This window comes from Streptomyces sp. NPDC039609 (genome assembly GCF_055596705.1).
The window spans coordinates 55,440-146,157 of record NZ_JBVIUJ010000017.1 but is presented as its reverse complement, the minus strand read 5'-3'; the positions used below and the strand labels follow the sequence as shown (position 1 = coordinate 146,157).

The 90,718-nt window shown below is 70.6% G+C and carries 87 protein-coding genes, 1 tRNA gene and 1 pseudogene (1 of these 89 running past the window's edge); 45 read left to right on the top strand and 44 right to left on the bottom strand.

The features are described 5' to 3' along the window. The first annotated feature begins 15 nt into the window (after positions 1-15). Positions 16-97, top strand: a tRNA-OTHER gene (locus ACZ561_RS36235). Between the two features lie 267 nt (positions 98-364). Here the strand turns inward: ACZ561_RS36235 and ACZ561_RS36230 are convergent. Continuing rightward, positions 365-2,689 carry a hypothetical protein gene (locus ACZ561_RS36230; RefSeq protein WP_471003718.1) on the bottom strand — a complete coding sequence of 775 codons (2,325 nt, stop codon included), beginning with the start codon at positions 2,687-2,689 and terminating at the stop codon, positions 365-367. Positions 2,690-2,896: 207 nt separating this feature from the next. On the opposite strand from ACZ561_RS36230, the gene ACZ561_RS36225 reads away from it, so the two are divergent. Together ACZ561_RS36225 and ACZ561_RS36220 are read left to right on the top strand one after the other, a co-directional pair. Continuing rightward, positions 2,897-3,490: a hypothetical protein gene (locus tag ACZ561_RS36225; protein WP_471003716.1), complete on the top strand. Its 594-nt coding sequence runs from the start codon at positions 2,897-2,899 to the stop codon at positions 3,488-3,490. A 215-nt stretch (positions 3,491-3,705) separates the two neighbouring features. Further along, entirely contained in the window at positions 3,706-4,143 is a 438-nt protein-coding gene (locus ACZ561_RS36220; RefSeq protein ID WP_471003713.1) for a hypothetical protein, read from the top strand. 93 nt (positions 4,144-4,236) lie between these two features. Here ACZ561_RS36220 and ACZ561_RS36215 read toward each other — a convergent pair whose 3' ends face one another. The 5 genes from ACZ561_RS36215 to ACZ561_RS36195 all read right to left on the bottom strand — a co-directional run bounded on the left by ACZ561_RS36215 (position 4,237) and on the right by ACZ561_RS36195 (position 7,497). Continuing rightward, positions 4,237-4,761, bottom strand: coding sequence for an Imm21 family immunity protein (locus tag ACZ561_RS36215; protein WP_471003735.1), 525 nt, complete (start codon positions 4,759-4,761; stop codon positions 4,237-4,239). Positions 4,762-4,916: 155 nt separating this feature from the next. Beyond that, on the bottom strand, positions 4,917-5,087 hold the full coding sequence (locus tag ACZ561_RS36210) for a hypothetical protein (RefSeq protein WP_471003710.1): 171 nt from the start codon (positions 5,085-5,087) through the stop codon (positions 4,917-4,919). A 133-nt stretch (positions 5,088-5,220) separates the two neighbouring features. After that, positions 5,221-5,955: a hypothetical protein gene (locus ACZ561_RS36205; RefSeq protein ID WP_471003707.1), complete on the bottom strand. Its 735-nt coding sequence runs from the start codon at positions 5,953-5,955 to the stop codon at positions 5,221-5,223. Positions 5,956-6,119: 164 nt separating this feature from the next. Continuing rightward, positions 6,120-6,923 (bottom strand): MerR family transcriptional regulator, encoded by an 804-nt coding sequence (locus ACZ561_RS36200; protein WP_471003705.1) that lies wholly within the window; start codon positions 6,921-6,923, stop codon positions 6,120-6,122. Beyond that, entirely contained in the window at positions 6,916-7,497 is a 582-nt protein-coding gene (locus ACZ561_RS36195; protein WP_471003702.1) for a VOC family protein, read from the bottom strand. The genes ACZ561_RS36200 and ACZ561_RS36195 overlap by 8 nt, the downstream gene beginning before the upstream one ends. 162 nt (positions 7,498-7,659) lie before the next feature. Here ACZ561_RS36195 and ACZ561_RS36190 point away from each other — a divergent pair, with 162 nt between their 5' ends. After that, positions 7,660-9,216 (top strand): right-handed parallel beta-helix repeat-containing protein, encoded by a 1,557-nt coding sequence (locus ACZ561_RS36190; RefSeq protein ID WP_471003699.1) that lies wholly within the window; start codon positions 7,660-7,662, stop codon positions 9,214-9,216. Positions 9,217-9,316: 100 nt separating this feature from the next. After that, positions 9,317-9,796 carry a diadenosine tetraphosphate hydrolase gene (locus ACZ561_RS36185; RefSeq protein ID WP_471003733.1) on the top strand — a complete coding sequence of 160 codons (480 nt, stop codon included), beginning with the start codon at positions 9,317-9,319 and terminating at the stop codon, positions 9,794-9,796. 36 nt (positions 9,797-9,832) lie between these two features. Here ACZ561_RS36185 and ACZ561_RS36180 read toward each other — a convergent pair whose 3' ends face one another. The 3 genes from ACZ561_RS36180 to ACZ561_RS36170 all read right to left on the bottom strand — a co-directional run bounded on the left by ACZ561_RS36180 (position 9,833) and on the right by ACZ561_RS36170 (position 15,044). Then, entirely contained in the window at positions 9,833-10,615 is a 783-nt protein-coding gene (locus ACZ561_RS36180) for an adhesin (RefSeq protein ID WP_471003696.1), read from the bottom strand. Between the two features lie 88 nt (positions 10,616-10,703). Then, positions 10,704-12,392, bottom strand: coding sequence for an MFS transporter (locus tag ACZ561_RS36175; protein WP_471003693.1), 1,689 nt, complete (start codon positions 12,390-12,392; stop codon positions 10,704-10,706). 240 nt (positions 12,393-12,632) lie between these two features. Further along, on the bottom strand, positions 12,633-15,044 hold the full coding sequence (locus ACZ561_RS36170) for a D-alanyl-D-alanine carboxypeptidase family protein (protein WP_471003690.1): 2,412 nt from the start codon (positions 15,042-15,044) through the stop codon (positions 12,633-12,635). 162 nt (positions 15,045-15,206) lie between these two features. Between ACZ561_RS36170 and ACZ561_RS36165 the strand changes: the two genes are divergently transcribed. The 3 genes from ACZ561_RS36165 to ACZ561_RS36155 all read left to right on the top strand — a co-directional run bounded on the left by ACZ561_RS36165 (position 15,207) and on the right by ACZ561_RS36155 (position 17,439). Next, positions 15,207-15,911, top strand: a complete 705-nt coding sequence (locus ACZ561_RS36165; RefSeq protein ID WP_376443311.1) for a GOLPH3/VPS74 family protein — start codon at positions 15,207-15,209, stop codon at positions 15,909-15,911. Between the two features lie 199 nt (positions 15,912-16,110). Further along, a complete protein-coding gene (locus ACZ561_RS36160; RefSeq protein WP_471003686.1) occupies positions 16,111-16,971 on the top strand; it encodes a helix-turn-helix domain-containing protein in 861 nt (286 codons plus the stop codon). 267 nt (positions 16,972-17,238) lie between these two features. Continuing rightward, positions 17,239-17,439 carry a DUF397 domain-containing protein gene (locus ACZ561_RS36155; protein ID WP_137988782.1) on the top strand — a complete coding sequence of 67 codons (201 nt, stop codon included), beginning with the start codon at positions 17,239-17,241 and terminating at the stop codon, positions 17,437-17,439. 87 nt (positions 17,440-17,526) lie between these two features. Here ACZ561_RS36155 and ACZ561_RS36150 read toward each other — a convergent pair whose 3' ends face one another. Then, entirely contained in the window at positions 17,527-18,348 is an 822-nt protein-coding gene (locus ACZ561_RS36150) for a hypothetical protein (protein ID WP_471003683.1), read from the bottom strand. 82 nt (positions 18,349-18,430) lie between these two features. On the opposite strand from ACZ561_RS36150, the gene ACZ561_RS36145 reads away from it, so the two are divergent. Together ACZ561_RS36145 and ACZ561_RS36140 are read left to right on the top strand one after the other, a co-directional pair. Continuing rightward, positions 18,431-19,213: an SDR family oxidoreductase gene (locus ACZ561_RS36145; RefSeq protein ID WP_471003681.1), complete on the top strand. Its 783-nt coding sequence runs from the start codon at positions 18,431-18,433 to the stop codon at positions 19,211-19,213. 209 nt (positions 19,214-19,422) lie between these two features. Next, a complete protein-coding gene (locus tag ACZ561_RS36140) occupies positions 19,423-20,961 on the top strand; it encodes a sodium:solute symporter family protein (RefSeq protein WP_471003678.1) in 1,539 nt (512 codons plus the stop codon). Here ACZ561_RS36140 and ACZ561_RS36135 read toward each other — a convergent pair. Then, positions 20,946-22,064 (bottom strand): ADP-ribosylglycohydrolase family protein, encoded by a 1,119-nt coding sequence (locus tag ACZ561_RS36135; RefSeq protein WP_471003675.1) that lies wholly within the window; start codon positions 22,062-22,064, stop codon positions 20,946-20,948. The two genes, ACZ561_RS36140 and ACZ561_RS36135, sit on opposite strands and share 16 nt — an antisense overlap. A 283-nt stretch (positions 22,065-22,347) precedes the next feature. On the opposite strand from ACZ561_RS36135, the gene ACZ561_RS36130 reads away from it, so the two are divergent. Continuing rightward, positions 22,348-22,902, top strand: a complete 555-nt coding sequence (locus tag ACZ561_RS36130) for a hypothetical protein (RefSeq protein WP_471003672.1) — start codon at positions 22,348-22,350, stop codon at positions 22,900-22,902. A 91-nt stretch (positions 22,903-22,993) separates the two neighbouring features. On the opposite strand, the gene ACZ561_RS36125 is transcribed toward ACZ561_RS36130, so the two are convergent. Then, entirely contained in the window at positions 22,994-25,585 is a 2,592-nt protein-coding gene (locus ACZ561_RS36125) for a bifunctional FO biosynthesis protein CofGH (protein ID WP_471003669.1), read from the bottom strand. A 109-nt stretch (positions 25,586-25,694) separates the two neighbouring features. On the opposite strand from ACZ561_RS36125, the gene ACZ561_RS36120 reads away from it, so the two are divergent. From ACZ561_RS36120 to ACZ561_RS36100, 5 genes are all read left to right on the top strand, one after another. Further along, positions 25,695-26,135 carry a hypothetical protein gene (locus ACZ561_RS36120; RefSeq protein ID WP_471003666.1) on the top strand — a complete coding sequence of 147 codons (441 nt, stop codon included), beginning with the start codon at positions 25,695-25,697 and terminating at the stop codon, positions 26,133-26,135. 5 nt (positions 26,136-26,140) lie between these two features. After that, positions 26,141-27,952 carry an alpha/beta hydrolase gene (locus ACZ561_RS36115; protein ID WP_471003663.1) on the top strand — a complete coding sequence of 604 codons (1,812 nt, stop codon included), beginning with the start codon at positions 26,141-26,143 and terminating at the stop codon, positions 27,950-27,952. Positions 27,953-28,013: 61 nt separating this feature from the next. Continuing rightward, positions 28,014-28,469 carry a hypothetical protein gene (locus tag ACZ561_RS36110; RefSeq protein ID WP_471003660.1) on the top strand — a complete coding sequence of 152 codons (456 nt, stop codon included), beginning with the start codon at positions 28,014-28,016 and terminating at the stop codon, positions 28,467-28,469. 332 nt (positions 28,470-28,801) lie between these two features. Continuing rightward, a complete protein-coding gene (locus ACZ561_RS36105; protein WP_471003657.1) occupies positions 28,802-29,200 on the top strand; it encodes a hypothetical protein in 399 nt (132 codons plus the stop codon). An 84-nt stretch (positions 29,201-29,284) separates the two neighbouring features. Beyond that, the gene (locus ACZ561_RS36100; RefSeq protein ID WP_471003654.1) at positions 29,285-29,911 is read left to right on the top strand and encodes a hypothetical protein; all 627 of its coding nucleotides are present in this window, start codon (positions 29,285-29,287) and stop codon (positions 29,909-29,911) included. A gap of 7 nt (positions 29,912-29,918) precedes the next feature. Here the strand turns inward: ACZ561_RS36100 and ACZ561_RS36095 are convergent, their stop codons facing one another. Then, positions 29,919-30,752, bottom strand: coding sequence for an LLM class F420-dependent oxidoreductase (locus ACZ561_RS36095; RefSeq protein WP_471003651.1), 834 nt, complete (start codon positions 30,750-30,752; stop codon positions 29,919-29,921). 143 nt (positions 30,753-30,895) lie between these two features. On the opposite strand from ACZ561_RS36095, the gene ACZ561_RS36090 reads away from it, so the two are divergent. After that, entirely contained in the window at positions 30,896-31,162 is a 267-nt protein-coding gene (locus tag ACZ561_RS36090; RefSeq protein ID WP_471003649.1) for a zinc ribbon domain-containing protein, read from the top strand. A gap of 65 nt (positions 31,163-31,227) precedes the next feature. Beyond that, positions 31,228-32,736, top strand: coding sequence for a CehA/McbA family metallohydrolase (locus ACZ561_RS36085; protein ID WP_471003646.1), 1,509 nt, complete (start codon positions 31,228-31,230; stop codon positions 32,734-32,736). Here ACZ561_RS36085 and ACZ561_RS36080 read toward each other — a convergent pair. After that, positions 32,717-33,250: a GNAT family N-acetyltransferase gene (locus ACZ561_RS36080; protein ID WP_471003643.1), complete on the bottom strand. Its 534-nt coding sequence runs from the start codon at positions 33,248-33,250 to the stop codon at positions 32,717-32,719. The two genes, ACZ561_RS36085 and ACZ561_RS36080, sit on opposite strands and share 20 nt — an antisense overlap. Positions 33,251-33,336: 86 nt before the next feature. On the opposite strand from ACZ561_RS36080, the gene ACZ561_RS36075 reads away from it, so the two are divergent. The 3 genes from ACZ561_RS36075 (at position 33,337) to ACZ561_RS36065 (ending at position 35,099) form a co-directional block, all read left to right on the top strand. Continuing rightward, positions 33,337-33,756: a nuclear transport factor 2 family protein gene (locus tag ACZ561_RS36075; RefSeq protein WP_471003640.1), complete on the top strand. Its 420-nt coding sequence runs from the start codon at positions 33,337-33,339 to the stop codon at positions 33,754-33,756. 13 nt (positions 33,757-33,769) lie between these two features. Further along, positions 33,770-34,525: a GNAT family N-acetyltransferase gene (locus ACZ561_RS36070; RefSeq protein ID WP_471003637.1), complete on the top strand. Its 756-nt coding sequence runs from the start codon at positions 33,770-33,772 to the stop codon at positions 34,523-34,525. A gap of 106 nt (positions 34,526-34,631) precedes the next feature. Then, positions 34,632-35,099 (top strand): carboxymuconolactone decarboxylase family protein, encoded by a 468-nt coding sequence (locus tag ACZ561_RS36065; protein WP_471003634.1) that lies wholly within the window; start codon positions 34,632-34,634, stop codon positions 35,097-35,099. Positions 35,100-35,180: 81 nt separating this feature from the next. Here ACZ561_RS36065 and ACZ561_RS36060 read toward each other — a convergent pair whose 3' ends face one another. Next, positions 35,181-37,106: a sensor histidine kinase gene (locus ACZ561_RS36060; RefSeq protein WP_471003631.1), complete on the bottom strand. Its 1,926-nt coding sequence runs from the start codon at positions 37,104-37,106 to the stop codon at positions 35,181-35,183. A 149-nt stretch (positions 37,107-37,255) separates the two neighbouring features. On the opposite strand from ACZ561_RS36060, the gene ACZ561_RS36055 reads away from it, so the two are divergent. After that, positions 37,256-37,465 (top strand): hypothetical protein, encoded by a 210-nt coding sequence (locus tag ACZ561_RS36055; RefSeq protein WP_471003628.1) that lies wholly within the window; start codon positions 37,256-37,258, stop codon positions 37,463-37,465. Between the two features lie 86 nt (positions 37,466-37,551). Here the strand turns inward: ACZ561_RS36055 and ACZ561_RS36050 are convergent, their stop codons facing one another. The 6 genes from ACZ561_RS36050 to ACZ561_RS36025 all read right to left on the bottom strand — a co-directional run bounded on the left by ACZ561_RS36050 (position 37,552) and on the right by ACZ561_RS36025 (position 45,715). Continuing rightward, the gene (locus ACZ561_RS36050) at positions 37,552-39,123 is read right to left on the bottom strand and encodes an APC family permease (RefSeq protein WP_471003625.1); all 1,572 of its coding nucleotides are present in this window, start codon (positions 39,121-39,123) and stop codon (positions 37,552-37,554) included. A gap of 249 nt (positions 39,124-39,372) precedes the next feature. Further along, entirely contained in the window at positions 39,373-40,824 is a 1,452-nt protein-coding gene (locus ACZ561_RS36045; protein WP_471003622.1) for an aldehyde dehydrogenase family protein, read from the bottom strand. Then, on the bottom strand, positions 40,821-42,560 hold the full coding sequence (locus ACZ561_RS36040; protein WP_471003619.1) for an N-acyl-D-amino-acid deacylase family protein: 1,740 nt from the start codon (positions 42,558-42,560) through the stop codon (positions 40,821-40,823). The genes ACZ561_RS36045 and ACZ561_RS36040 overlap by 4 nt, the downstream gene beginning before the upstream one ends. A 228-nt stretch (positions 42,561-42,788) precedes the next feature. Next, positions 42,789-43,913 (bottom strand): LLM class flavin-dependent oxidoreductase, encoded by a 1,125-nt coding sequence (locus ACZ561_RS36035; RefSeq protein ID WP_376446289.1) that lies wholly within the window; start codon positions 43,911-43,913, stop codon positions 42,789-42,791. A 106-nt stretch (positions 43,914-44,019) separates the two neighbouring features. Beyond that, complete coding sequence (locus ACZ561_RS36030) at positions 44,020-44,781, bottom strand: SDR family NAD(P)-dependent oxidoreductase (protein WP_471003616.1); 762 nt, start codon at positions 44,779-44,781, stop codon at positions 44,020-44,022. 13 nt (positions 44,782-44,794) lie between these two features. Then, positions 44,795-45,715 carry a TIGR03619 family F420-dependent LLM class oxidoreductase gene (locus ACZ561_RS36025; protein WP_471003613.1) on the bottom strand — a complete coding sequence of 307 codons (921 nt, stop codon included), beginning with the start codon at positions 45,713-45,715 and terminating at the stop codon, positions 44,795-44,797. A 201-nt stretch (positions 45,716-45,916) separates the two neighbouring features. On the opposite strand from ACZ561_RS36025, the gene ACZ561_RS36020 reads away from it, so the two are divergent. Beyond that, positions 45,917-46,777 carry a hypothetical protein gene (locus tag ACZ561_RS36020; protein WP_471003610.1) on the top strand — a complete coding sequence of 287 codons (861 nt, stop codon included), beginning with the start codon at positions 45,917-45,919 and terminating at the stop codon, positions 46,775-46,777. A gap of 55 nt (positions 46,778-46,832) precedes the next feature. Here ACZ561_RS36020 and ACZ561_RS36015 read toward each other — a convergent pair whose 3' ends face one another. Together ACZ561_RS36015 and ACZ561_RS36010 are read right to left on the bottom strand one after the other, a co-directional pair. Next, positions 46,833-48,050 carry an amidohydrolase family protein gene (locus ACZ561_RS36015; protein ID WP_471003608.1) on the bottom strand — a complete coding sequence of 406 codons (1,218 nt, stop codon included), beginning with the start codon at positions 48,048-48,050 and terminating at the stop codon, positions 46,833-46,835. A 208-nt stretch (positions 48,051-48,258) separates the two neighbouring features. Further along, positions 48,259-49,467, bottom strand: a complete 1,209-nt coding sequence (locus tag ACZ561_RS36010; RefSeq protein ID WP_471003605.1) for an RNA-guided endonuclease InsQ/TnpB family protein — start codon at positions 49,465-49,467, stop codon at positions 48,259-48,261. A gap of 155 nt (positions 49,468-49,622) precedes the next feature. On the opposite strand from ACZ561_RS36010, the gene afsR reads away from it, so the two are divergent. Both afsR and ACZ561_RS36000 read left to right on the top strand, forming a co-directional pair. Continuing rightward, positions 49,623-52,583: an SARP-family global regulator AfsR gene (afsR, locus tag ACZ561_RS36005; protein WP_471003603.1), complete on the top strand. Its 2,961-nt coding sequence runs from the start codon at positions 49,623-49,625 to the stop codon at positions 52,581-52,583. 202 nt (positions 52,584-52,785) lie between these two features. Further along, positions 52,786-52,986 (top strand): hypothetical protein, encoded by a 201-nt coding sequence (locus ACZ561_RS36000; RefSeq protein WP_471003601.1) that lies wholly within the window; start codon positions 52,786-52,788, stop codon positions 52,984-52,986. A 522-nt stretch (positions 52,987-53,508) separates the two neighbouring features. Here the strand turns inward: ACZ561_RS36000 and ACZ561_RS35995 are convergent. After that, the gene (locus tag ACZ561_RS35995) at positions 53,509-54,162 is read right to left on the bottom strand and encodes an LppU/SCO3897 family protein (RefSeq protein WP_471003598.1); all 654 of its coding nucleotides are present in this window, start codon (positions 54,160-54,162) and stop codon (positions 53,509-53,511) included. Positions 54,163-54,251: 89 nt separating this feature from the next. Beyond that, a complete protein-coding gene (locus tag ACZ561_RS35990) occupies positions 54,252-55,802 on the bottom strand; it encodes a FadD3 family acyl-CoA ligase (protein WP_471003595.1) in 1,551 nt (516 codons plus the stop codon). A 92-nt stretch (positions 55,803-55,894) separates the two neighbouring features. Here ACZ561_RS35990 and ACZ561_RS35985 point away from each other — a divergent pair, with 92 nt between their 5' ends. From ACZ561_RS35985 to ACZ561_RS35975, 3 genes are read left to right on the top strand one after another with little or no spacing between them, the layout of a single operon-like run. After that, the gene (locus ACZ561_RS35985) at positions 55,895-57,037 is read left to right on the top strand and encodes a lipid-transfer protein (protein WP_471003593.1); all 1,143 of its coding nucleotides are present in this window, start codon (positions 55,895-55,897) and stop codon (positions 57,035-57,037) included. A 6-nt stretch (positions 57,038-57,043) separates the two neighbouring features. Then, positions 57,044-57,469, top strand: coding sequence for a Zn-ribbon domain-containing OB-fold protein (locus tag ACZ561_RS35980; protein ID WP_376445540.1), 426 nt, complete (start codon positions 57,044-57,046; stop codon positions 57,467-57,469). After that, positions 57,466-58,236, top strand: coding sequence for an enoyl-CoA hydratase/isomerase family protein (locus tag ACZ561_RS35975; protein WP_471003590.1), 771 nt, complete (start codon positions 57,466-57,468; stop codon positions 58,234-58,236). Before ACZ561_RS35980 ends, ACZ561_RS35975 begins: the two co-directional genes overlap by 4 nt. Positions 58,237-58,264: 28 nt before the next feature. On the opposite strand, the gene ACZ561_RS35970 is transcribed toward ACZ561_RS35975, so the two are convergent. Further along, entirely contained in the window at positions 58,265-58,834 is a 570-nt protein-coding gene (locus ACZ561_RS35970; protein WP_471003587.1) for a hypothetical protein, read from the bottom strand. 106 nt (positions 58,835-58,940) lie between these two features. On the opposite strand from ACZ561_RS35970, the gene ACZ561_RS35965 reads away from it, so the two are divergent. Beyond that, positions 58,941-59,540 (top strand): hypothetical protein, encoded by a 600-nt coding sequence (locus ACZ561_RS35965; protein WP_471003584.1) that lies wholly within the window; start codon positions 58,941-58,943, stop codon positions 59,538-59,540. Between the two features lie 140 nt (positions 59,541-59,680). Here the strand turns inward: ACZ561_RS35965 and afsK are convergent, their stop codons facing one another. Further along, entirely contained in the window at positions 59,681-62,068 is a 2,388-nt protein-coding gene (gene afsK / locus ACZ561_RS35960; RefSeq protein WP_471003581.1) for a protein serine/threonine kinase AfsK, read from the bottom strand. Between the two features lie 103 nt (positions 62,069-62,171). Continuing rightward, positions 62,172-63,086, bottom strand: a complete 915-nt coding sequence (locus ACZ561_RS35955) for a VOC family protein (protein ID WP_471003579.1) — start codon at positions 63,084-63,086, stop codon at positions 62,172-62,174. A gap of 249 nt (positions 63,087-63,335) precedes the next feature. On the opposite strand from ACZ561_RS35955, the gene ACZ561_RS35950 reads away from it, so the two are divergent. After that, complete coding sequence (locus ACZ561_RS35950; RefSeq protein ID WP_329119397.1) at positions 63,336-63,983, top strand: TetR family transcriptional regulator; 648 nt, start codon at positions 63,336-63,338, stop codon at positions 63,981-63,983. Positions 63,984-64,228: 245 nt separating this feature from the next. Here ACZ561_RS35950 and ACZ561_RS35945 read toward each other — a convergent pair whose 3' ends face one another. From ACZ561_RS35945 to ACZ561_RS35935, 3 genes are all read right to left on the bottom strand, one after another. Next, positions 64,229-64,699 carry a nitroreductase family deazaflavin-dependent oxidoreductase gene (locus ACZ561_RS35945; RefSeq protein ID WP_471003576.1) on the bottom strand — a complete coding sequence of 157 codons (471 nt, stop codon included), beginning with the start codon at positions 64,697-64,699 and terminating at the stop codon, positions 64,229-64,231. Further along, positions 64,699-65,868 carry an acyl-CoA dehydrogenase family protein gene (locus ACZ561_RS35940; RefSeq protein ID WP_471003573.1) on the bottom strand — a complete coding sequence of 390 codons (1,170 nt, stop codon included), beginning with the start codon at positions 65,866-65,868 and terminating at the stop codon, positions 64,699-64,701. The genes ACZ561_RS35945 and ACZ561_RS35940 overlap by 1 nt, the downstream gene beginning before the upstream one ends. 68 nt (positions 65,869-65,936) lie before the next feature. After that, positions 65,937-66,308 (bottom strand): iron chaperone, encoded by a 372-nt coding sequence (locus tag ACZ561_RS35935; protein WP_376436407.1) that lies wholly within the window; start codon positions 66,306-66,308, stop codon positions 65,937-65,939. A gap of 53 nt (positions 66,309-66,361) precedes the next feature. Here ACZ561_RS35935 and ACZ561_RS35930 point away from each other — a divergent pair, with 53 nt between their 5' ends. The 6 genes from ACZ561_RS35930 (at position 66,362) to ACZ561_RS35905 (ending at position 72,050) form a co-directional block, all read left to right on the top strand. Then, entirely contained in the window at positions 66,362-67,531 is a 1,170-nt protein-coding gene (locus ACZ561_RS35930) for a thiolase C-terminal domain-containing protein (protein WP_471003569.1), read from the top strand. Between the two features lie 151 nt (positions 67,532-67,682). Continuing rightward, positions 67,683-68,939, top strand: coding sequence for an FAD-dependent monooxygenase (locus ACZ561_RS35925; protein ID WP_471003566.1), 1,257 nt, complete (start codon positions 67,683-67,685; stop codon positions 68,937-68,939). Next, the gene (locus ACZ561_RS35920) at positions 68,936-69,592 is read left to right on the top strand and encodes a pyridoxine/pyridoxamine 5'-phosphate oxidase (RefSeq protein ID WP_471003563.1); all 657 of its coding nucleotides are present in this window, start codon (positions 68,936-68,938) and stop codon (positions 69,590-69,592) included. The genes ACZ561_RS35925 and ACZ561_RS35920 overlap by 4 nt, the downstream gene beginning before the upstream one ends. 42 nt (positions 69,593-69,634) lie before the next feature. Next, positions 69,635-69,883, top strand: coding sequence for an SCO4226 family nickel-binding protein (locus ACZ561_RS35915; protein WP_471003560.1), 249 nt, complete (start codon positions 69,635-69,637; stop codon positions 69,881-69,883). A gap of 111 nt (positions 69,884-69,994) precedes the next feature. After that, positions 69,995-71,170, top strand: a complete 1,176-nt coding sequence (locus ACZ561_RS35910) for a barstar family protein (protein ID WP_471003557.1) — start codon at positions 69,995-69,997, stop codon at positions 71,168-71,170. A gap of 37 nt (positions 71,171-71,207) precedes the next feature. Then, a complete protein-coding gene (locus ACZ561_RS35905; protein WP_471003554.1) occupies positions 71,208-72,050 on the top strand; it encodes a MaoC family dehydratase in 843 nt (280 codons plus the stop codon). Here ACZ561_RS35905 and ACZ561_RS35900 read toward each other — a convergent pair. The 6 genes from ACZ561_RS35900 to ACZ561_RS35875 form a co-directional block, all read right to left on the bottom strand. Further along, positions 72,019-72,678, bottom strand: coding sequence for a TetR/AcrR family transcriptional regulator (locus ACZ561_RS35900; RefSeq protein ID WP_471003551.1), 660 nt, complete (start codon positions 72,676-72,678; stop codon positions 72,019-72,021). The genes ACZ561_RS35905 and ACZ561_RS35900 overlap by 32 nt on opposite strands. Before the next feature lie 112 nt (positions 72,679-72,790). Next, complete coding sequence (locus ACZ561_RS35895; protein ID WP_471003548.1) at positions 72,791-74,110, bottom strand: dicarboxylate/amino acid:cation symporter; 1,320 nt, start codon at positions 74,108-74,110, stop codon at positions 72,791-72,793. 411 nt (positions 74,111-74,521) lie between these two features. Beyond that, positions 74,522-74,767 (bottom strand): DUF4229 domain-containing protein, encoded by a 246-nt coding sequence (locus tag ACZ561_RS35890; RefSeq protein ID WP_471003730.1) that lies wholly within the window; start codon positions 74,765-74,767, stop codon positions 74,522-74,524. Positions 74,768-74,922: 155 nt separating this feature from the next. After that, positions 74,923-75,447, bottom strand: coding sequence for a GNAT family N-acetyltransferase (locus ACZ561_RS35885; RefSeq protein ID WP_471003545.1), 525 nt, complete (start codon positions 75,445-75,447; stop codon positions 74,923-74,925). Positions 75,448-75,462: 15 nt separating this feature from the next. Next, positions 75,463-76,626: an aminofutalosine synthase MqnE gene (mqnE, locus tag ACZ561_RS35880; protein ID WP_329119378.1), complete on the bottom strand. Its 1,164-nt coding sequence runs from the start codon at positions 76,624-76,626 to the stop codon at positions 75,463-75,465. Between the two features lie 48 nt (positions 76,627-76,674). Further along, a complete protein-coding gene (locus ACZ561_RS35875; protein WP_031013392.1) occupies positions 76,675-77,130 on the bottom strand; it encodes an Lrp/AsnC family transcriptional regulator in 456 nt (151 codons plus the stop codon). Positions 77,131-77,243: 113 nt separating this feature from the next. On the opposite strand from ACZ561_RS35875, the gene ACZ561_RS35870 reads away from it, so the two are divergent. Next, entirely contained in the window at positions 77,244-77,381 is a 138-nt protein-coding gene (locus tag ACZ561_RS35870) for a hypothetical protein (protein ID WP_376436379.1), read from the top strand. On the opposite strand, the gene ACZ561_RS35865 is transcribed toward ACZ561_RS35870, so the two are convergent. Next, complete coding sequence (locus tag ACZ561_RS35865; protein WP_471003540.1) at positions 77,378-78,055, bottom strand: UbiX family flavin prenyltransferase; 678 nt, start codon at positions 78,053-78,055, stop codon at positions 77,378-77,380. The genes ACZ561_RS35870 and ACZ561_RS35865 overlap by 4 nt on opposite strands. A 95-nt stretch (positions 78,056-78,150) precedes the next feature. Between ACZ561_RS35865 and ACZ561_RS35860 the strand changes: the two genes are divergently transcribed. Beyond that, positions 78,151-78,756 carry a rhomboid family intramembrane serine protease gene (locus ACZ561_RS35860; RefSeq protein ID WP_471003537.1) on the top strand — a complete coding sequence of 202 codons (606 nt, stop codon included), beginning with the start codon at positions 78,151-78,153 and terminating at the stop codon, positions 78,754-78,756. Between the two features lie 205 nt (positions 78,757-78,961). On the opposite strand, the gene mqnP is transcribed toward ACZ561_RS35860, so the two are convergent. Together mqnP and ACZ561_RS35850 are read right to left on the bottom strand one after the other, a co-directional pair. Continuing rightward, positions 78,962-79,864 (bottom strand): menaquinone biosynthesis prenyltransferase MqnP, encoded by a 903-nt coding sequence (gene mqnP / locus ACZ561_RS35855; RefSeq protein WP_471003534.1) that lies wholly within the window; start codon positions 79,862-79,864, stop codon positions 78,962-78,964. Next, positions 79,861-81,312 (bottom strand): menaquinone biosynthesis decarboxylase, encoded by a 1,452-nt coding sequence (locus tag ACZ561_RS35850; protein ID WP_329119368.1) that lies wholly within the window; start codon positions 81,310-81,312, stop codon positions 79,861-79,863. The genes mqnP and ACZ561_RS35850 overlap by 4 nt, the downstream gene beginning before the upstream one ends. Positions 81,313-81,401: 89 nt before the next feature. On the opposite strand from ACZ561_RS35850, the gene ACZ561_RS35845 reads away from it, so the two are divergent. Continuing rightward, positions 81,402-81,797, top strand: a complete 396-nt coding sequence (locus ACZ561_RS35845; protein ID WP_471003531.1) for a PLD nuclease N-terminal domain-containing protein — start codon at positions 81,402-81,404, stop codon at positions 81,795-81,797. Beyond that, positions 81,797-82,681 carry a LysR family transcriptional regulator gene (locus ACZ561_RS35840; protein WP_384529403.1) on the top strand — a complete coding sequence of 295 codons (885 nt, stop codon included), beginning with the start codon at positions 81,797-81,799 and terminating at the stop codon, positions 82,679-82,681. The genes ACZ561_RS35845 and ACZ561_RS35840 overlap by 1 nt, the downstream gene beginning before the upstream one ends. Here the strand turns inward: ACZ561_RS35840 and ACZ561_RS35835 are convergent. The 4 genes from ACZ561_RS35835 to ACZ561_RS35820 form a co-directional block, all read right to left on the bottom strand. Next, positions 82,584-83,513 carry a DMT family transporter gene (locus ACZ561_RS35835; protein ID WP_471003528.1) on the bottom strand — a complete coding sequence of 310 codons (930 nt, stop codon included), beginning with the start codon at positions 83,511-83,513 and terminating at the stop codon, positions 82,584-82,586. The genes ACZ561_RS35840 and ACZ561_RS35835 overlap by 98 nt on opposite strands. 147 nt (positions 83,514-83,660) lie before the next feature. Next, complete coding sequence (locus ACZ561_RS35830) at positions 83,661-84,257, bottom strand: hypothetical protein (protein WP_471003525.1); 597 nt, start codon at positions 84,255-84,257, stop codon at positions 83,661-83,663. A gap of 7 nt (positions 84,258-84,264) precedes the next feature. Further along, complete coding sequence (locus ACZ561_RS35825; protein ID WP_471003523.1) at positions 84,265-84,678, bottom strand: hypothetical protein; 414 nt, start codon at positions 84,676-84,678, stop codon at positions 84,265-84,267. A 273-nt stretch (positions 84,679-84,951) separates the two neighbouring features. After that, positions 84,952-85,287 (bottom strand): hypothetical protein, encoded by a 336-nt coding sequence (locus ACZ561_RS35820; RefSeq protein ID WP_471003520.1) that lies wholly within the window; start codon positions 85,285-85,287, stop codon positions 84,952-84,954. Positions 85,288-85,781: 494 nt separating this feature from the next. Between ACZ561_RS35820 and ACZ561_RS35815 the strand changes: the two are divergent. The 5 genes and pseudogenes from ACZ561_RS35815 to ACZ561_RS35795 form a co-directional block, all read left to right on the top strand. Then, positions 85,782-85,991: pseudogene (locus ACZ561_RS35815) on the top strand (GntR family transcriptional regulator); the annotation flags it as partial. An 84-nt stretch (positions 85,992-86,075) separates the two neighbouring features. Beyond that, positions 86,076-86,528: a nucleoside deaminase gene (locus tag ACZ561_RS35810; protein WP_471003727.1), complete on the top strand. Its 453-nt coding sequence runs from the start codon at positions 86,076-86,078 to the stop codon at positions 86,526-86,528. 115 nt (positions 86,529-86,643) lie between these two features. Next, positions 86,644-87,843, top strand: a complete 1,200-nt coding sequence (locus tag ACZ561_RS35805; RefSeq protein WP_471003517.1) for an RNA-guided endonuclease InsQ/TnpB family protein — start codon at positions 86,644-86,646, stop codon at positions 87,841-87,843. Between the two features lie 218 nt (positions 87,844-88,061). Beyond that, positions 88,062-90,122 (top strand): hypothetical protein, encoded by a 2,061-nt coding sequence (locus tag ACZ561_RS35800; protein ID WP_471003515.1) that lies wholly within the window; start codon positions 88,062-88,064, stop codon positions 90,120-90,122. A 4-nt stretch (positions 90,123-90,126) separates the two neighbouring features. After that, positions 90,127-90,718, top strand: the start of a protein-coding gene (locus ACZ561_RS35795) for a hypothetical protein (RefSeq protein ID WP_471003513.1). The gene runs 947 nt beyond the window's last position; only the first 592 of its 1,539 coding nucleotides appear in the window; its start codon is at positions 90,127-90,129; its stop codon lies beyond the right edge, outside the window.

Genomic DNA, 90,718 nt, shown 5'->3' with positions numbered 1-90,718 from the left:
CGGCAGCAGGGCAGCGCCCTTGAGCGGGCCCCGGAAGACCCGCCCGATCGAACTCCTAAAGCGGGTGTCGCAGGTTCGAATCCTGCCGGGGGCACCAGGCAAAACGGCCCGGAGCGATCATGCTCTGGGCCGTTTGACCGCACCGTCCGACGGCAACCGGGTCATGGACCGGACGTCGGCGCCTCGGCATCCGGTCCATGTGGCTGATCGCTTCCCGCTTCGTGTCGTCCGCCACGTGCGCGTAGGCCTCCGGCGTGATGCCGATCTGGCTCACGAACGCAGACGATCTTGCAGAAGGGCCCCAACCCTGCCGAGGCGTGCGGGTTGGGGCCCTGCTGTAAGAGGCGTGTACTGCCTGTTCAGGCTACCCGTCGAGGGCCTTGCGTCGGCGCATCCACCACATCAGGCCACCGCCGAGGGCGACGATCGCCGCGGCGATGCCGGTGATCAGGCCGATGGGGGTGTCGGAGCCTGTGTCGGCGAGGTCGCCGTCCGGGTCCGGCTTGTTCGCCGGCGGGGCCGTCGTACCGTCACCGGGGCCCGGGGTGGTGGGGGCCGGGGTCGACGGCTGATCGGTCGGCTTGTCCGTCGGGGTCGGGGTGGGGTTGGGGGTGGTGCCTCCGTCGTCGTCCTTCTGCCCGGCGCTGTTGCCGCCGAGGAGGAGCAGCCGCTCCCGCTCGGTGTCGTCGGTGAGTGCCTTCACCGAGGTCTTGGTCTGGCGCGGCAGGTGGCGGTTCTGGAGACGGAACTCGGCCTGGGTGACGTTCCGCTTGGGCTGCTTGGACAGGTCCACGCCGCCGATGCTGATGACCCAGACCTCTTCACCCTTGGTGAGCTCGTACTTGAACTCGCCCTCCTTGAAGACCTTGACGTACTTGTTGAAGACGTCGGTCTTCTTCCAGTCCTGGTGCGGGGCGCGGATCGGCCACTGCTCCACGTTGTTGCTGTTGATGATGGAGCGGTAGTCCGTCGGCCGCTGGGCGTCCTGCTGACGGACGAACTCGGCCGCCACGCGGGACTTGTAGACACGGCGCAGATCGGCGTACTGCGGGTACTCGTTGATCCACTTCTCGACCTCGGGCACGATCGTGCTGCGGAACACCCGCTCGTTGTGCTCGATCTCGGCCTTGGTCAGCGAGTCCTGGCAGGGCTTGCCGCCGCCGGGGCCGGGGGTGTTGACGTCGGCGTACTCGGACTGGAGCTTGAGCGGCGCGTCGAGGATGTAGATCCCGCCGTCCTGCTCACGGACCTTCGCCGGCTTCGGCTCGATCCAGTTCCGCATCGACGTCAGGCACGGCCAGCCGTTGACCTTGGACAGGCGGTCCCAGGTGTTCTTGCCGAGGTCCGTCTTGGGGTCCATGGCCTTGTAGAAGTCGTGCTTGAGCCGGAGGTCGGCCTCCAGCAGCACCCGGCCCGCGTCCGTGGACGCGAACTTGTCATCCATGATCGTGCCGGGGGTGTCCGGGTTGAGGTTCACCCAGAACTTGTCCGGCGTCAGAGCCAGCCACGTGAAGAACGCGTCCGAGGCCATCTGCGCCTTCGCCCTGCCGCCCCAGCCGACCGTGTCGTTGTCGGGGTCTTCCTTCGCGCCGAAGGAATAGTCCAGTCCCTTGCCTTTCACGGGCGTGCCGACGTACTGGAGTTCCAGGGTGGAGAAGTCGATGCCGCCCGGAGTGGGCATCTGGGAGATGCCAGGGATCCGGCCGATGCGCTGAAGGCGGTCGGCGAGCTGCTTCGGGTTCTCCGGCGACTTCTGGATCATGTCGTTGCCGCCGCCCCGGGAACCGGTGTTGGTTCCGGGCTTGGCGTTCATGTACGGATCGACACGACGCGTCGGGGTGTTCGACGTACCGCTCGGGGCCTTCTCGACCGCGTCCGCCTTGTACGAGATCCTCTTGACCCGGTCCGGGGCGATCTTCCGCAGATCGGTGTCGTGGTTCTTCGCGCCACCCTTCATCTCCCGCCCGTACGCGTAGGAGATCTTCTTGTCCTTGTGGTTCGGGTCCTTCAGCAGCGCCTTGTCCTTGGGGCGTTGCGTGGGGTCGGGCTTGTCGTTCGACTTGCCCTCGACGATCTCCCCGGTGCGCTGGTTGTAGGCGTCCGCACGCCGTACGTAGCGTTCCTTGGTGTCCGGGTCGATGACCTCGAACTCCTTCTCGCAGATCCAGTCCGGACCCACCAGGCCGAAGTCGTAGACGAGCTTGGCCATGTACGCCTTGCCACGGGGGTCGTTGCCGCCCTTGGGGATGTAGAAGTCATCCCGGTACGTCTCGAACGGCACCCCCTTCCACTGGGTCGTCTTCTGCGCCTTCTTGTAGTAGGCCCAGACCCGCCGCTTGTCACCCTTCTTGTAGTCGTCCGGGTTGTCGCTGATCTCGTTGAGCTCATCAGCGGTCGGCGCGGGCAGGCCGTCCCATTGCTTCTGCCCGTTGACGTAGTCGTACGAGTCGCGGTCCGCGTCCGGCCGGATGTACCCGTCGGCCGGGAGGCCGCCTTCCACGACGTCGGAGAAGTCGTAGAAATCCTTGTACTCCTCGTCGCACCGCTTGCCCTGCTTCAGCGGCGGCTTCACCTTCGCCTCGGCCTGGTCCCAGCCGGGGAGCCCGGTCAGCGAGACGGCGCCGGCGCAGGCCAGCGCGATCGCTGCCCGCGCCCACCAGCGGCGTCGGGAACGTATGTGTTGGGTCACGAAAACCCCCTGGGGGCCCCCAGGTCAGTCAGATTTCCTCGCGTGGCGCCACGGGCCCCCGTGGTCAGTCGGCGCCTGTGCGGGAGCATCCCACCCTAGGACCTCAACTCTCCCCGGCCGCCCTGGAATTACTTACGGCACACCGACAACTCACGTGCTATGCGGGATCTTTACGCCGCGCACACATGGTTCGCCTAGTCTCGGGGCATGGAGTGGACCGACCCGCGCGACATGGACGAAGACGAGTACGCCGAGTACCTGCGCGAAGAGAAGACCCGAGACCACGTCAGCGCCCACAATCCGGTACTGGAGAAGTGGCTGGAACAGCAGCGCACCGGATTCCCCGCCTGGGCGAAGGAACGCGCCGACCGCGGGCCGTGGGACTTCACCGTGGCTTCTCTCCCCCGGCTCGAAGCGCTCATCCGGGACGCGTTCGACAGCCCCGCTCAGGCCCGCAAGGTGATGGACACGCCCCTGGTCGCGGTTGCGGCCTGGTACCTCGGTGAGGTCCACAACCGCGCCTTCGGCACCCAGTGGCAGTTCCACCCCTCCTTCGCCGGCGACAACCCCCTCGACCACCGGCCGCACATCACCCTGCCCTGGGAACGCCGGGAGGAGTTCCACTACACCGACCCCGAGCACATCGAGGACGACGCGCGCCCGATCTACTCACCCACCGAGATCCTGTGCAACCTCCCCGCCCGGCCTGCGGATCAGGGCCTGCTGCACCGCATCAGCAGCCGGTGGGAGGTACCCACCTCCTGCGACGATTCGTCCTGCCGCTACCACCCCAACAGCTAGCCACTGCGCGAGCCACTGGCTGGGGCCGCCGCAGCCCGACGGGGCCCGGACCATAGGATCGTTCCGAGGTGCAGAACCGTGGAGGAGCCTCAGGTCCTGGATCGTTTCGAGGTGCAGGACCTGCGGAGGAGTCTCAGGTCTGTCTTGATCACGGAAATGCCGGGCCGACACGGGAGCCGTCCATGTGGGAGACCGTCTCGGTCCTGGTGCTTCTCGTGATCGTCACCCAGCCCCTCCTTCGCCGGATACAGAAGCGATGGCGCAGCGTGCGCATGTCCCGGACGGTCGCCGCGCTGAACCGCGGGGAAACCGTCCACATCCGGTGCGCCGCGCGCTTCCGCAACTCCGGCGGAGGTCGACGCCGTGCTCACCTGACGGTGAAGCCCGCCGGTGTCTTCGTTTCCACCGCAGACGGCACCGTCTCGAAACTGCGGCTCGGAACTCCGGACACCCAAGTCACCGCCGTTGCCGAGCTGTCCATGCTGGTGTGCGACGTGGCCGGGCGGCAGCTCGAGGTTCTGCTTGCGGCCGGGGAAGACCACCTCTGGGAGGCCGTGGCGGCCCGTCTCCCGGACCGCGGCAACAGCAACCCCGCCGCTGCCAGTCGTTCCGAGACCCGCACGGGCACGGCAGGCACGCACCCCAAGACTTGAGCCGACGGTCACTCACGGCGAACGCCAGGATCGAGTGCTTCTCCGACGGTCCGGACCGTCTGACACGGCACCCTCCGCACAGGCCCTTGCTGTTCAGCCCCCGGCGGGCAGGAGTTGGACCAGGCCGACCCAGTTCTCCTCGTCCGCCTTGGTGTGGACCGCGCGAACCCTCCAGCGGCCGGCGGCCAGGGGAACCGGCGCCTGTGCGGGCAGCCCCCCATCCGGATACTCCACTTTCAGGTCAGCCCCTGCCTCGGCAGAATCCATGAGCACCGCGGGACCATCCGTGACCCACTCCCCGCATTCCTCCCACTGCGTGGCGGGATCCGCGAGGACCGCTTCGGCCGCAGCCCTGAGCCCGGCTTCGGAGCCGGCGGCACGCCAGCGCAGGAAGACGCGATGCTCGGGCAGGTAGCACGTCGTGGACGGCTCGTCCCCCAACACCACGGCCTGCGCCCCGCTCTCGCTCACGGCGATCACGCCGGCAAGATCGTTCACCGCGCAGGCCCTGTCGTAGTCGTCCACATCGGTCGCGTCCCCCGCGACCATCCCACTCCCCGTGCATCCGTGCCATGCATCCAGCGCCGAGACGGGGACGACGATCAGAGGCCCGCCCATCGACTCCACCCACACGGGCGGACGGTGGGACGTAGGGGCTGCGATGGACGAGGATTGGCTCATGGCGCCAGAGTGCCCGCAGGCACCGACAATGCCCCCTCGGCAGACGCCTGTCGGCCGCGTTCAAGGTCCGGGCGGGGTGGCGCAATCCAGCCCTAGCAGGACGGCCTTCGGCGCGCAGAGCCTGCTCTCGACATCCCGCCGCGGCGGGTCGGCCGGGTCAGAGCCAGGACCAGGCCGTTGGTCACCACGAAGTAGCCCGGATGCACCCAGCCCTCCTCCTTGGACAGGAGCCCCGGCCCCTCCTCACGGCACAAATGGCGCATGAAGCGTTCGTACGCCGGACCGCCGGCTACGTGCAGCAAGGGGGCGATGAGCACGGCACCGATCCAGATGCCGCACCGCAGGGCCAGTTGAGAACGTCCGTCTATGCGTACAGGACGTCGTATGGCCCGGCACTCACCCGGCTGATACGGATGAGAACCGGTGAGCCGTCGTTTCCCTGCCGTTCAGGGCGTCACTGATCTCCCGAAGGCGCCCTTGCGGCAGAGCGAAGGCGTTGTTCGGGTTTCGGTAGGAGTGCCCTCCGTCGTTGATCACGACGCCGTCCGCCTGCCTCCAGTGAGCAGGTGTCCATTGGCCCTGGTTCTCAAGGAGCATCCTCGCCACCTCGGCGGGCTCCTCGATCACGGTGAGGGCGGCGAGCGCGGCGGTGAGGGCCGTGACCGCGTCGTCGGGAAGCAGCGCGTCGCCGAGTGTGGGGAAGAGCAGCAGGAGACGGGCGTGGGCGTCGTCAACGTCCCCTGTCGCCGACTGCCGGGCAGCGGACAGTAGTTCCGGCCAGGCCATGCCGGGCCCCATGAAGTGACCGTCGTCCACAGCAACGGTCTCCACTGCCGGCCACGCCGGGTGATGCATCAGGTAGTCCACCCCGTGCTCTCCCGCGATGTTGCGGTAGACCACGTGGATCGTGTGCCCGGATAGCAGAGGCACGCTGAACACCGGCCACTCGCGCTCGGCGCACAGCACGCGACACAAGTCCATGGCCGCGTCCCAGTCGGCACCGAACGCGGCTCGTGCCGCGTCCTCACCTCGCAAGCAGGAACCGAGGTGAACGGGCCAGAACAGCGGGTCGTCCAGGTAGACAGAGCCCTGCACCAGAGGGCCGTCTTTGTATCCGGGGATCTGCAGCACGTGAGGATGATGGCATGGCGGACAGCCCCCTCCCTGACCACCTCCAACGGACTTGGCAAGCGGGCGCGCGGCCGGCGCCGGCGGGTCACTCCTGGCCATCGGCGGAGCCTGGCCGTCGGTGAGGTCCCGGGTTCGCCCCGGGCCGCCCCCGGACACCCCCCGCTCTACTGCCAGGTCGCGTTGTCCGGGTCGATGCCGTGGGCGCGCGCGGCGGCGTCGACGATCTGGCGGAACCACGTGGCCAGGCCCGTGCGGATGCCGTCGTAGTGGGCGGCGAATCCCGGATCGGCCTCGTACCTGCGGCCGAGGCAGACCTGCATCTGTCTGGTGAGGGGAAAGTACGAAGCGAAGACTTCGCGGTGCCGCTCGACGAGTCGGTTCGCTGCCGGGCTTCCCGGTGTCACACCGGCGTCCATCGCCTCCCCGAGCGCGCGGTCGAGGTCGGCCTGGGCGTCGGCGACGGCCTGCCATTCCTCCGGACCGCGAGAGGCCGAGCGTTCGGCGTACTGCTGCCATTGCGCCGTGTCTCCGTAACGCCGACGGGCTTGGGCGGGCCAGTCCGGGTCCCACCGGGGGCCGAAGATCGCGGCCTGCTGCTCGACGGTCAGCAGCAGGCCGCGCTCGTGGGCGTCGATCATCCGGTCCAGTCCGTCGCCGAGCTGCTGGAGGCGGTCGATCCGTTCGGCAACCTGGGTGCGCTGCGCCCGCAACGCTCCTGCCGCGTCTGCGGTCGAGTCGTCCAGGATGTCCCGGATCCTGTCCAGGCCGAGATCGAGTGCGCGGTAGACGACGATGCGGCTCAGGCGTTCCAGATCAACGGCGGTGTAGAGCCGGTATCCGGCAGCCGTGCGCAGCGACGGTCGCGCCAGACCGATCTCGTCCCAGTGGTGCAAGGCGCGGACTGTCACGCCCAGCCGGCTGGAGACCTGACCGACGGTCAGGCCATCGGCGTCGGTGGCATCAGGCATGCTCCTCATTGTCGCCGGTGCCGCCGGTGCCGCCGTTGCCGCCGGTGCCGCCGGTGCCGACGCGGCCGCCGCCCGGCGGTGTGATCCCGATGGCTTCGAGGTTCCGTGCCTCCTGACTGTCCGGAACGAAGGGCTTCGCCGCGGTGAGGACGATCCGTGCGTTCTCGGGTGTGATCACCTCCACGTCGCGGGTGTTCCAGGGGGTGTCCCGTGGACCGTCGACCGCATTCGGGCGCAGTGCGCGGCAGGCCTCGACAAGGGAATCGACCTGGCTGAGCACGCACGCGAAGCTGACGCTGATCGCCGGTGCCTCCTCCGGAACTCTGTCCGCCTGGACGAGGAGTACGTCCTGGAACGCCCACCGGCGCAGATGCACCAGCGTGCCGGGGATGCTGAAGAGCTCGAAGAATCCGAGCCCACGGGTCCAGAAGTCCACCGACGCCACCACGTCGGTCGTGGGGATCGTCACGAAGGCCGGCATTCCGTAGATGCCACGGAACGGCTCCGGCGGTACGGCATCCGGGCCGGGGGCGGGCACAGGACTCGTCTCGAACGCGTTGTAGTAGTCGCTCATGCACACCACCCTTCAGCCTCACGCAACGTGAGGGTCAAGCCCGCTCCGTGAGGGGGCGACAGAAACACAAGGTTCCGGTTGTTCTGTGCATGGCCCGGACCGCGCGAGCCCTGGAAGCCTCCCCCCACCGAACCGTCACGTACCGACAGAGGGGAACGCTCCATGCGGATGACCAGTTGGGGCACGAGAGCTCTTCTCGCCGTGGTGCTCTCGGCCACGGCGGGCGCCCTGCCCGCCGTGGCGAGCACGCAGGCCGGCGTCGGCGGGCGCCACGCCGGCACGACGTACTTCATCGACTGCGGCTCAGGCTCCGACAGCGCCTCCGGAACGTCACCGGGCTCCGCCTGGGACTCGCTGGAGAAGGCGAGTTCCGTCCCGTACGGAGCCGGTGACCGGATCCTGTTCCGGCGCGGCAGCACCTGCGACGGTGTGTTCGCCCCGACCGGGTCCGGAGCCGAAGGCGCACCGGTCAGGGTCGACGCGTACGGGAAGGGCGCGAAGCCGCGTATCCGGGGCGGCGGCGCCCGTGCCGCCGTCCTGCTGGAGAACGTCGAGCAGTGGGAGCTGCGCAACCTCGACGTCTCCAACAAGGGCGCGGCACCGGGGCCGACGGAGCGCCGCGCGGGCATCCTGTTCCGTCTCACGGACTTCGGCACGGGCGAGCACTACGTCGTCGACGACGTGGACGTGCACGACGTCAACGGCTCCGACCACAAGGACCCGGATCCGTCGGGCGGCATCCTCTTCGTCGTGCGTGGCACGGCGACCCCGACCCGCTTCGACGGGATCACGGTGACCGACTCGACCGTCCGGCACGTGGACCGGACCGGCATCTCCACCGCGTCCAGCTGGGGCAAGCGTCCTGAACACCCCCACAGTGGCGCACCGGGCTGGGCGCCCAACACCGACCTCACGATCCGCAACAACAAGGTGATCGACGTCGGCGGCGACGGCATCGTGCTCCAGCACGGCCACCACGCACTCGTCGAGCACAACTACGTCGACGGGTTCAACATGCGCTCCGCCGGCTACAACGTCGGCATCTGGGCATGGAACTTCGACGACGCCGTCTACCAGTACAACGAGGTCACCGGCGGCCACGGGACGCTCGACTCACAGGCGTTCGACTTCGACGGCGGGAACAACCGCAACGTCTACCAGTACAACTACAGCCACGACAACCAGGGCGGCTTCCTGCTCGTCTGCAACGCCACCGGTATGGCGTCGGCCGACAACGTCTTCCGCTACAACGTGAGCATCGACGACCGCAACACATGGAGCCCGCCGTACGGCGTCATCTCCGTGGTCTGTCCGGCCGCCACGACCAACACACAGGTCTACAACAACACCGTCGTGACCGACGAGACGGGCACGGCCATGGTGAGCGACAACGGCAAGGGAGGGGTCACCTTCCGCAACAACATCTTCGTCAGCACCGCCGAGGGCGGCTCCCCCATCGTCGACACGCTCAACGCCTACGACCACAACCTCTACGTGGGCGTGGGCGCCGTACCGGCGAGCGACGCCAACGCCGTCACGGCCGACCCGGAGTTCCTCGACGGCACCCCGGAGAGCCCGCGCGACCTGCGGCTGCATCCCGGCTCCCCGGCCCTCGGTGCGGGCACGCCGATCGAGAACGCCGGCGGGCACGACTACTTCGGCAACCGCCTGCACGGCACGACCGACATCGGCGCCCACCAGCGCCCCGGTTCGCGGTAACCCTTCTCCGAACGCAGGAGTGCCGCCGGCCCGTGGCCGGCAGCGCTCCTGTCGCACGGGGCGGGATGCGGACGTACGTCGTGTCTAGGCTCCTCGCATGGTGAATCACGACTGGCGGACGGATCGGATCGGCAGTGCGCTGCGAGGGGAGAACCCGGCTGTGATGCGGCGCCTGGACGCCGGGTTCGCGGTGATCGGGGATGTGCAGTTTCTGCCGGGGTACTCGGTGCTGTTGGTGGACGATCCCTCGGTGGAGCGGCTGTCCGATCTCCCGAAGCTCAAGCGGCTGGCCTTCCTGTCCGACATGGATCGGCTCGGAGAGGCGGTCGAGCGGGCTTGTCGGCGGAGCGACAGCGACTTTCGGCGGGTCAATCTGGAGATCCTGGGGAACACCGACGGCTTTCTGCACGCGCACGTCTGGCCGCGGTTCGGGTGGGAGCCGGACGACCTGGTGCGGATGCCCGTGTGGCTCTATCCCCGCGACCGGTGGAGTGACGCGCGGTACGCGCTCGGGCCGCGGCACGACGCGCTGCGTGCGGCGATCGGGGACGAGTTGGACTGGCTGCGCTCGGCGCGCTGACCCCGGACCGGACCGCGCACCGCGCCCCGGCACGCCCTATGCCTGGCACGTCAGACGCATCTGGCCCGCCGCGTGGTGGGCCTGGTCCCGGGTGGGGGGCCCGCCCCAGTCCTGGCCCCGGTCGACGAGGCGGACCGTGAAGGTGGGGGTGCGCAGGGGGTGGTGGCCCGTGGGGACGAGGGAGCCCGGGTTGTCGACCTGGTCGACGGTGAACGTGGCGTACGGGGTGCCGTGCGCCAGGAGTTGGTACACCGACGGGTCGCCGGCCGCGTCCTGCGGGCGGGGTGGGATCGGGACGTGGACCGCGAGGTCGCACGTGCGGTAGGCGGGGCCCACCTCCCACGTCCACGTGGCCGAGTTGTCGTGGTCCCTCGTCGCGCTGCCCGACATCGGGAGCGCCGAGAAGCGGCCGTCGCATCCCCCGCCCCGGAAGCCGCCCGTCCGGACCGTGTACCAGCCCTCGAAGCCGTCCGCGTACCGGCCCGACTCGGTATATCCGCCGCCCGCACAACCCGGGCCCGCCCACACCTCGTAGTGGGGCGGGGAAGGGTGGGAGGAGGAAGAGGGGGGAGGCGCCGTCGTGGTCGGGGGCTCGCTGCTCGGAGACGACGTGCTCGGGGCCGGTGCGCCCGGGAACTCCGTCGGGCCGTTTCTCGTCGGAACCGTCCGTATCGGCGGATCGCCCTCCGCAGCCGCCGGAGGCGGGTCGTCCGCCCCGGCCAGCGACACGACCACCGCCAGGCAGCCCGCCGCCGCGACGGCCGCCAGCGCCACCGCGCGGCCGGGCCGGCGCCGCCTGATGCGTATACCCGCGCCCACGCACTGCCGGCAGCCCATTCCCGGCAGCGGGCCCCTGCCCACACCGCCGCACTTTTCGCATGCCATAGCGGCACACCCTAAGGCCGACTCAGCGGAGTTCCTCCGGGCATGCAGTGCCCCGTGGGAAGAACTTGTACGGCGCCGCCAGCCGGTACACGCCCGCCTTCGGCGCCACCAGCTCCGTCCACTCGTCGCCCTCGACGTCCGCCTCCGTCTTGAGCAGGCAGCCGTACTCGTTCAGGAAGACCTTCGGCAGCTCCGTCGGCGACGCCTCGCGCGCCGCCTTCGACGCCTCCGTCTCCTCCGGCGGCTCGATCTTGCCGCCGTTCTCGTCGAGGAGCGCCAGCCACGGCGAGTACGGCACCCGGATCAGTACCCGGCCCGGGCTGTCGACCTCGATGACGACCTCGTTCGCGCCCGCCCGCCGTACCTTGGCAGGCGGGTCCGCCAGCGGCGCGGGGTCGTCGACCTCGTACAGCCGCCAGTTCGCGTCGGACCAGACCTGCTTCAGATACGGCAGGCCGTCCGCGACGAGCTCCGCCTCCCGCTCCGCGCCCGAGTCCGGCGCCCCGGTCGGCAGGACCACGTAGTGCACGGCCCAGCGGTCGAGCCAGTCCTGGTAGTTCGTGGCGTTCAGGGTGTCGTCGTAGAAGAGCGGATTGCGCTCCATGTCCGCCTGCCGGTTCCAGCCCCGCGCGAGATTGATGTACGGGGTGAGGGCAGACGACTCGCGGTGGCTGGAGGCCGGTACGACCTCCACCCGCGCCTTCTCCGCCCCGCGGACCTGCAGCTGGTTGATCAGCGGTGCCACCTCACGCGCCCAGGACGCGTCCGGGGCGGTACGGATGACGTCGTCGACGCCCTTGAAACCGATCCAGAAGTTCAGGCCGACGAAGGCGAGCACCACCGCGTACCAGCGGCGCGAGCGCGGCACCGTGTACGGGAGGGCGGCCAGCAGCACCACTCCCGCGAAGAGCATCACCAGGCGGGAGACGTTCGAGCCGATCTGGGAGTCGATCAGCCAGGTGAGGAGCGTGCCCGCCGAGTAGACCGCCGCGCCCGTACGCACGGTGCGCCATTCACTCGGTACGAGAACGAGGACGAGGACTCCGAAGAGGAACGGCAGCGAGGTCGAGGCCAGCGACATCGGCTGCGTGCCGGAGAAGGGGAACAGCCAGGACGACAGCGCGACGACCAGCACCGGCGCGAGGCCGAGGGCGTACGCGCCCGGGCGCCGCTTGTTCAGGAAGAGCGCGGCCGCCGCGACCCCGAGGAAGAGGCCGGCGACCGGGCTGCACGCGGTCGCGAGACCGGCGAGCGGGGCGGCGACCGCCGCCTTCGCCCAGCGTCGGTGGCGCCAGCGGTACGGCCAGCAGAACACGGCGGCGACCGCGCCGAGCGCGAACATCATGCCGAGCCCGAACGTCACCCGCCCCGACAAGGCGTTGCACAGGAACGCGAAGACACCGGCCAGCGAGCACGCCAGCGGATTGCGGACCGCCCGCACCCGCACCAGGATCAGCGCCGTGAGACCGGCCGAGACCGTGCCGGCGATCATCATCGTCGTACGGACGCCGAGCACCGACATCACGTACGGAGAGATCACGCTGTACGAGACGGGGTGCATCCCGCCGTACCAGGCGAGGTTGTACGCGGAGTCCGGGTGGCGGCCCACGAACTCGGCCCACGCGTCCTGCGCCGCGAGGTCGCCGCCGCTGTTCGCGAACAGGAAGAACCAGAGGATGTGGGCGAGTGCGGCCACCCCCGTCGCGATCATGACGGGGTAGCGCCGCTTGCGCCGCAGCGGCCGGGGACGGGGTGCCGTCTCGGCCGGCGGCCGGGGCGCCGGGAGGTTTATTCGCGGGGATGAGGGGGCTGGCAGCCGCGCACCCTCGTCTGCGCGTGTCGGCTCGGCGGTGGTCACTCGCGGCCCTCTCCCGTGCTGCCTCTCGCGCATGTCTCGATGTCCGGAACGCTAACAGCTGGGCACCCCGGAGAACCGGGGTGCCCAGTCGAGTCAGCCCAGACGGGTCAGCTTCTTGTCGAAGCCCGGTTCCACCAGGTCGGACTGGAGGGCGACCGGGGCGCTGACCTTGCCGGTGCCGGTGCCGATCGACACCTGGCCGACGACGTCGCCCGCCTTGCCCGTGTGCGGCACGCCCTTGCCGTCGTCGGTGAGCTCCAGGTCCACCTTCAGGCCCGGCCAACCGATCGCCTTGAGCTCCTTGGTCGCGATCACCGGAGTCGTCCCGCCGAGACCGTCGTCGATGTGGCCGACGACCTGGCCCTTGCGGACCACGGCGGCGGAGGTGACGTCCTTCTGCGCCGCCTGGATCAGCTTGAGGCTGTAGTCGATCGACAGCTGGAGCTTCTCGTGCAGCAGCTTGGCGTCCTTCGCCCCCATGACGATGCCGAGGATCCGGCGCTGCTTGCCGTCGATGACGGTGTTCGCGGCCCAGAGCAGGTTGCCGCCGGCAGGCGTCGAGGAGCCGGTCTTGATACCGCTGACACCCGGCTCCAGCACGATGTTGTTGTTGTTCTCGATCTGACCGGGGATGCCGTCGACGGTGAGGTTCGGCATGTTCACGATCTCGCGGAACACGTCGTACTGCATGACCGCCTTCGCCAGCTTCAGCTGGTCCTGCGGGGTGGAGACGGTGGTGGACTCAAGGCCCGACGGGTCGGTGTAGACCGAGTCCGTCATGCCGAGGTCCTTCGCGGCGGCGTTCATCTTCTCGACGAACGCGGCCTCCGAACCGGCGTCCCAGCGGGCGAGCCGCCGGGCCACGTTGTTCGCGGACGGAATCATGAGCAGCTGGAGCAGCTCCTTCTCCGTGTACGTCTGGCCCTCCTTGACCGCTGCCGTCGACTCGAACTCGGCGCCGGCCTCGTCCGCGGCCTTCTTGTCGATCTCGATCTCGGGGCCGGTCTCCTTCCCCTTGATGGGGTGGTCACGGAGGATCACGTACGCCGTCATCGTCTTCGCCACGCTCGCGAGCGGGGCGGGCTTCTGGGCCCCGTACGTACCGAGCGAACCGACGCCCTCGACCTCGGCCGCGCCCTGCCCCTCGGTGGGCCACGGCATGTTCAGCTCGCCGCCCTCGAAGGTGAAGGTGGGCGAGGCGGTGAGCTTCAGGGTGGGGGGCGGGAGCGGTCGGACGAACTGTACGACTGCAAAGATGATCAGAAGAAGAATGACCAGCGGGGTCCAGATCCGGACGCGCCGCATGGTGGTGCGCATGGGGGTCTGCGGCGGGGGCGGGGTGTTCGTGAGCTCCGCGAGCAGGTCGAGCGGGGGCAGCGGCGGCATGGGCTGCTGCTTGGTCCGCTCGGCCTCGGTGAGCGACGGCGGGGGCGGGGGCACGGGGGTCCTCGCCCCGGGCACCTCGGCTTGCGGGGCCCTGGCCTCGGGAGCCTTGGCCTCAGGGGCCTTGGCCTCAGGGGCCTTGGAAGTGGCGGCATCGGCGCGGAGCGGTACGAACGTGCTCGGGCGCTCGGCTGCGGGCTTCGGGGGCGCGGGGGGCTCCGGGAGCGGCGGGAGCTTCAGCGCGGTCGTCGGCTGGTCCACGACGGGCGGCCGTACGGCCCTGAACATGGTGGTGGGCTGGTCGACGGGAGACTCATCGGCCTCGGGCTGGTCGGCGGCCTCGGGCTCGTCGGCGGCCCCGGGTGCGTCTTCGGGCTCGATGTCCGCCTGGGGCTCGTCCTCGGCAAGCTTGCGCGCGGCGAACCAGGAGTCCCGAGCCTTCTCGGCCTCACGGTCGGCGTCGGTGTCCGCGTCGGCGTCGGTGTCGGTGTCGGCGACGGTGTCCGCGTCGGCCTCCGCGACCTCCGCGGCCGGCTCGTCGCCGTCCGCGGGCGCGTCGTCGGCATCGGTGCCGTCGGCCTCGACCTCGTCCGCTACGTCCGTCTCGACCTCGGCCTCGGCCTCGGCCTCGACCTCGGCGGCGGTGTCGCCCTCCGCCTCGTCCTCGCCGTCGGCGTCAGCCGCCTCGTCGGCTGCCTCGACCGACTCCCCGCCGGCCGCACCCTCCCCGTCGCCGGAGGCGACCCACGCCGCCACCGCCGCCCGCAGACGGTCGCCCTCGGGGGCCTCATGAGGCGCCTCGCCCTGAGACCTCGCGTCCTCGGACACGCCCTCCTCGGACACGGCCTCCTCGGACACAGCATCGGAGGACGGCGCGTCGTCCACCGAGGTGCGCGGCGTCGGGGTCTTGAAGACGGCCGTCGGCTGGTCGACCTGGACCGGCGACGCCGTCGCGGCACCCGCCGTCGAACCCGTGGACCCCGTCGACGAGGACGAAGACTCACGGAACACGGACAGCCGCGGATCCCTGCCGCCGCCACCCGCAGAAGCCTCCTGCGAAGACTCCTGCTGCTCCGCCTTGTCGGGGGACTCGCCCGCCACCGTGCCTCCTCCATGCGTCATGCGTACGTCCGAACCGTGTACCAGTGTCCTGTGTGAACCCGTTGGCCCCCGTGCTAGACGAGAACGACATACCTACTGGTTCCCGTACGAAGCACCCAGGCGCTCTCGACAGATGAATGTGAGAGGGGTCACCCTGTGACTCATCCACGCGGGGAGGCATGGATGGGCAGGAGCCGCAGAACAATTCCGGAGGAGCTTCTGCTGCTCGCTCTGGACCCGGCCACGGGTACCACAGCGCAGCCGCAGTCGCTCGACCTCGGCCTCGCCGGAGCACAGCTAGTGGAGCTGGCTCTGGCAGGACGGATAGCCCCTGACGGGGATCGTATCGCCGTGGTGATGCCACGGCCGACCGGAGATCCGACTCTGGACTCCGCACTGGAGCTGCTGCGCAGGCGTGGCAGTCCGGTTCGGGCGGTCCACTGGATCGGCGGGCCCCGACTGGGGCTGCGCCAGATCTATCTCGCTCACCTGGAGCGCTGCGGCATGGTCCATGCCGTGGAGGGCCAGATGTGCGGGGTTTTGCCGACGACTCGCTACCAGGCGACGGAGACGGCGATCAGCCGGGACATCAGGGCCCGGCTGGACAGTGCGATCCGCACCGGCGTACCGCCGGACCCGCGGACCGCGGCGCTTGCGGCACTGGCCCACGCGGTCGGTCTCGGCAAGCACCTGTACCCGGGGAACGAAGGACGGTCGTCGCGGTCTCGGCTGCGCGATCTGATCCGACACGACCCCATGGGCGGACTCGTGGCGCACGCCGTGATGGACGTCCAGAACGGTGTGGCCGCACAGCCGCGCCGCAGTGCCCCGGGCGGCGTTCCACAGCAGCCGCGCCGCGGGAGCATGGCGCGCGCCGCCGTGCACTGAGTTCCACGAGCTCGACCGGATCCTCGAGTTCCACCGGATCCACCTGATCGACCGGATCCGTTCCGGGAGCCGCACACGTGCGTTTCCGCGTTGCCCCTGCGTTGTCGTCATTTCCCAGCGCACACCACACCTTTGGTGGCAGTCTGCCAAGCAGTAGATACTCACAGCTACGCAGCCGACAGCCGGAGGTGCAGTTTCCGTGGCGTCCAACGTCAACCCCACCGTCAGGCGACGCCGATTGGGCCAGGAGCTGCGCCGGCTCCGGGAAGCGAAGAACATGACGGCCGAGCAGGTCGCCGAGCGTCTCCTCGTCTCCCAGTCGAAGATCAGCCGCCTCGAGAACGGCCGTCGTTCCATCAGTCAGCGCGATGTCCGCGACCTCTGCGGGGTGTACGAGGTCGAGGACGAGCGGGTCGTCGAGTCGCTGATGCAGATGGCCAAGGACTCGCGCCAGCAGGGCTGGTGGCACGCCTTCGGTGACATCCCGTACAGCGTCTACATCGGCCTGGAGACGGACGCCGAAAGCCTGCGGGTGTACGAGCCCCAGATCATCCCCGGCCTGCTGCAGACCCATGGCTACGCGGAGGCCGTGATCAGCGGCGCGCTGCCGGAGTCGAACCCGACCGACATCGACAAACGGGTCACCGTCCGCACCCGGCGCCAGGACCGGATCAAGGACGGGGAGCGACCGCTGCGCCTGTGGGCGGTCATCGACGAGGGCGCGCTGCGCCGGTTGGTCGGCAACAAGCAGCTGATGATCCAGCAGTTGGAGCATCTCGTGGAGCAGTCGCAGCTGCCGCATGTGACGGTGCAGGTGCTGCCGTTCGAGATGGGCGCGCATCCGGGCATCAGCGGACATTACGCGATCCTGGAATTCCCGGATACGTCCGACTCCAGCGTCGTCTACATCGAGGGTGTGACGAGCGACCTCTATCTGGAGAAGGCCCAGGATGTCGCGAAGTACAGCGTGATGTACGAGCACCTGCGGGCACAGGCCCTGAATGTGGAGCAGACCCGGGAGTTCATTTCGGACATTGCGAAGAGCTACGCCGCGGGGTGAGAACGGCTGGGTGAGAGCCGCCGGTTGAGAGTGGAAAGCGGCGGCCCTTCCGAATTCTCCGATTCGGCCGTGAAAGCAGCCATTCGGCCGGGGCCGCCGCCGAAGAGGCCCGTACGGTACACCCCGGACTCGTGCCAACGGAAGCACAGTTGGAATATGCCATCCGGTCGGGTGAACGCCGCCCCCACGCGGCGGGGCCGACGAGTAGCGTCGATCACGCCAGCATGAGTTGGCGCGACACCTACTGGCAGAACCGGAGTGAAGAACATGGCGATTATTCAGGGCGCTACGGACACCTGGACGAAGTCCTCGTATTCCGGCGGGAACGGGGCCTGCGTCGAAGTCAAGTCTCCCGTCGTGGCCGCGATCGCGGTCCGGGACTCCAAGGCCCCCGAGGGTCCGTCCATCGCTTTCGGCTCGGCCTCGTGGAACGCCTTCGTCGGTGAAGTGAGCAACGGGGCGCTCTGAGCCCGCGTGTCCCGAGCACCACATGTCGTACGGAAAGAGCCCTCTCGACCGGTCCGCCGTCCTGGCCGAGGGGGCTCGGCCATGTCCTCAGCGCAACTGGTCCACGTACCGGTCCGTGCCCGGCACCGTCGGAATGAACGGCGCGACCAGTTCGACCCGCCCCCACTCGCCGCCGACCGTGTCCAGGTCGGCGAAGTGCTCCGCCCAGCAGGCGCGCGGGTCTCGCTCCAGGAACCACAGCAGGGTCAGCCGGGTGTCGACCCCCTCGACCTGCTTCACGTACGTCATACGGTCCCCGGGCAGCGGCGTCGGCCGGAAGACGGTGACCATCGCGGCCGGTGATCCGGCGAGACGCCTCGGGAGCTCGCTCGACCGCAGTCGTTCGAGCAGCTCGGCCCGCTGCTCCGGCCCCTCGGCGTCGACGACCTGGAGGACCAGGCCGGCGTAGGGGTGGTCGAGGGCGTGGAAGTCCCGCGGTCCGGCCGCCCCGTCGCGGTACACGGTGGCCTCGTGGTCCTGGAAGCTCGTGAAGACATGCGTACGGTCGCGATAGACGCGGGCGTCGCGGTTGAGCCGCTTGTTGATGGCGACGGTCCACTTCATGTGCTCGTCGTAGCGGCCCTCGGTGACCCAGTACGTGGAGAGGTAGCAGCCGGCCGTGACGGGCTGGGCGACCGCGGACTTCTCCGGGGTGCGCAGTTCCTGGAGGTCGCGGGTGGCGACCCAGCGGCGGCCGGCGAACATCCAGGGCATCGCCATCGCGCCCGCGTAGTAGTGGTCGTCCTCGTACCAGCGGTTGTAGGCGTACTCGTGGCCCGGGTGCGGTTCGACCATCGTGATCAGTGCGTGGCCGGGGTCGACCCCGTACGGCCCGACCGCCGCCAGCTCCGCGTACGTCTCGTCACTCATGCCCGTACCCCTTCCCTTGTCCTTCGAAGGCTCCTACTCTGACGGGTCGTCAGATCGATGGCCAGAGTCGGGAGGCACCCGGATGCTGCTTCAGGGAAAGACCGTGGTCGTGTCGGGTGTCGGCGCCGGACTCGGCCACCGGATCGCCGAAACCGTGGTGCGGGACGGCGGGAACGCGGTCCTCGGCGCGCGCACCGAGGCGAACCTCGCCAAGTCGGCGGCGGAGATCGACCCCGGCGGGCGGCGGACCGCCCACCGGGCCACCGACATCACCGACGAGGCGCAGTGCGAGGCTCTGGCCGCGCTGGCTCTGGAGCGGTTCGGCGCGATCGACGCGGTGGTCCATGTCGCCGCCTGGGACAGCTACTTCGGTGGGATCGAGGACGCGGACTTCGCCACCTGGCAGGGGGTCCTGGACGTCAATCTGCTCGGCACGCTGCGGATGACCCGGGCCTGTCTGCCGGCACTGAAGGAGCGGGGAGGTTCGGTGGTCCTGATCGGCACGCAGTCGGCCGTGGCCGCGCCCTCGCAGGTGCGGCAGGCGGCGTACGCGGCCTCGAAGGGGGCGTTGACCTCGGCGATGTACTCGATGGCGCGGGAGCTGGGGCCGCACCGGATTCGGGTCAACACCGTGCTGCCGGGGTGGATGTGGGGCCCGCCGGTCCAGGCGTACGTGCAGTTCACCGCGCATACGGAGGGGGTGGCCGAGGACGAGGTGCTGGCGCGGCTCGCGGAGCGGATGGCGCTGCCCGAGCTGGCGACGGACGGGGACGTGGCGGAGGCGGCGGCGTTCCTGGTCTCGGACCGGGCGCGGGCGATCACCGGGCAGTCGCTGCTCGTCAACGCGGGAGAGTTGATGCGGTAGTACCCACGGGCGGAGACCGGGCCGCACGGTACGCGACGGCGTACCGTGCGGCCCTTTTTACCCCCATCTGAGTTCAGAGATATGAACGCAGGTCATCAAGAGGAACGATTTTACTTGCTCTTGACCCTCCACCGCGTTGTCCTGGCCCTCCAACTCACCACACCATGAACGGCGTTCACAAGGCGGACCGGACCCCTGGAGGGGGCTCAATGAACAGTCTCGACTGGGCCGTGCTCATCGGCTACTTCGGCGTGATGGTCGCGATCGGCGTCTGGTCCCACAAGCGCGTGGACAACGTCTCCGACTTCTTCACCGCCGGCGGGAAGATGCCCTGGTGGCTCTCCGGCATCTCCCACCACATGTCCGGCTACAGCGCGGTGATGTTCACCGGATACGCCGGCATCGCGTACACGTACGGTGTCACGTCCTATGTCACCTGGTCCTTCCCCATCGCGATCGGCATCGCCATCGGCGCCCACCTCTTCGCGCCCCGCCTCAACCGGCTGCGCTCGCGGCTCCATGTCGCCTCGCCGCTGGAGTACCTGAAGAACCGGTACAACCTCCCCACCCAGCAGGCTCTCGCCTGGTCCGGGGTGCTGCTGAAGATCGTCGACGTGGGTGCGAAGTGGGCGGCGATCGCCACCCTGCTCTCCGTCTTCACCGGGATCTCCCTCAACCAGGGCATCCTCATCACCGGCGTGATCACCGGCATCTACTGCACCGTCGGCGGTCTGTGGGCCGACGCGCTCACCGAACTCGGACAGTTCATCATCCAGTTCTTCGCCGGGATCGCGATGCTCGTCGCCGTCATGGCGAAGCTGGGCGGCTTCAGCGCCCTGTGGACCGTGTGGGACCGGCCCGAGCTCCAGGGCCACACCGCGCCGACCGCCGGCCCGTACACGATGACGTTCCTGCTCGCGTATCTCTTCATCAAGACCTTCGAGTACAGCGGCGGCATGTGGAACCAGGCCCAGCGCTACATGGCCACCCCCAGCGCCCGCGAGGCCACCCGCTCGGGCCGGCTCTCCGCGGTGCTGTGGTTCGTCTGGCCGCTGGTCCTCTTCTTCCCCATGTGGGTCGCGCCGCTGCTCGTCGACCCGAAGAAGCCCGACGCCTCCGACAGCTACGCCCTGATGACCGAACAGCTGCTGCCGCACGGGCTGCTCGGCCTGGTCATCGTCGGCTTCTTCTCGCACACCATGGCCATGTGCTCCTCCGACGCCAACGCCATCGCGGCCGTCTTCACCCGCGACATCGCCCCCGCCATGAGCAAGGCGGCCCGCAGCTGGACGCAGCACGCCGGACTGATCGCGGCGCGCTGGTCGACGATCGCCTTCCTCGGCCTCTCGATGGCGGTCGCCACCCAGGTCAACTCCCCTGCCTTCAAGGACATCATCACCGTCGTCATCAAGTGGGTGGCCGGACTGATGGGACCGATCGCGATCCCGTTCATGCTGGGCCTGCTGAAGACCTTCCGGAAGTCCGGCCCGACGGCCGCACTCGTCTCCTGGGCGGCGGGCCTCTTCGCCTTCTGGCTGACCAACTACGGACTGGACGGCATCGAGCTGCAGATCCAGATCGTCTCGCCGCTCACCACCTCCCTCGTCCTCTACATCCTGATCGGCTTCGTCAAGCCGGAGGACACCCCGGAGCGGGACGCGGTCCTGGACCGGATCAACTCCGACGACGGTGGCGCCGCCGTACCCCCGCAGGCCGCGGGCGACCGCGCCGGTCAGCCCCTCGGGTAGCGGGCCAGCCAGCCCGGGTGCGACTCCGAGGGGCTGTGCAGGGCGGCGCCCTGCGTCATCTCCATCGCGAAGTCGTCCGCGATCTCGAGGATCGTGGAACGGCCCTCCAGTTCGGCCAGCCAGGCCGGCGGGAGGGCCGTCTCGCCGTGCAGAGCGCCAAGCAGGGCGCCGGTGACGGCTCCGGTCACGGCGGAGGGGCCGTCGTGGTTGACCGCGAGCCGCAGACCGTGGCGGATGTCCTCGCCGACGAGGGCGCAGTAGACGGCGGCGGCGAGCTGGCACTCCGCCCGGTCCTCGTCCGCGCCGAGATCGGTGACCCGGCCCGCGTTCGGCATCCCCTGGCGTACGGCTCCCAGGGCCTGCTGGAGCGCGGCGGTGACGGGCTCGTGGCCGGGGCGCGGGGTGAGCTGGGCCAGCGCCCGCTGCACCGAGCCGTCCACGCTCTCGCCGCGCGCGAGCCCGTGCACGACGACGGCGAGCGCGCCGGCCGCCAGATACGCGGCGGGGTCGCCGTGCGTCTGCGCCGCGCACTCCACGGCCAGCTGGCACACCAGCTGCGGCTCCCAGCCGACGAGCAGCCCGAAGGGCGCCGAGCGGACCAGGGCCCCGGAGTCGGTCGCGTCAGGGTTCTTGGGCTTGTCGAGGGTGCCGAGGACGTCGTCGCCCAGACCGGTGAGGCAGGCGCGCGAGGGGTCGCGGCGGGCGTAGAGCCACTCCTCCCGGGCCAGCCACCCCAGGTCCGTACGCCGCTCGTCGGGGCCCCAGTCGCGCTGGGTGGCCGCCCAGCGCAGATGGGCGCGGTGGACGTCGGTGGGCGGGTGCCAGGCGCCGGTGTCGCGGCGGACCTGGGCGCGTATCAGCCCGTCGACGGTGAAGAGGGTCATCTGGCTGGCGGCGGTGACCGCGCCGCGTCTGCCGTACACGGGGACCGGCTCGGTGAGCCCCTCGGCGCCGTGGGAGGCCCGGATCCCGTCCAGGGAGAGCGTCGCGACACCCGCGCCGAAGGCGTCGCCCACGGCCCCGCCGAGGAGACAGCCACGGACCCGGGCCCGGAAGTCCTGCTGTTCGGCGCGGCCCCACACGGCCGCAGCGCTCGTGGTCACGACATACCTCCCCCGGAAACCCTCGGCGCACAGATCTCGCAGCACTGTAATCGACCGGGTTCGCGCGTTCGCAGTGCGGAACGTTATGTGGTCGGACGCCCTTCGGGCCGGGTTTGATCACAGTTCACCCGAGCTCACGGCACCGATCCGTCCGCGCCGGCGTTCCCGTGCAGCCCTCTCCCCCACGCGGCGGAGGCGGACCCTCCCCTCGGCTGACGTCCGGCGACACGGGAGGCGGCGATGCTCGACGGGACGTGCCGTACTCCTCGATCGGAGCCCCATCGTGCTGAAGTACTCCCTGCGGGCCGCCGCCCTGCTCGCGCTGGTCGCCGCCGTCGCCGCGCCCATCGCCGTCGCGGCGCCCGCCCCCGCCGAACCGGCGCCGGCGAACGCACCCCTCCGTTCGTCCCTCGAGGGCGACGCGCGGATGGCCTATGCCGAAGCCGACGAGGCGGTCCGGGTCAGTGTGGACGCCCATGCCGCGTTCGGCCCCGCCAGCCTCCCCATCCGCTCCTGGGGCACTTTCCGCATCTCTCACGAAATCGACGGGATCATCCACTGGGGCGAGTTCAAGGTCGACTGCCTCAGCACCGGCGGCCCCACCGCCACCGTGACGGGCCGCCTGGTCCGCACCAGCCCCGGCCACATCTGGGGGAAGGTGCTGGAGCCGAACACCCGTATGGGCGTGAGCTTCTACGTCCCGGAGAAGGGTGGCGAGGCGCGCATCGGGCTCTCCGGGGCCACGTTGAAGGGCGAGCCGCTCCTCACGAAGTGCATGGCGCCGGCCGCCGACGCCCGCGTGATCGAGGGCGGCTACACACTGCGCGACCGCCGCTAGCGCCTGTCCGGTGGATCGGGGTCGGCCAGGCCGCCCCTGTCCGGTGGATCAGGGTCGGTCGGGCCGCGGCGTCCGGTGCGTGGGGGTCTCCCTAGTCCCCCAGCACCGGCAGCAGCTCCGGCAGGTGGCCGTCCGAGGCCTGTGCCGTGCGGATCCGCTCCTCCGCCACCTCGCCGTACAGCGTCGTACGCGGGCGGGACGGCCTGCCCGCCGCCTCCGCGATGCCGACGAGGTCGCGGATCGAGCGGTACGAGCCGTAACCGGAGCCCGCCATACGGGAGATGGTCTCCTCCATCAGCGTGCCGCCGAGGTCGTTGGCGCCCGAGCGGAGCATCTCGGCGGCGCCGTCCGCGCCCAGCTTCACCCAGCTGGTCTGGATGTTGGGGATGTGCGGGTGGAGCAGCAGCCGGGCCATGGCCGTGACCGCGCGGTTGTCGCGGACGGTCGGGCCGGGGCGGGCGATGCCCGCGAGGTAGACCGGGGCGTTGGTGTGGATGAAGGGCAGCGTCACGAACTCCGTGAAGCCACCGGTCTCCTGCTGGATACGGGACAGCGTGCGGAAGTGGCCGAGCCAGTGCCGGGGCTGGTCCACATGCCCGTACATCATCGTCGAGGACGAGCGGATGCCCAGCTCGTGGGCCGTCTTCACCACCTCGATCCAGGTGGCCGTCGGCAGCTTGCCCTTGGTGAGGACCCAGCGGACCTCGTCGTCGAGGATCTCGGCGGCCGTGCCGGGGATCGAGTCGAGCCCGGCCTCCTTCGCCGCCGTCAGCCACTCACGGATCGAGAGCCCGGTCCGGGTCGCACCGTTGACGACCTCCATCGGCGAGAAGGCGTGGACGTGCATGCCGGGCACGCGTTCCTTCACCGCCCGCGCGATGTCGAAGTACGCGGTGCCGGGCAGGTCCGGGTGGATGCCGCCCTGCATGCACACCTCGACCGCGCCGACGTCCCACGCCTGTTGGGCGCGGTCGGCGACCTGCTCGAGCGACAGGGTGTACGCGTCCGCGTCGGTGCGCCGCTGCGCGAAGGCGCAGAAGCGGCAGCCGGTGTAACAGACATTGGTGAAGTTGATGTTCCGCGTGACGATGTAGGTGACGTCGTCGCCGGCCACCGCGCGCCGGACGTCGTCCGCGATGCGGGTGAGCGCGTCGAGCGCCGGGCCCTCCGCGTGCAGCAGCGCGAGGGCCTGGTCGTCGGTGAGCCGGGTGGGGTCGTCGGCGGCGACCGCGAGGGCTTCCCGTACGTCGGTGTCGATGCGCTGCGGGACCATCCCGGGGGCCGCGGCCTCGCGCAGCGCCTCCCAGTCCCCGTACACCTCGTCGAAGTCGTCACGGCGGTCGTGGGTGCGGCCCGTGGTGTCGATGGTGCGGTGCAGGTCGGTGCGGCCGGCGGCCGTGAACGCCTCGTCCGGCTCCTGCCACGGCAGTCCGCGCACCGGGGCGTCCGGGTTCGCGAGACCCGTCTCGGGGTCGGCGAGCGCGCGGACGTGCGGAAGCAGCCGCGGGTCGAGCCAGGGCTCTCCCCGGCCGACGAACTCCGGGTAGACACACAGCCGTTCGCGCAGCTCGAAGCCGGCGGAGCGGGACTTCTCGGCGAGGGCGTCGATCTGAGGCCAGGGCCGCTCGGGGTTCACATGGTCGATGGTGAGCGGGGAGACCCCGCCCCAGTCGTCGATCCCGGCGCCGATCAGTCGTCCGTACTCCTCGTCGACGAGGTTCGGCGGTGCCTGGAGGCAGGCGGAGGGGCCCATGATGTGCCGCGCCACGGCGATCGTGGCGACCAGGTCGTCCAGTTCGGCGTCCGGCATCCCGCGCATCGCCGTGTCCGGCTTGGCGCGGAAGTTCTGGATGATCAGCTCCTGGATGGAGTGGTAGGCGCGGGAGACGCGGCGGAGCGCGAAGAGGGACTCGGCCCGCTCCTCGTACGTCTCGCCGATCCCGATGAGCAGCCCACTGGTGAACGGCACGGACGACCGGCCCGCGTCCTCCAGGACCCGCAGCCGCACGGCCGGCTCCTTGTCGGGGGAGCCGTGATGCGGGCCGCCGGGCTCGGACCACAGCCGGGTCGCGGTCGTCTCCAGCATCATGCCCATGGACGGGGCGACGGGCTTGAGCCGCTGGAAGTCCGTCCAGGAGAGCACGCCGGGGTTGAGGTGCGGGAGCAGTCCCGTCTCCTCCAGGATGCGGATCGCCATGGCCCGTACGTACGCGAGGGTGTCGTCGTAGCCGTGCGCGTCGAGCCACTCGCGCGCCTCGGGCCAGCGGTCCTCGGGCTTGTCGCCGAGCGTGATCAGGGCTTCCTTGCAGCCCGCCTCGGCACCGCGGCGGGCGATGTCGAGGACCTCGTCGGGGGACATGAACATCCCGTGCCCGGCCCGGCGCAGCTTGCCCGGCACGGTGACGAAGGTGCAGTAGTGGCATTTGTCCCGGCACAGCCGGGTGAGCGGGATGAACACGCTCTTCGAATACGTGATGACACCGGCCCGCCCGGCGGCCTCGAGGCCCGCGTCCCGCACCCGTCCGGCGGACGCGGCGAGATCCTCGAGGTCGGCGCCCCGGGCCTGCAGCAGCACGGCGGCCTCGGTCACATCGAGCGCAACCCCGTCCCTGGCCCTGCGGAGGGCGCGGCGCATGGCGTTCTCGGTGGGCCGTTCCGCCTGCCCGGGCTGCTGATCCGTCATGGCACGAGCATACGAGCGGCCCATGCGGTTGAGTACGGGTACTCAACCGCCGCCCACCTGCGAGCCCTACGATGAGCTCTCGCAATTCGGAAATGGGATCTTCGGGGGCTTGCTGGTGGCGCTGAACGCCAAATGGGACGAACTGTTCGGTTCGGGTGATTCCGATGGCCGGATGACGCTGGCGTCCGTGGCACCCGACCGCAGCGGAGGCAGCGGAGGCCCCGACGCGGACCTGAAGGCAGACGTGGGCCCCTGGACCAAGTCCGGCAGTGTCGCCGCGGAGCTTCGCGTCTCGACGTCGACCTCGCTGACCGATCTGACGACGGCGAACGACGGGGTGGCCGGCGCCACCGCGGGCTTCGCCTCCAGCGGCACGCTCACCTCGATCGCGGAGACCTGGAAGACGCGTCTCACCGCCGTACGCGACGAGTGCGGCCGGCTCGAACCGGCCCTCAAGAGCGCCGGCCGCGACTTCGGCGAGCGCGAGGTCGACACCGAACGCAGGATCAAGGCCGCCTCCCCGCCCCCCGCGCAGAAGAAGGAGGGCTGATCCGCATGCCCACGTGGCAGCAACTGCGGGACGTCAAGCTCTCCGAGTACACCGACGCGGCCGACGGCTGGGGCCGGATCTCCAGCCGGTCCAACGCCGACAAGGACCGCGTCGACAACGAGATGGTCGGCAAGATCCGGGACACCCAGAAGGGCGACACGGCGAAGGCCGCCGTCGGCGACCTGGACCAGCTGTCCCGCAACTACCAGTACCTGCACACCGAGTGCGGCCTGATACGTACCGCCCTGAACGGGCTGGCGTCCGAGCTCGCGACCCCGCAGAGGAAGCTCAAGCAGGCCCTGGAGGACGCCGAGAACCTCAAGTTCACGGTGAATCCGGATGGTTCGGTCACCTATCCCGAGGGCGGCGAGAACCTGATCGACAAGAAGCCGCTGCCCGGTGGCAGCGCGCAGGGCTCGCAGTTCGGCTTCCTCTCCCCGACCGGCCCACCGCTCCAGCAGTATCCGAACTCACCGCTGCTCAGTCCCCCCGGCCAGTTCCCCGGCTTCGGCGGTGGCAACCCCAACCAGGCCAAGGCACAGGCCGTCGCGAACTCGATCGCCGCGGCCGTCCGGGAGGCCAACGAGATAGACGGCCGTTACTCGGACGCCCTGGCCCAGTTGAAGGCCGAGCCCGGCCTGAAGGTCGACAACAAGACCCTCGCGGACGCCGCCGCCGACACCAAGCGGCTCCAGGACGCGGCCGGCAAGTACGCCGACGACAGCGACATCCCCAAGGGCAAGAGCACCGAGGAGAACGCCAAGTGGTGGAACGGACTCACCCAGGAACAGCGTGACGAGTACGCGACGCTGTACCCGGCCTCCGTCGGCGCCCTCGACGGCATCCCCTCCACCGTCCGCGACGACGCGAACCGGATGGTGTTCGCGGAGTCCCGAGCCAAGTACGAGATGGAACTGGCGGCGCTCCCGGCCGAGCCGAGGAAGATGGTGCCGTACGGCCCCCGCGGCGCCATGGTGGTCAACAAGGACTGGCAGGAGTGGCACGACCGCAAGGAGCAGCTTCAGGGCCGGCTCGACGGTATGAAGGCCATCGAATCCCGCCTCAACCGTCCCGCGAGCAGTGACCTTCCCGAGGCGTACCTGCTGAGGTTCGACGGCGAGAAGGACGACGGCCGGGTCGTCCTCGCCAACGGCAACCCGGACACGGCCGACCATACGGCGGTGTATGTGCCCGGTACGAAGACGAAGCTGTCCGACATCGAGGGCGACGTGGGGCGCGCGGACGCGATGTGGACGGCGACCCATCAGCTCGTACCGAACCAGAAGGTCTCCACCATCACCTGGTTCGACTACAACGCTCCGGACACCATCATCACCGAGGCGACGCGCAACAAGTACGCGGACGAAGGGGCGCCGACCCTTCGTCAGTTCATGAACGGACTGGAGACCGCCCAGGGCGGCCCCGACCGTTCGCACACCACCGTCATGGGACACAGCTACGGTTCCACGGTCATCGGTGTGGCCACGCAACAGGGCCAGGGCGCCGGACCCATCGCGGACGACATCATCGCGGTCGGCAGCCCCGGTATGCAGGTGAAGAACGCCTGGGACCTGGGCGTGGATGCCGACCGCGTGTGGGCGATGGGCGGCGGAGGCGACGATGTCGGGGTTCGCTGGGGCGGCAGGTTCGTTGGTCACGGCGAGGGCTGGACCATCCCCACGGACAAGGGCTTCGGCGGCAACATCATGGCGAGCGACGCGAAGGACCACGGCGACTTCTGGGCGCCGGGCCGCAACAGCCTCAACAACCAGGCGGCGGTCATCGCCGGCCAACACGACAAGGTGACCCTTGATTAAGCGACTCGCACCGGCCGTGCCCGTCCTGCTGGCGTGCGCCCTCCTGACAGGATGTTCAACCGTGGAGAAGAAGACGGCAGAGATCCGTGACGCCGCCCAGGTGAAGCAGGGGGTGCAGCAGACCTCCAGCCACGTCCTCGACATGACCGGCCTGAAGGGGAAGGTCACCAAGCCGGGGCCGCTGCCGCTCCCCTGCGACGGCTACGAGCCAGAGGGCCGGGTCGTCCAGATGCGGCACTACTGGAGTGTCTACGACCTTCCCTTCGAGGAGCTGGAAAAGGGCTACGCCGGACTGCGCACGGCCTTCGCCGAGAACGACTGGAAGATCGTCTCGGACGGCCCGGACACCAGTAAGGCGCAGACGCCCACGATGGTCGCGGACTCGCCAGATGGTGACCACTCGGCCGAGGTCCGGCTGATGGACAACCGGAAGGCCAAGGACCCGACGTCGGTGCTGGCCGTCACCGTGGTCTCCCGCTGCTTCCAGGAGGCCCCGACCTCCTCCGCCACCCCCTGACTTCCGAGTACGCGCACCCGGCCCCTCTGAGGTGCCGTCCCCATCCGGACGGCACCTCACCGGCCATAACGTCAGGGCCATGACGAACCGCATGCCGTGCGTCTACGACCCCGCCGGCGCCGAGAGTGAAGCGGCCGTCGAGGAACTGGACCCGCCCGCGCTGCGGTGACGCCTGAAGAACCAGGCAGCCGTCATCAGCGGACATCACGACGAGGTGATCCTTGACTAGGCCACGATTCTCCTGGGCCCTGCCCGCCCTGCTGGCATGCACACTTCTGACAGGATGCTGGGACATGAAGAAAGCCCCGGCAGGGGTGCGCGACGGCGCACAGATGCAAACGGACACTGAGAAGGCTTCCAGTCGCGTCCTTGAGCCGATCGGCCTGAAGGGCCAGGTCACCAAGGGCCGGGCGACCCCCATGCCCTGCTCGGGGTACGACTCCAAGGGCACGGTGCAGCAGAACCACCACCCCTGGAGCGTCCACGGTGTCCCGTTCGCGGACCTGGAGAAGGCGTACGCGGGGTTGCGCACGGCGCTCCCCGAGAACGGCTGGAAGGTCGTCTCCGACGGCCCGGACAAGAGCAAGGCGAAGACCCCCACCCTGGTCGCGGACTCCCCGGACGGCGAGTTCTCCGCGGAGGTCAGGCTGCTGAACAGGGAGGGGCAGGCGGGTTCGACCTCGCTGATCAACGTGACCGTCGTGTCCCGTTGCTACGAGGTTGCCCCCTGAGGCCCCGTGTCTGAGTACCCGGCCCCGCCGGCCTGAGCCCCCGTACGGATACGGGCCGCACGGCCCGGCCGTAGCGTCCGTGTCGTGAACGATCAACTGCGCAAGGGCCTGCGCATCGGCCTGTACCTCGTCCTCGGCGTCGTCGCCCTGCCCGTGCTGCTGATCCTCGGGCTGATCATCTGGTTCACCGTCGACAGCGCGACCGGGGAGGACTTCCCGACCGTGCGGCCGGCCGACAGGGCGCGACAGGTGACGGACCGGTCGCAGGAGATGTACGACGCGGCGGGGATCGACCGGCCGCTGCCGGCCGTGCGAAGCGGGGAGTACACGGCTGCCGACAACCGCATCACGGGCGACCCCTGTTACCCGAGCGGCATCGAGGGCATCTCGGACACCCCCGAGCCGGGGTCGTACCGGCTCCACCACAAGTGGCGGCTCGACGCGGTCGACAAGGCGGCGGGCACGGCCGCGCTCGGCAAGCTGCACGCGCACCTCGAGGCGACCGGGTGGACGATCATCGATTACGGTCCCTCCGGCGACGACTGGGAGCTGCGGGCCCGCAAGGGCGACATCGACGACCGGGTCTCCTTCACCTGGCGGTCGCACTGGCGGACGCTGGACGGATTCATCGGCAGTCCGTGCGCCTACGACCCGGCCGGCGCCGAGGGCGAGGCAGCGGTCGAGGACCTGGAGCCACCCGCCCTCCACTAGCGCGGGCTCAGAGGTACCGGGCGTACTCGTCCAGCACCCCCAGCACCTCCGTCTCGTCCCCCGGCGGCAGCTGGAGCACCACCTCCTCGCAGCCCAGCTCCTCGTAGTGCGCCAGCTTCCCCGGGTTCGGCAGGACCGCGTACGGGACGACCTGGAGGGTCTTCGGGTCGCGGCCGGCCCTCTCCCAGGCCTCGCGGAGCACCGGCATGGACTGCGTCAGGCCGCGCCCGCCGATCGGCATCCAGCCGTCCGCGTACTCGGCGATCTGCGCGAAGAGCCTGGGGCCCGCCGCGCCGCCGAGGAGGGTGCGCGGGGCACCGCCCGCCGGCTTGGGGTACGCGTGGGACGCCCGTACCGACACCCCGAACTCGCCCTCGTACGCCGTCGGTTCATCCGCCCACAGCGCCCGCATGAGCGCCATCCGCTCCCGGCCGAGCTCGCGCCGCGTCGCCCACTCCACGCCGTGGTCGGCGGCCTCCTCCTTGTTCCAGCCGAAGCCGACGCCGAGGGTGAAGCGCCCGCCGGAGAGATGGTCGAGGGTGGCGATCTGCTTGGCCAGGGCGATCGGGTCGTGCTCGGTGATCAGCGTGATGCCGGTGCCGAGTTCGAGCCGTTCGGTGACGGCGGAGGCCTGGCCGAGGGCGACGAAGGGGTCGAGGGTGCGGCCGTACTCCCGGGGCAGTTCGGTGCCCGCCGCGGGGTAGGGGGTGGCCCGCTCGATCGGGATGTGGGTGTGTTCGGGCAGGTAGAGCCCGGCGAAGCCCCGCTGTTCGAGCTCGCGCGCGAGGCGGACGGGGGTGATGGTCTCGTCGGTCAGGAAGATCGTGGTCGAGATCCGCATAGCGGCACGGTAGGGGCTGCGGCCGCGATTTCCGAGAGGTGCGACCCGGACTGCCCTGAAGGCGCATCACCCGGGACCGTTGGACGACGAGACCAACTCATACGAACAAACGCCCGATCAGGTCGCGAAATCCAGTCCTGGAAGTGGACGCGGCCTACACCTCCCAGCGCTGTCCGCGCTGTGGCCACACCGAGCGGTCCAACCGGGCCACCCGGGATCGATTCTGTTGTCGTCGGTGCGGGCTCGCTGGCCCCGCCGACGTCGTCGCCGGGGTCAACGTGCGTGATCGTGCACGCTCGGCGTGGGTATTCGTCACCATGCCCGTCCCGCAGCCGACACAGCCGGTGGCGGGAGATGCGACCCGTAACCGTCCCGCCGTAGGGGACAGTCGGGAGCGCGACGAGGCGTGAACACCGCACCCGGTGTTCACGGCCACGAAAGGTGACGGCTTCATACGAGGACGAGGGTGCCGGACATGAGCGAACCGACCAGACGAACGCTCCTGACGACGAGCGTCGCCTCCGCCTTTACCTTGGGAAGCGTGAGCTTCGCGCACGCGGCCGACAGCCCCGGCGGTACCCCCGGCGGCGACCGTACGCAGACGGTCAGCGGCACGCTGCCGCCGGGCTCGCCCGACTTCGTGTACCTCCCGGTCGAGATCCCACGGGGGGTGCGCGAGATCCATGTCTCGTACACCTACGAGCGGCCGGCCGTTCCCGCCGGGACGCAGGGCAACGCCCTGGACATCGGCATCTTCGACCAGCGCGGCACCGAGCTCGGCGGCAAGGGCTTCCGGGGCTGGTCGGGCGGGGCGCGCAAGGAGTTCTTCCTGCGCACCGAGGAGGCGACCCCGGGCTATGTCGCCGGTCCGCTGAAGGCCGGTACGTGGTTCGTCGTACTCGCCCCTTACACCGTGGCGCCGCAGGGGCTCACGTACTCGGTGACGATCACTCTGCGCTTCGGCGCCTCGCTGCCGACCCCCAGGCCCGTGTACCCGCCGGAGCGGGCCGAGGGCCGGGGCAGGGCCTGGTACCGCGGCGACGGCCATCTGCACACCGTGTACTCGGACGGGCGCCGCACGCCGGCCGAGGTCGCCGCGCTCGCGCGCGCCGCCGGGCTCGACTTCCTGACCACCACCGAGCACAACACCCATGCGGCGCACGGGGCGTGGGCCGAGCTCGCGGGGGACGACCTGCTGATCCTCCTGGGCGAGGAGATCACCACCCGCAACGGCCACGTGCTGGCCCTGGGCACGGACCCGGGCACGTTCGTGGACTGGCGCTACCGGGCGCGGGAGAACCGCTTCGGGCACTTCGCGCGGGAGATCCGCCGGGCGGGCGGGCTCGTCGTCCCGGCGCATCCGCACGCCACCTGCATCGGCTGCAACTGGAAGTTCGGCTTCGGCGAGGCGGACGCGGTCGAGGTGTGGAACGGCCCCTACACCCCGGACGACGAGGTGTCGCTCGCGGGCTGGGACGCGGCGCTCGCCAAGGGCCGCTGGACCCCGGCGATGGGCAACAGCGACGCCCACCGCGACCCGGACCGTGTCGGCACCCCGCAGACCGTGGTCCTGGCCGACGACCTGAGCCGGAGGGCGATCCTGGCGGGCCTGCGCGCGGGCCGCTCGTACGTCGCCGAGTCCTCGTCCGTCTCCGTGGACTTCGCGGTGACGGACGGCCGGGGCCGCTCGGCGGGGATCGGCGAACGGCTGCGGGTGCCGGCGGACGAGCCCGTGACCGTCCGGCTGACGGTGGGCGGGGCGCCGGAGGGCGGCACGGTCCGCTTCGTCACCGACCAGGGAGTGCTGCACACGGCACAGGCGGCCGCGGGTCCGGTGGAGTGGGTGACGACGGCCGCGTACGCCTCGTACGTGCGGGCCGAGGTCCGCCACCCGGCGACGCTGCCGCCGCTGCCGGGCGCGCTCGTGGCGTTCACCAACCCGGTGTTCCTGGAGACCGGCGGAGTCAGCCCTGGTACTCGGTGAGGTCGATGGCGTACACGCGCAGCGGGACGCCGAAGGCCGGGTGCTCGATCTCGCGCTCCGGGGTCATGCCGAGCTTGTGGATGACCTTCTCCGAGGCCGAGTTGGAGATGTGGGTGATGGCGACGACCCGGTCGAGGCCGCGGTCCTGGAGTGCGAACTCCAGGGCCGCGTGAGCGGCCTCGGAGGCGTACCCCTGCCCCCAGAAGGGCCGTCCGAGCCGCCAGCCGATCTCCACCTCATGAGCCAGCTCGGGCAGGAATTCGGGGACGGAGAGCCCGGCGAAGCCGATCAGCTCACCGGAGCCGAGGAGTTCGACGGCGAAGAGCCCGAAGCCCTCGTCGTCCCACTCCTCCTCCCAGCGCTCGATGTCCTCGGCGGTCTCCTCCAGGTCACGGACCGATCCGTCGCCGATCCAGCGCATCACCTCGGGGTCGGCGCTGATCTCGGCCATGGGGACGAGGTCGTCGTCGGTCCAGCGGCGAAGGAGGAGGCGGGGGGTACGGATCTCGGTCATACCTCCATGGTCTCGCACCCCACCCGCCGCGGCCGTCCCGGCCCGGCCCTTGACCTCAAGCTTGGTTGATGTACGAGTCTCGTCGCATGGACACGGACGCCGCTGACATCACCCGTCTCTTCGACCGCTACCTCCGCTCCCTCGACGACCGAGGCGCCTTCGACACGGCCTGGGCCGCCTCCTTCTTCACCGAGGACGCGACCACCTCGACCCCCGCCGGGGACGTACGGGGGCGCGAGGCCGTCGCCGCCAACGTGCGGATGGCCATGGGGCTCTTCGACCGGACCGTGCACTTCGGTTCGAACTACCTCGTCGATGTCGACGGCGACCGCGCCACTCTCCTCGGGAACCAGCTCTCCACCCATGTGCTCGCCGACGGCGGCGGGTTGTTCCTGTCCGGCGGGCGGACGGAGAACGAGCTCGTGCGCACCCCCGACGGCTGGCGCCTGACCCGGGCCGATCTGCGCATCGCCTGGACGCAGGGAAATCCACCTGTGCTGCCGTAGTCCGGCTGCTTGGATGACCGGCATGCTGAACCGACTCGAGACGTACTACGACGCCGTCCCCCGATCCGCCGCCCGCGCCGAGGAGTTCGGGCCGCTCACCCTCTTCGTACGGGAGGGGGCGGGGTGGCCGTACTACGCGCGGCCCGCGCTCGGGTACGGCGGGGAGGTGGGCGTCGCCGAGGTGGAGCGGGTGCGGGCGCGGCAACGGGAGTTGGGGGTGCCCGAGGCGTTCGAGTGGGTGGCGGAGACGACGCCGGGGCTGCGGGCGGCCGTCGAGAAGAGCGGGCTGGTCGTGCACGAGCATCCGCTGATGGTTCTCGAAGGCGGGGGCGCGACGCCCGCACCGCCCGAGGGCGTCACCGTACGGATGGTCGGCCCGGACGATCCCGCCCTGCCGAGCGCGGCCGCCGCCCCGTACGCCGCCTTCGGCGTCGCGCCCTCGCCGGACGCCGCCGCCCAGCTCGCCGACCGGATCACGGCGGGCCTGACCCACCTGGCCGCCGCACTGGACGCGGACGGCACCGCGGTCTCGGCCGGCCGGCACCAGCCCGTCGGCCCGGTCTCCGAGATCGTCGGCGTCGGCACCCTCCCGACCGCCCGCCGCCGCGGTCTCGGCCTCGCGGTCACCGCGGCCCTGATCGCGGACGCCCGCGCCCGCGGCGTGGAGACGGTCTTCCTGACGGCCACGGACGCGACCGTGGCCCGCCTCTACGCCCGCCTCGGCTTCCGTGCGATCGCCACCGCCCTGATCGCGGAACCGGCCTCCTGAGAAAAACTTCCGCGGACGTGTCACATCCGCGCCACGCGCTCCGTCAGTGCAGTGAAGCCGACAGGAACGGCCCCACAGGAACACGGACCGCTGAGGAGCGATCACCATGTCGTACGAGATCACCCCCCGCATGACGAACCCCGCCTACGTTCTCGCCGACGCCGCGCCGGCCATCCAGAACCTCGTCAAGGCCACCCGCCAGGGAGGTGTCCCGGAGTCGACGCTGGAGCTCGTGCACCTGCGGGCCAGCCAGATCAACGGCTGCGGATTCTGCGTCGACTACGGCGTCAAGAGCGCCAGGAAGGCGGGGATGAGCGACGAGAAGCTGTTCGCCGTCGCCGCCTGGCGCGAGGCGCCGTACTTCTCCGACGAGGAGCGGGCCGCGCTCGCGCTGGCCGAGCACGCGACGCGGCTCGCCGACACCTCGGACGCCGTGCCGGACGCGGTGTGGGACGCGGCCGCCGACCACTACGACGAGAAGCAGCTCGCCGCGATCGTGCTGATGGTCGCCGTCACCAACATGTTCAATCGCATCAACGTCACGGTGAAGCAGCCGGCCGGCGTCGGCCTCTGACCGGCGACTGCCGCACCCTCACCACGTCGACCGGGTCCCCGGACTCGACCGAGAACCCCTCGCGTTCGTAGCCCGCCGGCGCTACGTGGTCGCGGCGGCGGCCGGGACCGCGCCCTCCGTCGCGAGCACCGTCGCCGGAAGGCCCACGTACGCCGTGATGCCGGAGCCGTCCGTCGGGCGCAGCTCGACCTGTGCGCCCAGCCGGGCGGCCAACCGGCCGACGACGTAGTGGCCCAGCTGTCGGGTGGGCGCGACCAGGAAGCTCTCGTCACCCGCCAGACGGGCGTTGGCCCGTGCCAGGGCCTCCGTGCCCATGCCGACGCCCCGGTCCACGACGGCCAGGCAGTACTCGTCGAGGTCCCGCCAGCCGTACACCTCGACCGGCAGTTGCACCGCCGAGTAGACCAGCGCGTTCTCGATCAGCTCGGCCAGCAGGTGCGACAGGTCGGCGACGGCGTCGCCACGGATGCGGCAGGGTTCGACGTCGGCCGTCGTCACCCGCCGGTACTGCTCGACCTCCCCTACCGCCGACTGCACCACCTCCCGGACGGTGACCGTGCCCGGCCAGGCCCGCTGCGGCTCCTGCTCGCCGGCGAGGACCAGCAGCGATTCGGCGTTGCGGCGCATCCGGGTGGCGAGGTGGTCGAGCTCGAAGAGCTCTCCGAGCGCCTCCGGGTCGATCTCCTGGCTCTCCAGGGCGGTGATGAGTCCGAGCTGGCGGCGCAGCAGGCTCTGGTTGCGGCGGCCGAGGTTGGCCAGCGACTCGGAGGTGTTGCGGCGCAGGGCGGCCTGCTGCGCGGCGAGGCCGACGGCTGTGCGCTCCACGTTCCGCAGGGCGGCCGCGAGCTGGGTGATCTCCTGGGCGCTGCCGGGCACGGGTGCGTCGGGGCGGTACGGAAGCGGGGTGGCCGCCGTCTCCGAGCCCGCGTCCGCCTCCTGGATGCGCTGCACCGCCTCCTGCAGCCGTACGCCCGCCACCTCGTCCGCCTCCTCGGCGAGCGCGCCGAGCGGTCGGGTGATGGAACGCGCCGAGAGAACGGCGAGGGCGGCGGCGACCGCCACGATCAGGAAACCGAGGGCGAGGAATCCGGCGAGCTGTCGGGTGGCCGCCGCGCTGAGCGCCCCGGCCCGCGCCCGGGCGTCGGCGCCGACGGCACGCTGCACGCCGTACAGGTCGTCCACGAGGACGGTCATCGACCGCCACCACAGGTCGGGGTCGACGGCGAGGCGGGAGCCGTCGCCCGCCGCCGCTGCCCGTTTCTCCAGGTCTGTGGCGCGGCGGGCGTCGGCGGTGGCGAGGGCCTTGTCGAGGGCGGCGCGCTGGTCGGAGGTGGCGGACTTGCCGAACTGGTCGAGGGCGGCGACCCGGGAGGCTCGCACCTCGGCGAAGGCGAGGTATTCGTCGGTCCGGAAACGTCCGGCGGCGAAGACCCCGTTGAGGGATCCGCGCTCCAGGGCCACGGACTCGGTGGCGTCGCCGAGCGCCCGCAGCGCATCCATGGCGTCGCCGAGCGCCCGGTCGCCGCCGGCGGCGTCCGCGGTGTGGCTGCGGGTGAGGGTGGCGATGGCGTCTGTGTAGAACGCGAAGGTCTCGCTGCGCGAGCCGCCGTCGTCGTCGTCGTCGACCGAGGAGCGTATGGCGCCGAGCCGGCCGAGCGGGTCCGTGCCGGTCAGGTCGTCGAGTGTGGTGCGGGCCGCGTCGGAGCGGGCACGCTGGACATCGAGGTCGTCGCGGTACTGGCGAGCGCCGCCGAGGAGCCCGTTGCTGAGCCCGCGCTCGCGCTGGAGCTCGTGGACGAGGGCCTGGACGGCGAGGACGCGGTCGACCCGGTCGTGGGTCTCCTGTGCGGCGGCCCAGTCTCCGGCGCGGTCGGCGACGGCGAGGCCGGTGAGGACGAGGAGCAGGCAGGTGGGTACGGCCAGGACGACGGTGACCCGCCCGCGGATGGTGCGCCAGCCGGGGGTCAGCCGTGCGAGGTGCCGTAAGGCGTTTGCTGTGGGAGTCACGCCGTACGACGGTATGCGCGGGCCTTCGGGGCGCGATTTCGCCGCCGTAAGGGGGCGGTTGCGCTCCGCTCACGATCGAGGCTTCGAACGGGATGCGGGCCGGGTCATCCGCTCGTAACCCGCTGTGCGGCCAGCGCGTTGGGGCGGGCATGAAGAAGATCCTCACCGCAGCCCTGACCGGACTCGCCCTGGCCGGGAGCATCGGCGCCGCCGGTTCGGCCGTCGCCGACACCGCCGACCTCGGCAACGCCCGCCTTCCCTCCGTCGTCCCGCTGAGCGGCCTCCTGAACCCCCAGGAGAAGCCGGCTGGAGTACCGGCCGCCGACGCGGCCGTCGAGGGGCTCCTGCCCGGACGCTGAGGCGGCCGGGCAAGCGCCGAGGTGGCGGGGCCGTCTTCCGGTCCCGCCACCTCGGCGTTCATGACTCAGGGGTTGTGCCCGTGGTTTCAGTCGGCCACGACCAGCGACGGCGTCTCCTTGGTGAGCACCTCGCCGCGGAAGAACGCGGGGCTCCTGCGCTGCATCACCAGCATGATCACCACGCCGACCAGCAGCAGTCCGACACCGATCACGAAGACCGAGCCGACGCCGAGGACCGAGGAGCCGCTGCCGTAGGCCGGGTCCCACATGTCGTACAGCGTCTTGCCGAAGACCGCGGTCAGCAGGATGCCGCCGAGGATCGGGCACAGGCCCTTGTAGACGAAGTCCCGGCCGGAGCGGAACAGCTCCTTGCGGAAGTACCAGGCGCAGGCGAACGCGGTCAGCGAGTAGTAGAAGCAGATCATCAGGCCGAGGGCGTAGATCGTGTCGACCAGGACGTTCTCGCTGACCAGGGTCATCACCGTGTAGAAGACTCCGGTGGCGACGCCCGCGATGATCGTGGCCTTGCCCGGAACCTTGAAGCGCGGGTGGACCTTGGCGAAGGACGCGGGGAGCGCCTCGTACGCCGACATCGCCAGCACGGTGCGGGCCACCGGGATGAACGTCGTCTGCAGGCTGGCCGCCGCCGAGGCGAGGACGGCGACGAAGAGCAGGATGCCGAGGGCGGGGCCCATGACCGGGCCGGCGAGGGCGGCGAAGACGTTGTCGGAGGTCTCCGGGTTGGCGAGGCCGAGGCCGCTGTCGCCGGAGCCGACGGCCATCTGCGCGGCGACGCCGGTGGCGAGGTAGGAGCCGACCAGGACGACCATCGCGATGAGCGCGGCGCGGCCGGGGGTCTTGGTGCTGCCCGTGGTCTCCTCGTTGGTCGCCATGCAGGCGTCCCAGCCCCAGTACATGAAGATCGAGAGGGACAGGCCGGCCGTGAAGGCGGCGAAGGACTGGACGGCGAACGGGTTCATCCACTCCCAGGAGAAGGAGAGCCCGGTGTCGAAGGCGCCGCTGCCGGCCTTCTGGAAGGCCATCGCGACGAAGAGCGCGAGGACGACGAGCTGGAGGCCGACGAGGGCGTACTGCACGCCCTTGGTGGCGGTCATGCCGCGGTAGCTGATCGCGGTGGCGACGGCGATGAGTACGAGGCAGGTGAGGATGTGGACGGCCTTGTTGTCGTCCAGGGCGGCGATGGACTCGCTGCCGGTGATCTCTCCGGCGAGCAGCCAGAAGTAGGAGGTCGCGACGCCGGCCAGGTTGGAGAGCACGATGATCGTCGCGATGACGAGGCCCCAGCCGCACATCCAGCCGATCTTGGGGCCGAAGGCCTTCACGGTCCAGGTGAAGGAGGTGCCGCAGTCGGGCATGACCCGGTTCAGCTCGCGGTACGCGAAGGCGACGAGCAGCATCGGGAGGAAGCCGGCGAGGAAGATCGCGGGCATCTGGAGTCCGACCTCACCGGCCGTGGAGCCGAGCGTGGAGGTCAGACAGTAGACGGGGGCGACGGTCGAGATGCCGATGACGGCACTGCCCATCAGCCCGACGGAGTTCCCGCCGAGTCCCTTGGTCCGTACCCCTTGGGTGTCGCCCGAGGGGGTGACGCCCCTTACCGTGTCTCCGGCCTGGGGCCGTGCATCCACCTGAGTCATGAACAGGACGTTAAATGCTGCGGTTTCCACATCCGGAGGAGCTGACTCCAGGACGCGGGGCGATCTTCGCCTTGCATTAAGAGGGCGACGAGACCCTCTCGGCATTGATTGAAAGATCGACCGCACATCCACACCGACCGATTGGTAGGCGTCTCAGAAACTGTCCGATATGCGGGAACCGCAGCACTGTCCCGAATGTCCGGTTCCAAATTTTCCCGAAGTATTTTCGGAGCCGTGTGGGCAGAGGGGTCAGCCGGGCCAGACGACCGCCTGCGTCTCGCTGTACGCGTGCAGCGCGTAGGACCCCACGTCCCGTCCCACACCGCTCTTCTTGAACCCGCCGAACGGCGCCTCCATGTTCCGCCCGATGGTGTTCACCCCGACGCCGCCCGCCCGCAGCCGGGCCGCGATACGGAATGCGCGGGCCACGTCCCCCGACCACACGTAGTCGATCAGCCCGTAGTCGCTGTCGTTCGCCAGCGCGACGCCCTCCTCCTCGTCGTCGAAGGGGACGACCACGACGACCGGCCCGAAGATCTCCTCCCGGACCACGCGCATGTCGTTCGTGCACTCCGCGAGCAGGGTCGGGGCCACATAGAAGCCCTTGGCGAGGTCCGGCCGCTCTCCGCCCACGACGACCCGGGCCCCTTCCTTCCGCCCCAGGGCGATGTACGACTCCACCCGGTCGCGGTGGGCCGCCGAGATCACCGGCCCGACCACCGTGCCCGGCACCGTCGGATCCCCCACCTTCATGAAGGCCAGATAGCCGGTGAGCTTCTCGATCAGCTGCTCGTAGATCCCGCGCTGGGCGAGGACCCGGGTCGGGGCCGTACAGATCTGTCCGCTGTAGAAGGAGAAGGTGGTGCCGATCCCCGTCACGGCGGAGTCAAGGTCGGCGTCGTCGAAGACCAGCGCCGCGCCCTTGCCGCCCAGCTCCATCAGCTGCCGCTTCAGCTCCCGCCCGCAGACCTCGCCGATCCGCTGCCCGACGGCCGTGGAGCCGGTGAAGGAGACCATGTCGACGTCCGGGGAGTCGACGGCCGCCTCGCCGACGGCGGTGCTCGTGCCGGTGACGACGTTGACGACACCCGCCGGGACCCCCGCCTCCTCCAGCGCCCGGGTCATCGCGTAGACGGAGAGCGGGTCCTGCGGGGCGGGCTTCACCACCACCGTGTTGCCCATGGCGAGCGCCGGGGCGATCTTGCCGGCCGGGTTGGCCCAGGGGTTGTTGTACGAGGTGATGCAGGTGACCACGCCCACCGGGCGTCGTACCGCCACCGCGCCGAAGACCCCGGCCCTGCCCATCGGCCCGGCCTCGTTGATCTGCGGGGGCAGCGCCTGCTCCACCGGTTCCAGGGCGCCGCGCGCGTACCTGCGGAAGCGGGAGGAGCCGACGGCGACCTGCATTCCGCGTGCGGTGCCGGTCGTCGCCCCCGTCTCGGCCTGGGCGAGGACCGTGTTCGTCTCGGCGTCGCGGGCCATCAGGTCCGCGGCCCGGTCGAGGATCGCGGCCCGCTCCTCCGGTTTCGTACGGGACCAGGAGTCGAAGGCCGCACGGGCGGCGGCTGCCGCCTCGTACACCTGGGCGCGGGAGGCCTCGGGCGCGAGCCCGACGATCTCCTCGGTGGCCGGGTCGACCACCTCGTAGTGCCCGCCGTCGGGCTCGACCCACTCGCCGCCGATGAACAGTCGCTGAGTCACCTGGTGGACACCGTCCTCGTGTCGCGGCCGGAGCGCAGCACCTTGCCCGGTATCGCGCCGGTCACCTCGTCGTCGCGGATGGTCTCCACGCCGTTGACGCGGACCGAGACGACGCCGATCGCCCGCGAGTCGAGCCGCGGGCTGTCCCCGGGCAGGTCGTGCACCAGGGTCGCCGGGCCCGCGTCGATCCGTTCGGGGTCGAGGAGGACCAGATCGGCGTGGAAGCCCTCCGCGATCCTTCCCCGCTCGCGCAGTCCGAACAGCCGGGCCGGATCGTCGGTGAGCATCTTCACCGCCTGTTCGAGAGGGACCAGCTTCCGGCCGCGCAGACAGTCGCCGAGGAAGCGAGTGGTGTACGGGGCGCCGCACATCCGGTCGAGGTGCGCGCCGGCGTCGGAGCCGCCCAGCATCACGTCCTCGTGGTCCCAGGTCTCCCGGCGGAGCGCCCAGGAGGCGGGGTCGTTGTCGGTGGGCATGGGCCACAGCACCGTCCGCAGCTCGTCGTTGGCGCAGATCTCGACGAGGCACTGGAAGGCGTCCTGGCCGCGTTCGGCGGCGATGTCGCGGACGACCCGTCCGGTGAGCCCGCGGTTCTCGTCGGAGTACGTGTCCCCGATGACGTACCGGCCGAAGTTCGCCAGTCGGCGGAAGACTCCGGCCTCCTTGGAGTCGGCGCGGCGCAGCATCTCGGCCCGTACGTCCGGGTCGCGCAGCTTCGCGATCCGCTCGGGGACGGGAAGGGCCAGGATCTCGCCCCAGCCCGGGATGAGGTTGAGGGCGCAGAAGGTGCCGAGCGACATGTTCATCGGGGTGAGGATCGGCATGGTGAGGGCGACGATCCGGCCGCCGGACTTGCGGGCGCGTTCGGAGGCGGCGAGCTGGCGCGGGACGCGCTCGGGGACGCCGGCGTCGATGGTGAGGACGTTCCAGTTCAGGGGCCTTCCGGCGGCCGCCGTCATGTCGACGAAGAGGTCGATCTCGTCGTCGGAGAACTGGTCGAGACAGCCGGCGAGGATCGCCTCGAGCTGGGTGCCCTCGTGTTCGCCGACGGCCTTGGAGAGGGCGATCAGCTCGGCGGGCGTGGCGTGCCGGGAGGCGACGGGGGCGCCGTCGCCGTCGGAGTGGGTGGAGGACTGGGTGGTGGACAGGCCCCAGGCGCCGGCGTCCATGGCCTCCTTGAGCAGCCCGACCATCGTGTCCAGTTGCCCGGGCGTGGGCTGTCCGCCGACGGCCTCGGTGCCCATCACGTACCGGCGCAGGGCGCAGTGTCCGACCATGAAGCCGGCGTTGACGGCGATGCGCCCTTCGAGGGCGTCGAGGTACTCGCCGAAGGAGGACCAGCTCCAGTCGACGCCCTCCTCCAGGGCCTTGAGGGCCATGCCCTCCACCTTGGACATCATCCGGCGGGTGTAGTCGGCGTCCTCCGGCCGCTCCGGGTGGAGGGGCGCGAGCGTGAAGCCGCAGTTGCCGCCGGCGACGGTGGTGACGCCGTGGTTCATGGAGGGGGTGGCGAACGGGTCCCAGAAGAGCTGGGCGTCGTAGTGGGTGTGGGGGTCGACGAAGCCGGGGGTGAGGACGAGGCCGGTGGCGTCCTCGGTGGTGCGGGCGTCTTCCTGGACGCCGCCGGGTTCCGCGATGACGGCGATGCGGCCGTCGCGTATGCCGACGTCGGCGACGTAGCCGGGGGCGCCGGTCCCGTCGACGACGGTGGCGCCCTTGATCAGGTGGTCGAGCATGGGGTCCCTTCCTTCGTACGGGAGCTCAGTGCGGGGCCCGGGGCACAGGGCCGAGGAGCGCTGCGCGGCCTCGTGGGTTGTGCCCACCCGTTCCGCCCAGCGGAACAGTCGCCCACAACGGAGTGCGGGCCCCGGTCGGAGACGGGGCAGCCGGCCGCGGCTACGACGTCCCCGACCGGGGCCGGTACGGGGTGGTGGTCCGGGAAGACACCGCCCCGGTACGGGGCCCTACTCCCCGGCCTGCTGCCGGAAGCGGGTCGTGCGGTGGACCGGGTCCGTGTCGATCTTCGGGATCACGTGCTCACCGATCAGCTTGATCGTGTTCATCGTGTCCTCGTACGAGATCCCGATCGGCAGACCGAACGACAGCTGGTCCGCGCCCGCCTGGTCCCAGCGCTTGCACTGGCGCAGGACCTCCTCCGGGTCGCCGCAGATCATCAGCTCCTCGGCGATGAGGAGTTCGATGATCTCGGCGCTGTACTCCGGCAGCAGCTCCGGCCACTCCGGGATGCCCTCGGGCCGCGGGAAGGTGTCGTGGTAGCGGAAGAGCAGCGACTGCAGGTAGTTGAGTCCGCCGCTCACCGCGATCTCGACGGCCTTGTCGTGCGTCTCGGCGCAGATCGCGGTCGAGGTGACCATCACGTTGTCGTTGACGAAGTCGCCGACGGCCTTGGCCTCCTTGATCGCCGTCTTGTACGACTCGACGACCCACTCCATGTCGGAGACCTTCTGCACGCTGAATCCGAGGACGCCCAGCCCCTTCTTGCCCGCCATGGCGTACGAGGAGGGCGAGCCGGCCGCGTACCACATGGCCGGGTGGGACTTCCCGTACGGCTTGGGCAGGACCTTGCGCGGCGGCAGGGACCAGTGCTTGCCCTGGAAGCCGACGTACTCGTCCTGGAGCCACATCTTGGGGAACTCGGCGATCGTCTCTTCCCAGATCTCCTTGGTGTGGTTCATGTCGGTGATGCCCGGCATGAACCCGAGGATCTCGTGGGATCCCGCCCCGCGCCCCGAGCCGAACTCGAAGCGGCCCTGGGAGAGATGGTCGAGCATGGCGACCTTCTCGGCGACCTTGACCGGGTGGTTCACCGGGGCGAGGGGGTTGAAGATGCCGGAGCCGAGGTGGATCCGGTCGGTGGCGTGGGCGAGGTAGCCCAGGTAGACGTCGTTCGCCGAGAGGTGCGAGTACTCCTCCAGGAAGTGATGCTCGGACGCCCAGGCGTACTTGAACCCGGACCTGTCCGCCTGGATGACGTACTCGGTCTCCTCCATCAGCGCCTTGTGCTCGGCCTCGGGATCGGTCTCGGCCCGCTTGCCGACGTATCCCTGTACGAAGATCCCGAATTCCAAGGGGGTTCACCGTCCTCATTGTTTCTGACGTACCGTCAGATTCTCTGTGCCCGACTTTCGCACCGCGTGGCGGGTGCGTCAATACCTGATGGACCGTCAGAACTGGTCAGAAGAGGCTCACGCCGGCCAACCAGCCACCGTCGATGACGAAGGGCTGGCCGGTGATGTACGCGGAGTCCTCCGAGGTCAGGAAGAGCGCGAGCGCCGCGACCTCCTCCGGCCGCCCGATCCGTCCCAGCGGCACCAGCTTCTGGTAGAGCTCGGCCGTCGCCGCCGGATCCACACCCTCCGGGTTGCTCATGGGGGTGTCGATCGCGCCGGGGCAGACCGCGTTGACCCGGATCCTCTTGGCCGCCAGTTCCAGCGCCGCCACGCGGGTGAGCCCGAGCACGGCGTGCTTGGTGGCGGCGTACGCGCCGACGCCCGCCATGCCCGTCACGCCCGTGTACGAGGCGGTGTTGACGATCGTCCCGCCGCCGGCCGCCTCGATCTCGGGCGCGACGGTACGGATCCCCAGGAAGCAGCCCACCTGGTTGACCTGCACGATCGCCTGGAACTCGTCCAGCGGAGTCGCCACCAGTTCGTTGAAGCGGAGGATGCCGGCGTTGTTCACGAGTCCGTCGATGCGGCCGAAGCGCTCCTTGGCGACGGCGACCGCGCCCACCCAGTCCCCCTCCCTCGTCACATCGAGGTGGACGTACGCGGCCCGCTCCTCCCCCAGCTCCTTGGCGAGCGCCTCGCCCTGGTCGTCGAGCACGTCGGCGAGCACGACCCGCGCACCCTCGGCGGCGAAGAGCCGCGCCTCCTGCTCGCCCTGCCCGCGCGCCGCACCCGTCACAATGACGACGCGCCCGTCCAGCTTGCCCATGTCCGTTCACTCCTCAGCTCAGGTGGGGGGCGACCTCGGCGGCGAACGCCGCCATCTGATCGGTGAGTTCGGTACGGCTCCGGGAGCGGAACCGGACCTGGATCTGATGCACGCCCATCGCGCCGTACGCGCGCAGCGACTCGGCGAGGGCCTCCGGCTTCCCGGTCAGCGTCCGCCGGCCGACCTCCCAGCCGGCCTCGCCGACGTACAGGGGCTCGACGATCGCCCCGACGGTGATCGGGTCCTCGATCCCGGCCTCGACCCGCAGGCGCCCGAGCCGGGCGATCTGGGCGGGGAGCTTCTCCCGCGGATCGCCCTGCGGCAGCCAGCCGTCGCCCCGGAGCGCGGCCCTGCGCACGGCCGCGGGCGAGGACCCGCCGACCCAGACCGGCACCCGCTCCTGGGCCGGCCGGGGCATCTGGCCGAGGTCCTTGAAGGAGAACCGCTCGCCCGCGTGCTCCGGGTACTCCTCCGGCCCGAGCGCCGCCTTGAGCGCGTCGATGGTCTCGTCGAGAACCCCGCCGCGGCCCTCGAAATCGGCCCCCACGGCCTCGAACTCCTCCTGGACGTGCCCCGCCCCGACCCCGAGGACCAGCCGGCCGCCGGAGAGGTGGTCGAGGGTCGCGTACGCCTTGGCGCTCACCAGCGGGTGGCGCAGGCCGACGACGGCGACATGGGACAGCAACCGGACGCGCTCGGTGGCGGCGGCGAGGAAGGAGAGGGTGGCGACCGGGTCGTACCAGACGGTGCTCATCGGCCCGGCGAGACGGCGCGGGATGGCGACGTGGTCGCAGCTCGCGATGTAGTCGAAGCCGGACCGGTCGGCGGTGCGGGCGATCTCGACGAGATCGGCGGGGCCGGCGGCGGCCTCCCAGGGCTCGGCGTAGATCGTGCTCTGCGACTGGACCGGGAGCTGCATCCCGTAGACCACCATGGCGACCTCCAGATCTGACGATTCGTCACATCGACTGGCGGCTCTCATGCTTGCGTCTGACGATCCATCAGACAAGGGGTGTGCGGTGACCAGGTACCGGATCCGTCCCCGCCGTGTCTCAGGGGCGTAACCGGCTGAGTGCCCCCTGTAGCCAGCCCCGTACTCCCCCGCGAAGGCACCACACACCACACGGGGGGAACCATGAACACCCAGCGCTTCGGAACGATCACCGCCGTCACCGCGGCCGCCGCCCTGCTGCTCACCGCGTGCGGAGGCACGGACGACAAGGGCGCCGCGGACACGGTCGCCGGCCAGGGGACCGCCACCGGAGCGGAGCGGTCGGCCGCCTCGGAGTTCGACTTCCTCAGCGGCACGGCGAAGCAGAACAAGGCGCAGCCGAAGACCGGCGACTGGGCGAACGCTCCCGGCAAGCCGCAGAAGTGGGTCCAGCTGAGCGCCGCCCGGGCGGGCGCGCTCGACCCGGTCGTCGTCAACGGTGCGGGCTTCACGCTCTACCGCTTCGACAACGACACCGCGAACCCGTCGAAGTCCACCTGCGACGACGCCTGCGCCACCACCTGGCCGCCGGTCGTCGTCGCCCCGGGTGGACGGATCTTCATCGACGGCGTGAAGAAGTCCGACGTGGGCGTGGTCAAGCGCGACGACGGCAACCTCCAGGTCACCATCGGCGGCTGGCCGGTCTACCGCTTCAGCAAGGACCTGCGCCCCGGCGACACCAACGGACAGGGCGTCGGCGGCACCTGGTTCGGGGTGACCCCGAACGGCAGGAAGGCCGGCGGCACCACCGCGCCCTCCGGGGGGAACAGCAGCATCACTCTCTCCGACGAGAAGAACTTCGGCGACCCGTCCGAGGGCCTGGCCGGCTCCGGCTGCCAGAACGTGGGCCGGAACAACCAGGCGTCCTCGCTCCAGGCGAGCGGCACGGTGAAGATCTGGACGGAGAAGGACTGCAAGGGCACGTCGAAGTCGGTGAGCGGCAACATCGCCGACCTCGCGTCGATCGGCTTCGACGACACGATCTCGTCGGTCCGCCTCGGCTGATCCGCACGCGGCGAGCGGCCGCACCCCACGACCGGATGCGGCCGCTCGCCGTGCGTCACGGCACCCAGAGCCCGTCCGCCGTGAGACCGAGCAGCTCGATCGCGTTGCCGCGCACGATCCGCTCCACCACGTCCGGCGCCAGGTGGCCCATCTGCGCCTCGCCGACCTCCCGGGACTTGGGCCAGGTGGAGTCGGAGTGCGGGTAGTCGGTCTCGTACAGGACGTTGCCGACGCCGATCGCGTCGAGGTTCTTCAGCCCGAAGGCGTCGTCGAAGAAGCAGCCGTAGACATGCTCCGCGAAGAGCTCCGACGGCGGCCGCAGCACCTTCTCGGCGACTCCGCCCCAGCCGCGGTTCTCCTCCCAGACCACGTCGGCGCGTTCCAGGATGTACGGGATCCAGCCGATCTGGCCCTCCGCGTACATGATCTTCACGTTGGGGAAGCGTTCGAACTTCCCGCTCATCAGCCAGTCCACCATCGAGAAGCAGCAGTTGGCGAAGGTGATGGTGGAGCCGACGGCGGGCGGGGCGTCGGCGGAGGTGGAGGGCATCCGGCTGGAGGAGCCGATGTGCATGGCGACGACGGTGCCGGTCTCGTCGCAGGCCCGCAGGAACGGGTCCCAGTAGTCGGTGTGGACCGACGGGAGTCCGAGGTGGGGCGGGATCTCGGAGAAGGCGACGGCGCGCACCCCGCGGGCGGCGTTGCGCCGCACCTCCTCCGCGGCGAGCTCGGCGTCCCACAGGGGTATGAGGGTGAGCGGGATCAGCCGGCCCCCGGCCTCCGGACCGCACCACTCCTCCACCATCCAGTCGTTGTACGCGCGGATGCCGAGGAGGCCGAGCTCACGGTCGCCCGCCTCGGTGAAGGTCTGCCCGCAGAAGCGCGGGAAGGTGGGGAAGCAGAGCGCGGACTGGACGTGGTTGACGTCCATGTCGGCCAGCCGGTCGGGCACGCTGTAGGAGCCGGGGCGCATCTGCTCGTAGGTGATGACCTCGAGCCTGATCTCGTCCCTGTCGTAGCCGACGGCGGTGTCGAGGCGGGTGAGCGGCCGGTGCAGATCCTCGTACACCCACCAGTCGCCGATGGGCCCGTCGTCGCCCTTGGCGCCCATGACGGGCGCGAACTTGCCGCCGAGGAAGGTCATTTCCTTCAGGGGCGCCCGGACGATCCGGGGTCCGATGTCGCGGTACCTGGACGGGAGCCGGTCCCGCCAGACGTGAGGCGGCTCCACGGTGTGGTCGTCCACCGAGATGATCTTCGGGAAGGTCTCCATGCGTTTCACGGTAGCGCTGATCTGACGGTCCGTCAGCTCATTGGTCGGCCGAATCATGTGGCAGGACTTGTGCAGACAGTGACCCGATGCTGACGCATCCCCTCCAGGCAAGGCAGACTGTCAGGGGCGAAACCAGCGGTAGCAGGTACGGGCAGGGGGAGCTGTGACAACACCCACGACTGAAGTCGCGGGCTTCCTGCGTCGGTGGCTATGCCGCCGCGCAGAGGGCCAGCCCAGCCCTGTTGAGGACGTTCAGCGCGCCCACGTGGTCGGCGTTCGCAAGGTACCCACACCCTGCGCATTCGAACTTCGCTTGGGAGGTGCGGTTCTCCCTGGCGACGTGCCCGCATTCGGGACAGGTGCGGGAGGTGTTGCGGGCATCCACTTCGATCACTCGGCGACCGGCGCTTTCAGCCTTGTTCGCCATGATGTTCAGGAAGGCGCCCCAACCCGCGTCGAGGATGCCGCGGTTCAGTCCGGCCTTTGCTGCGGCACCGTTCGAGAGGAAGACGTCCGCTTTGTCGGGGTCGGGTCTGGGTGCGGGTGCCTTGGTCATGCCCGCCGTGTTCAGTCGCTCGCGCCCGATCACGTCATGCTCGCGAACCAGCGCGAGGGCGGTCTCGTGATGGTGGTCGAGGCGCTGACGCCTGACCCGGGCATGCAGCTTGGCGACCTTCCGTGCCGCCGCTCGGTGCTTCTTCGTCCGACGCTTCGTTCGCTTGGGGAACGTCGCCAGGTACCGCTGCGCCTCGGAAAGAGCCTCGCCGGATGCTGCGAGGAAGCGCGGGTTCGGGACGTGCTCACCGTTGCTGGTGGTGAGGAAGTGGGTCACTCCCATGTCGATGCCGACGATCGACCCCGTGCGCGGAAGCGGCTCCGCGGGAACCTCATCACACGCGAGGATCACGTACCAGTGCCTGCCCTCACGCTTGATGCTGACCGTCTTCACGCGGCCACGCACCGGCCGGTGCTGGTTCACCCGGACGTGGCCCACGCCCTGGAGGCGAACGCGGGTCTGCCGGCCGTGGGGCGTCGAGTCCCAGCGGCAGCCGTCTCCGTCCTTCGGGAACACCACCGTGTCGTAGTGCCCCACGCCTTTGAAGCGCGGATAGCCCGGCGTCAGCCCAGCCTTCACTCGCCGGAAGAACGCGGCGAACGCCCTGTCCAGCCGATGCAACGTCGCCTGCTGGGACGAGAACGACCAGCGCCCCTGACGCTCCGGGTCGAAAGCCCGGATCTCCTTGAGCTGGGCAGACTGATCCCCGTACTTGATACTTGTCTTGGAGGCGTGCCGGTAGGCGTCACGACGCTCCTGCAACGCCCCGTTGTAGAGCAAGCAGTGATCCCGCACCATCTCGGCAAGGGCCTGCATCTGCCGGGCGGTGGGACGCAGACGGAACTTGTACGCACGCATCATTGGGCCCACTCCCCTCTGGCGAGATCCAAGCCGGTACGGACAACCTATCCGGCACCACTGACATCGGTGCGGACCGTACGAAAGCTGAGGTCAGGGCGGTGAGAGAAGCGAATCCCCACCCCGATGGAACGGGGCGTCCCCCCGCTGGACACCGGATGGACCGTGAGAACGGGCCGCGAGTACCGGAGCAGAGGGCTCCGGAGGCGGGTCTCCACAGCGGCGGAGACCTGCGCTTCGGCGTGCTCGGACCGGTACGCGCCTGGCGGGACGGCGAAGCCCTGCCGTCCGGCTCCCCGCAGCAGCGGGCCCTGCTCGCCGCGCTCCTGATGCGCGAGGGCCGCACGGCCACGGCCGCGGAGCTCATCGACGCCATCTGGGGCGACGAGTCGCCCTCGCAGGCGCTGGCGGCGGTCCGGACGTACGCCTCGCGGCTGCGGAAGATCCTCGACCCCGGGGTCCTGGTCAGCGACGCCGGCGGCTACGCGATCCGCGTGCCGGCCGGCGCGGTCGACCTGAACGTCGCCCAGGAGCTGGCGGCCGAGGCCGAGAAGCTGCGGGCGGCCGGGGACCGGAGCGCGGCACGGAGCCGGCTGGGCAAGGCTCTGGGGCTGTGGGACGGCGAGGCGCTGGCCTCCGTACCCGGGCCGTACGCCGAGACACAGCGGGTACGCCTCGAGGAGTGGCGGCTGCAACTCCTCGAGACCCGGCTCGACATGGACCTGGAGGCCGGCGCGCACGCGGAGGCCGTCTCCGAGCTGACCGCGCTGACGGCGGCGCACCCGCTGCGGGAGCGCCTGCGCGAACTGCTCATGCTGGCTCTCTACCGCAGCGGCCGGCAGGCCGAGGCGCTGGCCGTGTACGCGGACACCCGCCGGCTCCTCGCCGACGAGCTGGGCGTCGACCCGTGCCCGGAGCTCTCCCGGCTCCAGCAGCGGATCCTCCAGGCGGACGCCGAACTGGCCCGTCCCGTGGAGGAATCGGCCCCGGCGCCGGTCGTGGCCCGGCCCGCGCAGCTTCCGGCCACGGTCCCGGACTTCACCGGCCGCAGCTCCTTCGTACGGGACCTGGGCAAGCGGCTGTCCACGGCCGAGGGCTCCGTGATGGCCGTGTCGGCGCTCGCGGGCATCGGCGGCGTCGGCAAGACGACGCTGGCCGTGCACGTGGCCCACGAGGCGCGGCCGCACTTCCCCGACGGCCAGCTGTACGTGGACCTCCAGGGCGCCGGCGCGCGGTCGGCGGCTCCCGAAACCGTCCTCGGGGCCTTCCTCCGCGCCCTCGGCACCCCCGATTCCGCGATCCCGGACTCGCTGGACGAGCGGGCGGCGCTGTACCGCTCGACGCTGGACGGCCGCCGGGTGCTCGTCCTGCTCGACAACGCGCGGGACGCGGCCCAGATCCGCCCCCTTCTGCCGGGCACGGCGGGCTGCGCGGCGCTGGTGACCAGCCGGATCCGGATGGTGGACCTGGCCGGGGCGCATCTGGTGGACCTGGACGTCATGTCGCCCGAGGAGGCGCTCCAGCTCTTCACCCGGATCGTGGGCGCGGAGCGGGTCTCGGCGGAGCGGGAAGCGGCCCTCGACGTGGTCGCCGCCTGCGGCTTCCTCCCTCTGGCGATCCGTATCGCCGCCTCGCGGCTGGCCGCGCGCCGCACCTGGACGGTGGCGGTCCTGGCGGCCAAGCTGGCCGACGAGCGCCGCCGCCTGGACGAGCTCCAGGCGGGCGACCTCGCGGTCAAGGCCACCTTCGAACTCGGCTACGGCCAGCTGGAACCGGCCCAGGCACGCGCCTTCCGCCTGCTGGGCCTGGCGGACGGCCCGGACATCTCCCTCGCGGCCGCCGCGGCCGTCCTCGACCTGGAACTCCACGCCACGGAGGACCTCCTGGAGGCCCTGGTCGACACCTCCCTCCTCGAATCCGCGGCCCCGGGCCGCTACCGCTACCACGACCTGGTCCGCCTCTACGCGCGTGCATGCGCGGAGAGGGACGAACAACCGCCGGTGGAGAGGGAGCTGGCGCTCTCCCGGCTGCTGGACTTCTACCTGTCGACGGCGGCCCGCGTCTACGCGATCGAACGACCGGGGGACCGGACCGTCGCGCATCTGGAGGCCACCCACCACGCCGGGCTGGAGTTCTCGGACCACGCCCAGGCCCTCGACTGGCTGCACGCCGAGGCGGACTGCGTGCTGGCCTGCGCCCAGCAGTCCCTCGCTCCCGAGTCGCTGCGCCGGGCCGTCGATCTCCTGATGGCGACGAAGGACCTGGCCGAGTCGGGTATCAACGCCCTCCGGTACGAGATGGCGGCGGTGGCCGCGCGGGACGCGGCGCGGGCGGCCTGCGACGCCCGCTCGGAGGGCCGGGCCCGCACCACGCTCGGCCAGGTGTACAGCACGGCAGGCAGGTTCGACGAGGCCGACGAGCAGGCCCGTCTCGCCATGGACCTCGGCCGTTCCTCGGGCGATCCCTGGACGCGGGGCAACGCTCCCAACGAGCGCGGAATCCTCGCCCTGTACGAGAACCGTCACTTGGACGCCGAGACCCACCTGTCGCAGGCGCGGGACGCCTTCCGCGCCGACGCGAACAAGCCCGGGGAGGCGAGCGCGCTGTGCAATCTGTCGCGCGTGCACCTCGCCACGGGCAGGGTCGCCAGTGCCGTCGAACTCGCCAAGCAGGGCATCGCCATCTACGCGGAGGCGGACACGGGGCTCGCGCTGCGCCTCGCCAACGGCAAGTACGCCCTCGGGCTCGCCCTCACGGCAGGGGGTCAGACCGTGGAGGCCCGCGCCGTGCTGACCGAGGCGCTCGGTGTCTTCCAGGAGAGCCGGCAGCAACTGTGGCACGGGATGACGCTGTTCCGGCTCGCCGAGGTCCACCTCGCCGATCGCAGGTACGCAGCGGCGGCCGCCAACGCCGAACAGGCCCTCTCCGTGCTCCACGGCATCGGCGGGGAATGGCGTCGCGCCAACGTCCTCACGGTCCTCGGCCGCGGACTCAGTGCGCTGGGGCAGACGGACCGTGCGCGGGTGTGCTGGAGCGAGGCGCTCACGGTCTTCGAGCGGCTGGGCTCACCCGAGGCCACCGAGGTGCACGGGCTGCTCCATCCGGCGGCGGTTGCCTGACCCGGGCTGGGCGTTCATCAATCGTTTATCGCCGCACGGCACTCTCATGCATGTCGATCCGCCGCGTCGGGGGGCAGACGGATCGCTACGAGGCCCCACCGTTAAGGTGTTCGGCCCTGGACGTCCGCCCGGCGGTCCACGGGGGAATTGCCGGGCGGACGTTTCAGTCCCACCAAGCACAACGACTTCAGGAGCTGACTCCATGGCCGACAACCTCAAGCCCACGGATTCGCACGCGACGGGCGAGGACATCACCACCCTGGACTCGCACGCCACGAGCGAGCCGATCAAGCCGCTCGACTCCCACGCCACGGGCGGGGACATCACCACCCTGGACTCGCACGCCACGAGCGAGCCCATCAAGCCGCTCGACTCCCACGCCACGGGTGAGCCGCTCACGTAACGATCCGAGCCGGCCCACGGGGGAAACAGGGGGCCGGCTCGCAACGGGGGACGGCATCGGCGACGCCATCGGGGGAGCCGCCGAGGCCGTGACTGTCCGGATCGCCGAAGCACCAGGCACGGGGGACGTCCGACGGCCGGGGGGACCGGTCGGGCAGGGCCTGGGGCGCAGTGACGGGACAGCGGAAAGAGGGGCCGGGCAGATGCCCGGCCCCTCTTGCATGGGTGCCGCCGGCCTCGGCGTCGCCCGGCTGACGGCCGCGCTCGTCCTCGTCGGCCGTCACGGGGCCACGGTGTTCGACCGCCCTCCCGCGCCACCGCCCTCGGTCACACCGGTCGGACCATGGCCTCCGGGCCGCCCTGGTGGCCGAGGGGGTGCTCGACCGGGCCGCTCCGGTGGACTGGATCGTGGTGGACACCCGGGACGCCTTTCCGCCCGGCGCCGTCGAGACCGTGCTCCGGCGGGCGGAAAGGCTGGGGTGGCTGCGGGTCCACGCGGCGCACGGCATCGTCGTGCTCCGGATCAGCCGCGCGCGAACGACCCCAGGCCCACCAGGCAGTACACGTATTCGTTGACCGTCGCCCCGTTGATCGTGTAGCGGTGGGAGAACGCGTACTGCGTCTTCGGGTTGTCGTTGCAGCGGTTCAGGTCCGAGGTCAGGGGGATCGTCTCGATCACGCGGTAGTGCGCGTCCGAGGCCGAGCAGGGGACCTCCTCCACGTTGCTCACGCTCTGCGCGGTCGTCGAGTCCGGCAGGCGTCCGTTGAGGCAGGTGCCCTTGGCGTACGGGTCCGGCGCCGCCTCCGTCGTCGGGGCGGTGGTGGGGGTGGTGGTCGTCGGGAACGCGGACGTGGTGACCGGGACCGTCGGCGAACCGGCCGTCGGAGCCTTGTCGTCGCTGTCGTCGGTGAGGACGAGCACCGCGATCACCGCGCCGATCACGCCGAGCGTCACCAGGCAGCCCAGCGGACTCGACTTGCGTGGCGGCTGAGCCGGGCCGGCGACCTGGATGCGCAGGAGCACCGTGCTGTTGCCGACCTGGGTCGGGATCACATCGCCGTTCCGGCACGGAGGGATGCGGATGTGGGCGGGGCCCGTCGGCAGCGTGAGGGTGAGGGTCACACCCGTCGCCGCCTGCTGCGGGGTCAGGGTTATGGGGAGTTCGGGAGTCGACACCGGCTGCTCCAAGGGAGACGAGGGCAAGGGGACGCAGTGCGTTGCGGATTGTGCCGGTGGTGCCCACGCTGAAGCCGACGTTCCGCCAGTCAGCGACGATGTTGTGACCTCAGCACCCCCTTCACCACCTTCCCGCTCGCGTTCCTCGGCAGCTCGCCCACGAACTCCACCTCCCTCGGGACCTTGTAGTTCGCCATCTCCCGCCGCGCCCACGCGATCAGATCGTCCGCCGTGGCCCTCGCCCCGGCCCGCCGGACCGCGAACGCCTTCCCGACCTCTCCCAGGCGCGGGTCCGGGACGCCGATGACCGCGACATCGGCGATGTCCGGGTGCAGGCCGAGGAGTTGCTCGATCTCCGCCGGATAGGCGTTGAAGCCGCCGACGATGAACATGTCCTTGATGCGGTCCGTGATCCGCAGGTTGCCCGCCTCGTCCAGGACCCCGACGTCGCCGGTGTGGAGCCAGCCGTCCGCGTCGACGGACTCCGCGGTGGCCGTGTCGTCCTCGAAGTAGCCGCTCATGACGTTGTGGCCGCGCACCAGGACCTCACCCGCCGCCGAGAGACGGACCTCCGTGTCGGGGATCGGGCGGCCCGAGGTGGTCGCGACGACGTCCGCCGGGTCGCCCCTGCGGCACATGGTGACGATGCCGCTCGCCTCGGAGAGGCCGTACGCCGTGAGGACCGTGCCGACCCCCAGCTCGCCGCGCAGCCGCTCGACCAGCCGTAGCGGCACGACTGCCGCGCCCGTGACCACGAGCCTCAGGGCGGAGAGGTCGTACGAGGATCTGGCGGGGTGGTCCAGGAGCGACTGGTGCAGGGTCGGCGGCCCCGGCAGGACCGAGATGCGTTCGGCGGCGATGTTCGCGAGCGCGGTGTCCACGTTGAAGACGGGCTGCGGGACCATCACCGCCCCGCGCATCAGGCAGGCGATGATCCCGGCCTTGTAGCCGAAGGTGTGGAAGAACGGGTTCACGATCAGATAGCGGTCGCCCTCCCGCAGGCCGGCGAGTTCCGACCAGATGCCGTAGCAGCGCAGTGTCTGGGCGTGCGTGATCACCGCGCCCTTGGGGGCGCCCGTCGTCCCCGAGGTGTAGATGATGTCCGAGGGGGCGGCGGAGTCGATCGCGTCGGCCCGGGCCCGTACCTCCGCCGTCGAGACGGACTCGCCCTCCGCCAGGAAGTCCTTCCAGGTCGTGTACTCCTCGGGAGCGGCGTCCGCGAGCACCACCACCCGTTCCAGGTCCGGGAGTTCGACCCCGGCGCGGCGCAGGGACGCGACGTACGAGGTCCCCAGGAACGTCCCGGTGATGAAGAGCAGCTTCGCCCGGGACCGCGCAAGCACGTACGCCGCCTCGGTGCCCTTGAAGCGGGTGTTCAGCGGGACGAGCACCGCTCCCGCCGTCACCGCGCCGAGGGCCGAGACGATCCAGTCCAGGGTGTTCGGCGCCCAGATCCCGACCCGGTCGCCGGGCTCCACACCCGCCGCGAGACAGGCCGCCGCCGCCCGTTCGACACGCTCGCCCAGCTCCTCGTACGAGACGCGGGTACGCCCGTCGACCACCGCCTCGGCCCTCCCGTACCGTTCGGCCGCCGAGCGCACCAGCCCCGCTATCGAGCCCCATTCCAGGTCACCGCGCATTGCAGTCCCTTCCGCCGCACCCGTAGCTGACTATCCGTCAGATTAGCTGTACCCTGACGCGCTGTCAGCAGCTCGCGATCGGGGAGGTTGCAGTGCTCAAGGACGCCACGGCCATCGTCGGGATCGGACAGACACCGTTCGCGAAACGGCTCCCCGAGTCCGAGAAGACGCTCGCCTGCCGGGCGATCCTCGCCGCCCTCGACGACGCCGGCATCGCACCCTCCGAGGTCGACGCCTTCGCCTCGTACACGATGGAGGAGACCGACGAGGTCGAGGTGGCCAAGGCCATCGGCGCCGGAGACGTCACGTTCTTCTCCAAGGTCGGATACGGCGGCGGGGGCTCGTGCGCCACCGTCGGCCATCTCGCCGCCGCCGTCGCCACCGGGCAGGCGAGCGTCGGGGTCGCCTGGCGGTCACGCAAACGCGGCAGCGGCCCCCGGCCGTGGAAGAACACCGCCGTGCAGCTGCCCACCCCCGGCCAGTGGACCCGCCCCTTCGGGCTGCTCCGCCCCACCGACGAGATCGGGATGCTCGCCCGCCGCTACATGCACGAGTACGGCGCCACCCGGGACCACCTCTTCAACGTCGCCCTCGCCTGCCGCAACCGCGCCAACCAGAACCCCGCCGCGATCATGTACGAGCGGCCGCTGACCCGCGAGATGTACATGACCGCCCGCTGGATCAGCGAACCCCTCTGCCTCTTCGACAACTGCCTGGAGACCGACGGGGCGCTGGCCTGTGTCATCGTCAGCGCCGAGCGGGCCCGCGACTGCCGCCGGAAGCCCGTGTACGTCCACTCCGTCGCCCAGGGACTGCCCTCCCAGCACCACGGGATGGTCAACTACTGGAACGACGACCCGCTCTCCGGCCCCGCCTGGACCGCCGCCCGACACCTCTGGAAGCAGGCCGACTTCGGGCCCCAGGACGTCGACGTGGCCCAGATCTACGACGCGTTCACCCCGCTCATCCCGCTCTCCCTGGAGGGGTACGGATTCTGCGACCGCGGCGAGGGCGCCGCGTTCACCGAGGGCGGCGCGCTGGAGATCGGCGGACGGCTGCCGATCAACACCGGCGGCGGCGGACTCTCCGAGGCGTACGTCCACGGCTTCAACCTCATCAACGAGGGCGTGAAGCAGCTCCGCGGCACCTCCACCGCCCAGGTCCCGGACGCCGCCACCTGCCTGGTCACCGCCGGTGAGGGCGTCCCCACGTCGGCGATCCTTCTGAGGAGTTGAGACACGATGCTGACACCTGTCGTCGACGAGGACGGCGCCCCCTTCTGGGAGTACGCCGCCCGGGGCGAGCTGAGGATCCAGGGCTGCACCGACTGCGGCGAACTGCGTTTCCCGCCCCGGCCCTGCTGCCCGCACTGCCAGTCCTTCGGCAGCGAGTGGCGCCTCATGTCCGGGCGGGGCCGGATCTGGTCGTACGTCCTGCCCCACCCGCCGCTCCTGCCCGACTACGCCGCCCAGGCCCCGTACAACGCCATCCTCGTCGAGCTCGCCGACGCGCCCCGCATCCGGCTCGTCGGCAACGTCGTCGCGACCCCGGACGCGGCGCTCGACTCGGTCGACCCGGCGCGGCTGCGGATCGGGGCCGGCGTACGGGTGGCCTTCACCGAGATCGACGGCGTGACCGTGCCGCGCTGGCTCCTGGAGCGCGGATGACCGTCACCGTCGTACGCGACAAGGAGACGGGCGTCGCGGTCGTCACCCTCGACCGGGCCGAGAAGCACAACGCGATCACGCTGGACATGGCCCGGCAACTGGCCGGCACCTGGCGGGAGTTCCGGTACGAGGACGAGGTACGGGCCGTCGTGGTCACCGGCGCGGGCACCCGGGCCTTCTGCACCGGTATCGACCGCTCGGCCGAGGTCCCGCAGCCCTCGTCCCCGTACACGATCGACGATCCGCTGATCGCGATCGGCCCCAAGGCCAACGACCTGTGGAAACCGGTGGTCGCCGCCGTGGAGGGGATGGCCTGCGGCGGGGCGTTCTATCTGCTCGGGGAGGCGGAGTTCCTCGTCGCAGGCGAGGGAGCGTCCTTCTTCGACCCGCACACCACCTACGGGATGGTCAGCGCCTTCGAGACCATCCACATGGCGCAGAAGATGCCGTTCGGCGAGGTGGCCCGCATGGCTCTCATGGGGACCGCCGAACGGGTCTCGGCCCGCCGGGCGTACGAGACGGGGCTCGTCTCCGAGCTGACGGAGCCCGGCGGCGCCCTGGACGCCGCCCGCAGGGCCGCCGCCGTCATCGCCTCGTACCCGACCGAGGCGGTCCAGGGCACGGTCCGCGCCCTGTGGTCGGCCAAGGAGGCCGCCCGGGCGCAGGCCCTGGCCCACGCCCCTCATCTGATCGCGCTCGGAAACCTGGCGCCGGAACGGCAGGCGGAGCTGTTCACCCGCAGGGGCGGCGGCCACCGCCTCCGGTAAGGCGTCCGGCCTCAGCTCCCTTCGGGCGTCACTGCTGCTTGCGCACGTCCCACACCGAGCAGCTCTTCACCTTGTCGACGGACTTCGGGGTCTTCATCGCGACCTCGAATTCCTTCGACTCACCCGGCTCGACCGTGATCAGCCGCTCGGCCGAGTCGACCCGCGTGCCCACGGAGCCCTGGAACTCCAGGGTGACCTTGAAGGTCTCCGTGAAGGTCTCGCGGGAGGTGATCCGCAGCGTGGCGGTCGTGTCCGCCTTACGGGCGGGCTTGCCCTTGCGCTTCTTCTGCGCGGGCTTGACGCAGTCGACGACCACGACGTCCACCGTCGACGTGGGAGAGGACGACACGGTCGGGGTCGCCGTCGGCGAGGACGTGTAGTCGCTGCCGCCCGAGCTTCCGGAGAGGTCGTCGCTGTCGTAGTCGTCGTTCTTCTTCTTGGAGCTGGAGCAGCCACCACCGCTGGAGCTCTTGCTCTTGCTCTTGCCGCTCTTGCTCTTGCCGTGGCTCGTCGTCTGGAAACCCGTCAGCGCGAGCACCACCATCGTGAGCGTCGCCGTGAGCCTGAGGCCCCGACGGCGCGCCGTCCCCGTTGCCATCCCTGGCCCTTCCTGTCGTGTCCGCGCCACCCTAGCGCCGCGTGGCGGGGCCCCCGCACCCGGCGTAGCGTCGACAGCGAGAGCCGGACCGTGAGGAGGCCGATCGATGATCCGCAACGTCATCGGCTCGGTCCTGGCCCTCGCCGGAGCGACGGCCGCCGTCTGGAGCCCCTTCCGTGCCTGGTACGACGGCCGTCACGGCAGCGATTACCCCATCGAGGACCTGTTCGGGGGCATCACCGACGCCAAGGCCGAGGTGATCGGCTCGATCCTGCTGCCCTTCGCCTTCGCGGCCGTGGTCACCCTCGCCGGCGTGGTGTTCCGCTCCCGCCTGCTCGTGGCCCTCGCCGGACTGATCGTGCTCGGCTTCACCATCCTGTGGATGGTCCGCGTCGGCCAGGCCGAGGGCAGCCTGACGATCGCCGGCGACGGTACGGGGCTCGGCGACGGCGTCGCCAGCGCCTTCGGCGGCGGCGTGTTGCTCCTTCTGGCGTCCCTGGTCATGTCGGGCCGCGGCCGCGCGCGCCACGTCCCCCTCGAACCGGAGGCCGGCCGGCCCGCGGAGCCCACGCAGCCCCTGTACCCGACCCAGCCCACGTACCCGACTCCGGACGCCCCGTACGAGACCCCCACACGGACCATGGACGTCCCGTCCTGGCCCCAGGACACGACCCCCGAGCCGCCGAATCCGAACCACCGCGCGTGAACCGGGCGCGCCCGACCTCGGCGCGCTCCACCGGACGGACCCGACCGAACGCGCCCGTACCTCGGCGCGCCCTACCGGACGGACCCGACCGGAAACACCCGACCGAACGCGCCCGACGGCCGCGGCGCGCCCGACCCGGCTCACGCCCTGGGCGCGGCCGCCCCACGACCCGTCGCGGTGCCCTTCACCGCGTCCAGCGCGTACACACAGCGGTCCTTGCTGCACGCGTACACGACCCCGCCCCGCGCCACCGGCGAGCCGGTGATCTCGCCGCCGGTCGCGAGCTTCCAGCGCAGCTGGCCGCCCATCGCGTCCAGCGTGTAGAGGACGTGGTCCGCCGAACCGAAGTGCACCCGGCCGTCGGCCACGACCGGGGCGCCGATCAGCTCGCCGCCCGCCGCGAACCGCCACTTCGGGGTACCGGTCACCGCGTCGAGCGTGTACAGGGCGCTGCCGCTGCCCACATGCACGTTGCCGTCGACGACCAGGACCGGCTCGATCGACTGGCGGGACTCCGTCGCGATCCGCCACCGGTCCTGGCCGGTGGTCGCGTCCAGCGCGTACACGGTGCCGAGGTAGTCGGCGAGATAGACCCCGCCACCCGTGACGGCGGGCCCTGGGGCGAAGGTCGGCGGGGAGAGGAACACCGCGGGCGCCTCGAAGTGCCAGCGAACGTGCCCGCCCGCGATGTCGATCGACAGCACGCGCGTACCGGCCGCGACGTACACACAGCCGTCCTCCGCCGGAGTCACCCGTACGGGGACGTTGCCGCAGGAGGCGGCGTCGCCGACCGGGTACGACCAGCGCTCCGCACCCGTACGGGCGTCCAGGGCCTGGAGCCGGGCGTCGCGCCACACGTACACCGTGTCGCCGTGGACGGCGGGCCCGGCCTCCGGGGTCTCGAAGTCCGTCTGCGCGCCGGTGACCTCCCACAGCTTGGCGCCGTTGGACGCCTCCCAGCCCTGGACCCCGCCGCCCCGGGTGCCGGTGACGACCGTGCCCCGGTCGATCTTGAGGGAGTACACCCAGGCGTCCGTCTGGAGCCGCCAGCGCTCACTGCCGTCGGTGGCGTCGAGCGCGTACAGCGTCGGCCCGTCGGAGGCGTGGACACGGCCCTGCGCCACGGCCATGGACCAGGCCACGTCCCGGGTCTTGAACTGGCGGCGGCCACTGGCCACGTCTAGGGCGTGCACCTCGAAGGAGGTGACGTAGAGCAGGTCGCCGGCGACGACCGGCGTGCCCCAGACGTCGTTCGACATCCGGAAGCGCCAGGGCCGCCAGTGCGCGGGCTCCTGCGTGGCCTCCGGTGCGGGGGCGGGGGCGGGCAGCGGGCGGGAGCCGGGCGGCGGGCCGGGCTCGGCGCCGTTCGGACCGCCGCCGGGCGGGCGGATCCAGCCGGTGGCCGGACCGGCGTCGACGACCGACCCGACGGCGGCGCGGGTGTCGGCGACCCGCAGGCCGGGACCGATCGGGACGGCGGCACCGGCGAGCCGTACGGGACCGGCGGCCTCGGCCGGCGCGGCGTGACGACCGCCGCCCGGCTGGCCGGAGTGCGCGTCGCCGCCCCACTCCGGCGTGGACCGGGGCGGACGCGGCGGTGCGGGCGGGGCGGCCGGGGGCGGCGGGGCACTCGGGCGGCCCCCGCGGCGCGTCTCGATCATGGCCGTGGCGCGCTGCGGCAGCCATGCCGAGGCCGTACCGCTGTCGTCGCTGCCGGAGCCGAAGAGATGGGGTGCGAGCTGTGCCTGGAGGTCGGCCGGAGTGGGCCGGCGCGACACGTCCATCTGCATACAGGACTCGATGAGCGGACGCAGCTCGTCGGGCAGACCCTCCAGGTCCGGCCCCTCCCTGAGCAGCATGAAGACCGTCTCGACGGGGTTCGCGCCATGGAAGGGAGCATGACCGGTGGCCGCGAAGACCAGCATCGAGCCGAGCGAGAAGACGTCGCTGGCGCCGGTGACGCTGCGCGAGTCACGGGCCTGCTCGGGCGACATGTACGCGGGCGTGCCGACGGCGACGTTGGTCATGGTCAGGCGGGTGTTCGAGACCCCGGAGGCGATACCGAAGTCGATCACCCGGGGACCGTCCTCGACGACGAGGACGTTGGACGGCTTGAGGTCGCGGTGGACCAGGCCCGCGCCGTGGATGGACTGCAGGGCCTCGGCGACACCGGCGGCCAGCCACCGCACGGCCTGGGCCGGCAGCGGCCCGCACTCGTTCACTATCTCTTCGAGGGAGGGCGCGGGCACGTACGCGGTGGCCAGCCAGGGCACGGCGGCCCGGGGATCGGCGTCGACGACGGCGGCCGTGTAGAAGCCGGAGACGGCACGCGCGGCCTCGACCTCACGGGTGAAGCGGACACGGAACAGCTGGTCCTCGGCGAGCTCGGTCCGCACGGTCTTGATCGCCACGCGCCGCCCGGACGCCGAGCGCGCGAGATAGACCAGGCCCATGCCACCTGCACCGAGCCGGCCCAGCACCTCGAAGGGCCCGATCCGTCTCGGGTCGTGCTGCGTCAGCTGCTCCACTTGCCTGCCACCTCCCCGTACGGGCCATGAGAATACGGCCCCGTGGCCCTGATTCTTCCTGTCCGAGGCGACGGTTGCGAACCCGGGGGCGGATCGGGGTGTCCTATCTCATTTCGCCGGGCGGGGTGGAGGGCTTTTCGGGCGATTCGGTGGATTCGTCCGGCGTCTCGTCCGAGGGGGATCCGGAATCGTCTCGTACGGGCTCCCCTGCGGGCTCGTCGGCGGGTCGGGCGGCGGCCTCTTCGGTGGGTTCCGCGAGGACGGCGAAGCGGGCTCCCTGGTTGTCGCGGAGGACGGCGATGCGGCCGTGCGGGGTGTCGAAGGGAGGGTTCGTGACGCGGCCGCCGAGGGCGGTGGCGGTCGCGCAGGTCTCGTCGCAGTCGTCGACGGCGAAGTAGACGAGGATGTGCCCCGGCAGCTCGACCGGGAAGGCCTCGGTGAGGACGGCGCGGCCACCGAAGGACGTGTCGTCGCCCGGGCGGGAGCCCGGTGGGGACCAGACGCGGTAGTCGAAGTCGCCCTCCCTGCCCTCCTCGTCCGGTTCCACCTGGGTGCCGAGGTAGCCGAAGACGGAGGCGTAGAAGGTGTCGACCGCGTCCCGTTCCCTCGTATAGACCTCCATCCAGCAGAAGGAGCCGGGGAGCATCGTCCGCTCGAAGCCGTCGTCGTCACCGGCCTGGCGCAGGCCGAAGACGGCGCCGCCGGGGTCGGCGGCCAGTGCCAGGATCCCGAAGGGCCCGACGGGGTACGGCTCCATGATCATCTGGCCGCCGGCGGCTTTGATCCGGGCGGCGAGGGTGCCGGCGTCCCGGGTGGCGAGGTAGACGGTCCAGGTGGTGGGCATCCGGCCGTCCCGCTTCGGGATGAGGCCCGCCACGCGCCTGCCGTCCTTGCGCGCCTCGTCGCGGTCGGGGTCGAAGGTCCAGCCGAAGAGCTCGCCGTAGAACCGCTTGCCCGCCTCGAGGTCGGGGAGCTGCGCTTCCACCCAGCAAGGGGTGCCCTCTGTGAATACGGCCATGGCTCCACGCTAGGTCCGGGTGACCCGCCCCGCACGCCCCGTAATCGAACATACCGCCATATAGGGACCCGGCGGACACCGGATTCCGTGAGTTGTCCACCGAAGTTTTCCACAGGCTGTTAATAAGCCTTTTCGAGTGCGAGCCCGCTCCCCGGCCCCCGGGGACGCCCGTCGACCGCCCGAGAGGAGGTGCACCCCATTTGCAGTCGGTCGAATCGCGCGCCGATCACCCGTCGGTAAGCTGACGGCATGACAGGACAAGTACGCACCGTCGACGGCCGCGTGGCTGGACGACGCGGTCAGGCGACGCGGCAGAAGCTGCTCGACTGCCTCAGCGAGATGCTCAGCTCCTCGCCGTACCGGGACGTCAAGGTCATCGACGTGGCCCGGAAGGCGGGCACTTCACCCGCGACGTTCTATCAGTACTTCCCCGACGTCGAGGGCGCCGTTCTCGAGATCGCGGAGGAAATGGCCAAGGAGGGCGCGGGGTTGACCGAGCTGGTCTCCGGCCGCTCCTGGGTCGGCAAAGCCGGCTGGCAGACCTCCGAGGAACTGGTCGAGGGCTTCCTGGACTTCTGGCGCCGGCACGACGCGATCCTGCGGGTCGTGGACCTCGGGGCCGCGGAGGGCGACAAGCGGTTCTACAAGATCCGCATGAAGATCCTGAACTCCGTCACCAACTCCCTCACGGACACGGTGAAGGAGCTCCAGGCCAAGGGCAAGGTCGACAAGGATGTCAGCCCCGCGGCGATGGCGGGCTCCCTGGTGGCGATGCTGGCCTCGGTGGCCGGCCACCAGAAGGGCTTCCAGACCTGGGGTGTGAAGCAGGCCGAACTGAAGCCCAATCTGGCGCTGTTGGTGCATCTGGGAATCACGGGCAAGAAGCCGACGAAGTAGGAGCGCCCTGCCGAAGCCCCCGCGCCGCACCTCCCTTCCCCCATTCGTCCTGTCGCGCCGACGACGGTCCGCACCGCAGACCGTCGTCGGCGTTCCCATGCCGGGCCCCGGGCGCCCGGGCCGCGCGTCCTCGGCCCCGGGCACCCCGACCCCGGGCACCCCGACCCCGCGCACCCCACGCCCCGCAACCCCGCGTCCCGCGCACCCCATGCCCCGCACAGACGAACCCCGCACCGGCGAGCCCGCTACCGCCGCGTCAGGCGGAAGAGCCTGATCTCCCGCTCCACCCTGGCCTGGTACGTCGCGTACGGCGGCCAGAACCCGAGCGCCGTTCTCCACGCGGCCGCCCGCTCCTCCCCGCCCAGCAGCTCGGCCCGCACGAGGATCGCCTCGCCGCGCCAACTGACCTCTGCCTCCGGGCACTTCAGCAGGTTCCCGGTCCACGCCGGGTGCCCCTCCCGCCCGAAGTTCGACCCGATCAGCAGCCAGGTCCCGTCGGGCTCGGGGATGCAGGCCAGCGGCGTCACCCGCGGGAGCCCCGACTTCGCGCCCCGTACCGTGAGGATGAGTCCCGGCAGCATCTGGGCGCTGAGCATCATCTTCCCCCGCGTCAGCCGGTGCACCGCCCGGTCCATGGCCGGTATGAAGTGCGGCGCGACCTTCGCGAACGTCCGCGTGGACGACACCTTCTGCATCAGACGCACTCCGACGGCCACTACGCCGCCACCTCCCCGAAGAGTCCGGTCTCCTGCGCGACCCGCGCCCGCAGCCGACGCGCGGGCCCGAAGAGCAGCTCGTCGGCGGTCGCCCGTTTGAAGTACAGATGGGCCTCGTGCTCCCAGGTGAAGCCGATGCCGCCGTGCAGCTGGATGGTCTCCCCGGCCACCGCCCGCAGCGCCTCCAGGGCCGCCGCGAGCGCGAGCGTTCCGGTGGCCGGTTCGCGGGCCGCGCCGTAGGCCAGTGAGCGCGCCGCCTCCACCTGCACGTACAGGTCGGCGAGGCGGTGTTTGACCGCCTGGAAGGAGCCGACGGGCCGGCCGAACTGTTCGCGGGAGCCGACGTACTCGACCGTGCGGTCCAGGGCCGACTGGGCCGCGCCGACCGACTCGGCCGCGAGTGCCGCCGCCGCCGTCCGTCCGGTCGCCGCGAGCACACCGAGCACGTCGACCGGCTCCTCGCCGAGCAACTCCGCTTCCACGTCCCGCAGTTGCACGGTGGCCTGGGAGCGGGTGGCGTCCAGGGCGGGCTGCCGTACACGGAGGAGTCCGGCGGCTTCGCCGCGTACCAGGAAGAGCAGGGTCCGGCTCCGCGCAAAGCCGCCGGCGTGCGCGGCGACGACGAGCAGCCCGGCGCTGTGTCCGTCGAGGACCTGTGCGGCCTCCCCGTAGAGCCGCCACCGCCCGTCCACGGAGCGCGCCTGGATTCCGCCCGCCCGGCCGCCGCCGGCCCAGGAGCCGTCGGCGTTGTCGCCGGTCAGTCCGAGCGCGAGGGCGAGCGAGGTGCCGGCGACCGCGAGGGCGCAGGTCAGCGAGGAGTCGGCGATGCGCGGCAGGAGGTCGGCACGCTGCTCTTCGCTGCCGAGGGCGAGGATCAGCGGGGCGGCGAAGACGGCGGTGGCGAGGAGCGGGGAGGGTGCGAGGGCCCGGCCGGTCTCCTCGCAGGCGAGGACGAGTTCGGCGGGGCCGCAGCCGACACCGCCGTACTCCTCGGGCAGGGCGAGTCCGGCGAGTCCGAGGGTGCCGGACATCCGGTGCCACAGGTCGGTGTCGTACCCCTCGGGGGTCGCGACGGCGGTGCGGACCTCGGCGGGTCCGGAGCGTTTGGCGAGCAGTTCGCGCAGGGTGCGGCGGATCTCGTCCTGCTCCGCGGTGAAGGCGGCGTCCATGGAGCTCCCCTCCGTATCTGACGGCCCGTCATGTTAGGCCGGGGAGGGGCAGAAGCACAGAGCCGGGATCAGCAGATCTCACCGGGGTCGCGCGCGGTCGCCCGCAGAAGGTCCCGTACGAGGTCGAAGTCGACGTTCTCGGTACGCCGGAAGCGCAGGCAGCCCTTGCCCATGTCCTGGTCCGCCAGCCGGTCCTCGAAGCCCTCCCGGATGTCCGGCCGCATCAGATAGAAGGAGATGTACTGCTTCTGCGCCGCGAAGGCGATCTCCGGCTCGCCGCCGGGGCGGTGATAGGCGGGCATTCCGTAGGCCATGACCTCCTCGAAGCCGTGGAGCTCCGTGCGGCACAGCTCGCGCAGCCGGACCAGGACCGTGAGCCGGTCCGTCTCCGGGATCTCGGCGAGGTAGCCGTCCACATCTTCGGCCGCGCTTCTCGGCATCCGTGCCTCCCAGTCCAAAGTCTTCCACGCATATCTGATGTACCGTCAGATTCATGCCCACCACTTCACGGAACCGCGCCGGGCGCCGCGTCGCCGTCGTCGGCATAGCCCTCTCCGACTGCGGCCGGGTCGACGAGGCCACTCCCTACACTCTGCACGCCCAGGCCGCTCGCCGCGCCCTCGCGGACAGCGGACTCGACCGCTCGGTGATCGACGGCCTCGCATCGGCGGGCCTCGGGACGCTCGCACCCGTCGAGGTCGCCGAGTATCTGGGGCTGCGCCCCCGCTGGGTGGACTCCACCGCCGTCGGCGGCGCCACCTGGGAGGTCATGGCCGCGCACGCGGCCGACGCCATCGCCGCCGGGCACGCCAACGCCGTCCTGCTGGTCTACGGATCGACCGCCCGCGCCGACATCAAGGCCCGGCGCCGCACCGCGAACCTCTCCTTCGGGGCGCGCGGCCCGCTGCAGTTCGAGGTCCCGCACGGGCACACACTGATCGCGAAGTACGCGATGGCCGCCCGGCGCCATATGCACGAGTACGGCACCACCCTGGAGCAGCTCGCCGAGGTCGCCGTCCAGACGCGGGCGCACGCCGCGCTCAACCCGGAGGCGATGTTCCGCGATCCGATCACCGTCGACGAGGTGCTCGACGGGCCGATGATCGCGGACCCCTTCACCAAGCTGCACTGCTGCATCCGCAGCGACGGGGGCGCCGCGGTGCTGCTCGCCGCCGAGGAGTACGTGCCGGACACGGCGAAGGCGCCCGTCTGGATCCTCGGCACGGGCGAGCACGTCTCGCACACCACGATGTCGCAGTGGGAGGACTTCACGGTCTCCCCGGCGGCGGTCAGCGGCCGGCTCGCCTTCGAACGGGCGGGGGTGCGACCGGAGGAGATCGACCTCGCGGAGATCTACGACGCCTTCACCTATATGACGCTGGTGACGCTGGAGGACCTGGGCTTCTGCGCGAAGGGCGAGGGCGGTCCGTTCATCGAGGAGAAGGGCCGGCTTCCGGTCAACACCGACGGCGGTGGGCTCTCGGCCTGCCATCCGGGGATGCGGGGCCTGTTCCTGCTGGTGGAGGCCGTACGACAGCTGCGCGGGGAGGCGCCGGGGCTCCAGGTGCGGCGGGCGGACGGGAGCCTTCCGGAGCTTGCGGTGGCGTCGGGGACGGGCGGCTGGTTCTGCTCCTCGGGGACGGTGGTGCTCGGTCGCGGGTGACCCCGGGGCCGGCAGCGGCCACGCCCGGGACCGCGCGCGGCCGACCCCGGGGAAGGATCTATACAAGCGTCATAGACAAGCGTGTAGGACATCCGTATAGTCATCTGTGCGGGGCCGGAGAGGCCCCGCACACCCGACAAGGAGTCCCGCCATGACGCACACGAACCCGCTCGCGAACAAGACCGTCCTGATCTCCGGCGCCTCCGTCGCCGGCCCCGCCCTCGCCCTCTGGCTCCACCGCTACGGCTTCACCGCCACCGTCGTCGAGCGCGCCCCCGAACTCCGCACCGGCGGCTACAAGGTCGACATCCGCGGCACCGCCGTCGAGGTCTGCCGCCGGATGGGCGTCCTCGACGAGATCCGCGCCGACTCCACCGACATGGACGGCGGTTCGTACGTCGACGCCCAGGGCCGCACGGTCGGCCGGATGCCCGCCGAGATCTTCGGCGGCCGGGTCGAGCAGGACGACGAGATCATGCGCGGCGACCTCGCCCGCATCCTGTACGAGCGGACCCGCGACGACGTCGAGTACCTCTTCGGCGACTCCATCGCCGCCCTGCACGACGACGGCGACGGCGTCGACGTCACCTTCGAGAGCGGCACCCGCCGCCGCTTCGACCTGGTCGTCGGCGCCGACGGACTGCACTCGAACACCCGCCGGCTCGTCTTCGGCGACGAACAGCGCTTCAAGCGGCACCTCGGGGCGTACATCTCGATCTTCACCGCCCCCAACCGGCTGGGCCTCACCCGCTGGGAGACCTACCACGCCCGCCCGGACAAGCTGATCTCCGTCTACAGCGCCGCCGGCGAGCAGGCGCACACCGCGAAGAACTGCTTCGTCTTCGCCTCCCCCGAGGAGCTCTCCTACGACCACCGCGACACCGAGCGGCAGAAGCGGCTGCTCGCCGAGGCCTTCGCCGGCGACGACTGGGAGATCCCGAGGCTGATCGCGGACTCGGCCGACGCCGAGGACTTCTACTTCGATTCGATCGCCCTCATCGAGATGGACCGCTGGTCCAGCGGCCGCGTCGTCCTGCTCGGCGACGCCGCCCACTGCACCTCCCCCGCCTCGGGCCAGGGCACGGGCCTCGCCCTGACCGGCGCGTACGTCCTGGCGGGCGAGCTCGCGGCGGCGCACGGGGACCACCGGGTCGCCTTCGCGGCGTACGAGCGCGAGATGCGGCCGGGCGTGGAGCTGAACCAGAAGTTCGCCGCCGGCTTCGTCAAGGAGATGACCGTCTCCTCCCGCTGGAAGATCGCCCTGCGCATGGCCATGGTCCGCACACTCCCCCGCACGCCGTGGAAGAACCTCATCGCGAAGAAGATCCGCGACGACATCCAGCGCGCCGCCCACGCCGTACCGGTGAAGGAGTACGGGCAGACCTGCGGGCCTAGGGTTGCCGCATGACCGACTTCGACAGCACGCTCCGCTCCCTCCGGGTCTGGGACACCGACCTCCCGGGCTTCGCCCCCGAGACGGCCCCCGCCGAGCCGCTGCCGCTCTTCCACGACTGGTTCGTGGCGGCGGCCCGGGCCGGGCAGACCGAGCCGCACACGATGTCCCTGGCCACCGTCGACGAGGACGGACGGCCCGACGTCCGCACGGTCATGCTGCACGGCGCCGACGAGCGCGGCTGGCACTTCGCCTCCCACGCGACCAGCGCGAAGGGCCGCCAGCTCGCCGCCCGCCCCGAGGCCGCGCTCGGCTTCTACTGGCCGGTCCAGGGCCGCCAGGTCCGGCTGCGGGGCCGGGTCGTCACGGGCACGGCGGGCGAGGCGTACGACGATCTGCACGCGCGCTCGACGGGCGCCGTCGCCTCGGCGCTGGTCGGACGCCAGAGCGAGGTGCTCGACTCGGTCGAGGACCTGAACGTCGCCAGCCGGGGCGCCTGGGAGCGGGCGCAGGCCGAGCCGGGGGCCCACGCGCCCACCTGGACGCTGTACGTCCTCCAGCCGTCCGAGGTCGAGTTCTTCCAGGGCGACGAGCAGCGCCGGCACCTCCGGCTGCGGTACCGCCTCGACGCGGCGTCGGGCTGGGTACGGGAGCTGCTCTGGCCCTGACCCGGGGGCGGGGCGCACCATGAGAGGAGGAGGTGGAACGAGATGGGTACGTACATGGATGTCCACCACGGCATGGTGGGGATCACGGGCGATCAGCTCCGGGAGGCGCACGCCGCCGATCTCGCCATCGAGAAGGACGAGGGCGTGCACTTCAAGCAGGCCTGGGCGGACCCCGAATCCGGCACGGTCTACTGCCTCTCCACCGGCCCCTCGGCCGACGCGGTCCAGCGGATCCACGAGCGCACCGGCCACAAGGCCGACGAGATCCACGAGGTCCCCCTCACCGTCTGAACGAGCCACCGAAGGCCCCGACCCGAGGCCGGGCGGCCGCCCTCCGCCCGACCTGCTCCGGAAGGGTCCGTATCGTGGCGAGCGGATACCGCTCGGACGTACGGGGGTTGGGTGCGGATCGCAGATCACGCCAGGTGGGACCGGGACTTCCCGGTGAAGTACCTCCTGGTCCAGGAGGACGACGACGGGGTGGAGCAGCTCTGGGGAAGGTGCGCGGGGGTCGACGGGCTGTTCGTCGACGACGTCCCGCCACCGCGGGAGATCCTGACCCTCCGCGGGTGCGCCCCCGACGGCCCCCTGAAGGACGCCCTGGCCGGACCCGGCACCTCGTTCCGAGGTCTGGGCGACGTCGGTGTCGAGGTCCACGACGGCGGGGAGCCCGTCCAGTGGTGGACCCTGGTCGACGCGGAGCTGGTGGCCCACCGGCCCCATCCGGGCGACCCGGCCCGGTACGACATCGTGCTCGGCGCCGGCGTCAGGCACGAGGAAAGCTTCGTCGAGAAGCCCGGGACACCGCGCTTCGAACTTTCCGCCGGAACGACCGTGTCCGCGAAGAGCATGGGCAGCTGCTCCATGGTCGACGGCCTGTTCGATCCGCGGGCGGACCCGGCCCCCGTCCCGATGGAGCTGATCGGCTGCGAGGCCGTGGAGCCCCTGCTTGTGGGGACGCAGCAGCCGCGCCGGTGGAATCACGACTGGGTGCATCTGCTGGTGCTGGACCGCCACGGCACCGTAATGGCCGCCCCTGCCGTGGGCCTGGCCATCGACGGAGCGCGCCCGTCCGTGCTCGGCGACGGGCTCGAGGACATCACCCTCACCGACGGTGGCGACGACCGGCGACCGACGGCGGCCCGCCCGATCTGGGAGCGGTGGTACCAGGGCCCGCCGACGGAGCCCAACCTCTGGGCGCCGTACGACGCGGAGGGCCGGGACGAGTGGCTGGAGCTGACCACCCGCGCCTGGCGGACACCCGCGCCCCGGCCGGACCGTACCGGTGGCGAGCACCACCTCGACGGCCGGTTCGTCACGGACGTCCCCGGCCTGCACTGCGCGATCGGCGAGGCCCTGCTCGGACCGGGCCGCTACTTCGGCCGGGAGTGGAACGCCTTCAAGGACTGCCTGTCCGGTGGATTCGGAGTGGCCGCGCCCTTCACCCTGACCTGGCACGACTCCGAGGTCGCACGCCACGCGCTGGCGGACGTCGTGGAAGGTCCGGACGAAATCTCGTACTTCGAGGAGACCGTGCAACTCCTCGAACGGCGGGGCGTCACGGTCGTACTCCGCTGAGCCGCAGGAACTCACCACGATGCGAAGGAGCCGGACAATGGCCGCCCGCGACACCGCGACCAACCTCCTCGCCCTGGGCGGCGCCGTGGCCCGCTCGCCCTTCGCGAGGGCCCGCCCGGACGCGCCGCTGCCGACGACCCGGATCGTCCGCGGCCCGCTCCCGGTCGACGAGCGCCGTCTGGCCGCGTACGCACGCGTCTGCGGCTTCCCTCAGGCACCGGGCGAGAGGCTCCCGCTGACGTACCCCCACGTCCTCGGCTTCCCCTCGGCGCTGCGGCTGATGTCCCGCCGCGACTTCCCGCTGCCGCTGCTCGGCCTCGTGCACACCTGGATCAGGATCATCCGGCACGCCCCGCTGACGGTGGACGACAGACCTGAGATCACCGTGTACGCGCGGGAGCTGACCCCGCACCGCCGGGGCACCGAGGTCACCATGGTGACGGAGGCGCGGCTCGCGGGGCGGCTGGTGTGGGAGTCGGCGAGCGGCTATCTGGCCCGCCACGGAGGCCGGTCCGGCGCCCCGGGCCCGATGTCTCCGCCCCTCCCCAGGACCGCCGAGTGGCGGCTCCCGGCGAATCTGGGCCGCCGCTACGCAGCGGTGTCGGGCGACCGGAACCCGATCCACCTCCACCCGCTCACCGCACGGGTCTTCGGCTTCCCGAGGACGGTCGCGCACGGCATGTGGAGCTTCGCCCGCTGTCTGGCCGAGCTCGACGAGGACGGCGAACTCCCCTTCGCGCGAGCGGAGTTCAAGGCACCGGTCCTCCTGCCCTGCACGCTCACCCACGGAACCGACGGTCAGGGCCGCTTCCAGCTGCACAGCGGGGGACGGCTGCATCTGACCGGCGTCATCGGGGAGACCAGCGCTCGCTCTTCATGAGGTTGCCGAGCCCCGCCCAGGCGAAGTTCATCAGCGTCGCCGCCGCCTCCCAGGCCGTCATCCCCGGCGTCTCGTTGGCCCAGCCGGCCAGCGACTCCGCCGCCCCGACCAGCGCCTGGGCGAGCCCGGCGACATCCCGCTCGGCCAGCTCCGGATCCCGCTCCGTCTCACGGTGGGTCTGCTTGGCGGCGGCCCCGATCAGCGTCCCCACGTACGCCACGATCTCGTCGCGCATCAGCGCGGCCTCACTGGCGAACGGCTCCCCGTGCGTCCGCGCCTGCCGGTTCAACACCGCCCAGCCGTCGGGGTGCTCGGCGGTGTGCGTGAAGAAGGCCAGCAGCCCGGCCCACAGCTGCTCGTCGGCCGGCAGCCGCGGATTGACCGCGGCGGCCACGGCATCGAGCAGCGCCTTCGCCTCCCGCCGGATACAGGCGGTGAAGAGGTCTTCCTTGGAGTTCAGATACAGGTAGACCAGGGGCTTGGACACGCCCGCCAGCTCGGCGATCTCGTCCATGGAGGCGGCCTGGTACCCCAGCTGCCCGAAGGTCTGCACGGCAGCGTCCATCATCTGCTGCTCCCGCACCGCCCGCGGCAGCCGCCGGACCTTCGCGCCATCGCCCTCGGCCATCCCACTACCCCCAACTCGCCTGCACCGGGGGAGAGCCTACGTGCCGTACAAACACCTGTGCCCCTGTCCGGACGGGGACAGGGGCACGGGCACCGCGCGGGGGGGGGACGGATCAGGCGGCGACCGTCAGCGGCTCGCGCTCGTCGACCGGGGACGAGGAGGCGGCGTTGTACGCGTCGACGTCCAGGATCTTCTCGCGGGCGGCGACGACGACCGGGACCAGAGCCTGACCTGCGACGTTCGTGGCCGTCCTCATCATGTCCAGGATCGGGTCGATCGCCATCAGCAGGCCCACGCCCTCCAGCGGGAGGCCGAGCGTGGAGAGGGTCAGGGTCAGCATGACCGTCGCGCCGGTGAGGCCCGCGGTGGCCGCGGAGCCGACGACCGAGACGAAGGCGATCAGCAGGTAGTCCTGGATGCCCAGCTGCACGTCGAAGATCTGCGCGATGAAGATCGCGGCGAGCGCCGGGTAGATCGCGGCGCAGCCGTCCATCTTGGTCGTGGCGCCGAACGGGACGGCGAAGGAGGCGTACTCCTTCGGGACGCCGAGGCGCTCGGTGACCTTCTGGGTGACCGGCATGGTGCCGACCGAGGAGCGGGAGACGAAGGCCAGCTGGATGGCCGGCCAGGCGCCCTTGAAGAACTGGATCGGGTTGACCTTGGCGACCGTCGCGAGCAGCAGCGGGTAGACGCCGAACATGACCAGCGCGGAGCCGATGTAGACGTCGGCGGTGAAGGTCGCGTACTTGCCGATCAGCTCCCAGCCGTAGTCGGCGATGGCGAAGCCGATGAGGCCGACGGTGCCGATGGGGGCGAGGCGGATGACCCACCACAGGGCCTTCTGCAGCAGCTCCAGGACCGACTCGGAGAGCGCGAGGATCGGCTTGGCGCGGTCGCCGAGCTTCAGTGCGGCGACACCGGCGACGGCGGCCATGAAGACGATCTGGAGGACGTTCAGCTCGGTGAAGGGCGTGATGACGTCCGAGGGGATGATCCCGGTCAGGAAGTCGATCCAGGTGCCCTCGCGCTTCGGCAGCTTGCCGTCCTGCGGGGTGAGGCCGGTGCCGGCGCCCGGGTTGGTGATCAGGCCGATCGCGAGGCCGATGGCGACCGCGATCAACGACGTGATCATGAACCAGACCAGCGTCTGGGCGGCCAGGCGGGCCGCGTTGTTGACCTTGCGAAGGTTGGTGATGGACACCAGGATCGCGAAGAAGACGAGCGGGGCGACGGCCAGCTTCAGGAGCTGGACGAAGATGTCGCCGACCTGACCGAGGGTCTCCTTGAGCCAGCTGACGTCCTGGCTGCGGGCGAGCCAGCCGAGCAGGACGCCGAGCACGAGACCGGCGACTATCTGGGCCCAGAAGGGGATCTTCGGTATGCGGGAGGAAGTCGGGGACTTCGCCTCGGGCGTGGACGCGGACGCGGACACAGACACACTCCACAGGTGCGTATCGGGGAATACGGGGACGGGGGTGCGGTACACCGCGCTCAGGCGGTACCGCTGCATGATGCCGGGGTCAGAGCTCGCGGCAACAGACCGCGGACATACAGCGGCACAGATCGACATGCAGGCGCGCCACGAGCGGAGTGCTCACGGCATCGGAGAGGCGCACAGCTGTCTTCATGGCGGACACGTTAACACTTGAACTTTGAGAACCTCAAAGCCCTTCTTTGAGGTAGCGGAAGTCACCCAGAGCCTCCGAAACGCAGAACACCCCGGTCAGGAGCCTTCGAAGCTCCCGTTCCGGGGTGTACGTCTGTGATGAACCTTACGCAGTCCTTACGCGCCGATCACGCGCCGGTCACTCGTCCTTCACGCGTCCTCGCGCGGACGCGTCCTTCACGCGTCCTCGCGCGTCCGGTTCTCGGCCAGGCGGTCCTTCGCCCGGTCGACCTTGGCCACGATCTGCTCGGACATCGCGTCCCGCTGCCCGCGCAGCAGCACGAAGCTGAGAGGCGCGGAGATCACGATGGAGAGCAGGAGCACCCAGAGCAGGTTGGAGTCACCGAGGCCGCGCGGCAGCACACCGATGTAGACGAGGCCCCAGAGCGCGAAGAAGCAGCCGGCGAAGACTCCGAGGCGCATGAGGGTGTAGCGGAGGGTCGCAGCGCCCGTTCCGTTCTCGGCCACGACGGCCCCTTTCTCTGTCTGTACGTTTTCGTCCCACCAGTGAAGCACGGCGGACGAATAGGGCGGCCCGCAACCCCTCGATGAGGGGTTGCGGTCGGGCGACGGGTGGGTCAATCCAGCGGGAGCAGCATGAAGATGTCGTCACGGTCGTCGCCCTCGGCCACCCGGATCGCGCCGGGCACCCGCCCGACCTCCTTGTAGCCGCAGGAGCCGTAGAAGCGGTCGACGCCCGTGCCGCCGCGGCAGGTGAGGCGTATCGCCTCGATCCCGTCGAAGCCGCGGACCGCGTCCTCTACCGCGGCCATGAGGTCGCGCCCGTACCCCTTGCCCTGGTGGGAGGGGTGGACCATCACCGTGTACAGCCACACCCAGTGCTTCATGAGCCGGTGCGTGTTGTACGCGACGAAGGTGGTGGCGGCGACGGTGCCGTCCTCCTCGTACCCGACGACGAGCCGCATCCGGCCCTGGGCCATCGCGGCGAAGTGGGAGACGAGCTCGGGCCGTACCTCGTCGACCGTCACCGGTGGCACGAAGCCGACGGCGCCGCCGGCGTTGGAGACGTCCGCCCACAGCCGCAGGATGCCGTCGCGCAGCTCGGGGGTGGCTGGGGGGTCGAGTTCGAAACTCAGGGACATCGAGCCGAGACCGCCTCAGACCCGCATCGGCTGGGGCGACTCGCGACGGTCCGCGTCCGGTCCCGGGTACTCGCGGATGATCTCGTAGCGGGTGTTGCGCTCCACCGGGCGGAAGCCGGCGTCACGGATCAGCTCCAGCAGATCCTCGCGGCCCAGCTTGTTCGGCGTGCCGTAGTTGTCGGCGTCGTGCGTGATCTTGTACTCGACGACCGAGCCGTCCATGTCGTCGGCGCCGTGCTGGAGCGCCAGCTGGGCGGTCTGGACGCCGTGCATGACCCAGAAGACCTTGACGTGCGGCACGTTGTCGAAGAGCAGCCGGGAGACGGCGAAGGTCTTCAGGGCCTCGGCACCGGTCGCCATGGTGGTGCGCGCCTGGAGCTTGTTGCGGACCTTGCCGTCCTGCATGTCGACGAAGTCGTGCTGGTAGCGCAGCGGGATGAAGACCTGGAAGCCGCCGGTCTCGTCCTGGAGCTCACGCAGTCGCAGCACGTGGTCGACGCGGTGCCGGGGCTCCTCGATGTGCCCGTACAGCATCGTGCTCGGGGTCTTCAGGCCCTTCTCGTGCGCGAGGCGGTGGATCCGGGACCAGTCCTCCCAGTGCGTGCGGTGGTCCACGATGTGCTGGCGGACCTCCCAGTCGAAGATCTCCGCGCCGCCGCCGGTGAGGGACTCCAGGCCGGCCTCGATGAGCTCGTCGAGGATGTCGGAGGCCGACATGCCCGAGATCGTCTCGAAGTGGTGGATCTCGGTGGCGGTGAACGCCTTGAGGGAGACGTTCGGCAGGGCCTTCTTGAGCTCGGAGAGCGAGCGCGGGTAGTACCGCCAGGGCAGGTTGGGGTGGAGCCCGTTGACGATGTGCAGCTCGGTGAGGTTCTCGTTCTCCATCGCCTTGGCGAGGCGGACGGCCTCCTCGATGCGCATCGTGTACGCGTCCTTCTCGCCCGGCTTGCGCTGGAACGAGCAGTACGCGCAGGACGCGGTGCACACGTTCGTCATGTTGAGGTGACGGTTGACGTTGAAGTGGACGACGTCACCGTTCTTGCGGGTCCGGACCTCGTGGGCCAGGCCGCCGAGCCAGGCCAGGTCGTCGGACTCGTACAGAGCGATGCCGTCCTCGCGGCTCAGCCGCTCTCCGGAACGGACCTTCTGCTCCAGCTCGCGCTTGAGTCCCGCGTCCATGCGGCCGCCTCCCATGTCTGACGATTTCAGGCTCCACCCACCGTACTCTCAGCCCTCCTCGGGCAGATCTCCGACCCGGTTCTCCCACTTGGTGGAGAGCACGATCGTCGTACGGGTGCGGGAGACGCCCTTGGTGCCGGAGAGCCGGCGGATGGTCTTCTCCAGGCCGTCGACGTCGTTGGCGCGGACCTTGAGCATGAACGAGTCGTCGCCCGCGATGAACCAGCAGTCCTCGATCTCGGCGAGGTCCTTCAGCCGGCGGGCCACGTCCTCGTGGTCGGCGGCGTCGGAGAGGGAGATGCCGATGAGTGCGGTGACGCCCAGGCCGAGCGAGGCGGCGTCGACGGTGGCGCGGTAGCCGGTGATGACGCCGGCCGCCTCGAGTCGGTTGATCCGGTCGGTGACGGAGGGGCCGGAGAGCCCGACGAGCCGGCCGAGTTCGGCGTAGGAGGCCCTGCCGTTCTCGCGCAGTGCCTGGATGAGCTGCCTGTCCACGGCGTCCATAGGTAAGAAGCCTTCCATTGTCCAGCGATACCGCGAGTATAGGTATAGAATCTAAGGCACACAGGGCCGACACCCTGTGAATCTTTCAGTCGATCAAAGACGATCTTTCAGGAGTGGTGTTCACCGTGTACACGATCGAGATGGCCTACGCCCGTATGCGCGAGCTGCAGGACCTGGCCAACCGCTCGCGTGCCCACCAGCCGTCCGCTTCGAAGCGCGCCGAGAAGAAGCGCGCCGCCAAGAAGCGCTAATCACCCCGGGAGGCCCCACCGAGCTCTCCCTCCCAACGGCGGTACAGCCGGTGCGGCACCCCTGCCGCGTCGAGCACCCGCCCGGCGACGAAGTCCACCAGATCCTGGATGTGCGTCGCCCCCGCGTAGAACGCCGGAGAGGCGGGCAGCACCACAGCGCCCGCCTCGTCCAGCGCCACCAGGTGTTTCAGCGTCTGCCCGCTCAGCGGGGTCTCCCGCACCGCGACCACCAGCGGCCGCCGCTCCTTGAGCATCACGCTCGCCGCCCGCTGCAGCAGGTCCTTCGAAAGCCCCAGCGCCACGCCCGCCACCGAGGCGGTCGACGCGGGCACGATCAGCATCCCCTTCACCGGGTACGAGCCACTGCTCGGCCCCGCGGCCAGGTCCCCCGCGTTCCAGTACCGCACGTCGTCGATGTCGGGAGCGAACGTTCCCGGCTTCCCGTCGGCGCCCCGTGCCAGCCACTCCGTCAGATCCTCGCGCCAGTGCGCGTCCCGGAAGGCGATCCCCGTCTCGTCGAGCAGCGTCAGCCGCGACGCGCGCGAGACGACCAGATCGACGCTCTCCCCCGCCGCGAGCAGCCCCCTCAGGACGGAGGCCGCGTACGGGGTCCCCGATGCCCCGGACACCCCGACGACCCAGGGGCGACGCTGCTGTTTCTCTACCGGCTCCACGCCGACGAGCCTATCCGGCGACCCGGAACGAGAACTGTCCTAGGGGTCCCGTACGTTCACCCGAGGCAGAGGACGAAGCGCTTCAGGGGGTTGCCATGACGGATTCCGACACCAGGCAGTGGGGTACGGCCGACCGGGCGAAGGCGGCGGCGTGGCTCATGGCGGGCTGGGTCGCCCTGCTGTGGGTCCTCGAAGCGATCGACCACGCGACCGGGCACGCCCTCGACACGTACGGCATCACCCCGCGCGACCCGGACGAGCTGGCCGACATCGCGCCGGCCTCCTTCCTCCACTTCGGCTTCGACCATGTCGCCTCCAACAGCGTCCCGCTGCTGGTCCTCGGCTTCCTGGCGGCCCTCGGAGGCATCCGCCGCTTCGTCGGCGTCGTGGCGCTCATCATCGTGGCCGACGGCCTGGGCGTCTGGCTGATCTCCCCGTCGCACACCAACACGGCCGGCGCCTCCGGCCTGGTCTTCGGCCTCTTCGGCTATCTGCTGGTCCGGGGCTTCGTGGACCGCAGGCTGCTGGACGTCGGCGTGGGGCTGGTGGTCGGAGCGGTCTGGGGCAGCTCGATCCTGCTGGGCATATCCCCCACCAACACGACGGTGAGCTGGCAGGGCCACCTGGTGGGCCTGCTCGCGGGTGTGGGGGCGGCGTTCCTCTTCCGCCGCCGGCGCGGGACCGCCATAACGGCGGCGTGAGCCGGACCGGCTCCGTGAGTTGGGGTCGGCTCTGTGAGCCGGGGTCAACCCGTGGACCGGGACCGACCCGCGGACCGGTCCCGACCCGTGGACCGGGACCGACCCGTGGACCGGGACCGACCCGTGGACCGGGACCGACCCGTGGACCGGGACCGACCCGTGGACCGACCCATAGACCCGGCCCGGCCCATGGACCGGGACCGGCTCAGACGGTCAGGCCCCGCACCACCAGATCGAGCAGCGTGCACACGAACAGGGCCATCCCGATGAACCCGTTGACGGTGAAGAACGCCCGGTTCAGCCGGGACAGGTCGTGCGGCCGCACGATCGAGTGCTCGTAGCAGAACGCCGCCGCCACGATCACCAGGCCGACCCAGAAGAACAGCCCCGCGTCCGTCGCCAGGGCGTACCCGACCAGCAGACCCGTCGTCACCACCGCCGAGCCCCGCGCGCCCCACAGCGCCGCCGGGACACCGAAGCGGGCCGGGACCGACATCACGCCGTGCGCACGGTCCGCCTGGACGTCCTGGCAGGCGAAGATCAGGTCGAAGCCGCCGATCCAGACGCCGACCGCGAGCCCGAGGATCACCGCGTCCCAGGACCACGCCCCCGTGACCGCGATCCAGGCCCCGATGGGCCCTATGGCCTGGGCGAGGCCCAGGATCGCGTGCGGGTAGTTCGTGAACCTCTTCCCGTACGGGTAGACCACCATCGGCACCACGGCGAGCGGCGCCAGCGCCAGGCACAGCGGGTTCAGCAGGGCCGCGGCGCCGAGGAAGACGACGACCGCGATCCCGGCGCCCGTCCACGCCGACCGCACCGACACGGCACCGGTCACCAGCTCGCGCTGGGCGGTCCGCGGGTTACGGGCGTCGATCTCGCGGTCGATGATCCGGTTGCAGGCCATGGCGAACGTCCGCAGCCCCACCATGCAGATGGTGACGAGGAGCAGCTTCCCCCAGTGGATGTTCCGGTCCATCTGGAACATCGCGGTGAGCGAGGCGATGTACGCGAACGGCAGGGCGAACACCGAGTGCTCGATCATCACAAGCCGCAGGAAGGCCTTCGTACGGCCCGGTTGCGCGCCGGGTACGGCCGCCGTGGTCACAGGCCGTACTCCTTCCAGCGGCGGTCCACCAGGGCGGCCGTCGCCGGGTCCGACTCCACCATGTCCGGCCAGCCGCCGTCCCGGGTGTAGCCCTCCTCGGGAAGCTTCTTGGTGGCGTCGATGCCCGCCTTGCCGCCCCAGAACTGCTGGTACGAGGCGTGGTCGAGATGGTCCACCGGGCCCTCGACGACCGTGAGGTCGCGGGCGTAGTCCGTGTTGCCGAGCGCGCGCCAGGACACCTCGTGCAGGTCGTGCACGTCGCAGTCCTTGTCCACGATGACGATCAGCTTGGTCAGCGACATCATGTGGGCGCCCCAGATGGCGTGCATGACCTTCTGCGCGTGCTTCGGGTACTTCTTGTCGATCGAGATGATCGCGCAGTTGTGGAAGCCGCCCGACTCGGGCAGGTGGTAGTCCACGATGTCCGGCACGATGATCTTGAGGAGCGGCAGGAAGAAACGCTCCGTCGCACGCCCGAGCGGCCCGTCCTCCGTCGGCGGCCGGCCGACCACGATCGACTGGAGCAGCGGACGCTTCCGCATCGTCACGCAGTCGATCTTCAGCGCGGGGAACGGCTCCTGCGGCGTGTAGAAGCCGGTGTGGTCGCCGAAGGGACCCTCCGGGAGCATCTCGCCCGGCTCCAGCCAGCCCTCGATGACGACCTCGGCCTGCGCCGGCACCTGGAGCGGCACCGTCTTGCAGTCGACCATCTCGATCCGCTTGCCCTGCACGAAGCCGGCGAACAGGTACTCGTCGATGTCGCCGGGCAGCGGCGCCGTCGACGCGTACGTCACCGCGGGCGGGCAGCCGAAGGCGATCGCGACGGGCAGCCGCTCGCCGCGCGCGGCGGCCACCGCGTAGTGGTTGCGGCTGTCCTTGTGGATCTGCCAGTGCATCCCGATGGTGCGCTTGTCGTGGCGCTGCAGCCGGTAGAGGCCGAGGTTCCGGATACCCGTCTCCGGGTGCTTGGTGTGCGTCAGACCCAGGTTGAAGAAGGATCCGCCGTCCTTGGGCCAGGTGAAGAGCGCGGGCAGCTTGTCCAGGTCGACGTCGTCGCCGGTGAGGACGACCTCCTGGACGGGAGCGTCCTTCACCTTCTTCGGCGGCACGTGGACCATCGAGCCGAGCTTGCCGAAGGCCTCACGGACCCCGACGAAACCGTGCGGAAGCTCGGGCTTGAGCAACCCGCCGATCTTCTCGCTGATCTCGCCGTACGACTTCAGGCCCAGGGCCTTGAGCAGTCGGCGGTCCGTCCCGAAGACGTTCATCGCGAGCGGCATGGCGGAGCCCTTGACGTTCTCGAAGAGGAGCGCCGGGCCTCCCGCCTTGTTCACCCGGTCGACGATCTCCCCGACCTCCAGGTACGGATCGACTTCGGCCTTGATGCGCTTGAGGTCGCCTTCGCGCTCCAGCGCCCTGAGCAGCGAGCGGAGATCGTCGTAAGCCATAGGGGTCAGTATCCGCCACGGGCTACGCTTGGCCTGTCACCGGGGCCTTCGAAACGAGCCCTGCCGTTGCTTCCAGGGGGCTGTCCCACATGCTCAGGGCGCTGATGTACATCCTGCCGCTGGCGCTGACGATCTACGCCTTCATCGACTGCCTCAACACCCCCGAGGACGAGGCCAAGCATCTGCCCAAGGTCGTCTGGGTCATCATCATCCTGCTCTTCTGGATCGTGGGCCCGATCGTGTGGTTCGCCGCGGGCAAGATGCGCAAGGCCCCCGCCGGCGGCCGGACGCCCTCCGAATGGCACCGCAACCACCGCCAGGAGTGGGTCGCCCCCGACGACAACCCCGACTTCCTGAAGTCCCTCAAGGACGACAACAAGAAGGACGAGGCCGTCCTCAAGGACTGGGAGGCGGACCTGCGCCGCCGCGAGGAGGAGCTGAAGAAGCGCGAGCAGGGCGACGACGCCAAGGACAGCGACGGCTGATGGAGCTCCGGCTCCTGGTCACCTTCGAGAAGGTCGCCGGCGTCCTCTCCTTCACCCGCGCAGCCGCCGATCTGCGGTACGCCCAGTCCAGCGTGACCAGCCAGATCCGCGCCCTGGAGTCCTCGCTCGGCGTGGAGCTGTTCGAACGGCTCGGCAGCCGCATCCGGCTCACCGAGGCCGGTGAGCGGCTGCTGCCGTACGCCCGCCGGATCATCGAGCTGTCCGAGGAGGCGCGGGCCGCGGTAGTGGAGACCGAGGAGCCGGCCGGGGCGATCGCGGTGGGCACGATGGAGTCGCTGACCTCCTACCGGCTGCCGCCGCTCCTGGAGCTCTTCCACCACCGCTATCCGAAGGTCCGGTTGGCGCTGCGTCCGACCCTCGGCGACGAGACCCGGCAGGCACTGCGCCAGGGTACGTACGACATCGGCTTCCTGATGGAGCCGGAGACGGAGCACGCCGGCCTGGAGAGCGAGGTCCTCGCCGAGGAGCCGCTGGTGCTGGTGGCCTCGCCGCGCCATCCGCTGGCGGGGCGTACGGATCTGACGGCGGTGGACCTGGCGGCGGCGCAGTTGGTGGGGACGGAGCCGGGATGTCCGTACCGCGATCTGTTCGAGCGAGAGCTGCGGGACTGGTCTCCGCCGTTCATGGAGTTCGGCACGATCGAGGCGACGAAGCGGGGCGTGGCCGGCGGGCTGGGCATCGCCCTGGTGCCCCGGGTCACCGTCTCCGGGGAGCTGGCGTCCGGGGCACTGGTGGAGCTGGACTGGCGTCCGCCGTTCACGCTCTTCACGCAGATCGCGTGGCGGCGGGGGAAGCGGCTGCCGGCGCATGTGCGGCTGTTCGTGGAGCAGGCGCGGCGGCTGGTGTCCGAGCAGCGAGGGTGACCTTCAGGCCTGCCAGGACGATCAACGGGACGCCGAGCGCCTGGACGAGGCCGATGTGGTGCCCGTACACCGCCCAGTCGGCGAACATCGCGACGGCGGGGTAGGTGAAGGCGAGCACGGCGATCTTCGCGGTGGGCAGCTTCTGGTAGGCCGCGTACATCAGCACGTACATCAGTCCGGTGTGGAGGAGTCCGAGGCCGGCGAGCCAGCCCCACCCGGCGCCGAGCCGGGAGGCCGCGCCGAAGTCGGCGAAGGGCAGCAGCAGCGGAATGCCGACCAGGACCTGCACGAGGGCGATCAGGTGGGGCCGGACGCCGGTGATCCGCTTGGTGACGACCGTCGACAGCGCGTAGAGCACGGCCGCGCCGAGCGCGAGCCCGAGCCCCTTGAGGGAGGCGGTGTCCCCGGGCCGGATACCGGACACGAGCACCAGCCCGACGAAGGCCACTCCGAGCCAGCCGAACGTGGCGGCGGTGATCCGCTCCCGGAAGAGCGCGGCGCCGATGACCACCAGGAAGAACGGCTGAGTGTGGTAGACGACGGTGGCGAAGGAGATCGAGGTGGCTTCGTACGCCTCGAAGAGGAAGACCCAGTTGAAGACGATGAACACCCCGCCGAGCGCGGCGAGTCCGAGCTTCTTCGGCGTGAAGCCGTGCCCGGTGAGGTAGCCCCGGGCGAGGCTGTACGCGCCGAGGGCGGCCGCCCCGAAGAGGCACCGGAAGAACACCACGTCGAAGGGCGACGCCCCGGACTCGACGACGAAGATGCCGAGGGTGCCGGAGAGCACCATGGCGAGGGTCAGTTCGAGGGTTCCCCTGGTCTCGTTTCTCATGTCCACGACGCTACGGAGAGGCGCGGGCACCGGTCCACGAGCCAGTGGGGCGTCCTGCCGATGGGCCCATCGGCCGAGCCGATGACGTAAAGCGGCGGACCGGTCGATCAGCCGCTCGGCGACGACGTTCCGGACCGACCGTTCGCGCTACGGGTACGGGCGTACTCCCGGCAGTTGGGCCACGGTGACGTAGAGGCTGAAGAGTGCGACGAGAGCGCACGTCGAGCGGCGCCACCTGCCGAACTCCTTGCGCCACACGCCGCCTGCGGCGATGCCCGTCGACAGCAGGGACAGCACCGGCAGGAGCCACCAGACTCTGCCGACGGCCACGCATCCGAGCGCCAGAGCCAGCGCGCACAGTCCGAGCCCCAAGAGGAATGCAGCCCAGTTGTACGCCTCGACGGCCTTGGCCTCCCAATCCTCCTCCACCGTAGAGAGGTCGTCGCCGGTCTTGTTTCCGGCGGCAGCCACCTTGGCCTCATGGGACATCCCTGCGGCCGTTCGCGCGTGGGCATACACGACTCCCAGCGTCGCCCCGACGAACAGGACGACGGCAGCCGAGCCGCACACGACGCCGGCCCTGTCCGAAGTCCAGACCGCGAAATGGAGCTGCTCGCCAAGAAATTCCCCATCGAGCGGAATCGCCACCAGCGACATGCTGACAGCCGCCAGGAGTGACGTGACGACAGGAACACTTGAGCCCATCGCGCCGAAAAGGTTGGGATATTCTTTGACCTCGGTCACGGCAACCTCACATGAGCGGATGTCCGCATTGCGGGCAGTCAGTGACCTGGTGATTATCCGAGATGTGGTGCTGTTGTTGCGTGTTCGAGCATCCCTTGTACGGGGCCCCTCGGATCTCGTGCAAATTGTGCGGCATGTCGCAGTAGAGCTTCACGGCACCCGCAGGAGGAAGGCCGAACAGGCGAGTCAGAAAGCGGATGTCCGCCACCCAGTCGGTCACACTGCTGATGCCGAATGCAACATCAGGCCGAGCTTCCTCGTCGGCATGAAATCCGTGGATGAAGTATTCTCCATCGTCACCCACCCAAGCTGCCACAGGGATTGCGTACTCCCGCAGATAGGGCTCGATTCGTTCGTCAAATCCTCGGGCGAAGTCCTCGACCGAGGACGGGCCGCCAATCCGCCCGATGAACATGCCCACCGTTCCTCCTTCTACGCTCGTCTCCCGCCGGCCCACGGCACAGCCCTCACCGCACCAGAAGGGCCCACATAGCCCTGCGGGGCAACCCAGGGAAGCCATCTGGCTCAGCGATGGACCGCACGAAGGGTGTACCCGGCCCGGAGAACGCAGGGGACTCTCGCGGTGTTCGCCAGCGCCGCGCCTCCTGCCCGAACACGGCGGCACCGGGGTATGGATCCCGGTCGGTGTCGTCGCGAACGCCGCTGAGGCCGCCGAGTTCCTTGGCGGCCGTCGCTAGCCGGTCGGAACGTGGCAGAGGCACCCGCACACGAGATGACGAACCCCTTGCACGCCGCTGTCCCGGGGCACGTGGTCCCGGCAGCGGTCGTGGCGGCCGACGATGCAGCGTGGCGACCTGAACTCCGGCTCGGGACCCGCCGTCAGGGCGTGGACCAGCAGCGACACGCTCACCGCGTCGGCGATCTCCGGTGTCACCCACCACGCGTCTCCGGTCCGGTCGCGGTGCGGGCCGTCGTGGCCCGCGACGAGCACACAGACCGAGCCCCCGCACACCGGCCGCATCACCTCGACGACGGCGACGACGTGCCGCCGCGCCCCACAGCGGCTCAACGGACGCCCCCGGCATGGATGTTCCGGTGGTCGACGTCCACGCCGACCGTCGCCAGCCACAACGCCCGCCGCCGCTGCCGCTGCACCGCTCGCGCGGAGTCCTGTGTCAGGTACGGGCGCTCCAGCGGCGACCGCGCGCCGTCGAGAAGCGCCGTCTGCTCCCGGGCGTAGGGGGATCGCCGGCCGGGGGCTCGGTGGCGCGGCGAACGGGTCGGCCGGACCGGGCCCGGACGGTGCCTGCGCGTTCCGGTGGGCGGCAACGTGAGCGTCAGCAGCCAGAGGAGGGCGGGGATCAGCGCCCAGCCAGCGCGTGCGCGATAGGGTTCCGCACGTCATCAACTCTGTTGGTAGTTGGTGGCCATGCTCCGGGAGGTCTAGCCACCTCGCCGGGGTTTTTTCGTTGCCTACCACCTAGAGCTCGCTACACAGTGTCGCGTCACTCCGTAGCCAGATCCATCCAAACGTGTCCTTGTATGACTATCTAATGTTGATGTATGAGCCTCGACCCGAAGTCAGGACGCCCGCTCTACATGCAGCTGGCCGACGTGATCGCAGCGAAGATCGCATCCGGGGAGTTCACCCCTGACCGGATGGTTCCCGCGCCTGCCCGTCTCGCCGAGGAGTACGGCATCGCCGTGCTGACCGCCCGCCGGGCCATGCAGGCACTCCGTGACCTCGGATTGATCTACACCGTGCCCGGCAAGGGCTCCTACGTCACCCCCGTCACCGGGGAGGCCGCCCACCACCCCCTGGGTGAGCCGAGCACGGCTCCGGGGAAGAGTCCCCGCATGGACCAAAAACAGGCCCGCCAGTGGCTCCGCACCGCCGTCGCCGAGGCGCGGGCCGGACGGGACGAGGGCGGCATCCCGATCGGGGCCGCGCTCTACGGCGCGGACGGGACGCTGCTCGGGCGCGGGCACAACCGGCGCGTGCAGGACGGGGACCCGTCGACGCACGCGGAGACCGCCGCGTTCCGGGCGGCCGGGCGGCAGCGCTCGTACCGGGGGACGACCATGGTGACGACCCTCTCCCCCTGCTGGTACTGCTCCGGGCTCGTGCGGCAGTTCGGGATCTCGCGGGTCGTCGTCGGGGAGGCGGAGACCTTCCACGGCGGGCACGACTGGCTGGCCGAGCACGGGGTCGAGGTCGTGGTGCTCGACGACCCCGAATGCACCGCGCTGATGCGGGAGTTCATCGAGAGGCATCCGGCACTGTGGAACGAGGACATCGGCGATGAATGAGCACGCCTTCCGACGATCGATCTGACCACGGACACGGAAGGCGGTCGGTCACTCGTTCGTGGGACAGTCGGGGAATCCGAGCAGTTGAGCGAACACGCGACGCTACGGTCGCGTCATGACGACAACCGCCGACGACGGCGCCGGGCACGCCCGGTATAGCTACCGACTTCGGGTATCGTCCACCGCGCTCACCGCCCTGCTGGGCGAGTGGGACCGGTGCCGCTGGATCTGGAACGAGTGTGTTGCCCGGTCCCGGAAGGCCCACAGGGACGGCGAAAGGTGCGGACCGGCAGGGCTGCAGAAGATGTTGACCGAAGCCCGTGGGCAGCTCGCGTGGCTTCGCGAAGGCTCCAGTGCTCTACAGCAACAGGTGATCCGCGACTTCGCCACGTCCCGCACTAAAGCACTCAAGGATGCAAAAGCGCGCCTACCGGTCCAGCGGCGAGCAGGGATGCCGAAGCCGAAGAAGAAGGCTCTCGCCCATCCGACGCTTAATTACACCCGGCATAGATTCCGTCTCAAGGACGGTCGCCTGCACCTCGCGGGCGGGATTGTGTTGACCTTGGTGTGGTCCCGCAACCTCCCGGCCGCCCCGTCCAGCGTCCGTGTCTACCGCGACAGTCTCGGCCACTGGTACGCCTCCTTCGTCGTCAAGACCCAAGCCCAGCCGCTCCCGGCGACAGGCCGGTCCATCGGCATCGACTGGGGCGTTGAGGAGACCGCAACCACCACCAGCGATACGCATGACCTTCCCCATGCCGAGCACGGCAGGAAAGCTGCCGCGAAACTCGCGGGATATCAGCGGATGATGGCCCGTAGGAAGCCTGCCCGGAAGAAGGCCGCCTCGAAGGGCTACCGCGCCGTGAGGCGGCAGACCGCCAAGGTTTACAAGAAGATCGCCCGGCAGCGACAGGACACTGCGCGCAAGTGGGCCAAACGCGTCGTGACGGACTTCGACCGGATCGCTGTGGAGGACTTCCGACCGAAGTTCCTCGCCAAGTCCACCATGGCCCGCAAGGCCGCCGACGCGGCGATCTCGGCTACCAAGCACGAACTGATCAACATGGCGCGAAAGCACGGCCGCGACCTGCGGTTCGTGCACCCCGCGCACACCACCATGGACTGCGGACGCTGCGGAGCAAGAACCAAGCACGCACTCCCGCTGTCGGAACGCACCTACACCTGCACCGCATGCGGCGCCGTCTCCCCCAGGGACAAGAACTCCGCACGCGTGATGCTCGTCCGGGCTGGTCTCATCCCGGCTGCCGCTGATTGTGGAAGACCCGACGGGCCGCCGGCCCGCCAGGCAGCATGAGGTAGGAATCCCCCTGACTCACGAGGGGGAGGACGTCAATTCTACGAGTGCGATCCGGGGACCACGATCCACGGCATCGAGTCACACAGCTATCTGCGGGCCCAGCTCGACGCCATCGCCACGGAGTGACAACAGCTCCACAACAGAGTCGAAAAGGCTGCCGCTTTCCCAACTCTCTGTCGATATCCTGTAGTTGTCTGTGACGGGGGTGGCAGAGGGTGGACAGAGAGCTGTACGGCCGCGAGGCGGTCTTCCAGGATTCCGGACTCGCCGCGCGGCTCGTCGGGCTGACTCCGTACCGCTTCGCCCGCACCGCGTACGAGCACGGCGACGACCCGCCGGTCACCGTCTTCACCGGCGGCCGCGGCATGGGCAAGACGGCCCTGCTCAAGCAGGTGCGCAACGCCTACAAGGGGGCCACCCCGCTCGCCCTCCTCGACTGCGCGCACATCGAGCCGCCCGCCGACCACGGGCCCGGCTGGAACGAGCTCACCGGCGCGCTCGCCGAGCTGGCCGGGCAGCTCGCGCCGCGCGGGTTCGCCAGCGCGCCGGTGGAGTTCCCGCGGCTGTCGCTCGGCCTGGTCGCCGTCGCCTCCACCAGCTGGTCGAGGGAGGACGAGGAGCGGGCCCGGCACGATCTGCAGCGCCTCGGGCCGGTCCTCGCGACCGTCGACGCGGCGAAGGGCGCCGGAGCCACCTGGGTCACCAAGGTCCTCAGCAAGCTGGCAGCCAACTTCGCCGAGGCCACCGCACCGATGGCCGGTCTCCTCGCCGAGGCGACCGTGGAGACCGTCCTGGAGGAGGTCTTCGGCCGCAGCCAGCGCAGGTCGGAGAGCTGGTACGGCAACTACCGCAACGCCGGCGGCCGCGGCAAGATCGGCCTCCAGTACCTCGCCAACGACTTCGAGCAGGGCGGCCGGCGGCGCCAGGAGGCCGAGAGCTTCCTCGTCGGCGCGCTCGTCGAGGACCTGTACCGCGCCTTCACCGGTGTGTGGCGGGCCGGTGCCCGCAGCGGCCGGCCCGTCCTCCTCCTCGACAACGCCCATGAACCGCTGGGCCGTCGTCTGATCGAACCGATCCTGCGGGACCGCGCCGCCGGACGTCGCGACCGGGTCGTCGTCCTCGCCTCCTCCCGGGTCGGTGACCACGAGGGAATGCGGCGCGCGACCCGGCTGAGGCTGCCCGAGACCGCCCGGCTGGCCCCCTGCCCGCGCGGCACGGACGTCACCTCCGGCATCCTCGCCGTCGAACTCACCCCGCTCTCCCCCGCGCACGCCCAGTCCGCGTTCGACCGGCACGACCCGTCCGGCCGGACCCCCGCCGACCTGGCCCGGGGCGTCCACCGGCTCACCGGCGGACGCCCGCTGGGAGTGACCCTGCTCGGCCGCACCGCCGGCGAGACGCCCGCGGAACTCCGCCCGGCCCTCACCCCGGGCGGGCTGCTCGATCTGAAGGTGGAGCTGCGCGAGGACGCCCCGCCGGTGCCGGTCGCGCCGACGCTGCTCGGGGAGCTGCTGCCCGGGGAGCACCACGGCCGGCTCGCGGTGCTCGCCGCGGCCCACGACGAGACGTCCGCGCGGCTCCTCGCCCACACCCGGCTGCCCGGAGAGTCCCCGGACGGGGACATGGCGCTGGAGGTCCGCGACCGGCTGCGCGCCGAGGGCTGGCCCGAGAGCCCTGAGCACTTCGTCGCCGATCCGCTGCTGCGCGCCCTGCTGCTGCACCGGCTGCGGTTCGAGGACGGGGAGGGGTACGCGACCTGGCGGGCCGTCCACGAGACCCTGCACCGGCACTACGACCTGGAGGCCGGGCTCGCGTACCGGCTGCACCACGAACTGGCCCTCGGCCGCACCCAGCAGGCCGTGACCCATCTGCGGGTCACGTTCCCCCGCCCGGACATCGAGCAGTGGCTGGGGCGGCTGCGGTTCATCGCCTCCGCCCCGTACCCGCGCACCCGCGACCGGACGGGCCCGGATCCGCGCCGCGCCGTCGCGCTCGGGCAGCGGCCACCCGATCTGATGCCGGCCGGACTCGACGCCGACACCACCGAACTCCATCTGCGGCTGCGGCGGCTGCTGCACGCGGTCTGGCTGCTGACCGACCCGCTCGCCCTGCCCGACGGCGAGGTGATCGAGAAGCTGGCGTTCGAGCTGCGTCAGCTGTCCGGTCGCCATCTGACGGGCAACAGACCGCTGTGGGACGCGGCCACCCACTGGCCGACGGACATCCGCGCCTGGCGGGAGCTCTCGCTGCCCCCGGCGCGCGAGGACGGAGTCTGAGGACATGTTCGCCTGGCTGCGCTTCCACCTCCTGCACACCACCCGCCAGAGGATCACCACGGCGGTGGTGGTCCTGGCCGTGCTCGGCGGGCTGACCGGATACGTGGTCAACCGCGCCACCACCCCGGAGGACCGTTCCTGCGCCGCCGGCGTGGAGCGGCCCGAGGGCAGTACGGAATGCGTCGGCGTCAACGGCGACGGATACGACTTCGGCGTCTCGTCCCTGACCGAGGTGGCCGGGCTGATCCGCGAGGAGAACCGCGCCCTGAAGTCCGGCGAGTACGCCACGGTCGCCCTGCTGCTGCCGCTGACCTCGCCGGACGCCGGGATGCAGGCCAAGGTCCTGCACGAGGTGCAGGGCGCCTACGCCCGGCAGTACCGCGCCAACCACGAGTCCAACAGCGAGACCCCGAAGATCCGGCTCGTCCTCGCCAACACCGGTAAGGGCAACGCCCATTGGCGTACGACGGTGGACCGGCTGAAGACGATGACGGGCGGGGAGGACCGGCTGCGGGCGGTCTCCGGGGTGGCCACCTCATCCACCGAGATACGGCAGGCGGTGGCGGCGCTCACCGGTGCGGGCATCGCCGTCGTCG

What these genes read in the sequence shown, in the direction of transcription:
- ACZ561_RS36225 (WP_471003716.1), top strand. Translation starts at nt 2,897, where the DNA reads ATGGAGTGGACCGACCCGCGCGACATGGACGAAGACGAGTACGCCGAG.
- ACZ561_RS36215 (WP_471003735.1), bottom strand. Translation starts at nt 4,761, where the DNA reads ATGGGCGGGCCTCTGATCGTCGTCCCCGTCTCGGCGCTGGATGCATGG.
- ACZ561_RS36210 (WP_471003710.1), bottom strand. Translation starts at nt 5,087, where the DNA reads ATGCGCCATTTGTGCCGTGAGGAGGGGCCGGGGCTCCTGTCCAAGGAG.
- ACZ561_RS36200 (WP_471003705.1), bottom strand. Translation starts at nt 6,923, where the DNA reads ATGCCTGATGCCACCGACGCCGATGGCCTGACCGTCGGTCAGGTCTCC.
- ACZ561_RS36195 (WP_471003702.1), bottom strand. Translation starts at nt 7,497, where the DNA reads ATGAGCGACTACTACAACGCGTTCGAGACGAGTCCTGTGCCCGCCCCC.
- ACZ561_RS36190 (WP_471003699.1), top strand. Translation starts at nt 7,660, where the DNA reads ATGCGGATGACCAGTTGGGGCACGAGAGCTCTTCTCGCCGTGGTGCTC.
- ACZ561_RS36175 (WP_471003693.1), bottom strand. Translation starts at nt 12,392, where the DNA reads ATGATCGCGACGGGGGTGGCCGCACTCGCCCACATCCTCTGGTTCTTC.
- ACZ561_RS36170 (WP_471003690.1), bottom strand. Translation starts at nt 15,044, where the DNA reads ATGACGCATGGAGGAGGCACGGTGGCGGGCGAGTCCCCCGACAAGGCG.
- ACZ561_RS36165 (WP_376443311.1), top strand. Translation starts at nt 15,207, where the DNA reads ATGGGCAGGAGCCGCAGAACAATTCCGGAGGAGCTTCTGCTGCTCGCT.
- ACZ561_RS36155 (WP_137988782.1), top strand. Translation starts at nt 17,239, where the DNA reads ATGGCGATTATTCAGGGCGCTACGGACACCTGGACGAAGTCCTCGTAT.
- ACZ561_RS36150 (WP_471003683.1), bottom strand. Translation starts at nt 18,348, where the DNA reads ATGAGTGACGAGACGTACGCGGAGCTGGCGGCGGTCGGGCCGTACGGG.
- ACZ561_RS36145 (WP_471003681.1), top strand. Translation starts at nt 18,431, where the DNA reads ATGCTGCTTCAGGGAAAGACCGTGGTCGTGTCGGGTGTCGGCGCCGGA.
- ACZ561_RS36140 (WP_471003678.1), top strand. Translation starts at nt 19,423, where the DNA reads ATGAACAGTCTCGACTGGGCCGTGCTCATCGGCTACTTCGGCGTGATG.
- ACZ561_RS36125 (WP_471003669.1), bottom strand. Translation starts at nt 25,585, where the DNA reads ATGACGGATCAGCAGCCCGGGCAGGCGGAACGGCCCACCGAGAACGCC.
- ACZ561_RS36115 (WP_471003663.1), top strand. Translation starts at nt 26,141, where the DNA reads ATGCCCACGTGGCAGCAACTGCGGGACGTCAAGCTCTCCGAGTACACC.
- ACZ561_RS36105 (WP_471003657.1), top strand. Translation starts at nt 28,802, where the DNA reads ATGCAAACGGACACTGAGAAGGCTTCCAGTCGCGTCCTTGAGCCGATC.
- ACZ561_RS36095 (WP_471003651.1), bottom strand. Translation starts at nt 30,752, where the DNA reads ATGCGGATCTCGACCACGATCTTCCTGACCGACGAGACCATCACCCCC.
- ACZ561_RS36085 (WP_471003646.1), top strand. Translation starts at nt 31,228, where the DNA reads ATGAGCGAACCGACCAGACGAACGCTCCTGACGACGAGCGTCGCCTCC.
- ACZ561_RS36080 (WP_471003643.1), bottom strand. Translation starts at nt 33,250, where the DNA reads ATGACCGAGATCCGTACCCCCCGCCTCCTCCTTCGCCGCTGGACCGAC.
- ACZ561_RS36075 (WP_471003640.1), top strand. Translation starts at nt 33,337, where the DNA reads ATGGACACGGACGCCGCTGACATCACCCGTCTCTTCGACCGCTACCTC.
- ACZ561_RS36070 (WP_471003637.1), top strand. Translation starts at nt 33,770, where the DNA reads ATGACCGGCATGCTGAACCGACTCGAGACGTACTACGACGCCGTCCCC.
- ACZ561_RS36065 (WP_471003634.1), top strand. Translation starts at nt 34,632, where the DNA reads ATGTCGTACGAGATCACCCCCCGCATGACGAACCCCGCCTACGTTCTC.
- ACZ561_RS36055 (WP_471003628.1), top strand. Translation starts at nt 37,256, where the DNA reads ATGAAGAAGATCCTCACCGCAGCCCTGACCGGACTCGCCCTGGCCGGG.
- ACZ561_RS36050 (WP_471003625.1), bottom strand. Translation starts at nt 39,123, where the DNA reads ATGACTCAGGTGGATGCACGGCCCCAGGCCGGAGACACGGTAAGGGGC.
- ACZ561_RS36040 (WP_471003619.1), bottom strand. Translation starts at nt 42,560, where the DNA reads ATGCTCGACCACCTGATCAAGGGCGCCACCGTCGTCGACGGGACCGGC.
- ACZ561_RS36030 (WP_471003616.1), bottom strand. Translation starts at nt 44,781, where the DNA reads ATGGGCAAGCTGGACGGGCGCGTCGTCATTGTGACGGGTGCGGCGCGC.
- ACZ561_RS36025 (WP_471003613.1), bottom strand. Translation starts at nt 45,715, where the DNA reads ATGGTGGTCTACGGGATGCAGCTCCCGGTCCAGTCGCAGAGCACGATC.
- ACZ561_RS36020 (WP_471003610.1), top strand. Translation starts at nt 45,917, where the DNA reads ATGAACACCCAGCGCTTCGGAACGATCACCGCCGTCACCGCGGCCGCC.
- ACZ561_RS36015 (WP_471003608.1), bottom strand. Translation starts at nt 48,050, where the DNA reads ATGGAGACCTTCCCGAAGATCATCTCGGTGGACGACCACACCGTGGAG.
- ACZ561_RS36010 (WP_471003605.1), bottom strand. Translation starts at nt 49,467, where the DNA reads ATGATGCGTGCGTACAAGTTCCGTCTGCGTCCCACCGCCCGGCAGATG.
- afsR (WP_471003603.1), top strand. Translation starts at nt 49,623, where the DNA reads ATGGACCGTGAGAACGGGCCGCGAGTACCGGAGCAGAGGGCTCCGGAG.
- ACZ561_RS36000 (WP_471003601.1), top strand. Translation starts at nt 52,786, where the DNA reads ATGGCCGACAACCTCAAGCCCACGGATTCGCACGCGACGGGCGAGGAC.
- ACZ561_RS35990 (WP_471003595.1), bottom strand. Translation starts at nt 55,802, where the DNA reads ATGCGCGGTGACCTGGAATGGGGCTCGATAGCGGGGCTGGTGCGCTCG.
- ACZ561_RS35980 (WP_376445540.1), top strand. Translation starts at nt 57,044, where the DNA reads ATGCTGACACCTGTCGTCGACGAGGACGGCGCCCCCTTCTGGGAGTAC.
- ACZ561_RS35975 (WP_471003590.1), top strand. Translation starts at nt 57,466, where the DNA reads ATGACCGTCACCGTCGTACGCGACAAGGAGACGGGCGTCGCGGTCGTC.
- ACZ561_RS35970 (WP_471003587.1), bottom strand. Translation starts at nt 58,834, where the DNA reads ATGGCAACGGGGACGGCGCGCCGTCGGGGCCTCAGGCTCACGGCGACG.
- ACZ561_RS35965 (WP_471003584.1), top strand. Translation starts at nt 58,941, where the DNA reads ATGATCCGCAACGTCATCGGCTCGGTCCTGGCCCTCGCCGGAGCGACG.
- ACZ561_RS35955 (WP_471003579.1), bottom strand. Translation starts at nt 63,086, where the DNA reads ATGGCCGTATTCACAGAGGGCACCCCTTGCTGGGTGGAAGCGCAGCTC.
- ACZ561_RS35950 (WP_329119397.1), top strand. Translation starts at nt 63,336, where the DNA reads ATGACAGGACAAGTACGCACCGTCGACGGCCGCGTGGCTGGACGACGC.
- ACZ561_RS35940 (WP_471003573.1), bottom strand. Translation starts at nt 65,868, where the DNA reads ATGGACGCCGCCTTCACCGCGGAGCAGGACGAGATCCGCCGCACCCTG.
- ACZ561_RS35935 (WP_376436407.1), bottom strand. Translation starts at nt 66,308, where the DNA reads ATGCCGAGAAGCGCGGCCGAAGATGTGGACGGCTACCTCGCCGAGATC.
- ACZ561_RS35930 (WP_471003569.1), top strand. Translation starts at nt 66,362, where the DNA reads ATGCCCACCACTTCACGGAACCGCGCCGGGCGCCGCGTCGCCGTCGTC.
- ACZ561_RS35925 (WP_471003566.1), top strand. Translation starts at nt 67,683, where the DNA reads ATGACGCACACGAACCCGCTCGCGAACAAGACCGTCCTGATCTCCGGC.
- ACZ561_RS35920 (WP_471003563.1), top strand. Translation starts at nt 68,936, where the DNA reads ATGACCGACTTCGACAGCACGCTCCGCTCCCTCCGGGTCTGGGACACC.
- ACZ561_RS35915 (WP_471003560.1), top strand. Translation starts at nt 69,635, where the DNA reads ATGGGTACGTACATGGATGTCCACCACGGCATGGTGGGGATCACGGGC.
- ACZ561_RS35905 (WP_471003554.1), top strand. Translation starts at nt 71,208, where the DNA reads ATGGCCGCCCGCGACACCGCGACCAACCTCCTCGCCCTGGGCGGCGCC.
- ACZ561_RS35900 (WP_471003551.1), bottom strand. Translation starts at nt 72,678, where the DNA reads ATGGCCGAGGGCGATGGCGCGAAGGTCCGGCGGCTGCCGCGGGCGGTG.
- ACZ561_RS35890 (WP_471003730.1), bottom strand. Translation starts at nt 74,767, where the DNA reads ATGCGCCTCGGAGTCTTCGCCGGCTGCTTCTTCGCGCTCTGGGGCCTC.
- ACZ561_RS35885 (WP_471003545.1), bottom strand. Translation starts at nt 75,447, where the DNA reads ATGTCCCTGAGTTTCGAACTCGACCCCCCAGCCACCCCCGAGCTGCGC.
- mqnE (WP_329119378.1), bottom strand. Translation starts at nt 76,626, where the DNA reads ATGGACGCGGGACTCAAGCGCGAGCTGGAGCAGAAGGTCCGTTCCGGA.
- ACZ561_RS35875 (WP_031013392.1), bottom strand. Translation starts at nt 77,130, where the DNA reads ATGGACGCCGTGGACAGGCAGCTCATCCAGGCACTGCGCGAGAACGGC.
- ACZ561_RS35860 (WP_471003537.1), top strand. Translation starts at nt 78,151, where the DNA reads ATGACGGATTCCGACACCAGGCAGTGGGGTACGGCCGACCGGGCGAAG.
- ACZ561_RS35850 (WP_329119368.1), bottom strand. Translation starts at nt 81,312, where the DNA reads ATGGCTTACGACGATCTCCGCTCGCTGCTCAGGGCGCTGGAGCGCGAA.
- ACZ561_RS35845 (WP_471003531.1), top strand. Translation starts at nt 81,402, where the DNA reads ATGCTCAGGGCGCTGATGTACATCCTGCCGCTGGCGCTGACGATCTAC.
- ACZ561_RS35840 (WP_384529403.1), top strand. Translation starts at nt 81,797, where the DNA reads ATGGAGCTCCGGCTCCTGGTCACCTTCGAGAAGGTCGCCGGCGTCCTC.
- ACZ561_RS35835 (WP_471003528.1), bottom strand. Translation starts at nt 83,513, where the DNA reads ATGAGAAACGAGACCAGGGGAACCCTCGAACTGACCCTCGCCATGGTG.
- ACZ561_RS35810 (WP_471003727.1), top strand. Translation starts at nt 86,076, where the DNA reads ATGGACCAAAAACAGGCCCGCCAGTGGCTCCGCACCGCCGTCGCCGAG.
- ACZ561_RS35805 (WP_471003517.1), top strand. Translation starts at nt 86,644, where the DNA reads ATGACGACAACCGCCGACGACGGCGCCGGGCACGCCCGGTATAGCTAC.